Source organism: Paraoerskovia marina (genome assembly GCF_900105445.1).
GTDB lineage: Bacteria > Actinomycetota > Actinomycetes > Actinomycetales > Cellulomonadaceae > Paraoerskovia > Paraoerskovia marina.
In genome coordinates, this window is sequence record NZ_LT629776.1 from 226,886 (window position 1) to 337,484 (window position 110,599).

At 72.1% G+C, this 110,599-nt stretch carries 119 protein-coding genes and 1 pseudogene (2 of these 120 cut by a window edge); 50 read left to right on the forward strand and 70 right to left on the reverse strand.

What is annotated here, in order from left to right:
- A protein-coding gene (locus BLU20_RS01050; RefSeq protein ID WP_331713060.1) for an SDR family NAD(P)-dependent oxidoreductase crosses the window boundary here: on the reverse strand, positions 1-121 show its 5' end (the start). The gene continues 680 nt to the left of window position 1, outside the view; 121 of the gene's 801 nt are visible here — the first part of the coding sequence; the start codon lies at positions 119-121; its stop codon lies off the left edge, out of view.
- 44 nt (positions 122-165) lie between these two features.
- On the opposite strand from BLU20_RS01050, the gene BLU20_RS01055 reads away from it, so the two are divergent.
- Entirely contained in the window at positions 166-1,308 is a 1,143-nt protein-coding gene (locus tag BLU20_RS01055) for an RDD family protein (protein WP_172828969.1), read from the forward strand.
- Here the strand turns inward: BLU20_RS01055 and BLU20_RS13865 are convergent.
- Positions 1,297-1,863, reverse strand: a complete 567-nt coding sequence (locus tag BLU20_RS13865) for a GNAT family N-acetyltransferase (RefSeq protein ID WP_029251719.1) — start codon at positions 1,861-1,863, stop codon at positions 1,297-1,299. The genes BLU20_RS01055 and BLU20_RS13865 overlap by 12 nt on opposite strands.
- Positions 1,864-2,062: 199 nt before the next feature.
- On the opposite strand from BLU20_RS13865, the gene BLU20_RS01065 reads away from it, so the two are divergent.
- The gene (locus BLU20_RS01065; RefSeq protein WP_083371255.1) at positions 2,063-2,755 is read left to right on the forward strand and encodes a potassium channel family protein; all 693 of its coding nucleotides are present in this window, start codon (positions 2,063-2,065) and stop codon (positions 2,753-2,755) included.
- 15 nt (positions 2,756-2,770) lie between these two features.
- Here BLU20_RS01065 and BLU20_RS01070 read toward each other — a convergent pair whose 3' ends face one another.
- The 5 genes from BLU20_RS01070 to BLU20_RS01090 are packed head-to-tail and all read right to left on the reverse strand — an operon-like array spanning position 2,771 to position 7,571.
- Positions 2,771-3,310 (reverse strand): hypothetical protein, encoded by a 540-nt coding sequence (locus BLU20_RS01070; RefSeq protein ID WP_083371256.1) that lies wholly within the window; start codon positions 3,308-3,310, stop codon positions 2,771-2,773.
- Between the two features lie 25 nt (positions 3,311-3,335).
- Positions 3,336-4,565 (reverse strand): NAD(P)/FAD-dependent oxidoreductase, encoded by a 1,230-nt coding sequence (locus BLU20_RS01075; RefSeq protein WP_083371257.1) that lies wholly within the window; start codon positions 4,563-4,565, stop codon positions 3,336-3,338.
- A 16-nt stretch (positions 4,566-4,581) separates the two neighbouring features.
- The gene (locus tag BLU20_RS01080; protein ID WP_083371258.1) at positions 4,582-5,373 is read right to left on the reverse strand and encodes an SDR family NAD(P)-dependent oxidoreductase; all 792 of its coding nucleotides are present in this window, start codon (positions 5,371-5,373) and stop codon (positions 4,582-4,584) included.
- A gap of 35 nt (positions 5,374-5,408) precedes the next feature.
- Positions 5,409-6,698: a low temperature requirement protein A gene (locus BLU20_RS01085; protein ID WP_231959248.1), complete on the reverse strand. Its 1,290-nt coding sequence runs from the start codon at positions 6,696-6,698 to the stop codon at positions 5,409-5,411.
- Between the two features lie 36 nt (positions 6,699-6,734).
- Complete coding sequence (locus BLU20_RS01090; RefSeq protein ID WP_083371259.1) at positions 6,735-7,571, reverse strand: UbiA family prenyltransferase; 837 nt, start codon at positions 7,569-7,571, stop codon at positions 6,735-6,737.
- A gap of 83 nt (positions 7,572-7,654) precedes the next feature.
- Here BLU20_RS01090 and BLU20_RS01095 point away from each other — a divergent pair, with 83 nt between their 5' ends.
- The 3 genes from BLU20_RS01095 to BLU20_RS01105 are packed head-to-tail and all read left to right on the forward strand — an operon-like array spanning position 7,655 to position 10,271.
- A complete protein-coding gene (locus BLU20_RS01095) occupies positions 7,655-8,713 on the forward strand; it encodes a type III polyketide synthase (RefSeq protein WP_083371260.1) in 1,059 nt (352 codons plus the stop codon).
- Entirely contained in the window at positions 8,710-9,231 is a 522-nt protein-coding gene (locus tag BLU20_RS01100) for an isoprenylcysteine carboxyl methyltransferase family protein (RefSeq protein ID WP_157270531.1), read from the forward strand. Before BLU20_RS01095 ends, BLU20_RS01100 begins: the two co-directional genes overlap by 4 nt.
- Entirely contained in the window at positions 9,228-10,271 is a 1,044-nt protein-coding gene (locus BLU20_RS01105; protein WP_083371262.1) for an NAD(P)/FAD-dependent oxidoreductase, read from the forward strand. Before BLU20_RS01100 ends, BLU20_RS01105 begins: the two co-directional genes overlap by 4 nt.
- Here BLU20_RS01105 and BLU20_RS01110 read toward each other — a convergent pair.
- Together BLU20_RS01110 and BLU20_RS01115 are read right to left on the reverse strand one after the other, a co-directional pair.
- Positions 10,268-11,773: a PepSY-associated TM helix domain-containing protein gene (locus tag BLU20_RS01110; protein WP_083371263.1), complete on the reverse strand. Its 1,506-nt coding sequence runs from the start codon at positions 11,771-11,773 to the stop codon at positions 10,268-10,270. The genes BLU20_RS01105 and BLU20_RS01110 overlap by 4 nt on opposite strands.
- 142 nt (positions 11,774-11,915) lie before the next feature.
- The gene (locus BLU20_RS01115) at positions 11,916-12,578 is read right to left on the reverse strand and encodes a hypothetical protein (RefSeq protein WP_083371264.1); all 663 of its coding nucleotides are present in this window, start codon (positions 12,576-12,578) and stop codon (positions 11,916-11,918) included.
- Positions 12,579-12,742: 164 nt separating this feature from the next.
- Here BLU20_RS01115 and BLU20_RS01120 point away from each other — a divergent pair, with 164 nt between their 5' ends.
- The gene (locus tag BLU20_RS01120; RefSeq protein WP_083371265.1) at positions 12,743-13,090 is read left to right on the forward strand and encodes a DoxX family protein; all 348 of its coding nucleotides are present in this window, start codon (positions 12,743-12,745) and stop codon (positions 13,088-13,090) included.
- 56 nt (positions 13,091-13,146) lie between these two features.
- Here BLU20_RS01120 and mgrA read toward each other — a convergent pair whose 3' ends face one another.
- The 4 genes from mgrA to BLU20_RS01135 form a co-directional block, all read right to left on the reverse strand.
- Positions 13,147-14,178, reverse strand: coding sequence for an L-glyceraldehyde 3-phosphate reductase (gene mgrA / locus BLU20_RS01125; RefSeq protein WP_029251706.1), 1,032 nt, complete (start codon positions 14,176-14,178; stop codon positions 13,147-13,149).
- A 60-nt stretch (positions 14,179-14,238) separates the two neighbouring features.
- Positions 14,239-14,418 (reverse strand): hypothetical protein, encoded by a 180-nt coding sequence (locus BLU20_RS13595; RefSeq protein WP_172828970.1) that lies wholly within the window; start codon positions 14,416-14,418, stop codon positions 14,239-14,241.
- Positions 14,419-14,502: 84 nt separating this feature from the next.
- Positions 14,503-15,072 (reverse strand): sugar O-acetyltransferase, encoded by a 570-nt coding sequence (locus tag BLU20_RS01130; protein ID WP_083371266.1) that lies wholly within the window; start codon positions 15,070-15,072, stop codon positions 14,503-14,505.
- 4 nt (positions 15,073-15,076) lie between these two features.
- Complete coding sequence (locus BLU20_RS01135) at positions 15,077-16,537, reverse strand: PepSY-associated TM helix domain-containing protein (RefSeq protein ID WP_083371267.1); 1,461 nt, start codon at positions 16,535-16,537, stop codon at positions 15,077-15,079.
- 230 nt (positions 16,538-16,767) lie between these two features.
- Here BLU20_RS01135 and BLU20_RS01140 point away from each other — a divergent pair, with 230 nt between their 5' ends.
- Positions 16,768-17,967 (forward strand): MFS transporter, encoded by a 1,200-nt coding sequence (locus tag BLU20_RS01140; protein ID WP_231959249.1) that lies wholly within the window; start codon positions 16,768-16,770, stop codon positions 17,965-17,967.
- Positions 17,968-17,979: 12 nt separating this feature from the next.
- Here BLU20_RS01140 and BLU20_RS01145 read toward each other — a convergent pair whose 3' ends face one another.
- Both BLU20_RS01145 and BLU20_RS01150 read right to left on the reverse strand, forming a co-directional pair.
- On the reverse strand, positions 17,980-18,630 hold the full coding sequence (locus BLU20_RS01145; RefSeq protein WP_231959250.1) for a thymidine kinase: 651 nt from the start codon (positions 18,628-18,630) through the stop codon (positions 17,980-17,982).
- Positions 18,631-18,663: 33 nt separating this feature from the next.
- Positions 18,664-19,659, reverse strand: a complete 996-nt coding sequence (locus BLU20_RS01150; protein WP_083371269.1) for a pirin family protein — start codon at positions 19,657-19,659, stop codon at positions 18,664-18,666.
- Between the two features lie 76 nt (positions 19,660-19,735).
- Between BLU20_RS01150 and arsB the strand changes: the two genes are divergently transcribed.
- Genes arsB through BLU20_RS01175 form a run of 5 tightly spaced genes read left to right on the forward strand, consistent with a single transcriptional unit; the run spans position 19,736 to position 24,343 of the window.
- Positions 19,736-20,866 carry an ACR3 family arsenite efflux transporter gene (gene arsB / locus BLU20_RS01155; RefSeq protein WP_083371270.1) on the forward strand — a complete coding sequence of 377 codons (1,131 nt, stop codon included), beginning with the start codon at positions 19,736-19,738 and terminating at the stop codon, positions 20,864-20,866.
- Entirely contained in the window at positions 20,863-21,864 is a 1,002-nt protein-coding gene (locus BLU20_RS01160; protein WP_083371271.1) for a metalloregulator ArsR/SmtB family transcription factor, read from the forward strand. The genes arsB and BLU20_RS01160 overlap by 4 nt, the downstream gene beginning before the upstream one ends.
- 46 nt (positions 21,865-21,910) lie before the next feature.
- Positions 21,911-22,348: an arsenate reductase ArsC gene (locus tag BLU20_RS01165; protein ID WP_029251698.1), complete on the forward strand. Its 438-nt coding sequence runs from the start codon at positions 21,911-21,913 to the stop codon at positions 22,346-22,348.
- 30 nt (positions 22,349-22,378) lie between these two features.
- On the forward strand, positions 22,379-24,037 hold the full coding sequence (locus BLU20_RS01170) for an MFS transporter (protein ID WP_083371272.1): 1,659 nt from the start codon (positions 22,379-22,381) through the stop codon (positions 24,035-24,037).
- Between the two features lie 9 nt (positions 24,038-24,046).
- A complete protein-coding gene (locus tag BLU20_RS01175; protein ID WP_157270222.1) occupies positions 24,047-24,343 on the forward strand; it encodes a DUF1905 domain-containing protein in 297 nt (98 codons plus the stop codon).
- Positions 24,344-24,368: 25 nt separating this feature from the next.
- On the opposite strand, the gene rpmF is transcribed toward BLU20_RS01175, so the two are convergent.
- The 6 genes and pseudogenes from rpmF to rpmB all read right to left on the reverse strand — a co-directional run.
- Positions 24,369-24,536: a 50S ribosomal protein L32 gene (gene rpmF, locus BLU20_RS01180; protein WP_083371273.1), complete on the reverse strand. Its 168-nt coding sequence runs from the start codon at positions 24,534-24,536 to the stop codon at positions 24,369-24,371.
- Positions 24,537-24,549: 13 nt separating this feature from the next.
- Entirely contained in the window at positions 24,550-24,672 is a 123-nt protein-coding gene (gene ykgO / locus BLU20_RS01185) for a type B 50S ribosomal protein L36 (RefSeq protein WP_029251695.1), read from the reverse strand.
- Positions 24,669-24,965 carry a type B 50S ribosomal protein L31 gene (locus tag BLU20_RS01190; RefSeq protein ID WP_029251694.1) on the reverse strand — a complete coding sequence of 99 codons (297 nt, stop codon included), beginning with the start codon at positions 24,963-24,965 and terminating at the stop codon, positions 24,669-24,671. The genes ykgO and BLU20_RS01190 overlap by 4 nt, the downstream gene beginning before the upstream one ends.
- 16 nt (positions 24,966-24,981) lie before the next feature.
- A complete protein-coding gene (gene rpsN / locus BLU20_RS01195) occupies positions 24,982-25,287 on the reverse strand; it encodes a 30S ribosomal protein S14 (RefSeq protein ID WP_083371274.1) in 306 nt (101 codons plus the stop codon).
- Positions 25,287-25,454: a 50S ribosomal protein L33 gene (gene rpmG / locus BLU20_RS01200; protein WP_029251692.1), complete on the reverse strand. Its 168-nt coding sequence runs from the start codon at positions 25,452-25,454 to the stop codon at positions 25,287-25,289. The genes rpsN and rpmG overlap by 1 nt, the downstream gene beginning before the upstream one ends.
- Positions 25,454-25,675, reverse strand: a pseudogene (rpmB, locus tag BLU20_RS01205) (50S ribosomal protein L28); the annotation flags it as partial. The gene rpmG and the pseudogene rpmB, both read right to left, overlap by 1 nt.
- Positions 25,676-25,789: 114 nt before the next feature.
- Between rpmB and BLU20_RS01210 the strand changes: the two are divergent.
- The 3 genes from BLU20_RS01210 to BLU20_RS01220 all read left to right on the forward strand — a co-directional run bounded on the left by BLU20_RS01210 (position 25,790) and on the right by BLU20_RS01220 (position 30,442).
- A complete protein-coding gene (locus BLU20_RS01210) occupies positions 25,790-26,920 on the forward strand; it encodes a GTP-binding protein (protein WP_231959251.1) in 1,131 nt (376 codons plus the stop codon).
- Between the two features lie 111 nt (positions 26,921-27,031).
- On the forward strand, positions 27,032-29,284 hold the full coding sequence (locus BLU20_RS01215) for a SpoIIE family protein phosphatase (protein WP_083371276.1): 2,253 nt from the start codon (positions 27,032-27,034) through the stop codon (positions 29,282-29,284).
- Positions 29,285-29,374: 90 nt separating this feature from the next.
- Complete coding sequence (locus BLU20_RS01220; RefSeq protein WP_083371277.1) at positions 29,375-30,442, forward strand: PQQ-dependent sugar dehydrogenase; 1,068 nt, start codon at positions 29,375-29,377, stop codon at positions 30,440-30,442.
- Positions 30,443-30,469: 27 nt separating this feature from the next.
- Here BLU20_RS01220 and BLU20_RS01225 read toward each other — a convergent pair whose 3' ends face one another.
- The 10 genes from BLU20_RS01225 to BLU20_RS01270 form a co-directional block, all read right to left on the reverse strand.
- Positions 30,470-30,916 (reverse strand): ATP-binding protein, encoded by a 447-nt coding sequence (locus tag BLU20_RS01225; protein ID WP_052366726.1) that lies wholly within the window; start codon positions 30,914-30,916, stop codon positions 30,470-30,472.
- Between the two features lie 12 nt (positions 30,917-30,928).
- A complete protein-coding gene (locus tag BLU20_RS01230) occupies positions 30,929-31,243 on the reverse strand; it encodes an STAS domain-containing protein (protein WP_029251686.1) in 315 nt (104 codons plus the stop codon).
- 179 nt (positions 31,244-31,422) lie between these two features.
- The gene (locus BLU20_RS01235) at positions 31,423-32,352 is read right to left on the reverse strand and encodes a sugar phosphate isomerase/epimerase family protein (protein ID WP_172828971.1); all 930 of its coding nucleotides are present in this window, start codon (positions 32,350-32,352) and stop codon (positions 31,423-31,425) included.
- A gap of 88 nt (positions 32,353-32,440) precedes the next feature.
- A complete protein-coding gene (locus BLU20_RS01240; RefSeq protein WP_157270224.1) occupies positions 32,441-33,802 on the reverse strand; it encodes a nucleotide pyrophosphatase/phosphodiesterase family protein in 1,362 nt (453 codons plus the stop codon).
- Positions 33,799-34,977: a metabolite traffic protein EboE gene (gene eboE / locus BLU20_RS01245; RefSeq protein WP_083371279.1), complete on the reverse strand. Its 1,179-nt coding sequence runs from the start codon at positions 34,975-34,977 to the stop codon at positions 33,799-33,801. Before eboE ends, BLU20_RS01240 begins: the two co-directional genes overlap by 4 nt.
- Positions 34,977-35,846 (reverse strand): TatD family hydrolase, encoded by an 870-nt coding sequence (locus BLU20_RS01250; protein WP_083371280.1) that lies wholly within the window; start codon positions 35,844-35,846, stop codon positions 34,977-34,979. Before BLU20_RS01250 ends, eboE begins: the two co-directional genes overlap by 1 nt.
- 60 nt (positions 35,847-35,906) lie before the next feature.
- Positions 35,907-36,494 carry an EboA domain-containing protein gene (locus tag BLU20_RS01255; RefSeq protein WP_083371281.1) on the reverse strand — a complete coding sequence of 196 codons (588 nt, stop codon included), beginning with the start codon at positions 36,492-36,494 and terminating at the stop codon, positions 35,907-35,909.
- Complete coding sequence (locus tag BLU20_RS01260) at positions 36,491-37,381, reverse strand: sugar phosphate isomerase/epimerase family protein (RefSeq protein ID WP_083371282.1); 891 nt, start codon at positions 37,379-37,381, stop codon at positions 36,491-36,493. The genes BLU20_RS01255 and BLU20_RS01260 overlap by 4 nt, the downstream gene beginning before the upstream one ends.
- Positions 37,378-38,238, reverse strand: coding sequence for an SCO3242 family prenyltransferase (locus tag BLU20_RS01265; RefSeq protein ID WP_083371283.1), 861 nt, complete (start codon positions 38,236-38,238; stop codon positions 37,378-37,380). Before BLU20_RS01265 ends, BLU20_RS01260 begins: the two co-directional genes overlap by 4 nt.
- Complete coding sequence (locus BLU20_RS01270) at positions 38,235-39,416, reverse strand: inositol-3-phosphate synthase (protein WP_157270226.1); 1,182 nt, start codon at positions 39,414-39,416, stop codon at positions 38,235-38,237. The genes BLU20_RS01265 and BLU20_RS01270 overlap by 4 nt, the downstream gene beginning before the upstream one ends.
- A gap of 130 nt (positions 39,417-39,546) precedes the next feature.
- On the opposite strand from BLU20_RS01270, the gene BLU20_RS01275 reads away from it, so the two are divergent.
- Entirely contained in the window at positions 39,547-40,650 is a 1,104-nt protein-coding gene (locus tag BLU20_RS01275) for a polyprenyl synthetase family protein (RefSeq protein WP_083371284.1), read from the forward strand.
- Positions 40,651-40,725: 75 nt separating this feature from the next.
- The gene (locus BLU20_RS01280) at positions 40,726-41,748 is read left to right on the forward strand and encodes a zinc-binding dehydrogenase (RefSeq protein ID WP_197675401.1); all 1,023 of its coding nucleotides are present in this window, start codon (positions 40,726-40,728) and stop codon (positions 41,746-41,748) included.
- Between the two features lie 56 nt (positions 41,749-41,804).
- Here the strand turns inward: BLU20_RS01280 and BLU20_RS01285 are convergent, their stop codons facing one another.
- Positions 41,805-42,107, reverse strand: coding sequence for a DUF5808 domain-containing protein (locus BLU20_RS01285; protein WP_029251683.1), 303 nt, complete (start codon positions 42,105-42,107; stop codon positions 41,805-41,807).
- A gap of 80 nt (positions 42,108-42,187) precedes the next feature.
- Positions 42,188-43,201 (reverse strand): ABC transporter permease, encoded by a 1,014-nt coding sequence (locus BLU20_RS01290; RefSeq protein WP_197675402.1) that lies wholly within the window; start codon positions 43,199-43,201, stop codon positions 42,188-42,190.
- Positions 43,202-43,286: 85 nt separating this feature from the next.
- Here BLU20_RS01290 and BLU20_RS13980 point away from each other — a divergent pair, with 85 nt between their 5' ends.
- Complete coding sequence (locus tag BLU20_RS13980; protein WP_083371287.1) at positions 43,287-43,910, forward strand: TetR/AcrR family transcriptional regulator; 624 nt, start codon at positions 43,287-43,289, stop codon at positions 43,908-43,910.
- 79 nt (positions 43,911-43,989) lie between these two features.
- Positions 43,990-44,223, forward strand: coding sequence for a hypothetical protein (locus BLU20_RS01300; protein ID WP_029251680.1), 234 nt, complete (start codon positions 43,990-43,992; stop codon positions 44,221-44,223).
- A 41-nt stretch (positions 44,224-44,264) separates the two neighbouring features.
- On the opposite strand, the gene BLU20_RS01305 is transcribed toward BLU20_RS01300, so the two are convergent.
- Together BLU20_RS01305 and BLU20_RS01310 are read right to left on the reverse strand one after the other, a co-directional pair.
- Positions 44,265-44,753 carry a DUF1269 domain-containing protein gene (locus BLU20_RS01305; RefSeq protein ID WP_083372861.1) on the reverse strand — a complete coding sequence of 163 codons (489 nt, stop codon included), beginning with the start codon at positions 44,751-44,753 and terminating at the stop codon, positions 44,265-44,267.
- Between the two features lie 99 nt (positions 44,754-44,852).
- The gene (locus tag BLU20_RS01310) at positions 44,853-46,169 is read right to left on the reverse strand and encodes an FAD-dependent oxidoreductase (protein WP_083371288.1); all 1,317 of its coding nucleotides are present in this window, start codon (positions 46,167-46,169) and stop codon (positions 44,853-44,855) included.
- Positions 46,170-46,248: 79 nt separating this feature from the next.
- Between BLU20_RS01310 and BLU20_RS01315 the strand changes: the two genes are divergently transcribed.
- The 4 genes from BLU20_RS01315 to BLU20_RS01330 all read left to right on the forward strand — a co-directional run bounded on the left by BLU20_RS01315 (position 46,249) and on the right by BLU20_RS01330 (position 49,199).
- Positions 46,249-46,596, forward strand: coding sequence for an ArsR/SmtB family transcription factor (locus BLU20_RS01315; RefSeq protein WP_083371289.1), 348 nt, complete (start codon positions 46,249-46,251; stop codon positions 46,594-46,596).
- Between the two features lie 8 nt (positions 46,597-46,604).
- Positions 46,605-48,263 (forward strand): DHA2 family efflux MFS transporter permease subunit, encoded by a 1,659-nt coding sequence (locus BLU20_RS01320; RefSeq protein WP_083371290.1) that lies wholly within the window; start codon positions 46,605-46,607, stop codon positions 48,261-48,263.
- A gap of 84 nt (positions 48,264-48,347) precedes the next feature.
- The gene (locus tag BLU20_RS01325) at positions 48,348-48,530 is read left to right on the forward strand and encodes a hypothetical protein (RefSeq protein WP_029251675.1); all 183 of its coding nucleotides are present in this window, start codon (positions 48,348-48,350) and stop codon (positions 48,528-48,530) included.
- 36 nt (positions 48,531-48,566) lie between these two features.
- Entirely contained in the window at positions 48,567-49,199 is a 633-nt protein-coding gene (locus BLU20_RS01330) for a TetR/AcrR family transcriptional regulator (protein WP_083371291.1), read from the forward strand.
- A 10-nt stretch (positions 49,200-49,209) separates the two neighbouring features.
- On the opposite strand, the gene BLU20_RS01335 is transcribed toward BLU20_RS01330, so the two are convergent.
- From BLU20_RS01335 to BLU20_RS01360, 6 genes are all read right to left on the reverse strand, one after another.
- Positions 49,210-50,046, reverse strand: a complete 837-nt coding sequence (locus BLU20_RS01335; RefSeq protein ID WP_083371292.1) for a hypothetical protein — start codon at positions 50,044-50,046, stop codon at positions 49,210-49,212.
- Entirely contained in the window at positions 50,043-50,963 is a 921-nt protein-coding gene (locus BLU20_RS01340; RefSeq protein WP_083371293.1) for an ABC transporter ATP-binding protein, read from the reverse strand. Before BLU20_RS01340 ends, BLU20_RS01335 begins: the two co-directional genes overlap by 4 nt.
- Before the next feature lie 91 nt (positions 50,964-51,054).
- The gene (locus BLU20_RS01345) at positions 51,055-51,723 is read right to left on the reverse strand and encodes a response regulator (protein ID WP_083371294.1); all 669 of its coding nucleotides are present in this window, start codon (positions 51,721-51,723) and stop codon (positions 51,055-51,057) included.
- Complete coding sequence (locus BLU20_RS01350) at positions 51,720-52,889, reverse strand: sensor histidine kinase (protein WP_083371295.1); 1,170 nt, start codon at positions 52,887-52,889, stop codon at positions 51,720-51,722. The genes BLU20_RS01345 and BLU20_RS01350 overlap by 4 nt, the downstream gene beginning before the upstream one ends.
- Positions 52,890-52,962: 73 nt before the next feature.
- Positions 52,963-53,235, reverse strand: coding sequence for a hypothetical protein (locus BLU20_RS01355; protein ID WP_083371296.1), 273 nt, complete (start codon positions 53,233-53,235; stop codon positions 52,963-52,965).
- 184 nt (positions 53,236-53,419) lie between these two features.
- Positions 53,420-55,153, reverse strand: coding sequence for a cation:proton antiporter (locus tag BLU20_RS01360; RefSeq protein WP_083371297.1), 1,734 nt, complete (start codon positions 55,151-55,153; stop codon positions 53,420-53,422).
- 149 nt (positions 55,154-55,302) lie between these two features.
- Between BLU20_RS01360 and BLU20_RS01365 the strand changes: the two genes are divergently transcribed.
- Positions 55,303-55,584, forward strand: coding sequence for a DUF427 domain-containing protein (locus tag BLU20_RS01365; protein ID WP_083371298.1), 282 nt, complete (start codon positions 55,303-55,305; stop codon positions 55,582-55,584).
- Positions 55,585-55,747: 163 nt separating this feature from the next.
- Entirely contained in the window at positions 55,748-57,868 is a 2,121-nt protein-coding gene (locus BLU20_RS01370) for a glycosyl hydrolase family 28-related protein (RefSeq protein ID WP_083371299.1), read from the forward strand.
- A 42-nt stretch (positions 57,869-57,910) separates the two neighbouring features.
- On the opposite strand, the gene BLU20_RS01375 is transcribed toward BLU20_RS01370, so the two are convergent.
- From BLU20_RS01375 to BLU20_RS01390, 4 genes are all read right to left on the reverse strand, one after another.
- Entirely contained in the window at positions 57,911-58,627 is a 717-nt protein-coding gene (locus tag BLU20_RS01375) for a phosphatase PAP2 family protein (RefSeq protein ID WP_331713062.1), read from the reverse strand.
- Positions 58,628-58,672: 45 nt separating this feature from the next.
- Positions 58,673-59,347, reverse strand: coding sequence for a nicotinamide riboside transporter PnuC (pnuC, locus tag BLU20_RS01380; RefSeq protein WP_083371300.1), 675 nt, complete (start codon positions 59,345-59,347; stop codon positions 58,673-58,675).
- A gap of 76 nt (positions 59,348-59,423) precedes the next feature.
- On the reverse strand, positions 59,424-59,819 hold the full coding sequence (locus BLU20_RS01385; RefSeq protein ID WP_083371301.1) for a type II toxin-antitoxin system VapC family toxin: 396 nt from the start codon (positions 59,817-59,819) through the stop codon (positions 59,424-59,426).
- Positions 59,816-60,094, reverse strand: coding sequence for a type II toxin-antitoxin system VapB family antitoxin (locus tag BLU20_RS01390; protein ID WP_029251662.1), 279 nt, complete (start codon positions 60,092-60,094; stop codon positions 59,816-59,818). The genes BLU20_RS01385 and BLU20_RS01390 overlap by 4 nt, the downstream gene beginning before the upstream one ends.
- Before the next feature lie 154 nt (positions 60,095-60,248).
- Between BLU20_RS01390 and BLU20_RS13870 the strand changes: the two genes are divergently transcribed.
- Positions 60,249-60,548 (forward strand): WhiB family transcriptional regulator, encoded by a 300-nt coding sequence (locus BLU20_RS13870; RefSeq protein ID WP_043109085.1) that lies wholly within the window; start codon positions 60,249-60,251, stop codon positions 60,546-60,548.
- A 162-nt stretch (positions 60,549-60,710) separates the two neighbouring features.
- Here BLU20_RS13870 and BLU20_RS01400 read toward each other — a convergent pair whose 3' ends face one another.
- The 9 genes from BLU20_RS01400 to BLU20_RS01440 form a co-directional block, all read right to left on the reverse strand.
- Complete coding sequence (locus tag BLU20_RS01400) at positions 60,711-61,697, reverse strand: acetylxylan esterase (protein WP_083371303.1); 987 nt, start codon at positions 61,695-61,697, stop codon at positions 60,711-60,713.
- On the reverse strand, positions 61,697-62,665 hold the full coding sequence (locus BLU20_RS01405; protein ID WP_331713063.1) for a glycoside hydrolase family 113: 969 nt from the start codon (positions 62,663-62,665) through the stop codon (positions 61,697-61,699). The genes BLU20_RS01400 and BLU20_RS01405 overlap by 1 nt, the downstream gene beginning before the upstream one ends.
- Positions 62,662-65,214, reverse strand: coding sequence for a glycoside hydrolase family 2 protein (locus tag BLU20_RS01410; RefSeq protein ID WP_083371304.1), 2,553 nt, complete (start codon positions 65,212-65,214; stop codon positions 62,662-62,664). Before BLU20_RS01410 ends, BLU20_RS01405 begins: the two co-directional genes overlap by 4 nt.
- A complete protein-coding gene (locus BLU20_RS01415; RefSeq protein WP_029251658.1) occupies positions 65,211-66,134 on the reverse strand; it encodes a carbohydrate ABC transporter permease in 924 nt (307 codons plus the stop codon). Before BLU20_RS01415 ends, BLU20_RS01410 begins: the two co-directional genes overlap by 4 nt.
- Positions 66,131-67,081 carry a carbohydrate ABC transporter permease gene (locus BLU20_RS01420; protein ID WP_155990580.1) on the reverse strand — a complete coding sequence of 317 codons (951 nt, stop codon included), beginning with the start codon at positions 67,079-67,081 and terminating at the stop codon, positions 66,131-66,133. The genes BLU20_RS01415 and BLU20_RS01420 overlap by 4 nt, the downstream gene beginning before the upstream one ends.
- A 70-nt stretch (positions 67,082-67,151) precedes the next feature.
- Complete coding sequence (locus tag BLU20_RS01425) at positions 67,152-68,465, reverse strand: ABC transporter substrate-binding protein (RefSeq protein ID WP_231959252.1); 1,314 nt, start codon at positions 68,463-68,465, stop codon at positions 67,152-67,154.
- Positions 68,466-68,757: 292 nt separating this feature from the next.
- On the reverse strand, positions 68,758-69,774 hold the full coding sequence (locus BLU20_RS01430; RefSeq protein ID WP_083371305.1) for a LacI family DNA-binding transcriptional regulator: 1,017 nt from the start codon (positions 69,772-69,774) through the stop codon (positions 68,758-68,760).
- Positions 69,775-69,858: 84 nt separating this feature from the next.
- Positions 69,859-70,758, reverse strand: coding sequence for a PfkB family carbohydrate kinase (locus tag BLU20_RS01435; RefSeq protein ID WP_083371306.1), 900 nt, complete (start codon positions 70,756-70,758; stop codon positions 69,859-69,861).
- Complete coding sequence (locus BLU20_RS01440; protein WP_083371307.1) at positions 70,755-71,996, reverse strand: AGE family epimerase/isomerase; 1,242 nt, start codon at positions 71,994-71,996, stop codon at positions 70,755-70,757. Before BLU20_RS01440 ends, BLU20_RS01435 begins: the two co-directional genes overlap by 4 nt.
- 153 nt (positions 71,997-72,149) lie before the next feature.
- Between BLU20_RS01440 and BLU20_RS01445 the strand changes: the two genes are divergently transcribed.
- The 4 genes from BLU20_RS01445 (at position 72,150) to BLU20_RS01460 (ending at position 77,259) form a co-directional block, all read left to right on the forward strand.
- The gene (locus tag BLU20_RS01445) at positions 72,150-74,237 is read left to right on the forward strand and encodes a cellulase family glycosylhydrolase (RefSeq protein ID WP_172828972.1); all 2,088 of its coding nucleotides are present in this window, start codon (positions 72,150-72,152) and stop codon (positions 74,235-74,237) included.
- Between the two features lie 133 nt (positions 74,238-74,370).
- Entirely contained in the window at positions 74,371-75,393 is a 1,023-nt protein-coding gene (locus BLU20_RS01450) for a LacI family DNA-binding transcriptional regulator (RefSeq protein WP_083371309.1), read from the forward strand.
- A 109-nt stretch (positions 75,394-75,502) separates the two neighbouring features.
- Positions 75,503-76,069, forward strand: coding sequence for a SigE family RNA polymerase sigma factor (locus BLU20_RS01455; protein ID WP_043109084.1), 567 nt, complete (start codon positions 75,503-75,505; stop codon positions 76,067-76,069).
- Positions 76,066-77,259 carry a hypothetical protein gene (locus tag BLU20_RS01460; RefSeq protein ID WP_083371310.1) on the forward strand — a complete coding sequence of 398 codons (1,194 nt, stop codon included), beginning with the start codon at positions 76,066-76,068 and terminating at the stop codon, positions 77,257-77,259. Before BLU20_RS01455 ends, BLU20_RS01460 begins: the two co-directional genes overlap by 4 nt.
- A gap of 28 nt (positions 77,260-77,287) precedes the next feature.
- Here BLU20_RS01460 and BLU20_RS01465 read toward each other — a convergent pair whose 3' ends face one another.
- Complete coding sequence (locus tag BLU20_RS01465) at positions 77,288-77,938, reverse strand: dihydrofolate reductase family protein (RefSeq protein ID WP_083371311.1); 651 nt, start codon at positions 77,936-77,938, stop codon at positions 77,288-77,290.
- 174 nt (positions 77,939-78,112) lie between these two features.
- Entirely contained in the window at positions 78,113-78,469 is a 357-nt protein-coding gene (locus BLU20_RS01470) for a DUF805 domain-containing protein (protein ID WP_083371312.1), read from the reverse strand.
- A gap of 271 nt (positions 78,470-78,740) precedes the next feature.
- Here BLU20_RS01470 and BLU20_RS01475 point away from each other — a divergent pair, with 271 nt between their 5' ends.
- The 3 genes from BLU20_RS01475 to BLU20_RS01485 are packed head-to-tail and all read left to right on the forward strand — an operon-like array spanning position 78,741 to position 81,471.
- On the forward strand, positions 78,741-79,787 hold the full coding sequence (locus BLU20_RS01475; protein ID WP_172828973.1) for an ABC transporter permease: 1,047 nt from the start codon (positions 78,741-78,743) through the stop codon (positions 79,785-79,787).
- On the forward strand, positions 79,787-80,602 hold the full coding sequence (locus tag BLU20_RS01480; protein ID WP_083371314.1) for an ABC transporter ATP-binding protein: 816 nt from the start codon (positions 79,787-79,789) through the stop codon (positions 80,600-80,602). The genes BLU20_RS01475 and BLU20_RS01480 overlap by 1 nt, the downstream gene beginning before the upstream one ends.
- Complete coding sequence (locus tag BLU20_RS01485) at positions 80,599-81,471, forward strand: ABC transporter ATP-binding protein (protein WP_083371315.1); 873 nt, start codon at positions 80,599-80,601, stop codon at positions 81,469-81,471. The genes BLU20_RS01480 and BLU20_RS01485 overlap by 4 nt, the downstream gene beginning before the upstream one ends.
- Before the next feature lie 3 nt (positions 81,472-81,474).
- Here BLU20_RS01485 and BLU20_RS01490 read toward each other — a convergent pair whose 3' ends face one another.
- Complete coding sequence (locus tag BLU20_RS01490) at positions 81,475-81,972, reverse strand: hypothetical protein (protein ID WP_157270229.1); 498 nt, start codon at positions 81,970-81,972, stop codon at positions 81,475-81,477.
- A 171-nt stretch (positions 81,973-82,143) separates the two neighbouring features.
- Here BLU20_RS01490 and BLU20_RS01495 point away from each other — a divergent pair, with 171 nt between their 5' ends.
- The 3 genes from BLU20_RS01495 to BLU20_RS01505 are packed head-to-tail and all read left to right on the forward strand — an operon-like array spanning position 82,144 to position 83,683.
- Positions 82,144-82,737 (forward strand): sulfite oxidase-like oxidoreductase, encoded by a 594-nt coding sequence (locus tag BLU20_RS01495; protein WP_083371317.1) that lies wholly within the window; start codon positions 82,144-82,146, stop codon positions 82,735-82,737.
- Positions 82,734-83,438: an FAD-binding oxidoreductase gene (locus BLU20_RS01500; RefSeq protein ID WP_029251641.1), complete on the forward strand. Its 705-nt coding sequence runs from the start codon at positions 82,734-82,736 to the stop codon at positions 83,436-83,438. Before BLU20_RS01495 ends, BLU20_RS01500 begins: the two co-directional genes overlap by 4 nt.
- Positions 83,438-83,683 (forward strand): DUF6510 family protein, encoded by a 246-nt coding sequence (locus tag BLU20_RS01505; RefSeq protein ID WP_029251640.1) that lies wholly within the window; start codon positions 83,438-83,440, stop codon positions 83,681-83,683. Before BLU20_RS01500 ends, BLU20_RS01505 begins: the two co-directional genes overlap by 1 nt.
- Here the strand turns inward: BLU20_RS01505 and BLU20_RS01510 are convergent, their stop codons facing one another.
- From BLU20_RS01510 to BLU20_RS01525, 4 genes are all read right to left on the reverse strand, one after another.
- Complete coding sequence (locus tag BLU20_RS01510) at positions 83,684-84,871, reverse strand: AI-2E family transporter (protein ID WP_083371318.1); 1,188 nt, start codon at positions 84,869-84,871, stop codon at positions 83,684-83,686. It abuts the gene before it with no gap.
- A gap of 57 nt (positions 84,872-84,928) precedes the next feature.
- The gene (rlmC, locus tag BLU20_RS01515) at positions 84,929-86,125 is read right to left on the reverse strand and encodes a 23S rRNA (uracil(747)-C(5))-methyltransferase RlmC (protein ID WP_083371319.1); all 1,197 of its coding nucleotides are present in this window, start codon (positions 86,123-86,125) and stop codon (positions 84,929-84,931) included.
- 9 nt (positions 86,126-86,134) lie between these two features.
- Positions 86,135-86,806 carry a DUF5701 family protein gene (locus BLU20_RS01520; protein WP_083371320.1) on the reverse strand — a complete coding sequence of 224 codons (672 nt, stop codon included), beginning with the start codon at positions 86,804-86,806 and terminating at the stop codon, positions 86,135-86,137.
- 82 nt (positions 86,807-86,888) lie between these two features.
- Positions 86,889-88,409, reverse strand: a complete 1,521-nt coding sequence (locus BLU20_RS01525; RefSeq protein WP_083371321.1) for an outer membrane protein assembly factor BamB family protein — start codon at positions 88,407-88,409, stop codon at positions 86,889-86,891.
- 109 nt (positions 88,410-88,518) lie between these two features.
- Between BLU20_RS01525 and BLU20_RS01530 the strand changes: the two genes are divergently transcribed.
- From BLU20_RS01530 to BLU20_RS13605, 7 genes are all read left to right on the forward strand, one after another.
- Positions 88,519-89,631: an AI-2E family transporter gene (locus tag BLU20_RS01530; protein ID WP_083371322.1), complete on the forward strand. Its 1,113-nt coding sequence runs from the start codon at positions 88,519-88,521 to the stop codon at positions 89,629-89,631.
- The gene (locus BLU20_RS01535; RefSeq protein WP_083371323.1) at positions 89,624-91,294 is read left to right on the forward strand and encodes a SulP family inorganic anion transporter; all 1,671 of its coding nucleotides are present in this window, start codon (positions 89,624-89,626) and stop codon (positions 91,292-91,294) included. Before BLU20_RS01530 ends, BLU20_RS01535 begins: the two co-directional genes overlap by 8 nt.
- 106 nt (positions 91,295-91,400) lie before the next feature.
- Positions 91,401-92,855 carry an NYN domain-containing protein gene (locus BLU20_RS01540; protein WP_231959253.1) on the forward strand — a complete coding sequence of 485 codons (1,455 nt, stop codon included), beginning with the start codon at positions 91,401-91,403 and terminating at the stop codon, positions 92,853-92,855.
- Positions 92,852-94,282 (forward strand): YibE/F family protein, encoded by a 1,431-nt coding sequence (locus BLU20_RS01545; RefSeq protein WP_231959254.1) that lies wholly within the window; start codon positions 92,852-92,854, stop codon positions 94,280-94,282. Before BLU20_RS01540 ends, BLU20_RS01545 begins: the two co-directional genes overlap by 4 nt.
- Entirely contained in the window at positions 94,279-94,848 is a 570-nt protein-coding gene (locus tag BLU20_RS01550; protein WP_083371325.1) for an MOSC domain-containing protein, read from the forward strand. Before BLU20_RS01545 ends, BLU20_RS01550 begins: the two co-directional genes overlap by 4 nt.
- A gap of 109 nt (positions 94,849-94,957) precedes the next feature.
- The gene (locus BLU20_RS01555) at positions 94,958-96,334 is read left to right on the forward strand and encodes a hypothetical protein (protein WP_083371326.1); all 1,377 of its coding nucleotides are present in this window, start codon (positions 94,958-94,960) and stop codon (positions 96,332-96,334) included.
- A gap of 38 nt (positions 96,335-96,372) precedes the next feature.
- On the forward strand, positions 96,373-96,522 hold the full coding sequence (locus tag BLU20_RS13605) for a hypothetical protein (RefSeq protein WP_157270233.1): 150 nt from the start codon (positions 96,373-96,375) through the stop codon (positions 96,520-96,522).
- Positions 96,523-96,558: 36 nt separating this feature from the next.
- Here the strand turns inward: BLU20_RS13605 and BLU20_RS01560 are convergent, their stop codons facing one another.
- The 4 genes from BLU20_RS01560 to BLU20_RS13985 all read right to left on the reverse strand — a co-directional run bounded on the left by BLU20_RS01560 (position 96,559) and on the right by BLU20_RS13985 (position 100,198).
- Positions 96,559-97,191 carry a YitT family protein gene (locus BLU20_RS01560; RefSeq protein WP_083371327.1) on the reverse strand — a complete coding sequence of 211 codons (633 nt, stop codon included), beginning with the start codon at positions 97,189-97,191 and terminating at the stop codon, positions 96,559-96,561.
- 99 nt (positions 97,192-97,290) lie between these two features.
- Positions 97,291-98,121, reverse strand: coding sequence for an ABC transporter ATP-binding protein (locus BLU20_RS01565; RefSeq protein ID WP_231959255.1), 831 nt, complete (start codon positions 98,119-98,121; stop codon positions 97,291-97,293).
- Positions 98,118-99,140, reverse strand: a complete 1,023-nt coding sequence (locus BLU20_RS01570; protein ID WP_083371329.1) for a FecCD family ABC transporter permease — start codon at positions 99,138-99,140, stop codon at positions 98,118-98,120. The genes BLU20_RS01565 and BLU20_RS01570 overlap by 4 nt, the downstream gene beginning before the upstream one ends.
- Positions 99,137-100,198: a FecCD family ABC transporter permease gene (locus BLU20_RS13985; RefSeq protein WP_407946476.1), complete on the reverse strand. Its 1,062-nt coding sequence runs from the start codon at positions 100,196-100,198 to the stop codon at positions 99,137-99,139. The genes BLU20_RS01570 and BLU20_RS13985 overlap by 4 nt, the downstream gene beginning before the upstream one ends.
- Before the next feature lie 100 nt (positions 100,199-100,298).
- Between BLU20_RS13985 and BLU20_RS01580 the strand changes: the two genes are divergently transcribed.
- From BLU20_RS01580 to BLU20_RS01595, 4 genes are read left to right on the forward strand one after another with little or no spacing between them, the layout of a single operon-like run.
- Complete coding sequence (locus tag BLU20_RS01580) at positions 100,299-101,291, forward strand: iron-siderophore ABC transporter substrate-binding protein (RefSeq protein ID WP_083371330.1); 993 nt, start codon at positions 100,299-100,301, stop codon at positions 101,289-101,291.
- A 32-nt stretch (positions 101,292-101,323) separates the two neighbouring features.
- The gene (locus tag BLU20_RS01585; protein ID WP_083371331.1) at positions 101,324-102,004 is read left to right on the forward strand and encodes a hypothetical protein; all 681 of its coding nucleotides are present in this window, start codon (positions 101,324-101,326) and stop codon (positions 102,002-102,004) included.
- A gap of 50 nt (positions 102,005-102,054) precedes the next feature.
- On the forward strand, positions 102,055-102,633 hold the full coding sequence (locus BLU20_RS01590; RefSeq protein WP_083371332.1) for a DinB family protein: 579 nt from the start codon (positions 102,055-102,057) through the stop codon (positions 102,631-102,633).
- 50 nt (positions 102,634-102,683) lie between these two features.
- Entirely contained in the window at positions 102,684-103,319 is a 636-nt protein-coding gene (locus tag BLU20_RS01595; protein ID WP_083371333.1) for a hypothetical protein, read from the forward strand.
- 42 nt (positions 103,320-103,361) lie between these two features.
- Here BLU20_RS01595 and pdxH read toward each other — a convergent pair whose 3' ends face one another.
- From pdxH to BLU20_RS01615, 4 genes are all read right to left on the reverse strand, one after another.
- Positions 103,362-104,051, reverse strand: a complete 690-nt coding sequence (gene pdxH / locus BLU20_RS01600; protein ID WP_083371334.1) for a pyridoxamine 5'-phosphate oxidase — start codon at positions 104,049-104,051, stop codon at positions 103,362-103,364.
- A gap of 26 nt (positions 104,052-104,077) precedes the next feature.
- On the reverse strand, positions 104,078-104,698 hold the full coding sequence (locus BLU20_RS01605) for a hypothetical protein (RefSeq protein ID WP_083371335.1): 621 nt from the start codon (positions 104,696-104,698) through the stop codon (positions 104,078-104,080).
- 95 nt (positions 104,699-104,793) lie between these two features.
- Positions 104,794-105,765 carry an ATP-binding protein gene (locus BLU20_RS01610; protein WP_083371336.1) on the reverse strand — a complete coding sequence of 324 codons (972 nt, stop codon included), beginning with the start codon at positions 105,763-105,765 and terminating at the stop codon, positions 104,794-104,796.
- 28 nt (positions 105,766-105,793) lie between these two features.
- Positions 105,794-106,225, reverse strand: coding sequence for an Lrp/AsnC family transcriptional regulator (locus BLU20_RS01615; protein WP_029251620.1), 432 nt, complete (start codon positions 106,223-106,225; stop codon positions 105,794-105,796).
- 165 nt (positions 106,226-106,390) lie between these two features.
- Here BLU20_RS01615 and BLU20_RS01620 point away from each other — a divergent pair, with 165 nt between their 5' ends.
- Positions 106,391-107,428 carry an ornithine cyclodeaminase gene (locus tag BLU20_RS01620; protein ID WP_083371337.1) on the forward strand — a complete coding sequence of 346 codons (1,038 nt, stop codon included), beginning with the start codon at positions 106,391-106,393 and terminating at the stop codon, positions 107,426-107,428.
- 8 nt (positions 107,429-107,436) lie between these two features.
- Here the strand turns inward: BLU20_RS01620 and BLU20_RS01625 are convergent, their stop codons facing one another.
- A complete protein-coding gene (locus BLU20_RS01625; RefSeq protein ID WP_083371338.1) occupies positions 107,437-108,285 on the reverse strand; it encodes an SDR family oxidoreductase in 849 nt (282 codons plus the stop codon).
- A gap of 245 nt (positions 108,286-108,530) precedes the next feature.
- Between BLU20_RS01625 and BLU20_RS01630 the strand changes: the two genes are divergently transcribed.
- A complete protein-coding gene (locus BLU20_RS01630; RefSeq protein ID WP_029251617.1) occupies positions 108,531-108,953 on the forward strand; it encodes a hypothetical protein in 423 nt (140 codons plus the stop codon).
- 61 nt (positions 108,954-109,014) lie between these two features.
- On the forward strand, positions 109,015-110,599 hold the 5' portion of the coding sequence (locus BLU20_RS01635) for a M28 family peptidase (RefSeq protein WP_197675404.1). The gene runs 686 nt beyond the window's last position; the window shows 1,585 of its 2,271 coding nt (coding positions 1-1,585); its start codon is at positions 109,015-109,017; its stop codon lies off the right edge, out of view.

Consider the following 110,599-nt stretch of genomic DNA (forward strand, 5'->3'; position numbering starts at 1 on the left):
GCGCCCGGGCGCTGGCCGCACCGATCCCGCTGCTCGCTCCGGTGACGACGGCGACGGGGTGCGGGTGCATCGGCTTCTCCAGGGCTTGCGGGCGGGTGCGGCGGTGGCCGTCGTCGAGCATACGACCCTGGACAGGGTGGACGGGCGATGGAAGTATCCCAGTCCATGACACAGACGATCCCGCGGGGCAGCGGGATGGCAGGGGGGCCTGTCGACATGGAGAACGACCTCGACCCGCCGTTCACGCCCGAGAGGCAGCGCGCGAGCTGGGGAGCACGCGTGATCGCGGTGCTGCTCGACTCCGCGATCGTCTCGTCGGTGGCGTTCCTCGCGACGGGCGCGTCCGTCCCTCTGGCCGCGATCCCCGGCCTCGACGTGACGCTCTTCGTCGACGGCGAGCTCCGACCTTCGCTCGACACCTCCGGTGGCACGTCCGGCGGCGCGCAGGCCTGGACGGGCGGGACGCTCCTCGTCCTCGGCCTCTTCCAGGCGTACACCGGCCAGAGCGTCGGCAAGCGGGTCTGCGGCATCGCGGTGGTCGACGACCGCACGGGGCGGCCCGTCGGTCTGCTGCGGACGGTGCTGCGGTTCGTCGCCCACGTCCTCGACTCGATCCTGCTCGTGGGCTATGTCCGTGCTGCGTTCAACGCCGAGGGCAGGACCTTCGCCGACTCCCTGCTCAGCACCGTGGCCGTCCGCGCGACGGCGCCCGTCCCCCATCCGTGGGTGGCGCGCCTCGCGACGGCACGCGACGACCTCGCGCCGTCGCTGCGCTGGCCGACGGCGGTCACGGGCGGGGTCGCGCTGGTGGTCTGCGCCGGCGCCGCCGCGATGAGCCTCGTCCAGGGCGCCGCGGAGGACGAACGGCACCATGCCGTCCCGTGCCCCGTGGACGTCCACGTCGACGGGCCGGGCGACGTCGTCGAGATCACCGCCGTGGAGACCAGGACGATCGAGTCCCGGCTGGGCATCGACCGTGTCACCGACACGTCGTGGCATCTCGAGGGCCGCTGGGAGCCGGCACTGGACAGGGCGCTGCCGGCGGGGAGCACGACGGAGATCGACGTGCGGTCGCCGACCGGGACCTATGCGTCGGCCTCGGCCACCGCGGACGGCGCGGGCGGGTACTCCGAGACCTACTCGGCGGTGATCGGCGGCGAGACCGACGACGACTACGTCGGCGTCGACCTGTGGATCGAGTCGAATGAGCCGCTGGCCGGGTGGATCGTGACCTCGCAGGTCACCGCGCCGGACGGCGTGGTCCAGGCGACGTGCACCGGCCGGGTGCCGGGCGCGTCAGAGCGCTGAGCCGCCGAGCTCGACCCAGTAGCGGCGCAGTCGGCCGCTCGGAAAGTGCTCGACCAGAGGCACCTCCACGACCTCCTCGAGAACTCCGCCGCCTCGCTCGATCGTCGCGGCCGAGGCGACGTTCGCGTCGTCGCAGGTGACGAGTGCACGGTCGACGTCGCGCCCGCGCAGGTCCTCGAGCGCGAACCGCAGCAACGCCGACGCGACACCCTGCCGCCGGAACCCGGACCGCACGCCGTAGCCGACGTGCCCGCCGTAGCGGGACAGGAACTCCGAGCCCTCGATCGTGTGGCGGGCGGAGACCCGTCCGACGAGCACGCCGTCGACCTCCGCCACGCGGAACGTCTCCGGCACCCAGCCGTCCGGCAGACCCTCGCCGACCTCGTGGGCGGAGAGATCGGCGACAAAGCGGATCCAGGCATCGTCGGAGATCTCCGCGAGCGGCGCGGGGAGCCCGAGCAGGAAGTCGAACCGGTCGCGCGCGAGGTCGTCCTGCACGGCGCGCGCCTGGGACAGGTCGTCCACGGCCAGGGGGCGGATGCGTACGGAGGTCATCGCGGAAGGATATCCACGAGAGGACCTGCGCGGACCGGAGACCGGCCCGCGCAGGCAAGCCGTCATGTGTACGCATGTTCGGCTCTCGCCAGGCCCATCCCGGGGCCCGACGCTCCCGATCCTCTCCGCTCGGCGCTCTACTCGCAGCATGGGCCGCGGACTGGGATGATTTGTCCACCAGGCGACCGAAGGAGGACGAGTGCCCGAGAAGCGGATCTTCGACGACTCAGGCCCCTTCGTCGACCGGTTCGGGATCCTCCTCGTCATGACCGCCGGGACGACGGCGCTGCTCGCGCTCGTCGACGTCGGCGGCCCTCTCGGTGGCCGCGGTACCGAGCTCGCCACCACCGCGACCGCGGTGGTCGTCGGGGCAACGCTGCTGGTCGCACTCCGCTCCGCGGGCCTGTCACGACGGTGGCAGCGGGCCACCGACCTCGCGGTCGCGACGGTCGTCGCCCTCGTCGTCGGTGGATCACTCGTCGACCTCCCGGGCAACGTCAGCGCGGACGCCACCTCCCCGATCCTCGCGCTGCTCGGGATGCTGGCCCCGATCGTCGTCGTGCGGCGGCTGCTGCGGCACCGCTCGGTCGGCATGCCGACGCTGACGGGCGCCGTGGCGGCGTACCTGCTGATCCCCCTGGCGTTCTACTACGCGTTCCTGACCGTCGAGCAGCTCTCCGGGACGCCGTTCTTCGGCAGCGACCAGCCGACCACGGTCTTCATGTACTTCAGCCTGACGACGATCACGACGATCGGGTACGGGGAATTCGCGGCGGTCACCCCGCTCGGGCGCCTGCTCGCGGTCGGCGAGGGCGTCGTCGGCCAGCTCTATCTGGTGACGTTCGTGGCGTTCATCATCGGTCTCGCCACGGCACGCGTGAGCGACCGGTAGCCGGCCCCGCGCGGGTCAGTGGTAGAAGATCACGACGAGGACGAACCCCGCGGCCGCGATCGGCGTCAGGATGCGGCCGAGCAGCTCGACGAACGCGAGCTGCAGCCCGACCGAGCCGAGCCGATGCACGGCCTCGGCCTGCACGGCCCACGACCACCGCACGGCCCGGTAGCCGGAGGAGAGGTAGCCGAGGTCGTACATCCGCTTGCCCCAGGTGCGCGCCTCGTGCCCGGGGACCCAGGCGGAGCGGGCGAGCGGGGTCGCGAGGAGCAGGCCGAGGAAGTTGACGACGATCCGCAGCGCGATCGCGACGGCGAGGGTGACGAGCGGGGACAGGATGGCGCCGAGGAACTCCGCCGGGCTGGTCAGTCGCTCGAGCGACTGCGCGGTGAACTCGCCGCTCACCCACGCGATCGCGGCCCCGATGAACAGCAGCGGCCACACGGCGCGCCGGAACACGCGCAGGAAGAGCAGCGCGGCCGGGTCGAAGCGGCCGGGTCGGATGTACAGCCCGGGCAGAACCTGCTCGTCGGGGCTGATGGCGGGATGCTGCACGCCGCCATCCTCCCATCACGCCCGTCTACGTGATGCGACCACGCAGCGCGTCCACCGGGACGGGACCGTCCGCGATCACGGCGCGCGCCGCGTCCCGGGCCTCCTCGACGTTCCAGAGCAGCACCCCGGTGACGTCGAGGGTGTCGCCGTCACGCGTGCCGTAGTACACGACGCCGCGGTCCAGGGGGTCGTCCCCGCCCTGCCAGTCCTCGACGAGACCACCGTCCGGGTCGAGGGCGCCGACCGCCTCGAAGAAGTCGTCGAAGAGTACCGAGTAGAAGTAGGGCGTGTGCGTGTAAGACTCGTCGGCACCGGCCATCGAGCGCCCGGCGGCCTTCCCGGACTCCTGGGCGTGGTCGACGTGCTCGATCCGCGTCCGGCCCAGGATCTGGTCGGGGTAGACGGCGACGTCACCCGCGGCCCACACCGCCGGGTCGCTGGTGCGCAGCCGCTCGTCGACGACGATCCCGCCGTCGTCGACGACCTTGAGCCCCGCGTCCGCGAGCGGGCCGGTCGCCGGGTCGACGCCGAGCCCGGTCACGACGAGGTCGTAGCGCGCCTCGCGGCCGTCCGCCATGTCCAGCCGGACCGGCCCCTCCGACCCCTCGACCTCACCGGTACGGACCTCCGCGTCCGTGACGACACGGACGCCGTGGCGCTCCATCGCCTCCGTGAGTCGACCCGTGACCCGGGGCGGGAGGATCGACGCCATCGGTGCCGGGCCCCGGCAGATCAGGTGCGCCTCGACGTCCTGCTGGGCCAGGGCCGCCGCGATCTCGGCGGCGATAAAGCTCCCGCCGACCACGGCCACCCGCGCACCGGCCGCGGCATACTCGCGCAGGCGCCAGTAGTCGTGGATGGTCCGGAACGCGATCACGCGACCGGAGTCGTACCAGTCGTCGACCTCGAGGGTCCGCGGGTCACCGCCCGTCGTGACGAGCAGCCGCTCGTACCCGACCTCGCGCCCACCCTCGGTGGTGACGACCCGCGCGGACAGGTCGACGTCGTCCGCGGCCTCTCCGAGGACCAGTTCGGCGCCCGTCGCCTCGGCCGTGCCGAGCCAGACCTGGTCGAGCGTGAACTCCGGGTCCGTCCACAGCTTCTTGGACAACGCCGGGCGGGCCACCGGCTCGGTGGTCTCCCGCCCGAGGATGCCGATGGTGCCGTCCGGGTCGACCTCGCGGATCCCGCGGGCCGCGGCGTCGGCCGCCATGCCGGCACCCAGGATCAGATAGTCGTACCGCTTCTCGCTCACGTGTTCTCCCCTGCCGTCAGATGGTGATGACCGAGCCGGCGTCGACCCGGTAGTCCGACCCGTTGACGAACGACGCCCGCTCCGAGCACAGGAGCGCGACGACGGCCGCGACCTCCTCGACACGGCCCCGGCGTCCCAGGGCGATCCCCGGACGCATCTCGTCCAGGAACGACTCGACCGCCTCGTCCCGGTCGGTCCCCCGCTCCTCGGCCCGCGCGTCCATCATCGCGTCGGTCATCGGCGTCTCGACGAAGGCCGGCGAGACGGTGTTGACCAGGACGCCGTCCGGGCCGTAGGCCTTGGACAGGCCCTTGGCGAGCACGCGGATACCGGCCTTCGCCACGCAGTACGGCAGCTCGTCGACGTAGGGCTGCACGGCGTCCTCCGAGGCGACGAGCACCACGCGACCGCGCCCGGCGGCGCGCATCGCCGGGACGAGCTCCCGGGTCACCCGGACCGCGGCCATCAGGTCGACGTCCAGCGTCGTCGACCACGCGTCGTCGTCGAGCTCGTGGAACGGACCCTGCGGGCCGGTGATCCCCGCCGCGTGGACCAGGATCTCCGGGTCCCCCACGGTCTCGCGGGCCGTCCTGGCCAGCCGCGCGACGTCGTCGGGAACCGTGAGGTCGGCGACCACCGCGGTCACGTCCCCCGCCAGGCGGGACACGGCGTCGTCGAGCGCGTCCTGGTCCTTGTCCGTCAGGACGACGCGGGCGCCCTCCGCCAGCAGCTCCTGCGCCGACGCGAGACCGATCCCGGAGTCACCCCCGGTCACGAGTGCGATCCGTCCTGCGATGCCGAGATCCATGGGTCCTCCCCAGACGAGTCGATGACGGACCGACGCTAAGGAGCGGGCGGGGTACTCGCACGTCGGCGCTCGGCAAGACCCTCCATGGCGGCGGCACCGCGACGGTGACCCACCGTCTCGTAGCCGACGACGCTCACCCACGGGGCGAGGGCCACGACGGCGAGCGACAGCTCGAGCGAGACCCCGGCGGCGGCGAGCGCGAGTCCGACGACGAGGAAGATCCCCGTGCCGAGGAGCAGCAGCAGGTGGAACGGGTCGACGTGCACGACGAGCAGGGCGTACAGGCCGAAGGTGAGCAGGACGAAGAGCGCCACGGGGACGACGACGGCCAGCACCGTCGCGACGACGCCCAGCTCCGACTCCCCCTCGACGTAGTTCGCGGCGACGTGCAGCCCGGCGCCGACCGCCGCGATCGACCCGTACACCAGGATGTGCCCGTATCCCCAGAGGAACGACCGCTCCGGCCGGTGCTCGAGGAGGTCTCCCTGACTAGGCATGAAGTAGATCCACCACATCCCGAAGATCAGCACGACGCCAGCGAACCCGACCACGACCGCGTCGACGGACCACCCCTGTTCCTGCACGACCGCGGAGATCGACGCCGTCGTCCCGAGAACTCCCTCACCCAGCGCGATGATCACCAGCAGCGAATACCGCTCGGCGACGTGGTGGGGGTGCCACGGCGTCTGCGGCCCCTGCCGCTCGGCGACGACGGGCGTCGCCATCTCGGCGACGATCAGCAGACCGGCGAGCACCAGCCCGGCGACGAGCGGCGGGTGGAAGACCGCGACGGCGACCCACCCGACCTGGGCGAGAGCGATCAGGCCGGCATAGGTGAGGCACACCCGACGACGTCGCGGGTCGCCCCGGGCGGCTCGGATCCAGAGCACGACCATCGAGACTCGCATGACCACGTACCCGGCCACCATCACCCGGAGGTCGGGGCTCTCGCCCGCCTCGAGCGACTCGAAGAACTGCGGCAGCCCGAGCGAGAGCAGCAGGACGCCGAACATCTGCACCATCGTCGCGACGCGGAAGAACCAGTCGTCGTTGTCGTAGGCGGAGGCGAACCACGTGTAGTTGATCCACGCCCAGCACGTCGCGAAGATCGCGACCGTGAACCCGGTCAGCGCGGCGGCGACGTGGCCCTGCGCGAGAAGGTGGGCGAGCTCGTCGCTGGCGGCGCCGAACGCGACGACGAGCGTGAGGTCGAACAGCAGCTCGAGCGGAGTCGCGGCGCGATGCGTCTCGCTCGCGTCGCGCGCACGCATCGGACGAAGCCGGTGGGGTGCATGGGGTCGGTCCAGCTCGGTGCGTTCGTCCATCCGTCGATCGTGCCCCGACGAGCGGCACAGCGCGCGTTACCGGACGACGGAGGGTGCGGCAAAGACGAGCAGAACCACACAGACCACCGCAACCGCCATGCTGAGCGGGAACGGGAGGCGGCTCGTCGGCCGCACGAGCGCGATCACGCCCGCCCCCGCCGCGAGCGCCACGGAGGCAACCGCGCCCCCGACGGCGATCTCGGTGGGCAGCGAGCCGTTGGCGATGATCACGAAGGTCGCGACGACGAGCAGTGCCGGCGAGAGGATGCTGGACGCGAGCGGGCCGATACGGTGCGGCAGTCCGCGGATCCCGGTGCGGTGGTCGTCCTCGAAGTCCGGGAGGGCATTCGCGATGTGTGCCCCGACGCCAAGGAGGGCGGCAGCCAGGACCGTCCACGGGGCCACGGTGCGGCCGTCGCCGCCGGCCGCGACGACGAAGGCCGGCAGAAGGCCGAACGAGACCGCGTACGGCAGCCACGACCACACGGTCCGCTTGGCCCACAGGTTGTACGCCCACGCGCTCAGGACGGCCGACACGTGCAACGCGCCGGCCCACCAGCCCGCGGCGAAGGACAACAGGACGCAGACGCCGAGAGCCCCGAGCGCCGCACGCCGGAGCACCGGGACCGTGACCGCGCCGACCACCGCCGGCTTGTCGGTGCGGTGGTTGAGTCGGTCGCGGTTCGCGTCGAGCCAGTCGTTCGACCACCCCACGGAGAGCTGGCCGGCAAGCACCGCGGCCCCCACGAGGGCCACGCGCGCCGTCGACTCCCCGACGCCCGCCGCGAGGGACAGGGCGAGCAGGGTGACGACGGTGGTCGGGCCCGCGTGGCTCGCCACGACGAGACCCTGCAGCTGTGCGCGGCGACTCATAGCCGGTGACGCTATCGGGTTTGCCTGGCAAGAACCTGTCGATCGGTCCTGCGAGTGTCCCGCCCTGATGCGACGATTCCCACATGTCGCGCGTCGTCTCCGTCGCCCCCACGGCCCCTGGTCCGCCCCACCCGCAGCAGCGGATCGCCGAGACCATCGGGCCGCTCGTCGCCCCGCCCGGACCACGCCGCGCACTGCTGGACAGGCTGCACGCCGGGTCGGGCGTCCGCACCCGCCATCTCACCCTCCCGCTCGAGGAGTACGCGAGCCTGCGGTCGTTCGCCGCGGCGAACGCCGCGTTCGTCGAGCAGGGACTGCCCCTCGCGGCGGAGGCGTGCGCGCGGGCGCTCGCCGACGCGGGACTGCGGCCCGACGACGTCGACCTGCTCGTCTTCACGACCGTGACCGGCGTGGGGGCCCCGTCCCTCGACGCCGCCCTCGCCGAACGGCTGGGCCTGCGGTCCGACGTCGTCCGGTTCCCCTCGTTCGGGCTCGGATGCGCCGGGGGTGCCGCAGGCCTGGCCCGCACGCACGACCTGCTCGCAGGACGCCCGACGGGCGTCGCGCTCCTGGTCTCCGTCGAGCTCTGCTCCCTCACGATCCAGCACGGCGACTCCTCGACCGCCAACCTGGTGAGCTCGGGCCTGTTCGGCGACGGCGCGGCGGCCGTGGTCATGGTCGGTGACGACCACCCCGCCACGGGCCCCGCCGTCGTCGGCACCCGCAGCCGCCTCTACCCCGACACCGCGCACCAGCTCGGGTGGGACGTGCGCGACTCCGGGTTCGGGATCGTCCTCTCCCCCGGGCTGCCTGACCTCCTGCGGGCGAACCTGGCCGAGGACGTCAAGGTCCTCCTCACCGAGCACGGCGTCGACGTGCCGGACGTCGGTACGTGGGTGGTGCACGCCGGTGGCCCCAAGATCCTCGACGCGGTCCGGGACTCGCTCGGCCTCGAGGAGTCCGCTCTCGCGCGCAGCCGGGCGAGCCTGGCCGCCACCGGCAACCTGTCGTCGTCGTCCGTCCTGCACGTCCTGGCCGCGACGATGGCCGACGGCGCCCCCGAACCGGGCGGCCACGCCGTCGTCATGGCCTTCGGCCCCGGCGTGACCGCCGAGCTCGTCCTCCTGGAGGCAGGGTGCTGACGCTCTACGTGGTGCTCGTCGCCCTGACCGCGGTCGAGCGGCTGGTCGAGCTCGGCGTCTCGAGCCGCAACGCCGCCTGGTCGTTCGCGCGCGGCGGCGTCGAGTCCGGGCGCGGACACTTCCCCGCGATGGTGCTGCTGCACACCGGGCTGCTGGTGGCGTGCGTCGTCGAGGTCGTCGTGGCCGACCGGCCGTTCATCCCCTGGCTGGGCTGGCCCATGCTCGCCCTCGTCCTCGCGAGCCAGGCGCTGCGGTGGTGGTGCATCGCCACCCTCGGGCCGCGGTGGAACACCCGCGTGATCGTGGTCGCGGACCTGCCCCTGGTGGCCCGCGGCCCGTACCGGTGGATCCCGCACCCCAACTACGTGGCGGTCGTCGTCGAGGGCTTCGCCCTGCCGCTCGTGCACACCGCCTGGGTGACGGCGCTCGTGTTCACGGTGCTCAACGCGTGGCTCCTGCTCGGGTTCCGCATCCCGGCCGAGGAGCGTGCGCTCGGGATCGCCACGGCGAAGCAGTGACCACGGACGTCCTGGTCGTCGGCGGCGGCCCCGTCGGGCTGGCCGCGGCCGTCGAGGCGCGGCTCGCCGGGCTGAGCGTCGTCGTCGTCGAACCGCGGGAGGGAGAGATCGACAAGGCCTGCGGCGAGGGCCTGATGCCCGGCGCGCTCGACGCCGTCCACCGACTCGGCGTCGACCCGGCCGGGCACCCGCTGCTCGGGGTCTCCTACCGCTCCGGCCGACGGCACGCCGACCACCTCTTCTCGGCGGGCCCCGGCCGCGGGGTCCGCCGCACCGCGCTGCACGCCGCCCTGCGCGAGCGCGCCGCGGCGCTCGGCGTCGAGCACGTGACCGAGCGCGTGACAGCCGTGGAACAGACCGCCGACACCGTCGCGGCGGCCGGCGTCGAGGCCCGCTGGCTGCTCGCCTGCGACGGTCTGCACTCCTCCGTACGCCGGATCGTCGGGCTGGACGTCCCGACGCCGCCGTCGGCCCTGCCGTGGCGCAGGGACGCGGACCGGCGCCGGTTCGGTCTGCGCCGGCACTTTCGCGTGCGACCGTGGAACGACCTCATCGAGGTCCACTGGGGCGACGGGGTCGAGGCGTACGTGACGCCCGTGGCCGACGACGTCGTCGGCGTCGCACTGCTGGGCCCGCCCCGGAACGACTTCGCCGCGTCTCTCGCCGGGTTCCCCGAGATCTCGGAGCGCCTGCGTGGCGCCGAGCCGCTCGGCGCCGTCCGCGGGGCGGGTCCGTTGCGGCAGGCCTCACGACGGCGCACGGCCGGCCGGGTGCGCCTGGTCGGGGACGCGTCCGGGTACGTCGACGCGCTGACCGGCGAGGGCCTGCGCGTCGGGCTCGCTCAGGCGCGGGCCGCGGTCGCGTGTCTCGAGGACCCCGCCGGGTACGAGCGCGCCTGGTCCGCCGCGACCCGTGACTACCGGCTGCTCACCAGCGGTCTGGTCGCGTGGGCGCAGAGCCCGGCACGGCGCGGGATCGTTCCCGTCGCCGGCGCCGCGCCGGGTCTCTACGGCTGGGTCGTCGACCGCCTCGCGCGCTAGCCGACCGTCTCCGGGTCCTCCGCTCGCGCACGGTCCGCAGCACGGTGTCGACGCCGCTCGAGAAGTCCCAGCAGCACGTCGATCACCAGGAACGCTGCGAGCGTGATCCCGAAGAGCGGCACGTACCAGGCGGACACCACGGCCCCCGCGAACAGCAGGCCCGTGATCCACAGCGGGGCTGCGCGCAGTCCACCGCGCGACGGGGCGGGGCCGGGCCGGGCCGAGGTCGAACGGCGCGGACGACGCTGCCACCACATCACGTACCCGAGCACGATCAGGGACAGCAGCGCCGTCGCGGTCAGGGCCAGGAACACGAGGTTGGCCACCCCGAAGAGGTTGCCGAGGTGGAAGTGGACGCCCCACCCCGTGAGCTTCGTCAGGAAGGGCTTCTCCGAGAAGTCGACCCGGTCGACCACCGCGCCCGAGTGCCCGTCCACCGCGATCGAGTCGTTGGCCGCCGGCCACCTCGTCGACGCCTCCGCGACGGTCCAGGCCTGACCGTCGGCCGGCGGCGGCGAGACCTTGTACGGCGCGTCCAGTCCCTCGGCCGTGGCCGCGGCCGTCATGCCGTCCCAGGACGCGCCGTGCGCGAGGTCGGCGTCCGTGAGCCCTGTCGCGGGTCCGGCGTCGTGGTCGTGCTCTCCCCCGCCCGCAGAACCCTCGCCGAGCGTGGTGTCGAGCTCGGGGGCGACAGGACTGACGGCGGCGCGGAGGTCGCCGATCTGCGCCCCGGAGCTCTCCGACCAGGTCAGGCCGGTGATCGACAGGACGATCAGCCCGGCGGCGGCGACGAGCCCGACGACGCCGTGCCAGGACAGGGTGCGACGCAGGCCCTTCTTGGAGGTCTCGGGGACGATCAGCCGTCGGGCCTTGCGCGCCCGCACGGCCTTGGCGATCCACATCGCGACGCCACCGAGGACGACGATCCCGAGCCAGGACGCGGCGAGCTCCGAGTAGTAGAGCCCGACGGTACCGAGGTGGAGCGAGGAGTGCAGCGTCTCGATCCACTCGCGTTCCGGCAACCACAGCCCGTAGGTCAAGGACTCCCCGAGCACCTCGCCCGTGTACGGGTCGACGAAGACCGTCGTCGCGGCCCCCTCCGGAAGCCCCTCCTGCGCGAGCACCACACGGGTGGTGCCGTCCGGGTCGCCGGAGACCTGGACGGTGCTCACGGTGCCGTCCGGGTCGGTGGACCGGGCCGACGCCACCTGCTCGGAGAGCGGGACCGTCGTCGTGCCGACCTCGTCGACGACGAGGAGGTCGCGGTGCTGGACCTGCTCGATGGCCGGCGCGAGCGTATAGAGAAGTCCGGTCGTCGCCGCGACGACGAGGAAGGGCCCGACGAGGATCCCGGCGTAGAAGTGCAGGCGGACGAGGATCGGCCGCAGCGCGGCCCAGATCGCCGAACGCGGGCGTCGGGGGCGAGGGGTCGACGGCGGGGGTGTGGGCGCGGTGCCGTCACCCGGCGGGGCCGCCGGGGTGGTCGAGGTCGTGGTGGTCATGGCAGTGCCTTTCACGGATCGTCATGAGGGCGCGCTCGATCTCCGGGCGCGGGGCGTCCGGGGAGCACGTGGTGGGGTGGGCGAGAGCGCACCGCAGCGACCGGCGTCGAGGACGACGGGTCTGAGACGGGTCTGAGACGGGTCAGGCGGTGCGGGCCACCACGGGCGGGCCACGACGAGGCCGGCGCACCAGGAGGACGGTGAGGTCGAACGGACGGCCCGGGCCGTCGACGTCGCGCGGCCGCCGGGCACGACGGCGGCCGTCGACCACCGTCGTGCCGGCGAGGATCTGGACCAGGCCCGAGAGGCGCGCGGCGATCCTCAGCAGCGCGCGGTCGCTCCCGACGGCCAGCACCGTGGTGACGACCACCGCGAGCAGGTGCGCACCGAGCATCGCGGGGTGGGTGTGCGCGCCGCCGTGCGCCCCGGCCTCGGCCGCCGACGCGAGGCCGGAGACCAGCTCGACCGCGAGCGCCGGGTCGTGCGCGGCGTGACCGCCGCTCTCGGGCGTGCCGCCGGTCGAGGCGCCGTGGCCGGCGAGGGTCATGAAGCCCAGGTGCAGCACGGCCTGGAGGGTGACGAGGACGGGGACGAGCGTGACGGGGGCGAGAGGCCGCCGTCCGACGGCGGCGGCGACCATGAGCGCGATCGACGCCAGCGTGGCGGTACCGAGCCCGGACGGGAGCGTTCCGCCCGCCGCCGTGTGAGCCGCGGCCGCGAAGGCGAAGGTCGTCGAGGCGACGACGACCGCGCGCGCGACACGGACTGCCTGGTCGGCACTCCTGCGTGCGGCGGGCGAATTCACCCCCAAACTATAGCGATGCTGACAGTTTGACCGAAAGGGTCTGCGCAGGAATTCTTCGCGCGGGGGGCGGGCCCCGGAAACCGTGATTGATTTGTGTCCGACGATCGGTCAGGATCGCGCACGACGGCGCCCGCCGTCCCGTCCCCCCAGCACCAGGAGCTCCCGTGACCATCGCCGCCGTCGTCCTCTCCGTCCTCCTCGGGCTCGCCTCGATCGCGTCCGCCGCCGGCAAGCTGTCCGGCAAGGAGCAGCCCACCGCGCCGCTGCGCGACGTCGGCGTCCCCGAGCGGATGTTCTCCGTCCTGGCCCTCTTGCTCCTCGCGGGCGGCGTCGGCCTGCTGGTCGGCATCTGGTGGACCCCGATCGGGATCGCCGCCGCGGCGGGGCTGACCCTCTACTTCCTCGGCGCCGTGATCGCGCACCTGCGCGTCGGGGACAAGAAGATCCAGCCCGCCGTGCTGCTGACGCTCGTCGCCGCCGCCACGCTCGTCCTCCTGGTGCTCGCCGGCTGACCCGCCGGACGCTCGAGCCCCCGTCCAGCGGACTTGCCCGTCAGCGGTACGCGGCGCTACTTGCCGCGGAACGTGCTCCACAGGTCGATCCCCGCGTCTTGGGCGTGCTCGTCGATCGCGGCGAGCTCGCCGTCGGAGAACTCCAGGTTCTCGAGGGCGCCGACGTTCTGCTCGAGCTGGTGCACCGAGCTCGCCCCGGCGAGCACCGAGGTGACACGGGGGTCGCGCAGCACCCACGCGAGCGCCATCTGCGCGAGCGACTGCCCGCGGTCGGCGGCGATGTCGTTCAGCGCCCGGACGCGGCGGATCGCCTCGTCGCTGAGCATGGCAGGGTCGAGCGACTTGCCCTGGGCCGCGCGGGAGCCCTCCGGGACGCCGTCGAGGTACTTGTCCGTCAGCATGCCCTGCGCCAGCGGGGAGAACGCGATGCACCCGGCGCCGACGTCCTCGAGGGTGTCGAGCAGCCCCTCCTCCTCGACCCACCGGTTGAGCATCGAGTAGCTCGGCTGGTGGATCAGCAGGGGCGTACCCAGGTCTGCGAGGAGCGCCGCGGCGCGCTGCGTCTGCTCGGGGTCGTAGGACGAGATCCCCACGTACAGCGCCTTGCCCTGCTGGACGGCGGTGTGCAGCGCACCCATCGTCTCCTCGAGCGGGGTGCTCGGGTCGTAGCGGTGGGAGTAGAAGACGTCGACGTAGTCGAGGCCCATCCGCTCGAGCGACTGGTCGAGGCTGGCGAGCACGTACTTGCGCGACCCGCCACCCTGCCCGTACGGGCCCGGCCACATGTCATACCCGGCCTTCGACGAGATGACCAGCTCGTCACGGTAGGGCCGGAGGTCACGGGCGAGATGCCGCCCGAAGTTCTCCTCCGCCGAGCCGTAGGGCGGGCCGTAGTTGTTGGCGAGGTCGAAGTGCGTGACGCCCAGGTCGAACGCCCGCCGCAGGACGTCGCGCTGGCGGTCGAACGGGACGTCGTCCCCGAAGTTGTGCCACAGCCCGAGCGAGAGGGCGGGAAGGTCGAGGCCGCTCGCGCCGGTGCGGCGGTATGTCATCGAGTCGTAGCGTGCGTCGTCGGCGAGGTACGTCATGGCTCGATTCTCCGGCGTCGGCGGACGGGACGCGACCCGTCCGCGGCGCGAGCGGCCCGACTACGGGCGAGCGGCGTCGTCGTGCACGAACGAGACGGACACCGGGTCGCCGACCTCCGCCGACTGCTCGACCGGCCAGAGCCCGGCGACGACCGCGCACAGACCCATCACCGTCACCACGGACACCAGGACCACGCCCATCGGTCCGGCGTGGCGCTCTTCCGCGATTTCCCCGTGCACGACCTGCCCCGTCCGTAAAAGTTGCGGTTGACCGGGGTTCAATGTACCGATTTGTGCCTAACGTGTGAAATCAGCGCAGAACGCTCAGGCGAGGGACCGCACCACCCGCGCCGGATTGCCGACCACGACGACGTCGGCGGGCACGTCGTGGACGACCACCGACCCGGCGCCGACCACCGAGTTCCGCCCAATGCTCACGCCCGGGCAGACCGTCACCCCACCGCCCAGCCAGACGTTGTCGCCGATCGTGATGGGCTCGCTGCCCTCCCACCCCGCGCGACGGGACTCCGGGTCCACGGGGTGCGTCGGCGTCAGGAGGTTCACCGACGGACCGATCAGCACGTCCTCCCCGATCCGGATCTCGCCGACGTCCGCGCACTGCATGCCGTAGTTGACGAACGACCGCGCCCCGAGATGCAGGTTGTAGCCGAGGTCGCAGTAGAAGGGCGGCCGGACGTCGGCTCCCTCGCCCAGCGTCCCGAGGAGCTCCGTCAGCAGCGCCCGGCGCTCGTCGGTCTGCGCCGGGTGCAGGTGGTTGAGGCGGTGCTGGAGGTCGCCCGCACGGGCGACGTCCGCGGTGATCTGCGGGTCGTCGGCGTGGTAGGTCTCCCCCGCGAGCATCCGCGCGTGCATGGTCCTCGTGTCGTCGCTCATGCGGTCAGCCTAGGGACGACGGCGTACCGGACGCAGGTGTCGCCACGGGGCGCCGGCGCCGGGTGAGCCCGACCAGCACGTCGACCACGACGAAGACCGCGAGCGGGTAGCCGAAGAGCGGCACGTACCACCCGGCGACGAGCGCTCCCGCGACGAGCAGCGCCGTCGCCCACCACGGCACCGCGCGCAGTGCACCGCGCTGCGGGAGGGGACCGGGCCGGTGACCGATCACCCGCGGAGGCCGTCGCTGCCACCACATCCGGTACCCGAGCAGCGTCAGCGCCACGAGCCCCGCCGCCGTCACGGCGAGGAACACGACGTTCGCCGGACCGAACAGCATCCCGAGATGGAAGTAGATGCCCCAGTCCGTGATCTTGGCCAGGAGCGGCTTGTCCTCGAAGTCCAGCCGGTCGTCGACGAACCCGGTCGCGGGGTCGACGGCGATCGCGTCGTTCGCCATCGGCCACGTCGTCGTCGTCTGCGTCACCGTCCACGCCTGCCCGGGGGCGAACGGGGGCGAGGCGACGTACGGCGGGTCAATCCCGGCGTCGACCGCGGCCCCCTCGGCCCGGTTCCACTCCACGAGGAGCGGGTCGCCCGCCGCTCCGCCCGATCCGCCGTGGTGGTGGGCGACGTACCCGCCGCTCCCTCCGTCGTCGGCCCCCAGCGAGCGGTCGAGGGACGGGGACTCCGGCGTGACGGCCATCCGCAGCTCGCCCAGCTTTGCCCCCGCCATGGTCGACCACGTCAGCCCGGTCACGGACAGGATCAGCAGCCCGGCGACGACGAGGGTGCCGACCGATCCGTGCCAGGACAGCGTGCGACGCAGGCCGGGCCGGCCCGACTCGGGAACGACCAGGCGTCGCAGCCGCCGCCGACGCACGGTCCGCGTGACCCACATCGCGAGCCCGCCGAGCGCCACCACCCACAGCCACGACGCCGCAAGCTCGGAGTAGTACACGCCGAACGTGCCGAGGTGGAGGCTCGAGTGGAAGGTCTCGATCCACTCGCGCTCGGGGAGCCAGTCGTCGTACGTGACCGAGTCGCCGACGACGGTCGCGGTGTACGGGTCGACGAACACCGTCCGGGTCGCGCCGACCGGGACGTCGTCGGGCGCCGTCACCACACGGGTCGTCAGCTCCGGGTCGCCGGCCACCGCGACGCTGATCACCGGGTCCGTGAACCCGGCGTCGCGCAACGAGGCGACCTGGTCGGCCAACGAGGTGCGGTCCGTCCCCACCTCCTCGACGGTCAGGATGTCCGCGTGCAGCACCTGCTCGATGGTCGGAGCCAGCGTGTAGAGCAGGCCCGTCGACGCCGCGACGACCAGGAACGGACCGATCAGGATCCCGGCGTAGAAGTGCAGACGGGCGAGCACCGGCTGCACGGCCTGCCAGGCACCGGGACGGCGTGGCGGGCTCGGCGGCGAGGCCTGCGGTGGTGCGGCGACGTCGGTGGAGCCCATCGGGTGTCCTCTCGCTGAGCCTCGGTGGTCGGAGCCCCGCGTCCCGGGGCACCCGCGGCGTCGCGCGCCACGGCGTGGACCGTAACCATCCGCCGGGGCGCACGGAATCCGTGGAAACACGTAGAAGCCCTGCGTATCCGGGATCGCGACGCGCCGGCATGCACCTACGCTGGAGGCATGACTCCCCTGCTCGTCGCGTGCCACGCGTGCGCCGACACCACCGCGCCGCTGTGACGGAACCTCGTCGCGCGTACCACCGCCCGGGTGACGTCCGGGCGGCCTTCGCGGGGCTCGTCGCGCTCAGCCTCTCGACCTTCGTCGCCATCACGACCGAGCTCCTCCCCGTGGGGCTGCTGCCGCAGATCGCCTCCGGAGTCTCGGTCTCGGAGTCGACGGCCGGCCTGCTGGTGTCCGTCTACGCCCTCCTCGTCGCGGCGCTCGCCTTCCCGCTGACCGCGTGGACGAGGTCGCTGCCCCGCAAGCCGCTGATCGTCGCGACCCTGGTCGGGTACGCGGCGTCGAACGTGATCGTCGCCGTCGCACCGAACTTCGCGATGATCGCCGCAGGACGCGCACTGGGCGGGATCGCGCACGCCCTCTTCTTCTCGGTCGCGATCGGGTACGCGTCCCGGCTGGTGCGCCCCGAGTTCACCGGCCGGGCGCTCACGATCGCCACGCTCGGCGGCTCCGCCGGGTTCGTGGTCGGGGTGCCCCTGACGACGTCGCTCGGTACCGCACTGGGGTGGCGCGCGGCGTTCTGGGTCCTCGCGCTCCTGTGCGCCCTGATGGCCCTGGTGGTGGTCTGGCTCCTGCCGCCCGTGGAGATGCTCGCCGCCTCGCCCGACGACGCACCTCGCCCCGCGGGGTCCGTCGGCGCCCTGGCCACGGTCGGCGTCGTCAACACCCTCGCGTTCCTCGGCCACTACGCGGTCTACACCTTCATCTCGGTGATGCTGCTCGGTGCGGGCCTGGCCGAGTCCTCCGTCGGGCCCGTGCTGCTCGCGTTCGGTGCCGTGGGGCTGCTCGGCGTCTGGTTCGCCGGGACGTTCGTGGACCGGCGGCCACGCTGGGCGACGCTGATGGCCCTCGGGACCGTCGCCGTCGGACTCCTCGGGGCCGGGCTCGCCTACCCGCACCTGTGGCCCCTGCTCGCCGTCGGACTGGTCTGGCTCGCGGCCTTCGGGTCCCTGCCCGCGATCATCCAGGCCGCCGCGATCCGCGCGCACCAGGGCTCCCCCGACACCGCCGGGGCGCTCGTGAACTCCACCGCCAACGCGGGGATCGGGCTCGGGGCCGCGCTCGGGGGTGGCGTGCTCGCGGTCAGCGGGATCGCCGTCCTGCCGTTCGTGGGTGCGGCGATCGTGCTCGTCGCCGTGCTCGTCGTGGTCTTCGCCCGCCGGGCGTTCCCGGCCGACCCGCCCCGCTCCTGACCGAGGGCTCTGCTACTCCGCGGCGTCGGCCGACGCGCGGACGACACCGGCCGTGCCCGTGACGATCGCGGTCTCCGGCAGGACGAAGCAGCGGCGGCACAGCGCCTCGTAGGTGAACGTGCCGTCGTCGGGCAGCGGCTCCGAGGCGCCGAGCCGGTCGAGGAACGGCAGCCCGCCGCTGAGGACCTGGGTGAACGCGGCGTGCAGGTCCTGGCAGCGGTCGCAGACCGCTCGACGGTAGCGGACCTCGGTGGGACCGAGCTCGAGCAGGGCACGGACGGTGGCGAAGAGCTCGCCGCGATGGTCGAGGTCGATCCCGCACGCCAGCACACGGGTGCCGCGCAGCACCAGCTCCTCGACGACACGCACGTCGGCGGGCGCGAACATGTGGACCTCGTCGATCGCGACGACGTCCTCGTCCGTGTCGAGCAGCGGGCGCAGGGAGTCGAGCTTGACCGTGGGCACCGAGGCGCCGGTCCGCGAGACGATCCGGGCGTCGCGCACGTGCCGGGCCGACTGCACGACGGCGCAGCTCAGCCGCGAGTAGGCGAGCGGCGCCATCTGCGCGATCAGGTCCAGGGACTTGCCCGACTTCATCGGTCCGAGCACCAGGGACAGCTCCACCCGGACCTCCGCACGTCGTGCGGCGAGCCGTGCGCCCACCGCCACGAAAGCCTAACCCTGACCGGACGAGTGTCAGGGGGTGGACGGTCTCCGTCGGGGCCGCAGACGGACGTCCGGGATCGACGGCGCGGGCAGGGCGGGGGCCGGGAATCCCTCGACGTGCCCGAATCGCCCGTCGGGGCCGCCCCGCTCCCAGTCCGCGCGCGCCCGGGCGACGTCCTCGTGCGAGCGGCCGACAAAGTTCCACCACATGACGATCTCCTCGTCGAACGGCTCTCCGCCGATCAGCACGGCGCGTACCGGCGCGTCGGGGCCGGCCGTCACCCGCAGCGTGGGATGCCCGGGCGCCACGTACCCGAGTGCGCCGACGGGTACGGCGGTCCCGGCCAGGCCGGCGTCGCCTGCGTCGACGAGGAGTCCGTGCTCGTGGTCGACGTCGACCTCGAGGTCCACCGTCGCGCCGGGTGCGAGGTCGATCTGCGCACCGACGAGCGGGGTGAACGCGGTCGCCGCGGAGGCGAGGCGCTGCCCGTGGACGCCGAGGCTGCCGATCATGACCTGGACGCGAGCGCCGTCGACCTCGATGGCCGGGAGGTCTGCGTGGTGCTCGAACGACGGGCCGACGTCGAGGGCGTGCCCGGGCAGCGCCGTCCAGAGCTGGACACCGTGCAGGGTGTCCGGCCGGGTCGCGGGCGAGGCCTCGGAGTGCGAGATCCCGAATCCGGCAGTCATCAGGTTGAGCTCGCCCGGCCGGACGCGCTGGAGCGAGCCGAGGGAGTCTCGGTGCTCGATCTCGCCCTCGAACAGCCAGGTGACCGTCTGCAGCCCGGTGTGCGGGTGCGGGGGGACCTGCATCCCGGCGGAGAGGGAGACGTCGCTGGGCCCGTAGTGGTCGGCGAAGCACCAGGCACCGACGAGCGAGCGCCGACGCTGCGGGATGGTCCGTCGGACGGACATCGCGCGAGGGCCTCCGAGGGGAACCTCGCGGGCGGCCAGGATCTCGACCCCGGGCGGGTGAGAGCCCGCCGCGCAGGTCTCGGTGTCCGGGCGCGCCTCGAGGTTCGTCATGTGACGAGGCTAGGACGTTCTCGCACAGGTGGCCCGCTCGCTTGACCCTTGAATCGAGATCCGTCAATATAGAAGTATGTCTATACAGCAGGCGCAGCGCCCCCACCTCTCGACCCTCGACCGCTGGCTCCCGCTCTGGATCGGCCTCGCGATGGTCGGCGGCATCCTGATCGGCCGCTTCATCCCGGGCCTCTCGGACGCGCTCGCGGCCATGGAGGTCGGCGGGATCTCGATCCCCACCGCGCTCGGCCTGCTGATCATGATGTACCCCGTCCTCGCGAAGGTGCGGTACGACAAGGTCGCCTCGGTCACCGGGGACAAGAAGCTCTTGACCAGCTCGCTCGTCCTCAACTGGGTGGTCGGCCCCGCGCTGATGTTCACGCTCGCCTGGCTGTTCCTGCCCGACCTGCCGGAGTACCGCACCGGCCTGATCATCGTGGGCCTGGCACGGTGCATCGCGATGGTCGTGATCTGGAACGACCTCGCCTGCGGCGACCGCGAGGCCGCCGCCATCCTCGTTGCCATCAACTCGGTCTTCCAGGTCTTCGCCTTCTCGGTCCTGGGCTACTTCTACCTCACCGTGCTGCCCGGCTGGCTGGGCCTCGACACGGCCGGGCTCGACATCTCCATGGGTGAGATCGCGCTCAACGTCCTCGTGTTCCTCGGGATACCGCTGATCGCGGGATTCCTCTCGCGCCGGATCGGCGAGCGCGCCAAGGGTCGCGAGTGGTACGAGGAGACGTTCCTGCCGAAGATCGGCCCGTGGGCCCTGTACGGGCTGCTGTTCACGATCGTCCTGCTCTTCGCCCTCCAGGGCGAGGCCGTGACCTCGAACCCGACGGACGTCGCCCGGATCGCGCTGCCCCTGCTGTGCTACTTCGCGATCATGTGGGGCATCGGCATGGTCACCGGGAAGCTCCTCGGCCTCGGGTACGCCCGGACCACGACGCTCGCGTTCACCGCCGCCGGCAACAACTTCGAGCTCGCGATCGCCGTGGCGATCGGGACCTTCGGCGCCACGTCCGGCGAGGCGCTCGCCGGCGTCGTCGGACCGCTGATCGAGGTCCCGGTGCTCGTCGGCCTCGTCTACGTGAGCCTCTGGCTCGCACCGCGCTGGTTCGGCGTCGACCCGTACGCACAGCCCGTCGTCGAACCGGACAGCAGCACGTCACCAGCAGCCTCCATCCCGACGAAGGACCGGTCATGACCACCGAGACCACCGAGCCCGCCGAGGCCTGCACGCCGCAGACCGACTCCCACGCCATCGGCACCGACGTCGCCGCCGTGGTCGCCACCACGCTCAAGGCGCTCGCCGACCCCCTCCGACTGCGGATCCTGTCGTTCATCGCGACCACCCCGTCGGGCGAGGCGTGCGTCTGCGACCTCAGCGCCCTGACCGACGTCTCCCAGCCCACGGTGTCCCACCACCTCAAGGTGATGCGCGACGTCGGTGTGCTGACCTCGGAGCGACGCGGGACCTGGGTCTGGTACCGGATCAACAGCGAGTACCGCGGCGCCGTCAGCACGCTCCTCGACTCGTTCGCACCGGCCGCGCTCGCCGGCCAGGCCCCGGCACGCACCATGACGGGGCTCACGGACACCGACGCCGCGCTCACCGCGCTGGCCGACCAGCTCGCAGAGACGTACGAGCACGTCGACGCCGACACCGCGCGCCGGATCGTCCGCGAGTCCTACACGGCGCTCGCGCGCACCGCCCGCATCTCGGTGCACCTGCTGACGCTGACCGAGCGGTTCGCCCGGCAGCGCCTCGCCGACGTGGAGCGCACCGAGGCCGCGACGGACACCCGCCCGCAGGTCCTGTTCCTGTGCGTCGCCAACGCGGGACGCTCGCAGCTCGCCGCGGCGCTCGTCCGGCACTACGTCGGCGACCGGGTCGTCGTGCGGTCCGCGGGCTCCACCCCCGCGAGCGAGGTCCACCCGGGCGTCCGGCCCGCGCTGGAGGCGCTCGACGCCGACGCACCCTTCCCGAAGCCGCTGACCGACGACGCCGTCCGCGCGTCCGACGTCGTCGTCACCATGGGCTGCGGCGACGTCTGCCCCGTCCTGCCGGGCAAGCGGTACGAGGACTGGGCCGTCGGCGACCCCGCACTGGCGTCACCCGCGGGCGTCGAGGCCATCCGCGACGAGATCGACGGTCACGTCCGCGCGCTGCTGGCCGATCTCCTGCCCGACTTCACCGCCTGACCACGCACTCCCGACCCTGTCAGAACCGACCCCACGGAGAACACACATGACCGCGAACGCCCAGAACCGACCGTCCGCACTCTTCGTCTGCGTCCACAACGCCGGCCGCTCCCAGATGGCCGCGGGCTTCCTCCGCGCGCTCTCCGGCGGCGCCGTCGAGGTACGCTCCGCAGGCTCCATGCCCGCCGACCAGATCAACCCGACCGCCGTCGAGGCGATGCTGGAGGTCGGCATCGACATCCGTGACGAGCAGCCGAAGGTGCTGACCACCGACGCCGTCCAGGCGTCCGACGCCGTCATCACCATGGGCTGCGGCGACGTCTGCCCCGTCTTCCCCGGCAAGCGCTACGAGGACTGGGCGCTCGAGGACCCGGCCGGTCAGGGGATCGAGGCCGTCCGCCCGATCCGCGACGAGATCCGCGGCCGCGTCCTCGCCCTGATCGAGCAGCTGGGCGTGACGCCCGTCACCGCGCAGGCGAACTGACGCGGTGTCGTCATCGCGTACGGTGAAGTCATGACGTCTTCACCGGCACGCGGTGGCGACCGACGGCGGTGGCTCGCCCTCGCCGTGGTGTCCGTCGCGGTCTCGCTCATCATCGTCGACGCGACCATCGTCAACGTCGCGATCCCCTCGATCGTCGCCGACCTCGGCATCGACTCGACCCAGGTCCAGTGGGTCCAGGAGTCGTACACGCTCGTCTTCGCGTCGCTCCTGCTCGTGTTCGGCGTCGCCGCCGACCGGTGGGGCCGACGTCGCACGATGCTGATCGGGATCGTCACCTTCGCCGCCGCCTCGCTGCTCGCGGCGCTCGCGCCCAGCGGTGCGGCGCTGATCGGCGCCCGACTCCTGCAGGGACTCGGCGGCGCGATGATCCTGCCGACGACGCTGTCGATCATCAACGCGACGTTCCGCGGCCGCGAGCGCGGCATCGCCTTTGCCGTCTGGGGATCGACGATCGGCGGGATGGCGGCCCTCGGCCCGCTGCTCGGCGGTTGGCTCACGGACTCGTTCTCCTGGCGCTGGGCGTTCGGCATCAACCCGCCGATCGCGGTGCTCATGGTCGTCGGTGCGCTCCTGTGGGTCGACGAGTCCCGGTCCGAGGGCGCGCGACGCACCGACCTGGTCTCGGCCGCGCTGTCTGTCGTGACGTTCGGCACGCTGGTCTTCGGCCTCATCGAGGGGCGCTCCCTCGGCTGGTGGACGACGCTCGACGGAGCCGCCGACTGGTGGCCGTTCGCCCTCTCCCCCGTGCCGGTCTCGCTGGCCGTCTCGGTGCTCTCGGCCGCGGCGTTCGTGCGTCGTGGACGACGGCGCGAGGCCCGCGGCCTGCCGACCCTGATCCCGTTCGAGCTCTTCACCATCACGTCGTTCCGCAACGGCAACGTGGCGGCGCTCGTGGTCTCGCTCGGCGAGTTCGGCCTCCTGCTCTCCCTGCCGATCTGGCTGCAGAACGTGCTCGGCTACGACGCGCTGCAGACCGGCTGGGTGCTCGTCGCGCTCGCGGGCGGGTCGTTCGTGGCGAGCGGCGCGGCCCAGGCTCTGACGCAGCGGATCGGCGCGGTGGCGACCGTCCGGGTCGGCATCGCGGCAGAGATCGTCGGTGTCGGCGGACTGGGGTTCGCGATCACGCCCGAGTCCACGTGGACGACCGTGGTGCCGTTCCTCTTCGTGTACGGGTTCGGTGTCGGTCTCGCGACCGCGCAGCTGACCGGTGTCGTCCTGCAGGACGTCCCGGTGGAGGAGTCGGGCGCCGCCTCGGGGACCCAGTCGACGTCGCGACAGATCGGCTCGGCGCTCGGAATCGCGATCCTCGGGACGGTGCTGTTCGCCGGGACCTCCGCGGACCTCGACGCACGCCTCGCCGACCAGGGCGTGCCGGCGGCACAACGGGACGAGGTGGTCAGCGCCGTCGTCGACAGCTCCGGCGGGGCGATCGCCGGACTCGCGGCCGACCCGGCGACGGCCGACGTCGCCGACGACGCCCGCGAGTCCCTGACGCGGGGCACCCAGTACTCGGCGTGGGCCGCGGCGGGGTTCCTCGTCCTCGGTCTTCTCGCGACCCTCTCGCTGGGGCGTCGCGAGGACGACGGGGAGAGGGACCCTGGCCAGGGCTCCGCGACGGACCGGACGACGGTCGAGGGCAAAGAGGCACCGCCGACGTCGACGCACTAGCGTCGCGGCATGGTGCACTTCACGTTCGCGTCCGAGGTCTTCCGGTGGAAGCCGGACCAGGCCTGGTACTTCGCCACCGTTCCCGAGGACGTGACGGACGCGATCCGCTCGCTCCCGCTGCCGCCGAAGGGGTTCGGGTCCGTCCGGGTCCGCGTCGAGGTCGGAGCCTCCCGCTGGGAGACGTCGCTCTTCCCGGACAGCGCCCGCGGTTGCTACCTCCTGCCCCTGAAGAAGGCCGTCCGGACCGCCGAGGAGCTCGACGAGGGGGCGACGGCGCACGTCACCCTGACGATCCGGGACGTCTGACCGCCCCGGACCGCCACCGTCGTCGTCAGCGCAGGTCGATCATGCCGTCCGTGACGGCGCGGACGAGGTGCGGCGGGACGAGCACCCGCTCCCCGTCAACGCTCACCGGGACGAGCGCGGGGACGTCTGCCCTCCACTGCGCCCGTCGGCTCCGGGTCCGCGACCGGGACTTCTTGCGCTTGGGAACTGCCATGGTGTCGGCCTCCTCAGCCCTGCCGCGCCTTCCAGCGCGGGTTCTGCCTGTTGATGACGTAGGTCTTGCCCCGGCGCCGCACGACCTTCGCGCCGGGCTTGTTCTTCAGAGAGCGCAGGGACGCGCGGACCTTCACCGGGCCGCGCCCGACGTCGCGGGGCCGGTCCCGTACCGGCGGTGGAACTTCTCGACCCGGCCGGCGGTGTCGACGACACGGTTCGCGCCGGTCCAGAAGGGGTGGCTGGCGCTGGACACGTCGACGTCGACGACGGGGTACGTGCGCCCGTCCTCCCACTCGACCGTGGCGAGCGGACGGTCCGGACCGGACGCCGTTCGCCCGGCGAGCGTCGACCGCGTCAGGAACGCGACGCCGGCGCTCGCGTCGCGGAAGACGACGGGTCCGTACTCGGGGTGGATGCTCTTCTTCATGCCGTTCTCCTCGGGTCTACCAGCTGGACTTGGTCACGCCGGGCAGCTCGCCGCGGTGGGCCATCTCCCGCAGACGGATGCGCGAGAGGCCGAACGCGCCGACGTACCCGCGCGGGCGACCGTCGACGACGTCGCGGTTGCGGACGCGCGTCCGGCTCGCGTCGCGGGGCTGGCGCTGCAGCTCGACGACGGCGGCGTGCCGCTCCTCCGGCGTGCTCGTCGGGGCGGAGACGACGCGCTTGAGCTCTGCGCGACGCTCGGCGTAGCGAGCGACGAGCTGGCGGCGGCGCTCGTCGGCGGTGATCTTGGAGGTCTTGGCCATCAGCGGGACTCCTTGAAGTCGACGTGCCGGCGTACGACGGGGTCGTACTTGCGCAGCACCATGCGGTCGGGGGTGGTGCGCCGGTTCTTGCGCGTGACGTAGGTGAAGCCCGTCCCGGCGGTGGAGACGAGCCGGATGATCGGGCGGAGCTCGGTCCGGGAGGCCATCAGACCTTCTCCCCTCGGGCACGGATCCGGGCGACGACGACGTCGATCCCGTCCCGGTCGATCGTCTTGATCCCGCGGGTGCTGACCCGCAGCGTCACCGTGCGGCCGAGCATGGGCACCCAGTACCTCTTCTTCTGGATGTTCGGGTCGAAGCGGCGCTTGGTCCGCACGTGGGAGTGCGAGATCGAGTGGCCGAACCCGGGGACGGTGCCGAGTACCTGTCAACGGGCGGACATGACCTTCCTTTCCGCCCGCGACGGGCGATGATTGAGAGGCGTTCTCATTTCGAGGTAGAGTGTTACAGAAACGAGAATCATTCTCAACCAGGAGGTCCTGTGCAGCCCCACCCGTCCACCGTCTCGCTCAGCGTCCTCGTCGCCGTCGATCCTGTGCTCCGCGAGACCGCCGCCGCGGCCCTGACGCTCGGCTCCTCCGACGTCGCCGTCGTCCGCCACGACCTCGGCGCCGACGGACACACACTCCGACGCGTCGTCGTCGACGCCACCGGGGTGGTCGAGGACGTCACGGCCGAGCTCGAGCACGCCTGTGTCTCCTGCAGCGTCCGCGAGGACGCGGTCCCGACTCTCGCGCGTCTCGCCGAGACCGGCCGCTGGGAGGCCCTGGTCCTCGCGCCGCCCGTCACGGCCGAGCCCCTTCCCGCATCACGAGCGCTGGCCACGCACACCCGGCCCGGCGGAGAGCTCGAGGGACTGCGCCTCAGCGCGACGGTCGCCGTCGTCGACCTCGACACTCTCGAGGACGACCTCCTCGGCGACGATCTCGTCGGCGAGCGACGCCTTGCCCTCACCCCCGACGACGATCGCCCGCTCGGCGAGGCGCTCGCCGCCCAGCTCGAGCAGGTCGACGTGGTGGTGACGACGGGCGACAACCCGACCGGTGCGGGGCTCGCGGACCGACTCCGCGCCCGGGACAGCCGCCGCCTGCGCGGGCTGCACGAGCTCGGCGTCGACGACCTCAGCTCCTGCCGGCACGACACCGTCGCCGCGGAACGCCGCGCCCACCCGCTCGGGGCGCGCAACCCGCACCGCACGGGCGCCGACCCGCGGGACCGCAGCTGGAGCCTCCTCCTGAGCTCCGACCGCCCCTTCCACCCCGAGCGCCTGCTCGCCCACATCGAGCACCTGGGCACGGGCCCCGTCCGCAGCCGAGGGGTCTTCCACGTCCCCGACCGACCCGACTCGATCTGCCTGTGGGACGGTGCCGGCGGGGCGCTCTGCGTCGCCGACCTCGGGTCCTGGGCCGAGGTCGCGGGAAACCGCAGCCCGGTGACCCGCATCCTCGTCGTCGGGGCCGGTGAACGGGCGGAGTCACGGCACACGCGGGACCGGATTCTCGACGCGTTCGGCGAGGCCCTGACCACCGGCATGGAGATGGCCGACGGCGGCGCTGCCTGGCTGGGCGAGCCCGACCTCCTGGAGCCGTGGCTCGGGTCGCGCAACCTCTGAACCGCCCGCGGGAACACCCGGTCGCGCTGCCGCACCCCTCCTGACGCAGGGAGCGCCTCGCACCCGTATCCTGGCACCTGCACGACGGGACGAACCAGGCAGGAGGGACGCGTGACCGAGCAGGGATTCCTTGCCCCGGACGAGATCGTCGACCTCGACAACTGCGCCCGCGAGCCGATCCACATCCCGGGCCGCGTCCAGCCGCGTGGTGCCCTCCTGGCCCTGCGCACGGACGACGGCGTCGTCACGCAGGCCTCCGAGAGCACCGCCGAGGTACTCGGTGTCGACGTCCGCGACGTCGTCGGCGGCACGCTCGCGAGTGCGATCGGCACGGACGCTGCCACCACGATCCTCGACCACGTCGCCCGCGTCGAGAACCCCCGGCTGCGCAACCCCGTCGACGTCGACATCGTCGTCCGGGGTAGCTCACGGAGGTTCGAGGTGGTCCTGCACCACGCACCGGACACCGAGACCGACGGACGACCACCGGTCCTCGTCGTCGAGGTCGAACCGTTCTCCAGCCCTCCCGAGCTGACCTATCGCTCCACGTTCGAGCCGGTGCGCGACGCGCTCGCCGAGCTCGACCGGGCGACGTCCCTGGCGGAGCTCTACGACGTCGCGGTGCGGCGGGTCCGCGAGCTGACCGGGTTCGACCGGGTGATGCTCTACCACTTCGACGCCGACTACAACGGCGAGGTCGTGGCCGAGGCCAGACGGGACGACCTCAACCCGTTCCTCGGACTGCACTACCCGGCGTCGGACATCCCGCCGCAGGCACGCGCGCTGTACGAGAAGAACTGGATCCGGCTGATCTCGGACATCGACTACGTCCCGTCCGAGATCGTCCCGACGGACGACCCGGTCACGGGCCGGCCGCTCGATCTGACGTACGGCAACCTTCGCAGCGTCTCGCCCATCCACGTCGAGTACCTGCAGAACATGGGTGTCGGCGCCTCGATGTCGATCTCGCTCCTGCGGGACGGTCGGCTCTGGGGCCTGATCGCGTGCCACCACTACTCCGGCACACACGCACCGCCGTACGCGGCACGTGCCGCCGCGGAGTTCCTGGGATCGACCCTCTCCGCCCGGCTCGTCAGGCAGGCCGAGGACGACCGCGCGTCGGCGGCCCGACGGTCCGCGGGTGTGCTCGCGGACCTCGTCTCGGCCACGCGCGACGACGACCTCCCCCTCACCGCGGCCCTCACCGGAGCCCCCGGCCTCCTCGACCTGATCCCCGCCGACGGGGCCTTCGTCATCGCCGAGGGCCGCCTGGCCAGCCTGGGCACCACGCCCGACGACGCGACGTGCACGGCCCTCGGTCGACGCATCGCCGATCTCGGCGTCGAGGTCCTGGTCACGCACCACCTGAAGCAGGACCACCCCGAGCTCGCCGAGCTCGTCCCCGGGTCCGCAGGACTCCTGGCCCTCCTGGTCCCGGGCGACGCGGTCGCGGTCTGGCTGCGCGAGGAGGTCGTGCAGAGCGTGGACTGGGGCGGCGACCCGCGGAACAAGGCCATCGCGCGCAGCGAGGGCGACTCCGTCCGCCTCTCGCCCCGCAAGTCGTTCGCCCGCTGGCGCGAGGTGGTCCGGGACAAGAGCGAGCCGTGGACCGACGACCAGGTCGACGTCGCGACGTCGCTGCGCTCCTACGTGGCCGAGGGCCTGCTGATGCGCGGTCGGCGCGACATCCGGGCCGCGTCGACACTGCAGCAGAGCCTGCTCCCCACGTCGCTGCCCGACGTCGAGGGGTGGTCGCTGGAGGCGGTCTACGAACCGTCCGGCGGCGGGCATGCCGGCGGCGACTGGTACGACGCCCTGCCGCTCGGCGACGGCCGCCTGGCCGCCGTCGTCGGAGACGTGACGGGTCACGGCCTGCCCGCGGCGGCCACGATGGGCCAGCTCCGCAACGCCTTGCGCGCGCTGCTCGTCACCGGCAGCTCCGCCGTCCAGGCCGTCTCGCAGGTCGACCACCTGCTGCGCACCACCCTGCCCGGCCAGGTCGCGACCCTCGTGGTCGCCGTCCTCGACCCGTCCACGGGCGAGGTCGAGTACGTCACGGCCGGGCACCCGCCGCCCGTGATGGTCGGCACCGACGGCGCGTTCGTCGGCGAGATCCTCGGCGCTCCGCCGCTCGGCGTCGGCCTCCGGGTCGAGGCGGTCGCCACCGCACAGGTGCCGCCCGGTGGCTCCCTCGTCCTCTTCAGCGACGGACTCGTCGAGCATCGCGACGAGTCGATCGTCGAGGCGCTCGAGCGCCTCCGCAGCGCGGCCGAGCACTCCGTCGACCCCGATCGTCTCGTGGCGACCGTGCGCGACCCCGAGTCGGACGACGACGCCACGGTGCTGGTGCTGCGGCGGCACTGACCGCCCGGCCGCCCCGCCGCTCGCCCGCCGACTGCGGTACCGGCGCGAGCCACCTATCGTGGGCGGACGGCCCCGCGATCAGGAGGACGCATGCGGACAGAGACCCGACGACGGACGTCGGCGCGGCTCGGACTCGCGGCGTTCCTCGTACTCGGCCCGCTCACGGCGTGCACCACGACCACGTCGGACGAGACCGCCACGCCGGACGGGACGGCCACGGGTGCGGCGACCGGCCTGCAGGCTCCGTGGTCCGTCACGTTCGTCGACGACGTCGCCCTCGTCAGCGAGCGGGACAGCGGGCGCATCCTCGAGGTGACGGAGGGCGGAGCCCGGACCGTCGTGACGGTCGACGGCGTCGTGCACGGCGGCGAGGGAGGCCTGCTCGGACTCGCGGTGGACGCGGAGCGGAACCTCTACGTCTACTCGACGGCCGCGGACGGCAACCGCATCCAGCGCTACCCCCTGACCGGGGATCCCGGCGCACTGGCCCTGGGTGAACGGACCACGCTCGTCGCCGAGATCCCCGCGGCGTCGAACCACAACGGCGGGCGCCTCGCGGTCGGCCCCGACGGGATGCTCTACGCCACCACGGGCGACGCCGGCGAGCCGGAGCGCGCCCAGGACCCGGCGTCCCTGGCGGGCAAGATCCTGCGCATGACACCCGACGGCGACGCCCCGGAGGACAACCCCGTCCCCGGCTCGTTGGTGTACAGCCTGGGGCACCGCAACGTCCAGGGGCTGGCCTGGTCCGACGACGGCACGATGTTCGCCACGGAGTTCGGCCAGAACACGTGGGACGAACTCAACGTCGTCACGGCGGGCGCGAACTACGGCTGGCCCGACGTCGAGGGGATCGCCGACGTCGAGGGCTTCGTCGACCCGGTCCAGCAGTGGGAGCCCGGGGAGGCCAGCCCGTCCGGGATGGCGCACCTCGACGGGACGCTCTACGTCGCAAACCTCGGCGGCGAGGTGCTGCGCGCCGTCCCGGTGGACGGCCCCGCAACGTCGAACGTGGTCGTCGACGACGAGGGTCGGCTCCGCGACGCCGTCGTGACGCCCGACGGCGAGCTCTGGGTGCTGACGAACAACACGGACGGACGCGGGACGCCGCGACCGGAGGACGACCAGATCATCGAGGTCGACGTCGACAGGTCGTAGGCCCACGTGCTCCGACGGGTGAGGGAGCTAGGCGGAAAGACTCGGCATCTTGGAGGACACGCTGAACTGTGCCCAGACGTGCTTGCCGGTGTCCGTCGCGTACCAGCCGAGCTGGTCGGCGAGCCGCGCGGCGAGCCGGAGACCGAACCCGCCACCACCGACGGGTCGCCCGTCGACGAACTGCGGCGCGACGTCGGGCGCACGGTCGACGACGTCGACGAGCACCTCACCGCTCCGCTCGGACAGATGGACGGAGACCGGGCCCCCGCCGTGCCGCAGCGCGTTGGTCGCGAGCTCGCTGACCACGAGCACCACGGACTCCGGTACCTCTTCCAGACTGGCTCCGGGACTCTGCGGCAGCGTCGACGCCAGATCCTGGCGGACGACGGCAAGGTCGTCGACGCTCAGGAGCGGCCACGAGCGCAACTCGCGGAAGCCCGCAGGAGTCGGGCCGAGTGTCATCGTCTGATCCACGCCTACCCCTCCTCAGTCGTTCAGGATGAACAGCGTATCGACTCCGCTCAGTCGCAGCAGGTCGACGACTCGCGCGGGTGCTCCGACGAGCACCGGCGGCGTCGGCTTGTGCTCCGCAGCGGTGTACAGCAGCCGCAGGCCGCCGGAGTCGATGAAGGTCACGCCGCTCAGGTCCACGGTCAGTGGCTCGTCGGCGGTCTCGAGGAGGTGGTCGGTCAGCACGTGGGCGACCTCGCTCTGCACGGCGGCGTCCACCTCGCCCCACATCTCCCAGTGGGCGCGGGTCGGGTCGACCCGGACGCCGCCAAAAGTCTTGTTGTCGTTCATCTTCACCTTTTTTGCACGATCCAGAGGCTGCGCTGTCTTCACAGCCGCACCAATAGTGCCTGATCCCGGGGGCCGGTGGTGAATCCGCTGCCCGGAGCCCCGCCCGACGAGCCATGGGCCGAACCATGGGACGACGGCCCCGCACACCGAGCGTGCGGGGCCGTCGGGCGGTCGGGCCGTCAGTAGGTGAACGACGTCAGGAAGTCGAAGCTGTCCTGCGCGAACTCGGCATCGGCGGGAGCTCCGTCCCGCTCGACGACGTACAGCTTCACCTTGCCGTGCGCGGCCTCCAGGATCGGGGCCCAATCCATGTCCCCCTCGCCGACGTCGCCCGGGATCCCGCGCGCATCGCCGTTGAGGTCGCCGTCCTTGATGTGCAGGAGCTCGACGCGGTCGCCGTGCTCTTCCAGCAGGGCCGCCACGTCGACGCCGGCGTCGGCGGCCCAGAAGGTGTCGAGCTCGAAGGTCACCCAGCGGGGGTCGGTGTTCTCGACGAGGATCTCCCAGGCGCTCTTCGTCTCGCCCGTCACCGGGTCGGCGTACTGCGTGGTGAACTCCGACTGGTGGTTGTGCCCGAAGAACTTGCCGGTGCCGTTCTTCTTCGACCGCTCCCCGAGCCGGTTCATCGTCTCCGCGGTGGCGAGGACGTTCTCGTAGCCGCCACCGATGCCCGGAGCCGCGAAGCCTCCGGACCCGACGTACTTCTGCCCGAGGTCCTTGGCGTCGTCGAGCGTCGCCTCGAAGGTCGCCTCCGACGTCCCGCCGTGGGACGACGGGGCCTTGAGGCCGTACCCCTTCAGCACGTCCCGGAACTCGGCCGCGGAGTAGTCCTCGTACGACCCGAACCCGCCCGGGGCCCCGAACGGCTCGACGTTGCGGTACCCGATCTCGTCGAGCTCGGCGAGCACGCCGTCGATGCCGACCTGCCCCTGCCAGCTCAGGTAGCTGTAGAGCTGGATCGAGATCTTGCTGGCCGGCACGCTCCGCCCCTCGCCGGACTTCCCGGGCGGGGCTGCCGCTGCACCGGCGCCTGCGAGCACGGTGCCGGCCAGGACGGCCGCGGCGGCGGTCGCGCCGAGGGTGCGACGGAACTTCGTGTTGCTCTGCATCATTCCTCCACGTCGTTGTGCGGTGTGGTGCGGGTGCCCCCTGCGGGGGTCCCTTCCTGGTGAAGCGCACCAGGAGTCTGTGGGCTCGTCACTCCGACGCCAGCCGGACGAGCAGGTCCCGGACCTCCGTCGCCGCGAGCGCCCCGGGACCGTCCTCGGCCACGGAGCAGAGCAGCACGGGGCCGTCCTCGGGGTCGGCCGGGAGCCGGCCGTGCGTTCCGCGCACGGGAGCGGGGTCGAGCGGCACGACCCGCATCGTCGACCGCAGGCCCAGCTTCTTGCGCAGAACGTGCAGCCCGGCCCGCGCCTTGGCCCAGCGGTCGGCGGGGTCCCAGAAGAGCTCCGCGGGGTCGTACCCCGGCTTCTTGTGGATCTCGACGGACCGCGCGAAGTCGGGGGCCCGGGCGTCGTCGAGCCAGTAGTAGTAGGTGAACCACGCGTCGGGCTCGGCGACGAGCACGAGGTCGCCGGCACGCTCGTGGTCGAGCCCGTGGCGTCGGCGTCCGTCGGCGTCGAGCACCTCGTCGACACCCTCCACGTCGGCGAGGAGGTCCCGGACGAGCTCGAGGTCGGCGGGGTCGTGGACGTACACGTGCGCGACCTGGTGGTCCGCGACGGCGAAGGCGCGCGACGTCCAGGGGTCGAGGAGCTCGCCCGTTGCGTTGGTGTGGACGGTCAGGAGCTCGGCCCGGCGCAGCACGCGGTTCACGTCGACCGGCCGGCGCGCCGGCGTGATGCCGTACTCGCTCAGCGCGACGACGGTGGTGCCGGCCCGGCGCGCGTCGTCGAGCAGCGGCGCCAGGACGTCGTCGACAGCACGGGCGGCCGCCACCGCCTCGGGACCGTCGGGGCCGTACCGCTGCAGGTCGTAGTCCAGGTGCGGCACGTAGACGAGCGTCATGTCGTGCTCCGGCATGACGTGCCGGGCGGCGTCCACGATCCACTGCGACGACGCGATGCCGGCCGTCGGGCCCCAGTAGGTGAAGAGCGGGAACGGGCCCACGGCCTCCGTGAGCTCGTCGTGCAACTCCGGGGGCCACGTCCAGCAGTCGGGGTCCTTGCGACCGTCGGCGTGGTAGACGGGCCGCGGCGTGATCGTCGTGTCGGCGCTCGACCCCATCGCGTACCACCAGCAGACGTTCGCCACCCGGTAGTCGGGGCGCTCGCGGCGGACGGTCTCCCAGACCTTCTCCCCCGCGACGAGCCGGTGGTGCTGGCGCCACAGCAGCGGCTCGCCCAGGTCGCGGAAGAACCAACCGTTCCCGACGGCGCCGTGCTCGGCGGGCAGGGTGCCGGTGAGGAAGGTCGACTGGGCCGAGCACGTCACGGCGGGCAGCACCGTGCCGAGCTCCGCCTGCCACCCCTGCCGCGCGACGGCGCGCAGGTTCGGCATGTGCTCCAGCAGCCGCGGCGTCATGCCGACGACGTCGAGGACGAGCAGCGCGCTCACAGTGCCTCCAGCCCGAGGTCGGTCAGTCGGGAGCGGGTCCAGTCCAGCTCGGCGGCGATCCCGGCCACCAGACCGTCGTCGTCGACCGGCCGCAGGCGCGCCGGCAGCACCGACCAGGTGTACGTCTCGGTCTCCAGGTGGTCCACGACCGGGTGCTCCCCGCCGACCAGACGCGTCAGGGCGTCCGTCAGGACGTCGGTGGTCGAGGCGAGCGGTGCCTCCGGTCGCTCGTGCAGCGGGACGTGGACGTGGACGCGCCAGGGGCCGTCACCGGGCAGCGCGGCGACCGACGTGACTCGGCCCAGCGCGTCGGGGAGGTCGTCGCGGCGCACGACGCCGGACGCACCCTGCTCCCGGACCTGGTGCAGGAACCGCGCCTCGACGAACTCCTCGAGTGCCGCGAGCGCCGCCGGGTCGTGCGGGTCGGGACAGTGCAGGGCGGCGGAGACCTGCGTCTTGACGACGGGCAGCCCGGCAGCGTCGAGCGCACGGAGCGCCTCGGCCGGGTTCTCGAACTCTGTCGCGACGTGGCAGAGGTCGAGGCAGGCGCCGATCCACCGCGGGTCGACGCCGTCGAGCTGCCGGACGAGGTCTTGCGCCGTCTCGGCGACGCAGCCGGGCTCCGGCTCGACGGCGACCCGGATCTCCCGGCCGGTCTCCTCCTGGAGCGCCGCGAGCTCGGACGAGAGCCGGTCCAGCCGCTCCCGCGCCGCACGCGACCGCTCGTCGTCCCAGGGCTCGCGCCAGCCGAACGGGAGCGTGGAGATCGAGCCGCGGGCGACGTCGTCGGGGAGAAGATCTGCCAGGACGCGCGCGCAGGCGAGCGTGTAGTCGAGCCGCTCGTCCGTGGTCCAGTCGGGCCGGTAGACGGCCTTCTTGACCACCGGGGCGTGAAAGTTCCCGTACGGGAAGGCGTTGACCGTGACGACCTCGAGCCCTTCGGCGGCGAGTGCGGCTCGGAGGGTGGCGAGGCGGTCCGGCGCACCGGCGAGCTCGACGGCGGCGCTCGCCGGGAGCCAGAGACCCAGCCCCAGGCGTTCGGTGCCCAGTCGGCGGCGCACCGGGCCCGCGTAGCGGCGGAGCTGGTCGAGGAGGCCGTCGACGTCCTGCGCCGGGTGCACGTTGGTCCCGTACGAGACGTGCACCGCGGTGCCGTCGGGGTGGCGGAACCTCATCAGCGGGCGGCCGGGACGGCGCGCTCGCCGCGCTGGACGGAGTTTCCCGCGAACTCCGGCGCCTCGGGCTCGGCGGCGTCGAGCAGGAGGCGCCCGCTCTGACCGTAGAAGGCGACGGGGTTGCGCCACAGCACCTGGTCGACGTCGTCGTCGGTGAAGCCGCCCGCGAGCATCGCCGCCCCGGTGTACGCGGTCTTGAGCGGGTCCGAACGCCCCCAGTCGGCGGCCGAGTTGACGAGCACCCGGTCCGTGCCGCGCCGCCGGAGGATCTCGACCATGCGCTTCTCGTCCATCTTGGTGTCCGGGTAGACGGAGAAGCCGGCCCAGCACCCTGCGTCGTCGACGATGTCGACCGTCACCTCGTTGAGGTGGTCGACCACGACCATCTCCGGTGGCACCCCGACGTCGCGCACCAGGTCGAGGGTCCGACGGGTCCCGGCAGCCTTGTCCCGGTGAGGCGTGTGGACGAGCACGGGCAGTCCGTGCTCCCCGGCGAGCTCGAGCTGACGCACGAAGACGGACTCCTCGGCGTCGGTCATCGAGTCGAAACCCACCTCGCCGACTGCGACGACGCCGTCCTTCTCCAGGTACCGCGGGAGCAGGTCGAGCACCGGGAGGCACCGGGGGTCGTTGGCCTCCTTCGGGTTGAGCGCGATCGTCGCGTGGTGGGCGATCCCGAACTGGGCCGCACGGAACCGCTCCCAGCCCAGCAGGGCGTCGAAGTAGTCGACGAAGGACCCCACCGACGTCCGCGGCTGGCCGAGCCAGAACGCCGGCTCGACGACCGCGCGCACCCCGGCGGCGTGCATCGCCTCGTAGTCGTCGGTCGTCCGGGACGTCATGTGGATGTGGGGGTCGAAGATGCGCACGGGTACTCCTCGGTCGGGGCCACGTCGTCGTGGCCGGGTTCTGGTCGGGTGGCGGGTCGGTCAGCGGGCGCCGAGCAGCGAGCGCGCGTCATCCGGGATCTCGCGCCCGGCGGCCTCGCGCTCGCGGACGTAGGCGTCGACCATCCGGTCGAGCTCGGCGTCCCGGCGACGGTCGAGGTCCACGACGGCGTCGGTCGGCACCCCGGTGAACAGGCACTTGAGCACACCGTGCCGCCAGGCCTCGTCGTCGAGGTGCTCGGCGGCGTACGCACCCATCGCGGCGGCGACGAGCCGGACGTCGTTGGTGCGCAACGCGTCGAGGAGGAGCGGGACACCCCGGGGCCCGACGTCGAGGGCCGGCAGCGCGAGCAGTACGGCCCGGCGCTCGTCGGCGTCGCCGTCCGTGTAGAGGTCGGTGGCGACCCGGGCCGCCGTCGCGGCGTCGACGTCGCGGGTGGCGGCGAGCAGGAGCCTGACCCGGACCTCGTCCTCCACGCGCCCGCCGTGCGCCGTCGGGCCACGACCGACCGTCCGGGCCGCACGCGCGGACAGCAGGGCGAGGGTCTCCGGGGACAGCGACACCTGCTCGAGCTGGGGTTCCAGGAGCGCCTCGTGCTCCGGAGCGAGCGTCGTACGGGTCGGGATCATCGAGAGACCTCCAGGTCGGCGGGACGGACGGACGGCGGGCGGACGGCGACGCCGGCCTGCTCGGCGGCGGCGCGAAGGGCGGTCGCACTCTCGGCGGCGATCCGCGCGCCCGCGTGCGAGTGCCGGGGCAGCTCCACGGCGGCCAGCCCCGCGTAGCCCACGTCGTCGAGGGCGCGCAGCACCCCCGGCAGGTCGACCTCTCCGGTGCCGAGCTCGAGGTGCTCGTGCACCCCACGGACCATGTCGTCGACCTGCACGTGGGAGATCAGGTGGCCCACGCGACGGATCACGTCCGGTCCCGGCGCGTCCTCCACGCAGGTGAGGTGACCGACGTCGACGGTCAGGCGCAGGCCTGCCGGGTCACCGAGCACCGTGCGCAGCTCGACCAGGTCGCCGACCCGCTCGACGACCATGCCGGGCTCCGGCTCGAAGGCCAGGGTCACGCCGGCCCGCTCGGCGAGCGGCAGCACCTGCTCCAGCCCGGCGAGCACCCTCTCCCGGCCCACCCGGACCGGCACGCCGGGCGGCAGGACGCCCGACCACAGGTGCACCACCGGTGAACCCAGGTCCTGCGCCACGCGGACCGCCGTCCTGAGGAGATCCACCCGGCGCTCGCGGCCCTCGTCCGAGACCAGGGTGGGTTCGTGCTTCCGGCGGGGGTCGAGCAGGTACCGGGCGCCGGTCTCGACGACGACCTCCAGACCGTGGCGGTCCAGGAGGCTCGCGACCGCCCGGGTGCGGTCGGCGAGTCCGGGCGCGAGCGGATCGAGGTGCATGTGGTCGAGCGTCAGGGCGACGCCTCCGTAGCCGAGCTCCGCGAGCAGCGCGAGAGCGTCGGGCAGCCGGTGGTCGGCCAGCCCGTTGGTGCCGTAGGCCAGCGTGGTCACGTGAAGCTCACCGCCCGGGCTGCCCGGCGTGCCAGCGGCACGGCACCGAGGAGGCACGCAGCGGCGACGACCGCACCGCGTCCCGCGACCAGCGACGCCTGCAGCGGCACCATCGCGCGGATCCCCGCGCCCGTGGCTCGCCGGGCGCGCTGCGCGTCCGGCGACTCGTAGGCCTCGCGCTGCGCCGGAAGCACGGACACGGCGTAGACGACGGCGAGCGCTGCTCCTGCGACGACGGCCGTCGGGCCGCGCCGGCCGCGCACCGCCAGGGCGCCCGCACCGGCCGCGACGGCCGCGGTCGTCGCCACGGCCGCACCGGCGACGGTCGGGGTCGTTCCGTGCACCTCGCCGCGGGCCAGCGCGGTCACGGCCAGGGTGTGCGCCCCGACCACCCCGGCGGCGGGCAGCGCCCGTGGGGAGCCGGCCGCGCCGAGAAGCACGTCGAGGGCACGGGTCGACGCCATGACGACGGGACCTGCGGGTGTCGGCTTGGCGACGACGTCGTAGGTCCAGACGGCCGCGGCGAGGCAGGCCGCGACGCCCAGCGCGCGCGGTCCGGCGACGGCAGCGGCACCCAGGCCGACGCCGGTCAGCACGCCGGCCGTCGCGAGCGCCTGACCGGGGGTGACCCGGCCGGAGGGGACGGGGCGCTCGGGCCGCTCGGTGGCGTCGAGGTCCCGGTCCGCCCAGTCGTTCAGAGCCATCCCGGCCCAGTAGAGCGCGATCGAGGACACGGGCAGTGCCGCCGTCCGCGCGCCGCACGGCCATCCGGCGGCGGCGGCCCCGGCCAGAGTGTCACCGGGGACGGTCAGCGCCGCGGGCAGCCGGACGAGCTCGGCGACGTCGGCCCACCTCACGGGGCGTCCGCGTGTGCGCCCAGCGTCGCGCACCAGCGCGTCAGGGCCGTCCACTGGTCGGCGAGCGCGTGCTCGGTGGACCCGAGGGGCTCCTTGAAGAAGAACCCGAGGGCCGCGACCGCCCCCTCCTCGCCGCGCTCGTGCGCGCGGGCGAGCAGCCTGGCCAGGTCGAGGACGAGCGGTGCGGCGAGCGCGGAGTCGCACCCCTCCCACGTGACCTGCATGCGCATGCGGGTCCCGAGGAACCCCTCGAACGTGACGTGGTCCCAGGCCGTCTTCCAGTCGCCCATGTCCGCGACATGGTCGATGCGGACGGGGCCCTCCACGGGGTACCCGAGGATCGCCTCGACGGCCATCGCCTTCGTCGCGGTCTTGCTGGCCGCGGCCGCGGGGTCGGCGAGCGTGCGGCCGTCACCGCCCCCGAGGATGTTGAAGGCGGACCAGGACCGGACCTCGAGCGCGCGCGTCGCGAACATCGGCGCGAGCGTCGTCTTGAGCAACGTCTCGCCGGTCTTCCCGTCGCGTCCGGCCCAGGGCACGTGGCACTTCTTCGCCAGTTCGACGAGCGCCGGAGTGTTGGGGCCGGTGGACGGGGTGAACGCGACGAGCGGGCAGCCCGCGTCGAACGCGGCGTAGGCGTAGAGCGAGGACGCCGGCACCGGGGCTGCGCCGGCGTCCAGCAGGGCGTCGAGCTCGGCGAGCGACGCGACGTCGTCGGCCTCCGGGACGGGCGGCTCTGTGCTGGAGACGTCGACGACGACCACCCGGTCGAGGCCGTGCTCGGCGCGGAACGTCCGGATGTCGTCCGCGAGCCGGTCGACCGTCGCGCGGTCGGCCGCCCCGTCCGTGCCAGGGCGGACCCGTGCGTCCACGGCGGCGAGGTCGTCGCGGACGGCCGCGACCGTCGCCACCGGGAGCACACCCGTCGCCGCGAGGTCCTCAGCCCGCTCGACCATGCTTCCGCCGACGTCGTGCCCGCCCACGACGATCCCGTCGAGGGGTGGGAGCCCGGCACGGGCGACCTGTGGCAGCTCGCTGACCAGGCCGGTCGTAGGCGCGAGGCCGCGGAGCAGCGCGAGAGCGCCGACCGTGGCGGTGGTGGCGACCGACCCGCGGGCACCGATGAACCAGACGCCCGTGCGGGGCGTCGGGCTGATGACATCGTCGTCATTGACCATGGCTGCACGCTACGCCACTTCTGCCTTCTGTCAAGCAAATGTCGGCACCCTTTTGCTCCGTCGTATACACCTTTTGCGTTTCGTGCTTCACTACCGTGGGTAGGCGACGACGCCGACCGGAGGGACCGCCATGACGCTGCTCCAGCCCGCGAGCCGTGCCGAGCCCGTCGACGCGACGGACACGACACGCGCCCTGCTCCTCGCGGCCGTCGACCGTGCCCTCGTCACCCACCGCCCCTCCCCCGTCTCGCCCGCGGTCGACGAGGTGTGGGCCCTGCTCGGCGACACCGCACGCGGCGGCAAGCACCTGCGCGGCAGCACGCTCGTGGAGATCCACACGGCCCTCGGCGGCTCGCACCCCGACGCCGCCGCCTCTCTCGCCGCTGCCACCGAGATCCTGCACGCCGGGTTCCTCGTCCAGGACGACGTGCTCGACCACGACGTCGTGAGGCGTGGCCGCCCCAACCTCGCCGCCCGCACCGCAGCGACCGCCCGCTCGGCGGGAGCCGGCGACGCCGCGGCTGCCGCGTGGGCCGAGGGTGCGGGCATCCTGGCCGGCGATCTCGCCATCAGCACAGCCTGGGCCGAGGTCGCCCTCCTCCCCGAGGGCGCGTGCCGGACGGCGGTCGTCCGCCTGCTCGCCGACACGGTCCGCGAGACGGTCTGCGGCGAGCTCGGCGACCTCGCGCTCCAGCACGGGCTGGACGCCGAGTCGCCGCGGGCCCGCACGGTCGTCGCGCGCGCCAAGACCGCGCGGTACACGTTCACGTGGCCGCTCGTCGCGGGCGCCCTGCTCGCCGACGCCGACGACGACGTGCTCCTCACCCTCCGTCGGGCCGCCGACGAGCTCGGGCTCGCGTACCAGCTCACCGACGACGTCGCGGGCGCGTTCGGCCCCGGCGTGCCCTCCGACCTGCGCGAGGGAAAGCAGACGACGCTGATCGGGCTCGCCACCGGGCACCGGGCCTGGGCCGGCGTCGCGGAGCTGCTCGGCGATCCCTCGCTCGACACCGAGGGAGCGGCACGGATCCGCGCCGCCCTGCTGACCTCCGGCGCCGTCGACGCGACGGCCGACCGGGTGCGCACCGCCCTGCGGGAGTCCCGGTCGCTCGGCCGGAGGGCCGGGGGTGCAGCCGTCGTCGTCTGCCGTCTCGCCGACCGGGTCGAGGCGTTGCTCGAGGACACGCTCGCGACCCGCGTCGCGCCCGTTCGGGGCGCGGAGATGTCAGGCTAGGGAGGTTCGGTGGGCCGATCCCCGTGGCCCGACCCCGGTCTCCACCCGAGACCGCACGACAGAGACGAGAGATCCTTGCGAGCAACAGTCATGTACGGCGCCGGCGACGTCCGCGTCGAGGAACGACCCGATGCCACCGTCCAGGAGCCGACCGACGCCGTCGTGCGCGTGACCCTGGCCTGCGTCTGCGGCTCGGACCTGCACCCGTACCGGTCGAAGCCCGCCTCGCAGAAGGGCAGCCCGATGGGCCACGAGGCGATCGGCGTCGTCGAGCAGATCGGCTCGGCGGTGACCGGCGTGGACGTCGGCGACCACGTCGTCGTCCCGTTCGGGTTCTCGGACAACACCTGCGACATCTGCGCGGACGGGTTCCACACCGCCTGCCCCCACGGCGGCTTCATCTCCGGTGCGCAGGCCGAGCTGCTGCGCGTCCCGCAGGCCTCGGGCACGCTCGTGCCGTTCCCGGCCGACGTGGACCCGGCTCTCCTGCCCGCTCTGCTGACGCTCTCGGACGTGTACCTCACCGGATACCACGCCGCGTTCGTCGGCCAGGTCGGCCCCGGCAAGACCGTCACCGTGATCGGCGACGGCGCGGTCGGCCTCTCCGCCGTGCTGGCGGCGAAGCAGATGGGTGCTGAGCGGATCATCCTCATGGGCCGTCACGAGGTCCGCACCGACCTGGGCCGGCGTTTCGGCGCCACCGACGTCGTCGCGGAGCGCGGCGAGGCCGGGGTGGCCCGGGTCCGTGAGCTGACGGGTGGCGCGGGGACGCACGTCGTCCTCGAGGCCGTCGGCCACATGCCTGCGTACGAGCAGGCGTACGGCGTGGTCCGCTCGGGCGGCGTCATCTCACGCGTCGGCGTCCCGCAGTACACCGACGCACCCGTCGGCTCCGCGTCCCTCTGGGGCCGGAACATCACCCTCAACGGTGGTCCGGCACCGGTGCGCGCCTACCTGGAGGAGGCGATCCGGCTCGTGCTCGACGGGACGATCGACCCGGGCGTCGTCTTCGACGCCGAGGTCTCGCTCGACGACGCGGCCGAGGGCTACCGCCTCATGGACTCGCGCGAGGCGCTCAAGGTGCTCGTGCGGCCGTGACGCACGCCTGCCGGGCCGGGAGTCCCGGCCCGGCAGGCGCGTCGTCGAGCATCTGGTCAGCCGTCGACGACGTTCTTGGCCACGGCGACGACGCGCCCGACGTTTACGGTCCACCCGACGCCGAACACGTGCGGGCTGAGGATGTGCGCGTTGTCCGGGTCCCAGACCCGGCTCTTGACCCGCTCGACGGTCGGCATCCGGAACTCGTACGGCACGAACCCGGCGACCGTCCCGTGCCAGGTGCGGTCCTGCGGGTCCTTCTGCAGCTCCTTGGTGACGGCTGCGACGACCAGTGCGAACGCGACGGTCTTGTACAGGCGGGCGACGCCGCTCTTCTTGCGGGTCTTCTCAGCACTCATCAGGTCCTCCAGGGTCGGGTGCCGACCATCCTGCCGTGCGTGCGGGGGCAGGTCCACACAGGCCGCCGGGATCCGTCGGATCAGAGCTCGGTGCCGCTCCGTCGCGAGCGCGCGACGCCGGCCGCGAAGAGCACGAGGCCGATGACGATCCACCCGCACAGGACCAGGATCGGCCCCAGGCTCGCGGCGCCGTCGAAGTAGGCGACGTTCCGCAGCAGCGTGTCCATGGCACCCGGCGGCAGGAGCTGGCCGACCGCACCCCAGGGCTGGGGGAGGTACTCAGGAGCGGTCGTGATCCCGGAGAGCGGGTTGCCGAGCAGCACGACGATCACGGCACCGACGGCGATCCCCGGGGCTCCGAGCAGTCGCTCCAGGCCGAGGACGAGCATGCTCGTGGCGCCGATCCCGAGGCTGGCCGCGAGCGCCGTGAGCGCGTACGGCCCGTCGAAGGTCCCGAACCCGTACTGAAGCACCGCGGTCAGTGCGAAGCCGCCGACGAGGGCAAACCCGGCTGCACCCGCGATGCGGCGGGTGGGCCCGTGCAGGAGCGCGATGCACGCAGCGGCCGCGAGGAGCCCGCCGATCGCGAGCGGGAGCGAGCCGGCCGTCAGGCCGACGCCCCGCGGGTCGTCTTCCGGCAGCGGGACGACGTCCTCGACGGTGACCTGCACACCGGCGGAGGCGCCCAGCTGCTGGCTCGCCTGCGTCAGCATCGAGGCCACGCTGTAGCTCGCCGCGGAGGCGGTCTGGACGGTGACTCCGTCCTGCCCGAGCACGAACGCCCCGTACACCTCTCGATCCAGGATCATCTGCTCGGCGGCGTCGGCGTCGGCGGCCGTGACGAGGTCGAGCGCACCCGGGGCGGCCTGGTCGATCGAGTCCTCGATCGTCGCGACCTGCTGGTCGGGACCCACGATCGCGACGGGGACGTCCTGCGGCGAGGACTTCACCGAGGGGAGGGCGAACGCCGTGAGCATCACGAGGAGGACGGCGCAGAGCCCGCCCACCACGAGGGCGACGCGGGACCAGCGCGACGGCGCGGGGCGGCCAGCCGGGTCGGGGACGGGGGTGGCGGTGGTTTCAGCCGTTGACATCGAGCCTCCATGAAGAATTATAGATACGCCCCGTATCTTACACGCCCGGTACGGTACACAAGGAGTACGAGGCAGAGGAGACCAGGTGGTCGAGCAGAAGCGCCGACGGGACGAGGTCCTGACGGCGGCCATCCGCGAGGCGACGCGCGCCGAGCTCGACGACCACGGGTACGCCGGAGTCACGTTCGAGGGGGTCGCGCGCCGGGCGCGGACCAGCAAGCCCGTCCTCTACCGCCGCTACCGCTCCCGGGCACACCTCGTCTCCGACGCCCTCGGCTCAGCCCTGCGGTCGTCGTTCACGACCGAGACGTCGGGCGACCTGCGGGCCGATCTCCGGCGGACGCTCGGCCCGCTGCTGACACAGGTCAGTGCGGTCGGGTCCGCGACGCTGCGCGCGCTGCTCGGCGAGGCCGACCAGGAGCTGCTCTCCGAGGTCGCCGAGCTGAACGGGGAGGTGGCGCGCTCCTCGATCCGGTCGGCGCTCGCGGCGGCGGCGGAACGCGGCGAGATCGGCCCCACCCCGGTCCCGGACACCGCGCTGCTCACGCCGGTCGCCCTCCTGAGGTTCGCCATCATCAAGGGCGGGCCGATCCCCGACAGCTACCTGGACGACGTGCTCGACGACGTCCTCCTGCCGCTCTTCACGACCCTGGCCGCCCGCGCGAACCCCGTGACCCCGGACGACGCGGCCGGCCCCTCGGTGCCGTGACCCACCCGACCGTGTAGGGGTCCTGTGAAGACCGGCGCCCCGGGGCGAGTCCGGCCCCGCGGCGACGGACAATGGTCCGGTGCGCGACACCGAGACCCCTATCTTCGACGCCCTCGCCCACGAGTTCGAGGCACAGCGTCCCCTGCTCCACGTCGCCCGTGCACTCGGGGGCGACGCGCTCGGCGACCCCTTGTCCACGACGCAGGTCAGCGCCGTGAGCTACTCGACGGCGGTCGAGCGAGCGCACCTGCCACGCCGGAGCCGACGCAGCCAGCGACCCGGGCACGGTGCCGGCGACCGCTACGCCGGCTAACGCCGCGCTCAGCCCCCCGCGGCCACGGCGACCCCGGCGGTTCAGCGACCGCCGAACGACTGCAGCAGGAGCGCCTTCTCCTCCTCGGTGAGGTTGGCGTCCACGAGGGTCGCCCCGACCCCGTGCAGCCGCTCGGCGAACCGGTCGACGTCACCCTGCTCGGTCACGAGGAACAGCGCGGACGTGCCGGGCTTCACTCCCTCACGGATCCGCTCGATGTCCTCGGAGCGCAGCCCGATGCCGCTGAAGAGCCTGCTCAGCCCTCCCACCGCTGCGCCTGCCGCGGCACCGACGAGCGGGACGAAGAACAGGCCGCCGAGGAGGAGGCCCCAGAAGGCACCCCACCCGGTGCCGCGCTTCGCGTCGTCGTGCCGGACGTCCGTCTCCGGCTTGTCGGCGCTCTCGGGCCAGCGCACGACGGCGTGGTCGATGACGGTCACCAGCTTCTCGCTCGCGGCGTCGCGGACGATGGCGTTGGCGTCGTCCGCGCCGTCGACCGTCTCGAACGTCCAGGCAGTGAATCGGGCCACGATCTCCTCCTTCTGGCGGGCGCTCGGCCGCCCGCTCCCGAGCAGCACTGTGCCCCGGACCGCGCGGGGGCGCGACCCGGGGCACAGCCAGGGGCTGGTTCAGCAGCAGCTCGAGGACGCCGCTCCCGCGGGGACCGGGACGTCCTTGTCGTCGTCGACCGGGCCGTCGGCGGAGCAGACCCCGGTCGACGGCAGGTTGAGCTCGACGGCGTCGGCCGCCTGCCGGTCCCCGGCGAGCGCGGCGACGACGGACCGCACCTGCTCGTACCCGGTGGCGAGCAGGAAGGTCGGCGCACGACCGTACGACTTGGAGCCGACGACGTAGAAGCCCTCGTCGGGGTGGCGCAGGAGCGCCTCCCCGTGCGGCCGGACGGTGCCGCACGAGTGCTCGTTCGGGTCGATGAGCGTCGCCAGGCCGCGTGGTGCCTCGACCACGGGGTCCAGGTCGAGGCGGACCTCCCGGAGCATGGCGAGGTCGGGCCGGAACCCGGTCGCGTTCACGATCGCGTCGACCTCGACGGAGGCCTCCTCGTCGCGGCGGCGGCCTCGCACGAGCACCCCGTCGCGCGCGAGGACGAGCTCGTCGATCGTCACGTGGGTGGCCAGGGTGATCGCGCCGGACTCGACCGCGGCGCGCAGCCGCTCCCCGAGGTGGCCGCGCGCCGGCAGCTCGTCCGCACCGCCACCGCCGTAGAGGCGTCGGGCGGACCCGCCACGGATCGCCCAGGTGATCTCGGTGTCGGGCTCAGACTCCGCGAGCTCGACGAGACCGAGCAGGGTGTTCGCCGCCGAGTGTCCGCGTCCGACGACGAGGGTGCGCCGTCCGGCGAAGCGCTCACGGTCGCGCCCGAGGACGTCGGGCAGCGGTCCCGTGACGAACGCGGAGGCCTCCTGCTCGCCGACGGCGGGGATCCCGCTCGCACCCAACGGGTTGGACTGCCCCCAGGTGCCGGTCGCGTCGACGACGGCGCGGGCGAGCAGGTCGCGCTCGCCGTCGGCGTCGCGGACACGCAGACGGAAGGGTCGGCGCGCGCGCCCGAGGGAACGGGACCGGTCGGCGCCGTCGCGGGTCACGGCGAGGACGCGGACGCCCGTGCGGACGTGCGGGGCGATCGCCGGGGTCTGTGCCAGGGGCCGCAGATACCGATCCACGAGCTCGGCGCCGGTCGGCAGCACGTCGGCCTCGGGCTCGACCCACCCCGTCGGGGCGAGGAGCCGACGGGCGACGGCGTCGACGTCGTACTGCCAGGGCGAGAAGAGCCGGACGTGGCCCCAGGCGGCGACCGCGGCGCCGACGTCCGGCCCGCTCTCGAGGACGAGGGGTTCGATCCCCCGCTCGACGAGGTGGGCGGCCGCGGCGAGACCGACCGGGCCACCACCGATCACGACGACGGGAAGGTCCTGGGGCGTGCTCATCTGAGCTCCTCGTATTGAAAACCGTCAATCTGACATGGCCAACGTATCCATAGATGTCGATGCGTGGCAAGATGAAGGGATGACCGCTGCTCCGCCCCGTACGCCCCGCGTGTGCTGCGGCGTCGTGGGGGCCGTCGACCCGGCGGCCGCCCAGGACCTCGCCCAGGGCTTCAAGGCGCTCGCCGACCCCGCGCGCGTCCAGCTCCTCGCCCTGGTCGCCACGGCCGCCGAGGGCGAGATCTGCGCGTGCGACCTCACCGGCCCGCTCGGGCTCGCCCAACCGACCGTGAGCCACCACCTCAAGATCCTGGTCGGCGCCGGACTCCTGGAGCGCGAGCAGCGCGGACGCTGGGCGTACTACTCGCTCGCCCCCGCGGGCCTCGAACGGCTCTCCGCCGCCCTGAGAGGTACCGTCGAGGCGACCTGAGGAGTCGCATGACGTCACCGCACGACCCGGAAGCCACCGCCCGGCCCGACCACCGCTGGCGTGCCCTGCTGGTCCTCGCGACCGCCTTGTCGATGATCGTGATCGACGGGACCATCGTCAGCGTCGCGCTGCCGGTCATCATCGACGACCTCGGGCTCGACCTCATCGACGCGCAGTGGGTCAACGCCTCCTACGCCGTCGTGTTCGCGGCACTCCTGCTGACCACCGGACGGCTTGGCGACCGCCTCGGCCGCCGCAAGATGCTCGTGATCGGCGTGCTGCTCTTCACGGTCGGCTCGCTCCTGGCCGCCGTCGCGGGCGGAGCAGAGGCGCTGATCGGCGCCCGCGTCGTCCAGGGTCTCGGCGGTGCGCTCGTCCTGCCCGCCACCCTCTCGACCGTCAACGCGACGTTCCGCGGCAAGGACCGCGTCACCGCGTTCGCCATCTGGGGCGCCGTCATCTCCGGCATGGCCGCCGTCGGGCCGCTCCTCGGCGGGTGGCTCACGACGTCGTTCACCTGGCCGTGGATCTTCCTGGTCAACCTCCCGATCGGCGCGCTCGTGCTCGTCGGGACCTTCCTGTGGGTCCCCGAGACCCGTGCTCACATCACCGAGCCGGGGCTCGACGTCCTCGGCCTCCTGCTCTCCGCAGGTGGCTTCGGCGCTCTCGTCTTCGGGCTGATCGAGGGCCAGACCCTCGGCTGGTGGACGCCGGACACCGCGCTGAGCATCTTCGGCCTGACCTGGTCCACCGACGCACCGGTCTCGGTCGTCCCGGTGGTTCTCGCGCTGGCCGTGATCATGCTGGTGGGGTTCGTGGCCTGGGAGCGGCACCGTGCCCGCGTCGGGCGGTCCGCGCTCCTGGACCTCTCCCTGTTCTCGATCCCGACGTTCCGGTGGGGCAACCTGACCGCGATGACGGTTGCCGTCGGCGAGTTCGGCATCATCTTCGTCCTCCCGCTCTTCCTCGTGAACGTGCTGGGCCTGTCCACGATGGGGGCAGGACTCGTGCTCGCCGCGATGGCGCTCGGCGCCTTCTTCTCCGGCGCCATGGCCCGGCACCTGGCCGCGGCGGTCGGCGCGCCGATGGTCGTCGTGATCGGGCTGCTGCTCGAGGTCGTGGGCGTGATCGCCGTGGCCTTCACGGTCACGCCCACGACGTCCGCGTGGCTGCTGGCCGCGCTCCTCGCCGTCTACGGCCTCGGCCTGGGCCTGGCGTCCGCGCAGCTCACCGGGACCACCCTCTCGGAGGTCCCGGCCGAGCTCTCCGGCCAGGGGTCGGCCACCCAGTCCACGGCACGCCAGGTCGGGTCCGCGCTGGGGACGGCGTTCGTCGGGGCAGCCCTCGCCGTCGGGCTCGCGACGGCGGTCCCGGCCGCGATCGACGAGGTCGCCGACGTCCCCGCCGGCGTCCCCGCCGGCGTCAGCGAGCAGCTCACGACGGCGACGACGGACTCCGCGGGCAGCGTCATCAGCGAGCTGCGCTCCGAGGGGACCGACAGCCCTGCCGGGGACGCCACTCCCCAGGTGGTCGACGCGCTCTCCGAGGGCTTCGCCGACGCGACCCGGGCGTCCTTGCTGGTGGCCGCCGCGTTCCTGTTCCTGGGCCTCGCGGGCTCGGGGCTCGTGGTCCGCGCATCCCGGCGAGAAGTCGTTACCAAACCGTGATGTAAAGTCGCGTGCGAATCGTGCTGCCCGAACGTCCTAGTTCATAGAGGCCGCAGCAGCTCGGTCCTGAACAAGGAGGACGGCATGAACACCGCACCGACCCACGACGAGGTTCGCGAAGCTCTGATGTGGGCGATCGACAACGACCACCGCGCGCTCGTACGCCACCGCACCGCCCACCACCTCGCCCGGACCGACTCCGCACGCCTCGCCGCCGACGAGGACCTCGTCGAGCGCTGGCCCGGCCACCGCCTCTGCTCCGCCTGACCCCGTCACCCTCGGCATCGGGGGTAGCCTCACCGCATGGCACGAGGCAGACGACCCGGAGACGCCGACACCCGGGAGCAGATCGCCGAGGCCGCTCGGCTCCGCTTCGCCGAGCTCGGGTTCGACCGCACCACCCTGCGCTCCGTCGCCACCGACGCCGGGGTGGACCCGGCACTGATCAGCCACTACTTCGGATCGAAGGCCGAGCTCTTCGCGACCGTCGTCGACCTCCCCGTCGACCCGTCGGTCGTCATCCCGCGGATCGTCGCCGGCGACCCGGGCACCGCAGGAGAACGACTGGCCGTCTTTGCCCTCGACCTGCTGACCGACGAGGCCAAGAGGACCCGCATCGTCTCGATCGTCCGCTCCGTGACCTCGGCACCCGAGTCGGCCGCGATCATCCGCGAGCGCCTCACCGCCGAGCTCCTCGCCCCCCTCGCCCGCGCGATCGGGGCGGACCAGCCCGAGTACCGCGGATCGCTCCTGATGTCGCAGATCGTCGGGCTGACGCTCGCGCGCGCCATCGTCCGGATCGAGCCGCTCGCGTCGGCAGACCCGCGGTCGGTCGCCGCGTCCGTCGCCCCCGCGCTGCAGCACTACCTGACGGGGCCGGTCCGTCCGCCCGACGACGCGGGGGCTCCGGGGAGTCAGGACGGCTCGCCGTCCTGACTCCCCGGGTTCAGGCGTCCCGTCGGACCAGACCGACCGCCGCCCACACGAGCGCCGCGACGACCCATGCGACGAAGACCGCGACCCCGCCGGCGGCCGACAGCATCCCGTCCGGCGGCACGACCGCGGTGAACGAGCTCGCCGCGTTGGACGGAAGGTATGCGAGCACGCCGTCCCACTCCTCCGGGACGATCATCGACGCGAGCTGCGGGAGCACGATCACGACGCCGACGAGCGTGCCGATCGAGGCGGCGACACTGCGGAACGCGACACCCAGGCACAGGCCCAGCACCCCGACGCCCACGAGATAGCCGGCCGTCCCGAGCACCGCACCGAGCACGCCGTCGTCGGTGATGGCGACGGTCTCCTTGCCGGCGGCGTCCAGCAACGGCATCCCGGCGGTGAACGCCATGGCGCAGGAGAGCAGCACCGTCGGTGTCAGGACGGCGACGAAGCACAGGACCTTCGCGCCGAGCGTCCACAGCCGTCGCGGAACCGCGGTCAACGTCGTCCGGACCATGCCGGACCCGTACTCGCGCGCACCGATCATCGCGCCGAGCACGCCGATGATCAGCAGCGCCAGCCCGGACCCGCCGAGCACGACGGACAACGGTTCGGAGAGGTTCGGCGCTCCTGGCGGGAGGGTCTCCGGGATCTCCTCGGTGCCCGCGACGACGGACGAGGCGACGACGCCGAAGACCACCATCGACCCGACGGTCGCCACGAGGAACCACCAGATCGACCGGATCGACGTGAGCTTGATCCACTCGTGGCGCACCACGTGGCCGAACGTCAGGCGCAGCGACGCGTGGTCGACGGCGCGGGGGGAGGTCGTGGCGGCGCTCATCGGGGTGTGTCCTCTCGTCCTCCGCGGTACGTCACTGCGCCCGCGGTCATGTCCATGAATGCCTGTTCGAGCGACGGCTCCACGGTGTGGAGCTGGTGCAGGCGCACGCCGTTCTCCGCGGCCACGTCACCGATCCGCTCCGCCGCGACGCCCGTGACCTGCAGGACTCCTGGCTCCGCCGACGTCACGACCACGCCGTCGTCGGCGAGCAGCTCCGCGAGCCGCCCGCCGTCGGGCGAGACGACGTCGACGCGCTCGCCCGCGGCCCGGTCGATCATGGCGTGCAGCGGTTCGTCGGCCAGGATGCGCCCCTGCCCGATCACGATCAGGTGCTCGGCGGTCATCTGCATCTCGCTCATCAGGTGCGAGGAGAGGAACACCGTCCGCCCTTCGGCGGCAAGCTGCTTGAGCAGCCCGCGGATCCAGAGGATCCCGTCCGGGTCGAGGCCGTTCACAGGCTCGTCGAGCATCACGACGTCGGGGTCCGCGAGCAGTGCCGAGGCGATACCCAGGCGCTGACCCATGCCGAGAGAGAATCCGCCCGCGGGTTTGCGGGCGACGTCCGTCAGTCCGACGAGCTCGAGCACCTCGTCGACGCGGCCGTCACCGATGCCGACGGTCGCGGCGATCGCACGCAGGTGGTTGCGTGCCGACCGCCGCCCGTCGACGGCCCGCGCCTCGACGAGTGCGCCGACCTCGGCGATGGGCGCCACGGCGTCCTGGTACGGACGGCCGTTGACGGCGACCGTCCCGGACGTCGGGCGGTCGAGTCCCAGGATCATGCGCATCGTCGTGGACTTCCCCGCCCCGTTGGGGCCGAGGAATCCGGTGACGACACCCGGGCGGACGGTGAACGTGACGTCGTCGACCGCGACGACGTCCCCGTAGGTCTTGGTGAGGTTCTGGACCTCGATCATGGCTGCTCCGGTCGGTGGGAAGTGGTGCTGCGACCAGCATCTCGCCACGCCCGCGCCGTGTCGTCACCCCCGGGGAGCAACTATGGACGTACTACGGCTGCGGTACGTCTCCGCCGAGCCCGCCCCGGAACGCGACGACGACGAGCTGGGCACGGTCCCGCGCCCCCACTTTCACCATCGCGCGGTTGACGTGCGTCTTGGCGGTGTGCGGGGAGACCACGAGCCGCTCCGCGATCTGCTCGTTGCTCAGCCCCTCGGCGACGAGTGCGACGACCTCACGTTCGCGCGGCGTCAGCGCGTCCAGCGCCGCGGTGTCGGGCCGCGGCTCGTCCGCACGTCGGCGGTAGTTGGCGACCAGGGCGCGTGTCGCCGTCGGCGACAGCAGGGACTCCCCCGCGGCGACCGTCCGGATGCCGTCGAGCAGCGTCTGAGGCCGCACCCCCTTGCCCAGGAACCCGCTCGCCCCGACGCGGAGCGCGTGCAGGACCTGTTCGTCCGCCTCGACGGTCGTGAGCACGACGACGCGGGTACCGGCCAGCTCCGGCAGGGCGCAGATCTGCTCGGTCGCCTCGAGACCGTCGGTCCCGGGCATCCGGATGTCCATCAGGACCACGTCGGGCCGGGCGGTACGCGCCAGACGAACCGCCTCGGCGCCGTCGGACGCCTGCCCGACGACCTGCAGGTCGTCCGTGCTGTCGACGAGCGCGGCGAGGCCCGCCCGGATCAGCTCCTGGTCGTCCACGATCAGGACCGTCGTCATCCAGACCCCCTCCGTATCGGCAGGTACGCCTCGAGGACGAACGTCCCCGCGACGGACTCCGCGCGCATCGTGCCACCCACCGCGGTCACGCGCTCACGGATCCCGACCAGACCGTACCCGGACCCGCCCGTACGACCAGCACCGGTCGGGTCCGGGTTCTCCACGCGCACCCGGAGCTCGACGGGCGACTGCTCGACGAGGAGCTCGGCGCGCCCCGTGCCGTGCTTGTGCGCATTGGTCAACCCTTCCTGGACGATCCGGTAGGCGGCGTGGTCGGCGAGCGCCGGGAGCTGTTCACGCGCACCGCCCCGCTGCAGGTTCACGAGCAGCCCGGTCGCCCGGCTCCGGTCCACGAGCTCGTCGAGGTTCGCCAGTCCCGGCGCAGGGCGCGTCGCCGCGTCGTCGTCCGCGGCGTCCCGCAGGACCTCGAGCAGGTCTCCCAGCTCGGCGAGCGCCGTCTCGGTGGCCGACTGCACGTGGCCGAGCGCGGTGCGCGCCGCCTCCGGACGTGACTCCATCAGGACCTCGGCGACCCCTGCCTGGACCCCGACGACGGCGACGTGGTGCGCGAGCACGTCGTGGAGCTCGCGCGCGATCCGCAGTCGTTCCTCACCGACCCGGCGCGCCGCCTCCTCCTCGCGAGTGTGCTCGGCGCGAGCAGCCCGCTCCTCCGCGGACTCCACGACCGCCCGCTGGGCCCGGACGGCGATCCCGACGGCCGTCACCATCCCGCACCACCCGAACAGGCCGACCACCTGGACGTCTCCCCAGGGTTCCAGGCCCGCCGTCGCGAGCGCGAGCGTGAGGACGCCGACCTGCGCCAGCGCGCCGGCGACCGCCCGTCCCCAGGTCACACGGCTCGCGACGGTGAACAGCGCGACGAAGGCCGGGCCCACCGGGGTCGCGATCCCGCCGCCGACGACGACCGACGTGGCCGCGATCAGGGTCGTCACGACCAGGACGGCCACGGGTGCCGTCCGGCGCAGAACCAGCGCGGCACAGCCGATCGCGAGGGCGGTCAGCTCGGCCGCCGTCACCGCGTCGACGAGAGGCGGAGCGAGCGCGCGGGGAAGGCCGACGACGAGGAGGACGGCGACCGCGAGCACGGCGTCCGCGGCCACCACGTGGGTCCGCCAGACGTGCCGGAGGCGCGTGAACGTGTTCACGGCTGCACGCTACGTGCGCCGGGCCCGACGCGCCTCCGGCACGACGCGCGGATACCCGCGCAGGCGTAGGGCGTCAGGCGACGAGCTCGACCTGCGCCTCGCGCTCGCGTCCGGTCCCCCGGGTGCCCGCCGCGTCGCGGCCGGCAGCGATGAGCGCACAGACACCGGAGACGACGAGGGCCAGCACCGCGGTCGCGGCCGCGGCGACGGCGACTCCCCCGAGCCCGGCGTCGGCGAAGACGCTCCCGATCTCGGACCCGCCGGAGACGGACATCCCCAGGACGGCTCCCACCGTCACGAGTGCGGCTCCGAAGACGACGGACAGGGTCGAGAGTGCGTTGGGCACGTGGCTCCTCAGGCTCGGCCCACGAGAGGCTGCACGGACCAGGGCGGCCGGACGCCGGGGCGACGAGCGAAGGTGCTGTCAGCACGGACCGGGAACCCTGGATCAACGGGCAGCACACCAGCGGGCGACAACAGATCCTGGCCAGCGTAGCGACCAGGGTGGCGCGTGAACAGGGCGACGTCGGTCACTCCGGGCCGTCAGGCCCGGCGGTGAGCCGCGCGCTGATCTCGTTCGCGTCGAGCACCGCGAGGGCCGCCGAGAGCTCGGAGGAGTCGAAGGTGCCGAGCGACCGCGCCTCGAGCAGAGCCTCGCGCTGCGCCTGGATGACGCGGATCTGCAGCTCGAAGATCTGTGCGGAGATCTCCCGCGGGACGATCTCCGCACCCTCGGCCGTGCGGCGCGCGACGCGGGCGCGGATCTTGCCGAGCACCGCAGGGTTGAACTCGCTGCCGTCCGCCCGACGAAGGTTCTCGTCCTCGAGCACGTCGGCCACCGCCCGGTTCATGACCTGCATGAGCGCGTCGCGCTCGTCGCCGTCACCGTCTGCAGCGCCACCGAGCCCGAGCCGGTGGACCACCCAGGGCAGGGTCCCGCCCTGGACGAACAGCGTGCCGATCGCGACGACGAACGCGATCAGCAGGAGCAGGGGCCGCTGAACGGTGTCGGAGGGCAGCGTCTGGGCGGCGGCCACGGTCACGGCACCGCGCATCCCTGCCCACACCAGGACGGTGCCCTCCCGCCAGCCGAGCGGGGCCGCGGTGACGTAGTCGATGTCGGCGAGCCGGCGGCTGAGCCGACGTCGGCCGTGGTCGATGCGCCGCCCCGTGCGCTCGTCGTCGAACCGCTCGTCCGCCCGCATCTGCTCGACCCTGCGCTCCAGCTCGACCCCGAACTCCTCGACCCGGGGTCGTTCGGCACGGCTCTTGCGCGCCCGTCGCGACGCCCCCAGCAGCAGCGGCGCGACGTACGCGGCCCGGACGAGGACGATGACGAGCGCCGCGAGCGCGGCGAGGCCGATCGCGCTCGCGATGCTCCCGTGCGTCTGCCGGACGTCCTCGACCGTCTCCAGCAGCTCGAGCCCCAGGATCAGGAAGACGGCGCCCTCGAGCAGGATCTCGACGGTCTGCCAGTTGGTGCGCTCCGAGAGACGGTCCGTGGGCGTCAGGAATCGCGGTGCCCCCTGCCCCACGACGAGTCCGGCCGTGACCGCCGCGACAAGACCCGAGGCCTCGAGCGCCTCGGACGGGAAGTAGGCGACGAACGGCGTCGCGAAGGAGATGACGGTGCTCGGCGCGGGCTCCGGCAGACGACTGCGGATGCGCAGGCTGACGTTGCCCACGAGGTATCCGACCACCCCGGCGACCGCGACGGCGAGGACGAAGTCGCCCAGGACCTCCCAGAACGAGACGGAGACGGCGGTGGCAGCGATCGCGGTGCGCAGCAGGACGAGGGCCGAGGCGTCGTTGAGCAGCCCCTCTCCCTCCAGGATCGTGACTATCCGGGGCGAGACCCCGAGGCGACGGACGATGGACGTCGCGACGGCGTCGGTGGGGCTGACGACCGCACCGAGCGCGACGCCCGTCGCGAGGTCGACCCCGGGGATCAGGCTGCTGAAGATCGCCCCGAGGACGAACGACGTGATCACGACCAGCGCCACGGACAGGCCCGCGATCGAGCGGAAGTCGCGGCGGAAGTCCATCGTCGGCATGGAGACGGCCGAGGAGTAGAGCAGCGGGGGCAGCACACCGGCGAGCACGATCTCCGGCTCGACCTCGACGGGCGGCACCCCGGGCACGAGGCTGAGCCCGACGCCGAAGAGCACGAGGAGGAGCGGGGGCGCCACGCCGACCCGGGGGCCGAGGACCGAGACGCCGACGATCGCGAGCACCCCGACCACGGCCACGAGCGCGTAGTCCATCAACCGTCTCCCTCTGCCGACCGCACGGATCTAGACCTTGACTACCACGCCGCCTCGACGACGGCGCGACGGAGGACGGCGGGGTGTCCCGGGAATCCCCGGGCCGCGCGCGGGGTTCTCTCCAGACCACCGAGCGAAGGAGCACCGTGATGCGAGCGATCTGGAACGACGTCGTCGTCGCCGAGAGCGAGGCCACCGTTGTCGTCGAGGGAAACCACTACTTTCCGCCCGAGGCCGTGCGCTGGGACCTGCTGGAGTCGTCGAGCACCCGGACGACGTGCCCGTGGAAGGGCGAGGCACACTACTGGAGCCTCGCAGGAGCGGGCCCCGACGGCGTCGACAGCGTCTGGGCGTACCCGGAGCCGAAGGACGCCGCGGCGGAGATCTCCGGCCATGCCGCCTTCGGGAGCGGATTTCGCGTCATGGCATAGCACAGCGCCTGCTGGCAACTTGCGCAAACAACGCAAGAACAAGACGCAATGATGCATAAACTCGCCTTTTGCTCTTGTGGTGGCTCGCGAAGCGGCCTACGGTCAGTGAGGCGCAGGGCAACGACGCCGTGCGCCTCACTCCCGGAAGGACGACGAGTCGACGATGAGACGCACCGACAGCCCAAGGCCCGCGCCGACGAGCGCGCCGCAGTACCGCGTCACCCCACTGGTCCGAGCAGCCGCAGCGCTCGGCGCCTGCACGCTCCTCCTCACCGCGGGGGCAGCCAGTTCTGCGGCGCACCGCGACAGTGACAGTGAGAGCGTCGCCCCGGTTCTGACCCGCGCAGGGCTCGACCCCGCACTTGTCGAGGGCCGAGGAGCCGATGTCGCGTTTCTTGAGCAGGAGGCAGAGAACTCGACGACGGACGGGACCGTCATCTCGTCCCGCCAGGCCTACGATCTCGCCGCGGAGGCCTCGGGCCGATCGGCGGTCCAGCTCGAGCCGGGTCAGTTCGTGGAGTTCACACTCCCTGCCGAGACCAACGCCATCACCGTCCGGTACTCCGTTCCTGATGCGCCCGAGGGTGGGGGTATCACGTCCCGGCTGAACGTTCGGGTCGACGGCGGCCACCTGCAGAAGATGGACCTCACGTCCGAGTACTCGTGGCTCTACAACCAGTATCAGTTCACCAACGACCCGAACGCCCAGCTTCTGCACCCGGAATGGTGGACGGTCGAGTGCGACGGCCCGCTGGGAGCCGAAGGATGTGACCGGGAGTCCCGGGAGATCACGACTCCGTTCCGCCCCATGCACTTTTACGACGAGCAGCGCATGCTCCTGAGACGTACCTACGAGGCAGGGTCGGTCGTCCGGCTCGAGGTCCCGAAGAACGCGACGGCCGACCTCACGACGATCGATCTGCTCGACACCGAGCTGGTCGCTCCGCCCCATGTCGAGGCCCGTGGCGTGAACGTCCTCCACTTCGGCGCCGACCCCCGTGGCAAGAAGGACTCGGCGCCCGCGATGGACGCCGCGATCGCCAGGGCAAAGTCGCACGGCCGCCCGGTCTACGTCCCGCCGGGGCACTACCGCGTCGACCGGCACATCCTCGTCGACGACGTGACGATCGTCGGAGCGGGGAACTGGTACACGAGCTTTGAGGGCTCAGAGGTCGAGCTCGACGAGCCGACCGAGGACGGCTCGGTCCACACCGGGGTCGGGTTCTACGGCAGGTGGGCCGAAGACGGTGGCAGCTCGAACGTCCATCTCTCCGGATTCGCGATCCGTGGCGACGTCCGAGAGCGCATCGACACCGATCAGGTGAACGGAATCGGCGGGGCCTTCTCTGACTCATCCTTCGAAGACCTGTACATCCAGCACACCAAGGTCGGGCTGTGGCTGGACGGGCCGATGGACGGCGTCACGATCCGCGACAACATCATCGTCGACCAGATCGCAGACGGCATGAACTTCCACCTCGGCGTCACGAACTCGGAGGCCAGCAACAACTTCTTCCGGAACACGGGCGACGACGCGATGGCCATGTGGTCGGATGCCGGCGGCGACCTCGACGACCCGGGTCCGCAGAACGAGGGCAACACGTTCCGGAAGAACACCGTCCAGACGCCGACGCTCGCCAACGGGATCGCGATCTACGGCGGGAAGGACATCACGGTCGAGAGGAACCTCGTCGCCGATCCCTTGCGCGAGGGCAGCGCCCTCCATGCTGGCGCACGGTTCGGCGCGACAGCGTTCGACGGAACGATCGCGTTCACGGACAACACGACCGTCCGTGGCGGGGTCGAGGACCTGAACTGGCAGTTCGGGCTCGGCTCGCTCTGGATCTATGCACTCGACCAGAGCATCGACGCCGACATCCAGGTTACGGGCGACCACTATCTCGACAGTGCCTACAACGCAATCCTGCTGATCACGGACTGGGAGCACAAGGATGCCAACGTGATCGAAGGCGTCTCGTTCCGGGACGTGCGGGTGGACGGCACCGGGACGTCAGTGGTCAGCGCACGGGTCCGCGGGTCAGCGTCGTTCGAGAACGTCGACGCGCGCAACGTGGGCTGGGCAGGGGTCAACAACTGCGGAGAATTCGGCTTCCCTGCAGCCGGCTCGGAGTTCTCCCTCGAGGACCTCGGCGGGAACGACGGCGCGACGATCACCCCGTGGGGCGACGGGCCGGCGAACTGGCTCGGCCGCTACACCCCCAACGTGATCAGCTGCAACGACCGGCCCGAGGTCGTCCCACCCCCTGCCCCGTCTGCCTGGTGACGTCACCGTGGTGTGCGGCCGCGCGCCGCACACCACGGCTGGTCAGCGCGCGATCGTCCGCCCGTCCCCGGCGGCGTCACGCCGCAGATACCCCCAGGCCAGCACCATGCAGACGACGCCGTTGACCATGCCGAAGAGGACGTCCGTCAGCGAGTGCAGCCCGCGGTACAGACGGGCGACGCCCACCAGCACGGGCACCAGGAGGCACAGCACGGAGACAGTGGTCCGCAGCGCCGGGTTGCCGATCCGCTGCGCGAACATCATCAGGGTCAGGTAGAAGGCGAACGAGGCGCCCGTGTGGCCGCTCGGGAAGCTCGACGTCGGCGGCACGTCGTCGAGCTTCTCGACCTCGGGGCGCTCACGCCCGACCACGAGTGACGAGGACAGGAAGATCGCCGCCTGGATCGCGACGGCAAGCGCCGGCACGACGGCGAGCCACCACTGCCGCGTCCTCCACAGGATGAGGACGACGGCGACGGTCGTGCCGCCGATGATGAACTCCGTCGTGCCGATCTGCGAGAAGACGGACGTGAACGTGTCCAGCCACGGCACGCGGTGGTCGACGAACCAGTCGTTGACACCCTGCTCCCCCGGCAGGTCGTCGAGCGGGCCGGTGATCAGGAACCCTGCCCCCACGATGACGAGCCACAGCCCGACGGCGGGCAGGAGCGCACGTACGGCGAGGTCGCGAGCGGCCTCCCGCACCGTGGGCGCGCTCTGGTCGATCTCGTACCTGTGGACAAACGACGTCACGGACATCCCGGGAGATTAGACCGGACGGGCAGAACTCGCCCGTCGCAGGCGTCAACCGCCCAGGGTCTCGATCTCCGGCGAGTCCACCCCGGGACCCCGCCGCTGCACGCGACGCCACACGAAGAAGCCCACCAGCGTGAACGCGCCGTAGAAGACGTACATGAAAGCGGACGCGTAGTACCCGGCGGAGACGAGGAGAGGAACCCCGACGAGGTCGACCGCGACCCAGATCAGCCAGAACTCCGTCCACCCGCGCGCCATGCCGTAGGTCGCGAGCATCGAGCCGACGAAGATCCAGGCGTCGGCCCAGACGGGCTCGAACGAGCCGAGCGCACGGAAGATCGGCGTGAGCAGCACCGTCCCGGCGACCAGCGCGACGATCAGCCCGGTGCGCTGCCGGGCGGACGCCCAGCGCGGGGTCACGGCGGGAGCGTCCCCGCGGGTGCGCCACTGCCTCCACCCGTAGACCGAGACGGCGATGAACATGACCTGCCGCCCGGCCTGCCCCAGCAGGTTCACCGGGTTCGGGGTGTCGAAGACGGCGCCCATGAAGACGGTGAAGAGCAGCAGGTTGCCGGCGATCCCAACGGGCCAGGCCCAGACCTTGCGACGCATTCCGCCGAGGGCCGAGGCAAGACCGAAGACGTTGCCGACGATCTCGCGCCAGAGGATCGTCTGGTCACCGATGACGAGCTGGGCGTCGAACAACCAGCGAATGGCGTCCACGGATGCGGTCTCCTCGTTCCCTCACTGCCGCGGGGTGCGGCCGCACGCGTAACGCGGCGGAGGCCAAGATACTTCCTCAGCCCACGAGCGCCGGGGTGAGATCCGTGTGCGAGAAGTCGTCACCGACGAACAACAGCGGTTCACCACGGTCCGACGCGAGCGCGTACGCGTAGCAGTCCCCGAGGTTGAGCCGTGCAGCGTGTCCGCTCCCCCGCCCGAAGTCGCGGTAGGCCCCGCGCGCGATCTCGGCCTGGACCGCGTCGAACGGGACGATCTCGATCTCCCAGAGCTCCATCAACGCGTCAAGACGGCGACGTTGCTGCGGCGGGAGGCGACCACCGACGACGGCACCGAGCTCGACGAGCGTGGCCGCGGACATCGCCGACGTCTCCGTGAGGAGCAGCTCGGCGATCGCCGGTGCCGCAGGTTCGTCGAGCAGCACCGCGACGATCGCGGAGGTGTCGACGATCATGCCGGCAGGCCCGACTCGTCGAACAGATCACCGTCGGCGACGCGCAACGCCGCACGGTCCGCATCCGTCAGATCGGCCCGAAGGCTCGCGATAAGGGCGCCTGCCCGGCGTCGTCGCGCGTCGGCGGCCTCGTCCGACCGCTCTCGCTCTGCGAGCACGGCCTCCAGCTGCCGCCGCACCGCACCCTCCACGGCGCTCGTCTGGGACGTGCCGGTGAGCTCTGCGAGCTGTCGGACGAGCGCGTGCGTCCGTTCGTTCTTGATGTTCAGGCTCATACCCGCTCACGATACCCGGCTTCCACCGTGGACGTCAGACCGTCTACCCCGGGTAGACATGACGCTCTATCCCTCGCGTCCCGACGACGCGAGTCTCCGGTCTGCATCCGATCGCCCCCTTCGCTCCGAACTACCGGTAACCGAAGGAGGCACCATGTTCATCGACGAGAAGCGGGACGTCGACCTCGCCGACCTGATCGACGCCATCGACGCCACGGAGGGCAGCGGCGACCGGATCCCCTGCCGGAGCGGGTCGGTCGCGGCGACGGCGATCTGGACCTCCGACGACGCCGACGAGCAGCTCGAGGCGGCGTCACGGTGCGAGTCGTGCCCCGTCCTCGCCGAGTGCCGGGCCTACGGCCTCGCCCACGTCCGGGAGAAGGGCGTCTGGGGCGGAATGACGGCGAGTCAGCGCAAGCGGGCGAACCGCCGGCGTCCGCGGTTCGCGGCATAGGGGGTCTCGACAAGCTCGACCGACGTGCGGGCGGGCTCGACCCGCGTCGGAACGGTCTCGACAGGCTGGACCGACGTGCGGGCGGGCTCGACCGACGTGCGGGCGGTCTCGAGGTCTCGACAGGCTCGACCGACGTGCGGGCAGGCTCGACCGACGTGGGGGTCAGCGGGCGTGCTGGTCGGGCCCCACCCACCGGCGCACGGCGGCGAGCTGGCGCGGGAACCGGTGCTGCTGGCCGCCCTCGTGCCCGTTGTAGGGGTAGACGTCGATCTCCTTGGGTCCTGCGTACCGGTTGTACGCCGTGTACACCGTCGACGGCGGGCAGACGGGGTCCATCAGTGCGACGGACATCAGCGCCGGGGCGTCCGCGCGGGTACCAAGGTTGGCCGCGTCCACGTAGGCGAGCGTCGCGAGCGCCTGGGCTGCGCCGTCGCGGTGGACGGACAGCCACTGCCGGAGCTCGCCGTACGGGCGTTCGTCCGTGATCGCGACGGCGCGCTCGAACGCGGCCAGGAACGGCACGTCGGCGAGGACACCGCAGAGTCCACGAGCCAGCCCGGCGACCCCGAGCGCCAGCCCGCCGCCCTGGCTGATGCCCTTGACCACGACGCGCGAGGCGTCGAGGCCCTCGATCTGTGCGACGGCGTCGACGGCGCGCACCCCGTCGGTGACGACCCGGCGGTAGTAGTGCTGCTCGGGCGACTCGAGCCCGCGGGTGAGGTACCCCGGGGTCGCGGGTCCGGAGCCGTGGGGGTCGGGGGTCGCACCCCCGTTGCCCCACGCGCTGCCCTGCCCGCGGGTGTCCATCACGAGGTGCGCGAACCCGGCGGTGGCCCAGAGCGTGTGCTCGTGCGGCATCCCGCGACCACCGCCGTACCCCACGAGCTCGACGATGACGGGCAGGGCGCCCGTGGCACCGGCCGGTCGGGTGAGCCAGGCCCGGACCGGGTCTCCTGCGAACCCGGGGAAGATGACGTCGTCGACCGTCACCGCAGTCAGTCCAGTCTCGACGGGACTGACCTGCACGGCCCCGCCCGCCGCCCGAGAGTCCGCCAGCGTGCGCCGCCAGAAGGCGTCCAGGTCGTCGGGTTCGCGCGTGTCGGCGACGTACGACTCGAGGTCGGCGAGCGGCAGGTCGAGGAACGGCATCAGTCCTCCGGGGTGGCGAGTGCCCTGTACCGGTCGGCGATGACGGCGGCGGCAGGCTTGGCGTACGGACAATAGTCGTCGTCCTGCGCCGCGTCCTGCAAGGAGTACAGCGTGGCGGGCCAGTCCCACAGCACCCAGCCCTGCACCCAGGGGCGTGCGGCCGTCGCGGCGAGCATGTCGGCGTACCACCGCTCCTGCTCGCCGACGTCGGGCTCCCCCACCAGGGTCCAGTCGTTGGGCACCCGTCCCGAGCCGGTGCGGCTCGGGCACCCGGTCTCCATGAAGAAGAACGGCTTGCCCTCGCGCTCCACGACGGCCTCGACCCGGTCGAGCTGGGCCTCCCAGCCGCCCTCGGGGTAGTAGCCGGACGCGCTCATCACGTCGACGGCGTCCCACCAGGTGACGCGGTCCTCCTGATACTTGTCGCAGTTGTACGTGACCAGGCCGGTGTACACCTCGCGCACGGCGGCGACGGTACGGCGCCACTCGTCGTCGTACTTGTCGGAGCGGACCATCTCGCAGCCGACGCAGAACATCTCCGCGCCCTCCTCCTCCGCGATCCGTGCGTGGTGCACGATGAACGCGCGGTAGGAGTCGAACCACTGGCCCCAGGTCGGCTCGTTGGGCACGTCCGGCTCGAGGAATCCGATGTAGGCGCGCCAGGTTCCGTCGGCGACGTTGACGACCGGCTTGAGGCAGACTTTCTGGCCGCGTTCCTTGGCGGCCCGGATCCCCCACCGGACCTCGTCGTCGGTGAGCGTCGGCGCCTCGGTGAACGGGATCTGCGTCGAGTACACCGTCTGCTGCTCGGTGGCGTACGTGACGGCGGTCCAGGTCGTAGCCAGGTCGTCCACCATCGCGGTCATCGACGCCTCGGCGGCCTCGGTCGCCCACGTCCCCCGGACGCCGGGCCATCCCCAGGTCATCCCCAGCACCGGTCCGCCCGGCAGGGGCACGACGGCGGTCACGCGGCACCGCCCACGAGCTGACCGACGTGGCGGAGCACCGTCGGCGCACAGAACGCCTCGGGTGCCGCGTCGCCGGCCCCCGAGACGCGGAACTCCGCAGTCTCGCCGGGCAGGAGCGTCACGAGCGCGCGCTCGACCTCCGCCGACGGCACCACCTTGTCCACGAGCAGCGTGACGTCACGGACGAGGCCGTGGGCGGTCACGCGCACGACGACGTCGCGCCCGTCGCGCTCGGCCGTCGCCTCGAGCGTCCCCGCGGTCGCGTCGCGTGGTTCCACGTGGAACCAGACGTCGCGCGCTCCGTCGAGCGTGGCGACGACGACCTCGGTCGCGGCGTCACCGGCCTCGGCGACCTCGGCCGGGACCTCGACCTGCACGACCCCGCGCGGGCCGACGTCGACCGCGACCGTCTTCTCCGCGAGGACGTCACCGGCACCGGCGGCCACGCCACGGACGCGACGCAGGCGGAGCTCGCCGCCCCACGCCTCGTCGGTGTCGTTGTGCAGCACCACGGCGAGCGAGCCGGTGCCGTGACCGCCGTCCGCGGAGCGCGGCTGGACGGTCACCAGCCGGTCGGCATAGGCCTGGCGCAGCGCGTGCAACAGGGGCTTGGCGTGCCCGTCGCCGTCGACCGCCGCCCAGGAGACGACGGGCCAGCAGTCGTTGAGCTGCCAGACGACGGAGCCCGTGCAGCGCTCGCCGAACGACCGCAGGTGCGTGATCGCCGTGCGGATCGCGACCGCCTGGTTCCAGGACATCGCCCAGTGCCAGTCGTCCATGTCGTCCGGCATCGGGACATGCGCGACGAGCCCGTCGGTGAGCTTGTCGTTGCCGGTCATCGCCTTCTGGTGCACCTGCATGCCCGGGGACTCGGGGGTGAGCGGGTCGTCCGAGATCGACCGCGTCAGGGTCGACCACGTGGGCGGCCCCTGCCACCCGAACTCCGCCATGAACCGCGGGACGAGATCGCGGTAGTGCGGCCAGTCGAGCCGGTTCCACAGCTCCCACGAGTGCATCGAGCCATGGTCGACGTCGTTGGGGTGCACGTCGAGCGAGCCGGACCACGGGGACGACGGGGTGTACGGGCGGTGCGGGTCCAGCTCGCCGAGGATCGCGGGGATCAGGTCGGTGTAGTACCCGAGGCCCCAGGTCCGGCCGTCCAGGCGCGCGGGCCAGCCCCAGTCGTGCCAGCCCCAGATGTTCTCGTTGCTGCCGTTCCAGAGCACGAGGGAGGCGTGGTGCGCCAGGCGCGTCACGTTCTCGCGGACCTCTGCCTCGACCTCCGAGCGAAGCGGGTCCTCCTCGGCGTACGCCGCGCAGGCGAAGAGGAAGTCCTGCCACGTGAGCATGCCGCGCTCGTCGCAGAGCTCGTAGAAGTCGTCAGCCTCGTAGATGCCGCCGCCCCAGACCCGGAGCAGGTTCATGTTGGCGGACTCCGCCTGGGCGATCCGCGCGGCGTAGCGCTCGCGGGTGACGCGGTGCGGGAAGGCGTCGTCCGGGATCCAGTTGGCGCCCTTGACCCAGATCGTGCGCCCGTTGACGACGACGTCGAAGCTCGTCCCCTCGGCGTCCGGCTCCATCCGGAGGCCGACCTCGCGGAAGCCCAGCCGCCCGGCCCACTCGTCCCGATCAGCCTCTGTACGGATCGACACCACGGCGTCGTACAACGGCTGCTCGCCGTATCCGCGCGGCCACCACAGCTCGGCCTGCGGCACCTCGACGCGCACGACGGCGCACGACTCCCCGGCCGGGACGGTCACCGTGGTCGCGGCCTCACCCACCCGGGCGACGACGTCGAGCGCCTCGGTGGACGACTGCGCACGCTCGATCTCGACGTGGACCTCGACGACGCCGTCACCCCGGGCGCCCGCACGGGCACCGTCGGGGACGTCGACCGTGACCACCGGGCGCACCGAGGCGAGACGCGCCGTCGACCAGGACTCGATCGCGACGGGCTTCCACAGGCCGCTCGTCGCCGTGTCGATCCCCCAGTCCCACCCGAAGCTGCACGCCATCTTGCGGATCGCGTTGAACGGGTGGTGGTTGACCTGCGGCCGGTAGCCCAGCGCCAGGGACTGGGCGTCGGCGTAGCGGACGGCCGAGGCGAACGTGACGACCAGCCGGTTCTCGCCGTCGTGCAGGTGCTCGCCCACGTCCACCCGGTAGCTGCGGTGCATGTTGCGCGGCTCGGCGACGACGACCCCGTTGACCTCGACGGTCGCGACGGTGTCGACCCCCTCGAGCACCAGGTCGTGACGGTCCTGCCCGCCGGCCGTCCACTCGAAGGTCGTCTCGTAGCGCCAGTCGCTGTGCGCGATCCACTTCTGCGCCGACTCGTTGTCGTCCAGGTACGGGTCGGCGATCACGCCGGCCGCGAGCAGGTCGGTGTGCACGCTGCCGGGGACCGTCGCAGGGACCGGGTCGGTGACCCGGCCCAGGGCGGGCCCGGCGACCGGGGTGACGGTCCACCCCGTGGTCAGGTCGTGACGCAGGACGCCGGTCGGACGGGTGGTCGTGTGCGCCGCCGTCGGCGCCGTCGTGCTCGTCACTTGGTAGCTCCTGAGGTCATGCCGTTGTAGATGTGCCGCTGAAGTACGAGGAACGCGATGAGCGTCGGGATGATGACGATCATGGCACCGGCCGCGATGACTTCCCACTGCGCACCGAACGGGCCCTTGAACCGGAACAGGGACGTCGAGATGACGCCGAGGTCGCGGGAGGGCATGTAGAGGAAGGGGATGTAGAACTCGTTGTAGATGGCCAGGCCCTTGATGATCACGACCGTGGCGATCGCCGGCTTCAGCAGCGGGAAGACGATGCGCGCGTAGATCGAGAAGCGGTTGGCGCCGTCGAGCATCGCCGCCTCGTCCAACGACCGCGGGATCGACCGCATGAACTGCAGGAAGATGTAGATCGAGACGATGTCCGTGCCCATGAACAGGACGATCGCGGCGCCACGGGTGTTGAAGAGCCCGAGGGCGTTGATCACCTGGAAGGTCGCAACCTGCGTCGTCACGGCCGGCACCAGGGTGGCGAGCAGGAAGCCGAGCAGCACGAGCTTGCGGCCTCGGAAGTCGAACCGGTCGAGCGCGTAGGCGGTCATCGACCCGATGACGACCGTGCCCGTGACGGCGACGACCAGGATGATCGAGGTGTTGACGAACCCGGTCAGCATCCCGCCCTTGACGAAGGCCGTGACGAAGTTGTCGAAGTTCAGCCAGTTCGACGGCGCGTCCAGCGGCGAGGTGGTGGCGAACTCCTCGGGCGTCTTGAACGCTGCCATGAGAACGGTGACGAGAGGGATCAGGGCGACCGCGACGGCGACGAAGAGACTCGCGTACTTGGCCGCGGCCCCGATCGGTCCCAGCAGGGGTGAGGCGGCGCGGATCTGGCGTCGCGCACCGATCCGGGCGGACTCCCAGCGGCTCGGGGCAGCCACGGGACGTGGCCTCGTGTGCAGGGCGGTCATGATGTCAGGTCCACCTTGTCGTCGGGGAAGATCGTGCGCTGCAGCCACGTGAACGCCAGCACGATGAAGAGGAGGACGACAGCCATCGCGGAGGCGAGCCCGACCTTGGAGAAGGTGAAGGCTGTCGTGACGGTCTTGATCACGAAGGTCTCGGTGCCGTTGGCGCCGCCGGTCATGATGTAGGGGATCTCGAAGACGCTCAGTGCGCCAGAGATCGCCAGGATCACGGAGAGCCCGACGATCTGCCGGATGCCCGGCAGGATGATGCTGCGGAACTTGTCCCAGCTGCCGGCACCGTCGAGCTCTGCGGCCTCGTAGAGCTCCTCGGGGATCGACTGGATCGCGCCGAGGAACAGGACGAAGTTCAGGCCCATGTAGCGCCAGACCGACGTCGAGGCGAGCGACACGTTCACGATGTCGGGGTTGCCGAGCCACTGCGGCGGCTCGTTCACGCCGACGAGCGAGAGCAGGGCGTCGAGCGTGCCGTCCGGCCGGAAGAAGTACAGGAAGACGAGCCCGATCGCGACGCCGTTGAGCAGGTACGGGAAGAAGAGGATGCCCTTGAAGAAGTTCTTGAACCACGTCGAGAAGCTGAGGATCGTGGCGAAGTAGAGCGCGAGGGCGAGCTGGACGAACGCGCCGAGCACGTAGTAGAGGCTGACGAAGAAGACCTGGAAGATCTCCGGCCGCGTGAAGATCTCGACGTAGTTCGTCCACCCGACAGGCTCTTTGACGGGGTCCAGGCCGTCCCAGTTCGTGAAGCTGTACCAGACCATGTTGGTCACCGGCACGTAGGTGAACAGCACGAGCAGGACGACCGGCGCGACGAGGAACAGCCACGGGGTCAAGACCTGACGCGGCTTGCGGGCGCCACGCCTGCGGGGCTGGAGCCCTCGGCGGTTGGTTCCCTGCCGCATCCGCACGTCGGCACCGGTCGACACTGACATCAGTGGTCCTTTCACGAAGGGTGGGTGGCCCCCGGATGCTGCGGGGGCCACCCGTGGTCGGAGCGGAAGGTCAGCCGACCTCGGCGCGTGCTGCCGACCAGCGCTCGTTGAGGCTGTCGAAGTACGAGGCCTTGTCGCCGTCGGCGGCACCGCGGGCGGTGTCGATCATCTTCTGGCGGTAGACGTTGCCCCACAGGTCGATCTCGGCCGTGTCGTAGATGTCCGAGAGCGCGGTCTCCTCGCCGGCCGGGGCCGGGTCGATCTCGACGAACTCGACACCGAGCGACTCGAACTCGGAGAGCGTGGACGGCAGCTCGCCCTCGACGGTCGGCGCGAGGCCGCCCTGCGACTCGGCGTAGCCGGACTCCTGGGCGAACCAGTCGACCCAGGCGCGCGCAGCCTCGGGGTTCTCCGAGTACTTGCTGACGGCGTTCTTGTAGTCGCCGCCGATCGTGGAGTGGAACGACCCGTCGACCTGGAACGGCATCGGCCAGTAGGCGATGTCGTCGGGACTGCCGCCGGCGGCCTCGGCCGCGTCCTGGACCTGGGTCACGGCCCAGGATCCGAGCACCATCGTGGCGACCTCGCCGGAGCCCAGCAGGGTCTTCGACTCCTCCCAGTTGGTGGTGGTCGGGTCGTCCTCGCTCAGGCCGGCGTCCACGACGTCGTAGAGCAGCGAGTCGATCGCGTACTGCTCCTCACCCTCCGTCCAGGGTTCGTCCGTGTCGGCGAGGATCTGCTCGGTCTCGGGGCCCGCGATCACGCCGCGGTTGCCCTGCCACTGGCTGAGCGGCCAGCCGTCCGCGTAGTTGGTGTAGTACGGGGTCGCGTCGGTGGAGTCGGCGATCGCCTGGAGCGCGTCGACGAACTCCTCGGGCGTGGTCGGGGCCTCGGTGATCCCGGCCTCCTCCCACACCTTCTTGTTGATGACGTAGCCCTGGGCGTTGCCGGTGATGGCGACGCCGTAGGCCTGGTCCTCATAGGCCTGCTCGGAGACGAACCGGTAGGTCTCGGAGACCTCGTCCACGCTGCCGAGGGGCGCGAAGAAGTTCGGGAGCTGGTCCTTGCTGACCGTGTTCGGGATCAGCAGGACGTCACCGAAGTCCTGCGTGTTGAGGCGGATCGAGACGTCACCCTCGTAGTCCGTGATGCCCTCGAACTCGACGTTGACGTCCGGGTACTCGGACTCGAACGTGTTCTTGTAGTCCTGGAACGTCGTGTCGATCAGGTCGGTGCGGTTGGTCAGGACCGTGATGTCGCCGCTGATCGCGCCGTCGCCGCTCTCCGCTGCGTCGTCACCGCTGTCGCTGCCGCTGCTGCAGGCCGTGAGCGCCATCGCGAGCACGCCTGCGGCTGCGAAGCCGGCACTGTGCTTGAGCTTCATTTCCATGTCTCCTGTCGTCATTGACTGAACGAAGCGGTTAAGTGATCCACAACGCATCGCTGCGACCGTAGATTTGCCCTCGGCACGGAAGATTCCCGGCCTGCCCGCCGAGCCTGACCATGATCGCCAGGCTGTGTTGCTGATCATCAGTTAACCGCTTAAGTGAACGTGTGTCAACGTTGTCAGGTCACGATCCAGCATCGGTGCAGGCGCGAGAGCCCGGCACAGGACCGCCGGTGGCGAAAACCGGAAGGGCCGGGTGGCCGCCGGCCTCTGCCCGCCCCTCCGACCGCTAGGCGCGGACCGGGCTCGTGGTGCCCCGAGGGCGCAGCGTCGGCGTGGAGTCCAGGAAGCTGCCGCCCCGGACGCCGTCGATCCGGTCGAAGAGCCGCCGGGCGACGTGCGCCCCGAAACTGGTCACGTCGTGGCTGAGCGCGGACAGCGGAGGGTAGGTGGCCTGGCACAACGGCGAGTCGTCCCACGCGATGATCGAGAGGTCCTCCGGGACCCGCACGCCGAGCTCGGCCGCGACCCCCATCGCGGCCAGCGCCATCACGTCGTTGTCGTAGACGACGGCCGTCGGCCGGTCGACCGACGTCAGCAGACGGCGTGTCGCGTCGGCACCGGACCCCGTGGTGTAGTCGGTCCGCTCGAGCGGCCCCTCGATGCCCAACGACTCGACCTCCTCGCGGAACGCGACGTCGCGGATGTGGGTGTGGCCCAGCTCCTGGAGGCCTCCGACGCGGGCGATCCGACGGTGACCGGCCGCATACAGGTACCGCACCGACTCACGGACCGCCGCCGCGTCGTCCGTCCACACGTTCGGCAGGTCGCCAGCGAGGGACGAGTCGCCGACGACGACGGCTGGCAGCGCGTCCGGCCGGCTCAGCACCTCGATGCGCGGGTCGTCCTGGCGCGGGTCCACGAGGACGACGCCGTCGACGCGCCGGGCAGCGCGCCAGCGGCGGTACGTCTCGAGCTCGGCCTCGAGATCGGGGACCACCTGCAGGAGCAGCGCGTACGAGCGCGGCGCGAACTCGGACTCGATCCCGGCGATGAACTGCATATAGAACGACTCGACCCCGAGCGTGCTGGGATGCCGCGCCAGCACCAGCCCGACCGTCTGCGTCGGCGCTCCGGACAGCGAGCGCGCGGCCGAGCTCGGCTCCCAGCCGAGCTGGTTCGCGACGGCGACGACGCGGGCCCGGGTCTCCTCCGAGACGCCCGGACGCCCGTTCAGCGCGTACGACACCGCACCCGTGGAGACTCCTGCCTCCCGGGCGATGTCCGCGATGGTGATGCGCCGCACGTGAACTCCCTCGTCGACCCGGCGTGGCCCCGGTAGACCGAGGGTACTGGCACCGATTCGCTCGGCGCTTGTCACGGTCCGGCGTCAGCGCACGGCGCGGCCGAGCTCGGCGCGCCGCGGCGGGTTCGCCCCGGCGCGCGAGACGGTCACGGCCGCGGCTGCCGCCGCATGCGTGCAGACCGCGACGATCTCGGCGTCGGGGGCGGCCCGTAGCGCGTCGACGGTGGTGAGGTCGAGCTCGACCAGGCCGTCGAGGAGTGCGCCCGTGTACGTGTCGCCGGCCCCGACCGTGTCCACGACGTCGACCCGCGGGACGGGGACGCGGGCGGCCTCGGTCCCGGCACGGAAGATCACCGAGCCGTCGCCGCCGGCGGTCATGACGACCACCGCCGGGCCGATCGTCGACCAGCGGGCCGCGACGTCGGCGGGTGCCTCGTCGGGGCGCAGCCAGGCAAGGTCCTCGTCGCTGACCTTGACGATCCCGGAGAGCGCGACGATCTCCTCGACCCGCGCGCAGGCCGCCGCCCGGTCGGGGGTGATCGTCGGACGTGCGTTCGGGTCGTAGGACACAAGGCCAGGCGCCGACCGCACGGCGTCCAGGACCGCCGACGCCCCCGGCTCGAGCAGGGCAGCGATCGACCCGACGTGCAGCACGTCGCCCGCGGGCACGACGCCCGCCCCGAGGTCCCAGGCGAGGTCGAAGTCGTAGGTCGCCGCGCCGTCGGCGTCGAGGTGGGCGCGGGCGGTCGAGGTGCGCCCGACCGGCGTCGCCAGGACCTCCACGTCCGACTCCCCCAGCCATGCGCGGACGGTCCGGCCCCGCTCGTCGTCGCCCAGGCAGGTCGCCAGGCGCGGAGACCGGCCGAGGCGACCGAGGGTGATCGCGACGTTGGCAGGGCTGCCGCCCGGCAGCTCCTCGACGGAACCGTCGGTGCGGTGGACGACGTCGACCAGCGCCTCGCCGACCACGACGACGCGGGTCATCGGCCCGCCTCCGCGGTACGCGCACCGATCAGGCCGTCGCGCGCAGCGACCGCGAGCCCGGGGCTGAGCGGGGCCACGGGCAGCAGCGTCGACTGGACCGCGTGGTACAGGTCGGGCTTGCCGGGCCACACGGTGGCGACAGGCGAGTTCGCGGGGTCGAGCTGGTGGTGCCACGAGCCGTTCTCGCGGTCGACGAGCGTGTCGGCGATGTTGTCCCACCACGTCGCGTACGCCTGGGCGTAGTGCTCCTCACCCGTGCGCGTGTGCAGCGTCGCCGCTGCCGCGGCGGCCTCGGCCGCGACCCAGTGCATCCGGTCGCGGACCACCGGCGCGCCCTCCCAGTCGGTGGTGTAGACGAAGCCCTCGGCGCCGTCGACGGACCAGCCGTCGTGCTGCGCGCGGTCGAAGAGGTTGCGGGCAGCGGGCAACAGCTCGTCCGTCCCCAGGCTCGCGTCGATGTGGAGGAAGAGCCGCGACCACTCGAACCCGTGGCCGACCGTGGCGCCGAAGGGCTTGAACGGGTCGTCCGGGCGCTCGCGGTTGAGGTCGAGCTCCGGGGTCCACGCGGCGTCGTAGTGCTCCGGGATCCGCCACTCGTGCGCGGCGGCGTTCTCCGCCACCCGCCGGGCGATGCGCCGGGCGCGGGCGTACCAGGCGCGGTCGCCGGTGACGTCCCCTGCGGCGAGCATCGCCTCGACCGCGTGCATGTTGCCGTTGACGCCTCGGTACCCGTCGAGCTCGGTGAAGGTGCGGTCCCACGCGTCGACGCACATCCCTGCGTCCTCGTCCCAGAACCGCTCGAGGAAGACGGCGGTGGCCTCGTCGAGCAGCTCCTGGCCGCCGGACAACCCGGCGGCCGTCGCGGTGGACGCCGCGAGCACGACGAACGCGTGCTGGTAGCACTGCTTGGAGTCGTCGACCGGCGTGCCGTCGGCGTCGACGTGGGCGAGCCACCCGCCGTGCTCCCCGTCGCGCAGGAGGCCGGTCAGGCCCGCGAGCGCCCCGCGGGCGATCCGCGCGCTGCCGGGCACTCCGAGCATCGCGCCCAGTCCGAACGTGTGGACGGTGCGGGCCGTGATCCAGGTCTGGACGCCGCGGTCGAGGGCGGGGACGCCGTGCTCGTCGAGCCACGCGGCCCCGCCCGCCGGGGCGACGACGTCGCGGCCGAACTCCAGCAGGCGCAGGCGCTCGCGGGTCAGCCAGCTGCGGTGGTCGGCCTGGTCGGTCCAAGGGGTCATGCGCGCTCAGGTCCTCACGTGTGTCGACGTCGATGTCGGGCACCACCGGGGCGCCGTCGTCGACCATCGTACATGTCAGCGTTGACATTAAGCGCTTAATGCACTCAGATGAAGAGCGCGCCGCAACGAGGCGGCGCCCACGAGGGGAGAACCATGTACCGACCACGGGCCCGAGCACGGGCACTGGCCGCCGGGGCCGTCGCGTCAGCGCTGCTGCTGACCGCCACGGCCACCACGGCGACGGCCTCCGCACCGTCCGCCGCGCCGACCTCGACGACACCCACCGTCACGAGCCCGGCCGCCAAGAAATCCGGGGACTCCGACGGCTTCGTCGAGACGAAGGGGGCACGCCTCGTCCTCGACGGCAAGACCTTCGAGTTCGCCGGCACCAACAACTACTACCTCGGGTACAAGTCGCCCGAGATGGCCGACGCGGTCCTTGACGACGCCGCCGAGGCCGGGTTCGACGTCGTCCGGACCTGGGGGTTCCAGGACTTCCAGAACCCCGACGGCTCCGGCTCCGTGCACCAGAACTTCGAGGGCGTCTGGTACCAGGCCTGGGACGAGGACGAGGGCCGCCCCGTCGTCAACGAGGGGGCCGACGGGCTCGAACGCCTCGACCACGTCGTCGCGGCCGCCGGGGAGCGGGGCCTGCGCCTCGTCATCCCGTTCACCAACAACTGGAACGCGTTCGGCGGCATGGACCAGTACGTGCGCTGGGCCGGAGGCGACTCCCACGCGGACTTCTACACCGACCCGCAGATCCGCGGCTGGTACAAGGACTGGGTCTCCACCCTGCTCAACCGCGTCAACACCGTGACGGGGGTCGCCTACAAGGACGACCCGACGATCATGGCCTGGGAGCTCGCCAACGAGCCCCGCTGCACCAGCGCCGGGGCGTACCCGGACGGCGACTGCGACGCCGACACCATCACGACGTGGGCGGCCGAGATGAGCGCCCACGTGAAGTCGGTCGACGCCCGACACCTGCTCACCGCGGGCGACGAAGGCTTCTTCTGCCGCGACGAGAACGAGCGCGTGATGGACGACCGGTACGGCGAGTCCGGCTACGGGCCCGACTTCGGCGAGGACTGCGCCGACGGTGTCGACACCGTCGCGCTCGCCGCGCTCCCGGACATCGACATGATGTCGATGCACCTCTACCCCGACCACTGGAGGACCACGTCCGAGTGGGGCGGCGGCTGGATCCGGCAGCACGCGCTCGAGGCCGCCAAGCTTCGCAAGCCGGTGTACCTCGGGGAATTCGGGGTGATCGACAAGGCCACCCGCATGCCGGTCTACGCCGACTGGCTCGCCGACGTCCGGCGCTGGGGCGTGGACGGCGCCCTGTACTGGACGCTGACCGCCGAGCAGGACGACGGCACGCTCTATGCCGACTACGACGGATTCACGGTCTACTGCCCGAGCCCGGTCTGCGAGCTCGTCTCCACCCACGCCTCGCTCGTGCCGTGGCCCGACCAGCACCGCATTCCCGGCCCGATCGCGGACCACGACACCGTCGTCGTCGAGACCGGTCAGGTCGCGTCCGTCGACGTGCTCGCCAACGACGTCGCCTTCGTCTCGACGGTCTCGGACCGCACGCTCGACCTCTCGGACGCGCCCGGGCGTCAGACCGAGGTCGACCTCGAGGGCGGGTCCGCCCGCATCTCCGCGGCCGGCGTCGTCGACGTGCAGCCCGACGAGGGGTTCACCGGAACGCTGACGGTCCCGTACACCGTCAAGGACAGGCTCCGCCGCAGCACGTCGGCGGTCCTGACGGTGACGGTCAAGCCCGTCCCGGGCGCTCCCGTGGTCCTCGGCTCGTGGGAGTCGGGCACCGAGGGCTGGGTCCCGGCCACCTGGCAGTCCGACCCCGGCTCGCTGACGACGTCCGGAGACTGGGCCACCGACGGTGACTCCTCGCTCGCGATCAGCTCGAACGGCGCCTGGTTCGGGTCGCCCGAGTTCGACGAGCCGCTCGACCTCAGCGACCGGGCGGCGCTCGAGCTCGACGTCCGCACGGCCGACGTCGGCACCTCCGTCGCGCTCGCGGTGCGCTCCGGCGACGACTGGGCCTGGTGCCAGTCGCCGTACGTCTGGGTCGAGCCCGGCAGCGAGGACACCGTCTCCGTCGACATCGCCGACCTCGGCTGCGACACGTCGACGCTCACCGACGTCCACGACCTCCTGATCTTCGTCAACGCCGGAGAGTTCGCCGTCGACCGCCTCACCCTGCTGTAGACCCTGCCCGCGCGGTGGCCGCCCGGCCGGCCACCGCGCGGGCGGTGCGGTCGCGCCACTCGGCCGGCACGCCCGTACCTCGCCGGACCGACGACGCAGACCGTCCCAGCGCCGATCCCGGTACGCTCACGGGATGCCGAGCGCCGACCCCGTGACCGCGAGCGCCGACCGACGCGGCCCCCGTGCAACTCTCGCGGACGTCGCGCGCGCGGCCGGCGTCAGCGCCAAAACGGTCTCACGCGTCGTCTCGGGCGAGCCGAACGTCGCGCCGGCCACCCGGACGGCGGTGCTCGACGCCGCGCAGCGCCTGCAGTTCCGTCCCAACCGGCTCGCCCGGTCGCTTCGCGCGGGTGGGGTCTCGACCACCGTCGGGTTCGTGGTGGGCGATCTCGGCAATCCCTTCTACGCGGCTGTCGCCGGCGGGGTCGAGCGTGTGCTCGCGGCACACGGGCTGACGCTCGTGATCGCCGCGGCGGAAGATGATCCCGACGTCGAGCGCACCGTCGTCGACGCGCTCCTGGCGGAGCGGGTGCGCGGGCTCTTGCTCGTGCCGGCCGCGGCGGACCAGTCGTACCTCGAGGCGGAGCAGCGTCTCGGCACTCCCGTCGTCGCCGTCGACCGGCAGGCGCACGGCCTGGTCGCGGACTCCGTCGTGCTGGACAACGAGCACGGGGCGTACGACGCCGTACGCGCCCTCGCGTCCGCGGGTCACCGGCGGATCGGCTTCCTCGGGACCAACGGGTCGCTCGCGACGCAGCAGGAACGCCTCGCCGGCTACCGCCGCGGGCTCACCGGGGCGGGACTCGACCCGGACCCGGCTCTGGAGCACGTCGGCCCGCACGCCGAGGATCTCGACGCCGCCGCGCTGCACCTCCTGTCGGCGGAGCCTCGACCGACTGCGGTTCTGGCCGGGGACAACCGGGCGAGCGCCGCCGTCGTGCGGGCCGCGGGCATCCCGCTCGACGTGACCCTGGTCGGGTTCGACGACTTCGAGCTGGCCGACGCCCTCGGCGTGAGCGTCGTCGCGTACGACGCCGCCGAGATGGGCCGCCGGGCCGCGGATCAGCTGCTCGCACGGCTCGCGGACCCGTCCGGCCCGTCGCGGTCCGTCGTGGTCCCCACGCACCTGGTACGACGCGGCCGCCTCGCGCAGTAGCCGCTCGGCGCCTCCGCGCGACCTGCGGTTCACTCGAACCGTGCACCGGACGGAACCTTTTCACCGTCCTCGTGCGTGTTGAGGGTATGAGACCGACGACGGGGGCGAGATGACCACGAACGACGCTGCGCTCGGCGCACCCCCCACCTCCATCCCAGTGCGATCCCACGTCGCGAGCCGCGGTGAGGAGTTCGTGTCCTTCGTCCGCGGCTCGCAGGACCGCCTCACCGGGATCGCCTACCTGCTCACGGGCGACCACCACCGCGCCGAGGAGCTCGTGCAGCAGACCTACGAGCGGATGTGGCGGCACTGGGGCCGCGCGTCCGACGGCGACCCGTTCGCGTACGCCCGGCGCACGCTCGCCAACCTCCGCATCGACACCTGGCGCCGGACACGGCGCGAGATCCTGACCGACCAGAGCACCGAGTCGCACGTGCCGGACCACCGGTACACGGGGACGGACCACGGCCCGCGGGTCCACGACCGGGACGCCGTCGTGCGTGCCCTCCTGACCTTGCCCGTGAAGCAGCGCCGCGTCATCGTGCTCCGCCACCTGCTCGACCTCCCTGCCAACCAGGTCGCCGCCGAGCTCGGCATGCCGGTCGGCACCGTCAAGTCCACCGCCGCCCGTGCCCTCGGCCGGCTCCGCACCGTTCTCGAAGGAGAGCTCTCATGACCGACGACTTCGCAGCGCGGCTCCGCGCGAGCGTGCAGTCCCAGCCCGTCCGCTCGACCCTCGACCCCGACGACGTCCTGCACGCCAGCCTCAGGACGCACACGCGGCGCACGTTCGGCACCGCCGGTGTCGCCGTGGCCGCCTGTGCCGTGATGGGTGCGGCGATCGCCGTCCCCGGCGGGCTGTTCGACCAGACGACGGAGAGCGCCCCGGCCGCGGCGACGCTGGGCGGCGACGTGCTCCGGGCCGGCGAGCAGCCCGTGCTCGTCGACGTCGACGGCGTCGTCGCCACCGACAAGGCCGTCGGGTCCGAGCTCTCGGACGGCACGGTCGTCCTCGACCTGGGCCTCGACTCGTGGGTCGGGACGGACGAGCGGTTCGTCGTCACGTTCCCGGCCGACGACCAGCAGTTCCCGAACCTCGAGGTCTGGTCGACCGACGCGGCGGGGCTCGAACAGCTCTACGAGCGCGGGCGTGCCGACTCGGCAGGTCTGGGCGGGATGACGCGCATCTCGGACAACCAGGGTGCCTTCGTCACTCTGGTCAGTCCGGACGGTGCCGAGAGCGTCATCGTCGGCGGCATCGGACCGGCCGACGAGGTGGGTCTGCGGATCTGGGACGGTGTCGGGACGCCAGAGTGGGACACCACGCGTGACTTTGAGGAGTTCGAGGCGTTCCAGCAGCAGATCTACGCCGAGTCGCTCCCGATCCCGACGGTGCGCGACCCGTACGGCTTCTACGACATCTCGGTGTTCGCCGCCGCACTCGGCGAGGCGCAGGTCGACGACGTGGTCGCGATCCGGAAGGGAACGGGCCACGGGATCTGGGGCTGTGACGGACCCTGCGACGCTCTGACGCTCGGCACCGACGGCACGGTCACCTCCGACCAGCCGGACCTCGACGTCTTGCTCGCCTCCGCCGTCCTGACCCCGGACCTCGAGGAGCAGGCTCTCCGGGCCGACGTCGCGGCCACCCGCGGGGCGACGCTGCACGCCGAGTGTGCCGCGCCGTTCGGGACCCAGCTCGAGGCCGTCGTCTCGGTCGACGGCGTCGAGTCGTCACGGACCGAGGTGCCGTGCACGGGCGCGCCGGTCCGGGTCCTGCTCGCGGACCTCATCGGCGACGTCACCGTCACCCTCGACGGCGAGCTCGACGCCGTCCGCGAGGCGTCCGCGCGACTCGTCGGTTAGCTCGTCGGCCGGCGCGCGAGGTCACCCGCTACCGGGTGACCTCGCGCCCGTCCTCGACGGCGAACTCCCGCGGAGCGTCCAGCGGGACCGGGCGCAGCACGTGATAGGTCGCGACGTCGTCGACGACCGCCGTCTCGACCACCTGGAACCCGCTCGGGGCTGACCCGGTGTCGAAGAGGCGCTTGCCCTGGCCCAGCACCACCGGGAACGTCAGGAGCCGGTACTCGTCGACGAGCCCGGCGTCGTGCAGGGTGCGGGCCAGCCGGTGGCTGCCGTGCACCTGGAGCTCGTCGTCCGGGCCGCCGGCGTCGAGGATCTGCCGCACCTGCTCGACGGCGCCGCCGTCGGCGGGGCGGACCACCCGGGTTCCGGTCCAGTCCTGCTCGGGCAGGGTCGTCGAGACGACGTGCTTGGGCATGGCGTTGATGGCCGCGGCCACGGTGTTCTCCGGGTCGGTGACCTGGGGCCAGAACCCGGCGAACGCCTGGTACGTCGTGCGGCCCAGCAGCAGGGCCGCCGTCCGGGTGAACCACGAGTCGACGACCGCGCCGAAGTCGGGCCCGCCGAACGCCGTCATCCAGCCGCCCGCGGTGAATCCCCCGCTCGTGTCCTCCTCGGGTCCGCCCGGACCCTGCATCACCCCGTCGAGGGTCAGGAACGTGTGCACGGTCAGTCGCATGTCAGGCTCCGCATCGGGTCGGTGGTCGAGCGCTGGTGATCCGTGTCGCCCATCGTGCACCGGCCCACCGACGGCCGCACGCCCCTCGGTCACGCGCCCGTCGGTCACGCGAACGGCCGGGCACCCGCGGGTACCCGGCCGTTCGTGTGCGTGTGAAGAGAGGAGCCGTCGACCCTAGGCCGTCTTGGCCCCCGCGCCCTTCGGCGACGGGCCGTACTGGTTCGAGCCGGACTCGCTGTCCTGGACGAAGAAGATGATCAAGACGATGGTCCCGATGACAGGGATGAGGCCGATCAGAATCCACCATCCGGTGCGCCCCGTGTCGTGCAACCGGCGGACACCCACGGCGAGCGTCGGCACAAGGATCACCAGGCTGAAGACGAAGGTGAGGATGTCGTTGCCGATCCCGCCCACGATCGCGGACAGGATGAAGATCACGAGCGAGTACCACCAGTACTCGGAGCGGCGCGCACGCCCGGAGAAGGTCGCGTATTTGGAGAAGACCGACTTGACCGACTCGACGAGCGACATGACTGCCCCCTTGTTGATTCCTTTTCACTACGGACAATTGTCAGCGTAGAGAAGTCATGTCGAACCGCTACCCGTGGCACACATTTCACCCCTGGAGTCCATTTCCTTCAGGCGAATGACCAAAGGGGGCCGTCACGTCTTGGGGGACACGCCTCCGCCGCCTGCCCGACGCACCCCTCCGGGACGACACGCCGTCGGGCGGGTTCGACGCCTCGAGGCAGAGCCGCTACCTTAGATTCAACGAGCGATGAATTAGTCCACGGGAGCGACCATGCGCGCAATGATCATCAAGGAGTTTCGCGAGCTGAGGCGCGACAAGCGCACGCTCGCCATGCTGATCGGGCTGCCGCTGATGCTGCTGATCATCTTCGGGTTCGCCGCCAACTTCACGATCGACACGCTCACGGTCTCCGTCGTCGGCTCCGACGCGAGCCAGGCGGAACAGCTCGTCTCCCGGTCGCCGGACGCCTCCGACCAGCTCGACCTCACCACCGTCGACGAGGACGGGACCGGGGCGCAGGTGCGCGACCAGCTCGCCGACGACGAGGTCGACATGGCGATCCTGACCGGCGACGCCTCGCCGTCGGACAGGCCGACCGTCCTCATCGACGGCTCGAACCTCTTCGCGGCCCAGACGGCCAACGTGATCGTCGCGGGCCTGGGCGACGCGGTGGACTCCGAGATCCTCTACAACCCCGACCTCGAGACCTCGTGGGTGATGGTCCCCGCCCTGATCGGGCTGATCCTGACGTTCATCGGCACCATCATCACGAGCATCGGGCTGGTCCGGGAGCGCGAGCAGGGGACGCTCGAGCAGCTCGCGGTCATGCCGTTCTCGTCCGCCTCGGTGATCATCGGCAAGATCACGCCCTACTTCATCCTCGCCTGCGTCGACATGGTGATCATCACCGCGCTCGGCATGTGGGTGTTCGACGTCCCGTTCAACGGCAGCGTCACCGCGTTCGTCCTGGGCGCCGCGATCTTCCTCTTCGTCGTCCTCGGCATCGGCGTGCTGATCTCCACCGTTTCGCAGACCACCGGGCAGGCCGTGCAGGTCGCGATGATGACCCTGCTCCCCCAGGTGCTGCTCTCCGGCATGATCTTCCCGCTCGAGGCGATGGCGGCCGGGGTCCGGTGGATCGGGTACCTCCTGCCGCTGACGTACTTCACCAAGATCTCGCAGGGGATCATGCTGCGGGACTCCTCGTGGAGCTACCTCTGGCCGTCGCTCGCCGTCCTCGTCCTGATGGCCGTCGTCATCTTCGGTACTGCCGTCGTCCGCCTGCGCCGCGACCTCGCCCCCGCGAAGGCCCGCTGATGTGGGGCGCCCGGCACGTCACGGTCCGGTTCGGCGCCACGACGGCGCTCGACGACGTCGGCCTGGACCTGCCCGAGGGGCGCGTCACCTCGATCGTCGGGGGTGACGGCGCCGGGAAGACCACGCTCGTGCGCGCCCTGCTGCGCCGCGTCCCGCTCGACGGCGGGGCCGCGGACGTCCCGGACCTCACCGAGGTCGGCTACCAACCCTCGACGTCGGGTGTCTGGCCGGCGCTCAGCGTCCGCCAGAACCTGGAGTTCGCCGGGGTCGCCTACGGGATGTCTGCGGCCACGATCCGCGAGCGCGGCGACGAGCTCCTCGAGACCGCCGCACTGACGCACGCCACGTCCCGGCTCGGGAGCGAGCTCTCCGGCGGGATGCGACAGAAGCTCGGCTTCTGCATGGCGATGCTGCACCGCCCCCGCCTGCTCCTGCTCGACGAGCCGAGCACCGGCGTCGACCCGGTCAGCCGCGTCGAGCTGTGGCGCCTGGTCACCCAGGCCGCGGCGCGCGGCACCGCCGTGGGGATGACGACGACGTACCTGGACGAGGCCGAGCGTGCCTCCACCGTGGTCGCCCTCGACGCGGGCACCGTGCTGACCGCCGGCGACCCGACCGCCGTCGTGCACGAGGTCCCGGGAACGGTCTCGGCCACCGACCACCGGCCCGCGGGCCGCCGGACGTGGCGCCGCGGCACGGCGTTCCACACCTGGACACCTCCGGGCGAGACCGCCCCGGGGGACGAGATCACCCCCGACCTCGAGGACGCGTTGATCGCGCTGAGCCTCGCCCGGACGCAGGAGGACCACCGATGAGCGCCGTCGTCGTCGCCGAGAACATCACCAAGAAGTTCGGGGAGTTCACCGCCGTCGACGACGTCTCGCTCCGGCTGGAGCCGGGCGAGATCGTGGGGCTGCTCGGGGCCAACGGCGCGGGCAAGACGACGCTGCTCCGCGTCCTCCTCGGGCTCGAGGTGGCCACCGACGGCCGCGCCGAGGTGTTCGGGTCCGCGCCCGCGTCATCCGACCGGCACGCGCTGGGCTACGTCCCGCAGGGCCTGGGGCTCTACCTGGAGCTCACGGTGGACCAGAACGTCGCGTTCGTCGCCGAGGCATTCGGCGTCGACGACCTACCCCCGCTCCCACCGACGCTCGCCGAGGTCCGCGACCGACAGGCAGCATCAATCGGACTCGGCAGGCAACGCCAGCTCGCGTTCCACTGCGCGCTGCTGCACCGGCCGACCCTGCTGATCCTGGACGAGCCCACGTCCGGCGTCGACCCGCTCGCCCGGGCCCGGCTCTGGGACACGATCCACGAGCAGGCGGAGAACGGCGTCGCCGTGCTCGTGACCACGCACTACATGCAGGAGGCGGAGCAGTGCAGCCGGCTCGTGATGATGTCGCGCGGCAAGAAGGTCGCGGCAGGCACGACGGCGGAGATCACCTCGGGCACGCGCGCCGTCGTCGTCCACGCCGACGACTGGGCGGGGGCGTTCGCCGCGCTCGGCGACGCAGATCTTCCGGTCGTCCTCTCGGGCCGCACCAGCCGCGTGGCGGGCACCGCCCCCGACGAGGTGTCGGCGGCGCTGCGCGACGCAGGCGTCGAGGCCCGCCTCGAGGAGGTCCCCGCCACCCTGGAGGAGACGATGGTGCTGGTCGAGCGCGCCGCGCGCGACGAGGCATAGCCGCTACTCGACCTGCTCGTCCGGGAGCACCATCACGTTCATGACGACCTCGGCGGCCTCGTCGTCGGTGATCGAGCTGACCGTCACCGCGTACGGGCCCGACGCCGAGTAGGTCGCGCTCGTCATCCCGCCCAGGTCGATCTCGTCGCCGCTGACGAACCCGCTGCTCTCCAGCTCGGCGAGGTACGCCTCGACGCCGGCCGTGTCGGTCGAGATGGAGGCCGTCCACGAGCCGTCGATCTTGGTGGACATGACCACGTTGCCGGCGGGCGCCGGGATCTCCGCGGGCCAGTCGTCGGGCAGGTCGGCGCTCCCGCCGATGCCGAGGTCGACGTCGCTGTCGCCCTCGCCGTCCGCGGAGTTCAGCCCCTCCTCGACGATCTTCTCGACACCGGACTCACTGAGCTCGTCGAGCGGGTTGGCGCACCCGCCGAGGCCGGCGATCACCGCCGCCACACCGCACGCTGCTGCTGTCGTCCGCACTCCTCGCACGTGTCCCACTGCCGCTCCCCTCGTCGCGGTGCACGCGGCCACGCGCGCCGCCCTGTCATTTCAGTGTGATGCAGATCACAACGAAGACAAGCCTTGGCGAGGGTGAAACCGATACGGCGCCCACCGCGCGCCGTCCGAGATCCGGGGCGAGACTGGCAGGACCCAGCCTGAGGAGGCCCCATGGCCATCACCACCCGCGGGTTCGGCGGCCGCCGCGCACCCGCCGAGAAGCCCCTGCCGCCCGGACAGTTCCTCACCGAGGACTTCCCCGTGCTCTCCGCCGGCCCCACACCGAACGTGGACGAGGCCCACTGGCAGTTCTCCGTCCACACCGAGTCCGGCGAAGTACGTCGGTGGGACTGGGCAGCCCTCATGGCGATGCCCGTCGAGGACGTGACCACCGACATCCACTGCGTCACACGGTGGTCCCGGTTCGACACCCAGTGGCGCGGCGTCAGCGTCGACGCGTTCTTCGAGGACGTCGAGTCCGAGGCGGAGTTCGTCATGGTGCACTCCTACGGCGGGTACACCACCAACCTGCCGCTCGAGGACCTGCTCGACGGCAAGGCGTGGATCGCCTTCGAGCACGGCGGAGAGCCGCTCGCCCCGCTGCATGGCGGCCCCGTCCGGCTGATCGTCCCGCACCTCTACTTCTGGAAATCCGCTAAGTGGGTGCGCGGCTTCGTGATGCAGGAGCACGAGGAACCCGGCTTCTGGGAGCAGAACGGGTACCACCTCTACGGGGACCCCTGGCTCGAGCAGAGGTACGCATGACCTGGCTCGTCGCCGAGGTGACCGAGATCGTCGAGGTGACCGCGAGCGCCCGCGCGATCACGCTCCGCGTCCCGGGGTTCCGCGGGGCGCTCGCCGGGCAGCACGTCGACCTGAGGCTGACGGCCGATGACGGGTACCAGGCCGTGCGGTCGTACTCGCTGGCGGACACGGCGCTCGACGACGTCGTCGAGCTCGCGGTGGACCGGGTGGACGACGGCGAGGTCTCGCCCTACCTCGTGGACGTCCTCGAGGTGGGCGACCAGATGGAGGTCCGCGGCCCGCTCGGCGGGTTCTTCGTCTGGCGGCCCGAGAACGTCGAGCCGGTGCAGCTGATCGCTGGCGGCTCGGGGATCGTCCCGCTCGCCGCGATGGTCCGGGCCCGACGTCGGGCCGCGTCGACGGCCCCGTTCCGTCTGACGTACTCCGTGCGATCGGTGGCCGACGCGTTCTTCGCGGAGGAGCTGTCGGCTTCCGCCGGCGTCGACACGACGTGGGTGTACACCCGCGAGCCGCCGCCCGGCCACGCACGACCGGCGGGCAGGCTCGCCCCGGCCGACCTCGCGTCCACGTTCGGTCCGTCGCAGGACCCGGCCGTGTTCGTCTGCGGCCCCACGGGGTTCGTCGAGGCGGCGGCCGCGCTGCTTCTCGACGCCGGGCACGACGCCGCACGCATCCGCACCGAACGTTTTGGAGGTGCCTGATGGCACTGGACGGCAACGCACTGGCCGGCCCGCTGGCCGGGATCTACGCCTTCGACGTCACCACCGCACGGGCACGCTGCGCCCACTGCGGTGTCGTGGCACGGCTCGCCCGCGCCCTGGTCTTCGCGTCCGCGATGGGGATCGTGGCGCGCTGCCGCGCGTGCGAGGAGGTTCTGCTCACCGTCGTCGAACGACCCGACGGGACGAGCGTCTCCGCACGCGGGCTGGCCTGGCTGCGCCCCTGATCAGGCGGGGTCCTTCGCCGGGGCCGGCTCGGCGTCGTAGTCCGAGGTCGGGAGCGCGAGGTCCTGCTCGCCCTCACGCTCGGGGTCCGGCTCGTCGGGGGCGGGCAGGACGGGGTCGTCCCCGTCGCCCTCGCCGTCCGGCCTCGGGTCGCGCGCCTCGTAGTCGCCGGAGAGCCAGCGCAACCACGCCGACCCAGGGTCCGGCTCGAGGAAGAGGGTCCGGAAGAGCAGCGTGAGGGGGATGGCGAGGATCGCGCCGAGCGGGCCGATGATGAAAGTCCAGAACACCACGGAGACGAAGCTCAGGGTCAGGGACAGGCTCACCGAGTCCGCGACGAACTTGGGCTGCACCAGCACCTGCAGGACGACGTTGACGACGCAGTAGAGCGCCACGACGGCCAGCGCCAGCGGCCATCCGCCGACCACGAGCGCCATGATCATCGGCGGGACGAGGCCGAGGATGAACCCGATGTTCGGGATGAAGTTGGTGACGAACGCGAGGATCGCCCACACCACCGGGGCCGGGACGCCCAGCGCCCACAGCGCGAAACCGTCGACCACCGCGACGATCAGGCCGAACGTCGCGTTGACGACGAAGTACTTGCGCACGCCGGTGTTGTACGCCGTCGCACGGTCGATCACCGCGCTGCGGGTAGCGCCGAAGGCCGAGCGTGCCGTGCCGTACTGGGCCGCGTCCGCCGACATGAAGATCGCGTAGGCGAGCACGAAGAAGAAGGCCGTCAGCGCCGTCGTGAGCACACCGCTGACCGTGCCCGCGACCGAGAAGAGGAACGTCGGGTCGAAGAACTCGGTCACGCGGCTCACGATGTCGTCGGGCAGCCCGAGCGCGATGAGGCTGTCCGCCACGGAGTTGAGGGACGCCACGAGGTCGTCGAAGTAGTCGGCGACGAGGTTGCCGAACCGGACGCCCGCGAACACCAGCATCGCGAGCAGGACGGCGAGGATCAGGTAGGCGACGACGATCACCATCGTCGTGGCGAGCCAGCTCGGCCAGCCGCGGCGCACCAGCGGCGCACGCACCGGCATCACGATGATGACGATGACCGCCGCCAGGGCCATCGGCCCGATGATCCCCTCAGCGGCGTGCATGCCCGCGAGCACGACGATCGCGGCCGCGATCGACAGCATGATTCGGGTGGAGGGCGCGAGGCCCAGGCGTTCTGTCATCAGTGGTGCTCCAACGTGGCACGAACTACGGACCGCACCATCATCCCGGATCGGCGGCTATGCGCCAGACCATTGCCCGTGCGCCGGGGTGTCGGCGGGGCCGTCCGCGTCCTCAGTGCGCCGCAGCAGGGTCAGCACCTCGGCGTGCGCGGTGTGCGGGAACATGTCGAACACCTGCGCGCGGACCGGCCGCAGCGACGGCATCGCGTCCAGGTCCCGGGCGAGCGACGTCGGGTTGCAGCTCGAGTACAGCACGTACGGGACGTCGGAGTGCTCGAGCGCCGGCGCCAGCTCCCCGATGCCCCGGCGTGGCGGGTTCACGACGACGAGGTCGGGCCTCGTCGTCGACCCGCCCTCCCCGGCGGCGAGCCGGGTCGTCGCCCACGCCCCGGCGTCAGACGCCTCGAAGTCGACGCCTGCGAGGGCGGCGTCCTGGGCGCTGCGCCGCGCGCTCTCGATCGCGTCGGCGCTGATCTCGACGCCCGTGACCTCGCGGCCCGCGCCGGCCAGGTGGAGCGCGAACCCGCCGACGCCGCAGTACAGGTCCCAGACCCGGGCCGGGACGACGTCGTCGGTCCACTCGCGCGCCGCCCGGTACAGCGCCTGCGCCACGTCCGTGTTGGTCTGGAAGAACGAGCGGACCCGCAGGTGCAGGTCGACGTCGAGGCGCATCCGCAGCGTCTCGGCCTCGGTGAGCAGGATCTCGCGCTCGCCCTCGGTCACCGCCTTGTGCTCGGGCAGCAGGTTGACGCTCGCCACGTGCAGCCCCGGCAGGGCCGCCTGCAGCCACGGCAGGTGCTTGCGGATGCGCGCGACCGGCTCCTGGGACCGCAGGACGAACCGCAGCATCAGCTGCCCGTCCGGCGAGGCCGTCACCAGCACGAACTTCAGCTCGCCCCGGCGTGCGGGCACGTCGTACGGGTCCAGCCGCGCCCGCGTCACGAACTCGGCGAGCACGGGGAGCGCGTCGTGGATCGCCGGGACGTAGAGCGCGCAGTCTTGCAGGTCCACGCCGTGGCCGTCCGCGTCCAGGATGCCCAGGGTCGGCTCCTGCACCGTCCCGCCGACGACGATCTTGCCCTTGTTGCGGAAGCCCGCCTCGGCACTGGCGCGGGGTGGCTCCCACCGCAGGCCTGGCCGCGCTCCGAGGGTCTCGGCGGTCCGGCGCTGGGTGTCGTCGAGCTGACCGGGGTACGGCTGCTCGATCAGGGTGCAGGAGCGGCACCGCCCTGCCACGTAGTAGGCGCAGTGCATCGTCCGAGTCTACGTCCGGGCGATCTCCGCACGCCCCGACGTCGAGGCGAACCCGAGCCACGTGTGCCGGTTGCGCGCCCAGCACCACCCGACCTTGGGCGCCCCGCGGTTCTCCCGGCCGTCCCGCCCCGTCCCGCCGGAGATCCAGAGCGCGGGCGTGCGGGCGTCGAGTCCCCCACGCTCCTTGCGCAGCCGGGATCCGATGGTCATGAAGCAGTGGTTCTTCTCGACGACGCCCGGGAGCTGCAGCGCCCAGGAGATCCCCTCGGAGAGGGTCAGAGGTGTGCGGCCGGCGCCCGTGATCTCTGCGAGCGCCTCCTCCGGCGACCAGTTCGCCATCTCGTCGCCCCGCGTCGGGGCACCGACGGTGTAGAGCGGCTGCTCCGGCAGCTCGATGCCGTCGATCGGGGCGAAGTCGTCGACGTCGGTCATGTCCACGACGACGAACCCGCGCTTCTCGCCCAGGCTCAGCAGCGGAGCCAGCCGGGACGGGGGGACGACGGCGGGGTGGACCACGAGGAGCGGGTTCGTCCCGTCCTGGTCGGCGGTCGTGCCGGCGGCGGCGCGGTCGGACGTCCGCACGGCGTCGAGCGCTGCGCCGGGCAGGCCCCGCTCGACGAGGCCGAGCGCGGCGAGGCGTTCGGCCTGGGCGGCGAGGGACGGGAGCTCGAACGGGGACATGGGCCTCCTTGGAGGGGACGAGACGAGGGACAACCACAACGCTCGGGCCACCCGAACCATTCCCGGTGCGCAGGGCGGTCAGCTATTCGACGACCGAGACCGTCGCCCCGTCCGTGACCACCATCCGGCCGTCCGCGACCTGCACGCTCGTCCCCGCGGCGGGGCCGTCCGGCACCGGCTGCTGCCACCGGACCTCGCCGTCGCGCAGCCCGTAGGCCGTCAGGGTCTGGGTGAGACCCTCCTCCGGGTTCGACTGGTCCGTGGCGAGCAGGATCAGCCGCTCGTCGTCGACGAACGCGCTGCTCAGCCACGCGGACGCCGTCACGTCCTGCTCCCAGAGCATCTGCCCGGTCTCCCGGTCCAGGCCCTGGATCGCGTAGCTCGTCGCCGCGACGACCACCTGGCCGGTCACCGCCAGCACCTGCTCGGCCCCGACGGGCGCCGACCACAGCTCCTGGGTGCCGTCGAACGCCCGGAGCGACCCGTTGGCGACGAACGTCGGGGACCCCGTCCCGTCGGTCGCACTCGGCGAGAGGATCGTCCCCGGGACCTCGTGCAGGACCTCCCCCTGCCGGTCGAGCACCTCGGACGGCCCGGGTTCCACCGCGATCATGAGGTCGGGGTTGCGGGCCAGGAGTCCGCCCGGCAGCGGCACCACCGTCTCGCCGGACCCAGGCTCGGCCAGCACGGTGCCGTCGGCCGACAGGGTGGCGCTCACCCCGCACCCGAGGACCTGGACCAGCCCCGCCCCGCTGAGGACCGACGCCTCTCCGGCACCGGCGAACCGATAGCTGTCGTCACCCTCCCCGAGCTCGACGCAACGCCAGCCGTTGTCGACGACGTGCGGTTCCAGGTGCCGGGTCCACAGGGGCTCGTCCGAGACCGCGTCCTGGGCCGCGACGTCGACGCCCTCGACGAGCGGGACGAGGTCCGGGTCTGGCGCGAGGCCCTCGATGCTCGCGAGCTCGTCGAGCAACACCGTCGCGTCGACGGGGTCCCCGTCACCCTGCGCGACGACGAGGCTGCCGCCGGGCCCCGGCGCCACGCTCGCCCCGGCGGGCAGGTCGAGCACCCGCTGCGCCGTGAGCTCCCCGTCGTCGACGACCGCGACCTCGTAGGGCAAGGCACGTGAGAGGCAGACGAGCGGGTCTCCGGTGCTCAGCTCGTCGCCGCGGAACCCGAACTCGACGCCGCAGCTCGGGTTCTCCCCGAGCCCGAGGTCGTAGGACCACAGCTCCGCCCCCGTCGCCGGGTCGTGCCCGCGCGCGACGGACCCGTCGACGGCGACCACGACGTCGTCGCGGAGCACGCCGTAGCGAGCCGGGGTGGACCACACGGTGTCGGGCGCCTCCGGCACACTCCGGAGCCCGTGCCCGTCCGCGAGGCGCGCCGCGGTCGCCCGCTGCTCCTGGACGCCGGTGCCCACGTACAGCCCGCCGACGACGGCCGTCGCGATCCCCACGACGATCGCGACGCCGCGCCACCGGCGGCGGCGCGTCGGCTGCGGGGACTCGTCGTCCTCGGCCGGAGCGTCGCCCCCGTCGTCCCCCGCCGCCGTGGTGGCAGAGATGTCCAGCTCCACGAAGTCCCCGCGATCGACCATGTCGCCGAGCCTAGCGACGACCACGTCACTCCGGGTCGGCCAGCCAAAACCGGTCGCTCCTGCGAGGATGTGAAGGGCGTCGTCGTACGCCCTACACCAAGGAGGACACGTGAGGTCACCCACCGACGGACGCCCGCTCCTTCGTACCGGGCGGGCGGCCTGGGCGATCGTGGGCATCATCGTCGTCGCGTTCATCACCTGGACGGCGCTCGCCGCAGTCTCAGGGCTGGTGATTCCCCTGGTCATCGCCGCGGTGCTCGGTGTGCTCCTCCACCCGGCGGTCGACCGGCTCAAGCGACTGGGCCTCCCCCGCTCCCTGGGCGCCGTGACGGTGCTCCTCGCACTCGGCGCGATCCTGTTCGCCGCGATCTGGTTCACCGTGGTCGGGGTGGTCGCACAAGGTTCGGAGATCGCCGCCAAGCTCACGTCCGGGCTCGAGCTGCTGGACGACCAGCTCACCGGCTTCGACCTCACCACCTTCGACCTCGCCGGTCTCGACGTCGGCGAGGGTGCGACCGACATGCTCACCGGGCTCGCGGGCTTCTTCGGCAGCGCGTTCTCGAGCGCGGCCTCGTTCCTCGCCGGAACGCTCGTCGCCGTCTTCTTCCTCTACTTCCTGCTCTCCGACTGGGACACCTTCGAGCGGTGGGTGGCCCGTCACGTCGCGGTCGGCGACACCCCGGGCGACGTCGTCGTGAACGAGGCGAGCGTGACGCTGCGCCGCTACTTCGGCGCACTGACCTCGACCAGCGCCATCACCGCCGTCCTCATCGGGCTCGGTGCGCTCGTCCTCGACGTCCCGCTCGTCGGGGCGATCGCCCTCGTGACGTTCGTGACGTCGTACATCCCGTACCTCGGTGCGATCTTCTCCGGCGCGTTCGCCGTCCTGATCGCGCTGGGCTCCCAGGGCCCCACGGCGGCCCTGATCCTGCTGATCGTCATCCTCGTCGCACAGAACCTCGTGCAGACCCTGATGCTCACCAAGCTCACCAGCGACAAGCTGCGGCTGCACCCGATCGTCACGCTCGGCTCCACCATCGTCGGTGCCGCGCTCGCCGGCGTGCTCGGGGCGACGCTCTCCGCCCCGGTGACCGTGATCATTCTCGACGTCGTCCGTCACCACCGTGAGGCGCTGGCGGCTCGGCGGGTTCCCGCCGAGGCGACCGGCACGCCCGAGGCCACGACCACGGGCGGCACTGCGACCGACATCGCCGATGGCTAGGAGGATCCGCTCGGTCGTCCCCGGTCTCGCCGAGGCACGCGACTACGACCGCGCCTGGCTCCGCGGCGACGTCGTCGCAGGCTTCACCCTCTGGGCGATGCTCGTCCCCCAGTCGCTCGGCTTCGCCGTCCTGGCCGGGCTGCCGCCCGTCGTCGGGCTCTATGCCGCGATCGGCGCGAGCTTCCTCTACTGGCTCTGGGGCTCGTCCAAGCAGCTCAACGTCGGCGCGGAGTCGACCGTCGCGATCATGGTGGCGTCGATCGTGGGCGGCATGGCATCGCCCGGCAGCGACGAGTACGTCGAGCTGGTCGCGATGCTCGCGCTCCTCGTCGGCGTGGTCCTCCTTCTCGGCGGCATCTTTCGGCTCGGCCGGATCGCCGACTTCCTCTCACGGCCCGTGCTCGCCGGCTACGTTTTCGGCTCCGGCATCCTCATCGTCACCAGCCAGCTCCAGGGGTTCGTCGGCGTCGAGGTCGACTCCGGCGACTACCTCACCGAGATCGGGGCCGTCGCCCGCAACCTGGACCTCGCCGACGCCGCCAGCCTCGCCTTCGGCGTGGCGACCGTCGCCGTCGTCCTCGTCCTGCGCCGCGTCGCGCCCCAGATCCCCGGGGCGCTGGTCGCGATCGTCGGGAGCATGGTCGTCGTCGGCGTCAGCGGCGTCGAGGTCGCCGTCGTCGGGGCGTTCGACGGCGGGCTCCCCGCCCCCGGGATCCCGGACGTCAGCGGGTCCGACCTGCTCGCCCTGATCGGCCCGGCCTTCGCGGTCGCGATGCTCGTGTACCCCGACAGCGTGCTGACCGCCCGGTCGATCGCCGCGACCCAGGGCGACCGGATCGACGCCAACCGCGAGTTCTTCGGCGTCGGCGCCGCCAACATCGGTGCCGGTCTCCTCGGGGCGCTTCCGGTCAACGGCAGCCAGTCGCGCAGCTTCGTCGCCGCCGACGCGGGGGCCCGGAGCCAGCTCGCCAACATCGTGGCCGCCGCGCTCGCCGTCCTCACGCTGCTGTTCCTCGCCCCCGTCTTCGAGTACCTCCCGACGGCGACGCTGGCCGCGATCGTCATCATCGCCGGGTTCGGTCTCTTCGACGTCCAGGAGTTCCGCACGCTGTGGCGCTACCGCCGCTCCGAGTTCTGGATGGCCGTCGTCACGGTCGTCGGAGTCCTTGCCCTCGGGATGCTCGTCGGCATCCTGATCGCGATCGGCCTCTCGCTCCTGATCGTCGTCCTCAAGGCCGCGAGCCCGCACACCGCCGTCCTCGGCCGCCTGCCCGGAACCGACACCTACCGCGACATGGCCGACCACGACGATGCGACCCCCACCCCGGGCCTGCTCGTCTACCGCTTCGACGCCTCGATCTTCTTCGCCAACGCCTCGAAGCTGCGCGACGACGTCCTGAACCTGCTCGACGACGACACCCACACCGTCGTGATCGACATGGAGTCCGTCGACGACATCGACTCCTCCGGTGCACAGGTCGTGCTGGAGCTCCTCGACGAGCTCGACCGCCGCGACGTCGGCCTGTGCTTCGCCCGCGTGCGCAGCGAGCTGCGGGACGAGCTCGAGGTGTCCGGGATCGAGGCGCGCCTGACGGGTCCGGGCATCCATCTCGAGGTGGACGACGCCGTCACGCACCACGGCACGACGCCCGAGCAGGACTAGTTCGGCTCGTCCAGAGCTCCGCCACCATGGCCCCGGCGTCGCTCCGGGAGACGTCGAACGGGCCACGAGGTCGCTGCCACCGGCTCGGGCGAGGATGATGGGTCGGGTGACGACCACCAGCGAGACTCCCCGCCCCATCGAGCCCGGCCGCATCCTGCGCGCGGCGATGTTCGTCGACTTCGACAACGTGTACATCGGGCTGCGCCGCCTCGACCCCGTGGCGGCCGAGGCGTTCGCCACCGATCCCGCCCACTGGCTCTCCGAGCTCGAGTCCGGAAGCGACGACGACGGCGAGTTCACCCGCCGCTTCCTGGTCCGCTCCTGCTACCTCAACCCGTCGGTCTTCTCCCAGTTCCGGCCCAACTTCACCCGCGCCGGCTTCCAGGTGGTCGACTGCCCGTCGCTGACGCAGCAGGGCAAGTCGAGCGCCGACATCAACCTCGTCCTCGACGCCGTCGACGCGCTCGCCGCCGCCACCCGGTACGAGGAGATCGTGATCGTCTCAGCTGACGCCGACTTCACGCCGCTGGCCCTGCGCTGCCGCGCCGACGACCGCCGCGTCACCATCATCACCGCGAGCCCGGCCGCGAGCGCCTACCGCGCCGTCGCCGACACGGTCATCACGGCCGACGACCTGGCCGAGCTGGTCACGTCCACGACGTCTGTGCTCCCCGAGCTGCCTCCGGCCCCGAAGGACGAGCAGAGCAAGGGCCGTGGCCGCTCGGGCCGGGGCCGCGGCTCCGCGTCGTCCACCGCCTCCGGCTCCTCCTCCACGTCTGCGTCAGAGTCCGGGTCGGGATCCTCCGCGCACGCCCGCAACAACCGCACGGCACGCGCCAAGGACGTCACGAAGACGCCGAAGCCCGAGGCCGAGGCTCCCGCGGCTGCACCCGTGCCCGAGGAGGCACCCGAGCCGCTGCTGCTGCCCTTCTCGCCGGCACGCTCCGCCGTCCTGAAGCGGGTCCGTGCCGCAGACCGCCCCCTCACACTCGGTGCCGTCGCGCAGGTGGCGCAGAAGGCCGACCCCGGCCTGCCCGACTCCAACTGGGGCGGGACTGGCGGGTTCACCGCGTGGCTGGCGCAGGACGTTCCCGAGGTGGGCGTGTCCTCACGGCCCCCGGGCCACGTCTGGGACCCGGCACGTTTCGACGAGGCCGACCTGCCGGGCGCGGCCGACGACATCGACCCCAGTGCGCTCCAGCGCCAGGTCGTCGCCGTCACGGACGTTCCCGGGCTTTCTCGCGAGAACTACCGCGCACTCCTGACGACGCTGGCGGACGACATCGCCGAGCACCCCTTCGAGCGCCCGACGACGGCGCGACGCGTGCGGGACGCCTGCCAGGAGGCCGGGGCGCCGGTCGGCCGGTCCACCGTGAACTTCGTGATCTCGGCGATCCTCTACGCGGGCGCGGAGCTCAGCAAGGCGCCGTCGGCCGCAGACCTGGCCGACGCGTACGCCCAGAACGTCGTCGGGCTCTGCCAGGGCGCACGGATGGAGCTCGGCACGTCCGACATCGCGGCCCTGCGAGCCTGGGTCGGCGGCGGCCTCCTCGAGGCGTGAGGCACGGTTCGACGCCGCAGACGCGGCGCCGGCGGCGCGAGGCCGAGCGCGCACGTGGTGGTGCGGCACCCGCCCTGCACGGTCACGGCCACGGGCCGATGCCGCCGACCACGACCCGGGTCCGCGTCGTCCTGACGGCGCTCCTGCTGCCCGTCCTCGTCGCGACCGTGATCGGGCTGGTCGCGCTCTGGCCGTCGGAGCGAGACCTGCCCGAACGCGCGACCGCGATGGCCGACGGCACCAGCGTCGTGTCCGGCGAGATCACCGGCCCGGCCGATCCCGAGACCGGGACGGTCCCGGTCGAGCTCGACGACGGGCGAACCGGCGCGATGACGGCGCCGCCCGAGTACATCGACCTCGGCTTCGAGACCGGCGAACGGGTGCGCGTCCTCGACGTCAGCCAGCAGGGTGCCGTCGACGCCGGGTTCGTCTTCCTCGACTTCGAGCGCGGGTTCCCCCTCGCCCTGCTCGCCGTGCTCTTCGTCGTCCTCGTGGCGCTGGTCGCCCGTTGGCGAGGACTTGCCGCCATCGTCGGGCTCGGCATCGCGCTCGCCGTCGTCGGGGTCTTCACCCTGCCGGCGCTGCTCGCCGGCAAGAACTCGCTCGCGGTCGCGCTGGTCTCCGCCTTCGTCGTGATGTTCGTGGTGCTCTACGTCGCGCACGGGTTCACCGCCCGGACGTCGACGGCGCTGCTCGGGACGGTGCTCGGGCTGCTGCTGACCGCGGGTCTCGCGACCTGGGGCACGTACGCCGCGCATCTGTCCGGGCTCAGCCACGAGGAGACGCTGTACCTCCCGTCGTACGCCCCCGCGGTCGACCTGCACGGCATCATGATCTGCGGGATCGTCCTCGCCGGCCTCGGTGTGCTCAACGACGTGACGATCACGCAGGCGTCCACGGTCTGGGAGCTGCGCGCCGTCGCTCCGACCGCGAGGCGGCGCGAGCTGTTCTCCCGCGCGATGCGGATCGGCCAGGACCACATCGCCTCCGCGGTGTATACGATCGCGTTCGCCTACGTCGGTGCAGCACTGCCGATGCTGATGTTCGTGTGGCTGACCCAGCAGAGCATCGGCTCGACGCTGACCAACGGCGTGATCGCCGAGGAGGTGGCGCGCACCCTGATCGGGTCGATCGGCCTGGTGCTCGCGATCCCGCTGACGACGGCGATCGCCGCGATGACCGTGCCGGACGCCGCCCCGGAGCACGCCGATCCCGTCGAGACGACACCGCACGTCGAGCCCGTCGAGACGACACCGCACGTCGAGCCCGTCGAGACGGTCGAGCCCGTCGAGACGGTCGAGCCCGTCGAGACGGTCGAGCCCGTCGAGACGGTCGACGACCGCGCTCGGGATCAGCAGACGCCACTTCCCCCTGCCGCGCGCGGCTGGGGCGCGTTCGACGACGTCGAGTGGGACAGTCGGATATGACGTACTCGTACCCGATCGAGGTCCTGCACCTCCTCGTCTCGCCCGAGCACGCCTACTTCGGGCGCCCGAAGGAGGGCGCGGCTGACGTGCCCACCACCGATGCCGACCGGGTCGAGGTCGTCGCGCACAAGGGGATCGTCGGTGACCGATTCTTCGGCCGCGCCGCCCACATGGACGCGGCGGTGACGCTGTTCGCCGCGGAGTCGCTGGAGGCGATCGCCGACGAGGTCGGCCTCGGCACGCTCGACCCTCTGCTCACCCGACGCAACGTGATCCTCCGGGGCGCCGAGCTGATGCCGTTGATCGGCTCCGAGATCACCATTCGCTCCGGGCCTGATCTCGCCGACGCGATCACGCTGCGCCCCGGGCGGCACGCGGCACCGTGCGCCTGGATGGACCGGATGCTCGGACCGGGCGTCCATCACGCGATGCGGGGCCGGGGCGGTCTGCGCTGCATGCCGCTGACCAGCGGGTTCCTCCACCGCGGCCCTGCCGTGCTGGAGAGCCCTGTCGAGCTCGACCCCGCCCGGGCGGGCCTGCCGAAGCTCCCGAAGAGACTTCCGTAGCGGGCGGGACCCCCGGGACTGAAGAACCACGATCGGAAGGTATCCACAGCCCCGCCCTGAGTGCATCACCATCCGACTAGGGTCGTGCCACCACGACGACGGGACACGGGTGGAATCTGAGACGCACGAGTCGAACGCTGCTCAGGGGCGCGCCCTCGCCCTGGCACAACTGATCTTCGAGGCTCACGCATGGAAGCATCGTCAGGTCGACAGCATTCGACTCGATGCGGGAGACCGGGGCCGACGGCGAACCTCGATCGACTGCACGCTTCCGGCCGACGAGCGGCTCTCCTGGCCAGGCCCGGGGCGCGGAGGTCAGATCATCGTGCCACTAGGCCTGTTCTCCAAGGGACCGCTTCGCGACTTCGACATCGTGGACGGCGACGGGCGCGCGCTCAGCATCCTTGGCCGCGACGAGAGCGCGACCCTCGCGTGTGAGATCGTGTGCGCGCTTCTGGAAAGCGTCGACGATATCCAGATCACGCCCGCTCTGGAGCGGACGATCTTCGCACTCGTCGTGTCATTGCCGATCCGTACTGCAGAGACGACCGACGCCGTCGACTTCTTGGCCACGGGGATGCACGCCGGCGATCGTGTGCTGACCGATGACGAGCTCGGACGCCTGAGCACGACGACCAGGGCGATCCTCCACGACCTCGGCTACGGGTACATCCTCTTCGGGATCGTGCCCCGTCCCGACACCGCCCGCCGCTCGATCATCAAGTTCAGCTCTTACTGGACGACCACGCTCCACCCGGACGAGACTCCCCGTGCGTCAGGTCTGCCACCGACGTACCAGCGGTGGCGCGACGTTCTCCGCTGGCGGGCCGACGTCGGGCTGGCGAGTCTCGGTATCCGGCCCGCACAGCTGGAGCTGCCGATTCGCGGTGCCGGTGACGCACGGTCGTACCACCTCGAGCTGCACCTGCCGGCCGAGATCGAGTGCCATTCGCTCGCACTGATGGCGACTCCGCTGCAGCCGTCCGGCGAGATCGACCGGCGGGCAGGCCCTGTCTCGCACGCACACGGCAGGTTCAGCGTGCGGTGGGAGGACGGAGAGGATCGGATCGCGCTCGCGGCTCTGACGACGACGGGCCGTGGAACGGCACGTGTCGCGATGTTGACGTCCATCGCGACGTTCGCGTTCTTCCTCCTTTCGTTGGCACTCCCCGGCGCTATGCCGACCCTTGAGCGAGCAGGTGATCCGAGCGCCGTGCTGCTGACACTCCCGGCCGTCGCCCTCTCGATCTTCCTCGGCGTGCGGGAGCACGAGATCGCATCGGTACTCCTGGGCCCGGCGCGCGTCACGATCGGTCTCTGCGCAGGACTGTTGGCAGTCGCAGCGACAGCACTCGCCTGGGATCTACGAGAACCGTGGCTGAGCACCTACTGGTGGATCGCGCTGTGCGCGGCGGGGCTGTGCGCACTCCTCCATGCACTCGGCGCAGTTCAACGGCGTCGACGCGCGGGGGCCTGGTATGAGTGACTCGACTACGATGGCGGGACAGGCTCGAAGGAGGCCACATGAGTACCGCTGAGACTCCACGCCGCAATGCCGTCTACGGTCGCGCGACGACGGTCGACTCCCGCCGTTCCACGATCAAGGCGAGCGATCGGGAAGCATATGTGCGCGACGTCGCGCGCATTCGAGAAGCCGCCTCGAAGGGCCGCTGACCGACCGACCCACGGCCTGCCAGCGGCACCATGTGACTAGTAGCCCGCGTAGCGTCCCGGCCGGTGGTTCATCGCGAGCACGAGGTTGAGCACCACGGCACCCAGCGCGGAGATGAGCACGGTCCCGGGCGCGACGACGGTGAACGACAGCAGGATCACGGTGGTGTCGAGGCCCATCTGGACGTATCCGGCCCGCCACCCCAGGCGGTCCTGCGCGACGATGGCGACGATGTTGAACCCGCCGATGCTGGACCCGTGGCGGAAGACGATCAGCAGACCGACGCCGGCGAGCAGGTTGCCCGCGAGCACGCCGTAGACGACGGGGAGGTCGATCTCCCCGAACATCACGGGGTGCAGCTCGGAGAGCAACGAGACGATCCCGATCGAGATGCCCGTGCGGACGGTGAAGTTCCAGCCCTTCTTCCAGATCGCGAGGAGGAAGAAGGGGAGGTTCACGAGTGCGAACAGCCAGCTGAACGGGAGGTCGACGGCGTAGCTGACGAGCAGCGCGAGCCCGGCCGTCCCGCCTGTGACGGCCCCGACGGAGCTGAGCAGGAACAGCCCGAGGGAGACGACGAACGTCCCCGTGAGGATGCCGACGACGTCCTCGAGCGCGGAGTGCTTGACGTCGTCGGGCGAAAGATCTGACTGCGGGCGCGCGTCGGCCATCGGTGTCCCTCCAGGGGTGGGGTGGGTGTGCCGACGACCGGGGGTGGTGGTCGGTCGGCACTCCTATGGTCACACGACGACGCGGGTGCTCCTTCGCGCTCAGCGTCCGGGTCGCTCGGCCCTGCGGGGGACGACGAGCGGCGTGCCGGTCTCGGGGTCGGGGATGACGAGGCAGCGCAGACCGAAGACCTCCTCGACGAGCTCGGCCGTCACGATGCCCGACGGCGGCCCCTCCGCGACGACCTTGCCGTCCTTCATGGCGATGAGGTGGGTGGCGTAGCGAGCCGCGTGGTTGAGGTCGTGCAGGACGGCGACGAGGGTGCTGCCCTGGTCGTGCAGGGTGGAGAAGAGGTCGAGCAGCTCGATCTGGTGGGCGATGTCGAGGTAGGTGGTCGGCTCGTCGAGGAGCAGGATCGGTGTCTCCTGCGCGAGCGCCATCGCGACCCAGACGCGCTGCCGCTGGCCGCCGGAGAGCTCGTCGACGTGGACGTCCGCCAGCTCGTCGACCGCGGTGGCGAGCATCGCGGCCTCGACGGCGCGTTCGTCGTCGTGCCCCCGTCCGCGGAAGAGCGTCTGGTGCGGGTAGCGGCCCCGGGCGACGAGGTCGGCGACGGTGATGCCGTCGGGCGCGATGGCGGACTGCGGGAGGAGCCCGATCCGGCGGGCTGCCTCCTTGGTGTGCAGGTCGGCGATCGAGCGGCCGTCGAGCACCACCTGGCCGGCCTGGGGACGCAGGAGCCGAGAGAGGGCGCGCAGCAGGGTCGACTTGCCGCACGCGTTGGGGCCGACGATCACCGTGAACGAGCCGTCGGGGATGTCGACCGTCAGTCCCTCCGAGACGGTGCGCCGCTCGTACCCGAGCGTGAGGTCCTGCGCGCTGAGGCGGGGTTCCATCCGGTCCTTTCTGGATGCGAGGTTCTCGGTGCTCATGCCGCCCGCCGTGCCTCGCGGACGAGCAGGTTCAGCAGGTAGATGCCGCCGAGGACGACGGTGACGACACCGACCGGCAGGGCGGTCGGCAGCAGGTGCTGGGCCACGACGTCGGCGGCGAGGAGCAGCATCGCACCCACGAGGGCGGCGTGCCCGAGCGGGAGCCCTGCGCTGCGCGCGATCCGTCGGGCCACCTGGGGCGCGGCGAGGGCGACGAACGCGATCGGGCCGGTGGTGGCCGTGACGATCGCCGTCAGCGAGACGCCCACCACGAGGATGACGAGCCGGGCGGGCTCGACCCGGACGCCGTGGGCCGCTGCGGCGTCGTCCCCGAGCTCGAGCTGTCGGAGCGGCCCGGCGACCCCGAGCACCACGGGCACGAGGACCGCGAGCATCACCGCGGCGGGCAGCAGCTGCTCCCAGCCGACCAGGCTGAGCGTGCCCGCGGCCCAGATCGACGCCGACATCGCGACCTCGGTCTGCACCTGGAGCAGCAGCCAGACGTTGAAGGAGTGCAGCATCGCCGTGACCGCGATGCCGACGACGATCAGCCGGAAGCCCTGGATCCCGCGCCGGTAGGCCAGCAGGTAGACGACGAGCGCCGTGGCGAGGCCGCCGACGATCGCCCCGCTCGTGGTCCCGAGCGTGGAGCCTCCGAAGATGATGGTGAAGACCAGGACGCCGGTGAAGGAGCCGGTCGAGAAGCCGATGACGTCCGGCGAGCCGAGCGGGTTGCGCGTCAGTGACTGGAACAGTGCGCCGGAGACGCCGAGCGCCGCGCCGAAGACGAGGGCCGCGAGGACGCGGGGCAGGCGCCACTCCGTGACGACGACGGTGTCGAAGCCCTGGTCGCGCACGAGCGCGCGGAGGACCTCGACGGGTCCGAGCGGGTAGTCGCCGAGCCCCATCGCGACCAGCGCGAGAAGGGCCAGCAGCAGTCCGAGCACGACGGCGGTCACGGTTCCGCGCGAGGGCCCGCGCCGGGTCGCGAGGCCGGTCGACGGCCGCAGCGCCGTCACAGTCCGATCACCCGCGAGCGCCGCACGAGCCAGATGAGGACGGGGGCGCCGACGAACGCGGTGATGACGCCCACGGGGATCTCGCCGGGGCGGGCGACGACGCGGCCGAGGACGTCGGCGACGAGGACGAGGACCGGCCCGAGGACCATCGAATAGGTGATGATCCACCGCTGGTCCGGGCCGGCGATCCAGCGCGCGACGTGCGGGACCATCAGGCCGACGAAGATGATGGGGCCGCCCATCGCCGTCGCACCGCCGGCCAGCAGGGTGACGGCGACGACGGCGAGCACCCGGGTCCGCAGGACCGAGGAGCCGAGCGCGGAGGCGAGGTCGTCGCCGAGCGCGAGCGCGTTGAGGGAGCCGGCGAGGGCCAGGGCGAGGAGCAGGCCCGCGAGGACGAACGGCAGGACGGGCACGATCACGTCCCACCCGCGGTCCTGGAACGAGCCGGACTCCCAGGTCTGGATGGCGGCGAAGCTCTGCGGGTCGGTGAGGCGGATCGCCGAGACGAGTCCGGAGAGCACCGCGCTGAGCGCCACGCCGGCGAGCGTGAGCTGGGCGGGCCCGGCGGACCGACCGCCCGCGGATCCGATGAGGTAGACGACGACGGAGGCGAGCAGTGCACCGGCGAGGGCGAACCAGACGTACCCGGACGGCGTCGCGATCCCGAGGAACCCGACGGCGACGGCCACCATGAAGGCTGAGCCGCTCGTCACACCCAGGATCCCGGGATCGGCCAGCGGGTTGCGCGTCACGGCCTGGATGATGGCTCCCGCGACGGCCAGCCCGGCCCCGACGAGGATGCCCAGGACGGTGCGTGGCAGGCGGAGGTCGACGACGGCGGCGCGGTCGGCGGCGGGGACGTCGCCGCTGGTCAGCGCACCCCAGACCACGTCGAGAGACATCGGGCGCGACCCGACGGCAAGGCTGAGGAAGACCGCGACGACGAGGAGCGCGAGCAGGACGAGCAGAGCGATCGCCCGGCCTCCGGGCGACTGCCGCCCAGGGGCCCGGGACTCTCGCTGGGGCTTCACGGCGGTCCGGGTATCGTTCACGATAGAAGTTATCTTAGGCTCACCTACCCCATGCGGACCGCATCGAGACGGGAACCCCCGCCCGGTCGCCGCACCGCACAGATCCCAGAGAGGGACGACCACCATGCGCCGTACCCGCGCCCTAGTCGCCGCAGCCTCCGCCGCTGCACTCCTGACGCTCGCCGGTTGCTCCTCGGACGCCGAGACCGAGTCGGAAGCCACCGAGACGGCCTCCGACGACGCAGCGTTCCCCGCCGTCGTCGAGACGACCTTCGGCGAGGTCACCGTCGAGGAGGAGCCGGAGCGTGTGGTCGCCCTCGGCTGGGGCGACGCCGAGACGGCGCTCGCCCTGGGCGTGCAGCCCGTCGGCGCGACCGACTGGCTCGGGTTCGGCGGCGACGGGGTCGGCCCCTGGGCCGAGGGGATGTACGACGAGTCCCCCGAGCTGATCGACGCCCTCCAGCCCTCGTACGAGGCGATCGCGGCGCTCGAGCCCGACCTCATCCTCGACGTCCGCGGCTCCGGCGAGCAGGAGCGGTACGACCGTCTCTCCTCGATCGCCCCCACGATCGGCGTCCCCGAGGGCGGCGAGAGCTACCTCACGACGTCGGACGACCAGATGACGATGATCGCCACCGCGCTCGGGATGCCGGAGAAGGGCGACGAGCTCCTCGCCGAGGTCGACACGGCCTTCGCCGACGCCGCCGAGGCGCACCCCGACTGGGCCGGGCAGACCGTCACGGCCGCGACCCGCACCGGGGACGGCTGGGGCGCGTACGTCGAGTCCGAGGCTCGGACCCAGTTCCTGCTCAATCTCGGGTTCGAGCAGAACCCGGAGATCGACGCGCTCACCGAGGCCGACTCGAACTTCTTCGTCAGCATCTCCGAGGAGCAGCTGGACCTGATCGACGCCGACCTCGTCGTCGCGTTCCCGATCGGTGTCGAGACGGCCGACATCACGGACGACTCCCAGTGGCAGGCCCTCCCGGCCGTGGCCGACGGTCGCTCGCTCGTGATCGACGGTGACCTCTCGAACGCCTACTCGCTCGGCACGACGATGGCGACCCTCTACGCGATCGACCAGATGGTCCCGCTGATCGAGGACGCCCTGGGCTGACGCCGCGGCGGGGTGCTGGGTACGGTCGGGGCGTGACCCGCCTCGACCCCAGCACCCTGCGGCTGCGCACCCGCCTGGTTCTCGACACCGGCGACACCGGAGGTAGTGGGGACACCGGCGGCCAGGGCCTGCGCGGGTGGCGCTCGACCCTGCGCGCCGTCGACGCACACGGCACCGCCGTCGAGCTCGGGGACGCCCACGGCCTGCTGGTGAACCTCGCCTACCCCGCGGCGGGAGAGGTTCTGGCCGCCCTCGCCGCGGTGGACGACGACGCCGCGGCCCTGGGCGCGACGCTGTTCGGTCTGCGGGCCAACGCCCGCGGGTTGAAGGGCACCCGTCTCGGCATCGCGGTCCGCCGGGCCTCGGTCCCCGCGCCGCACCGAGGCCTGGGACTCGGCGCGGTGCTGCTGGCGCAGTCGTGCGACCTGCTCGGGTTCGGCCACCCGACCCTGCCCGTCGTCCTGGTCCCCTTCCCCGACGGCGGAGCGGAGATGCCCTCGACCGTCCTGGCCGACGTCCGCGACAAGGTCGAGACGGCCGCGACGGAGGCGGGCTTCAGCCCCGCCGCCGCGGCGGCCGGCGGACCGCTCGACGTCGAGCCCCGTCACGGCAGCCCCTGGTGGCGGCTGACGACACGGACCGGCGGACGCGACCTCTCCGTCCCCACGGACGACGTCGTCGACCACCTCGTGGCGCACGGCCAGGAGCCCTGAGCCCCGGCAATTCCCGTGCGCACACCGTCTCGCGGCGGCACACTGACCAGATGCAGACCACCAAGGACATGCTGCGCGGCTACCTCGCCACCCCGCGCGAGGCGCTGCTCTGGAAGCTCGACGGCCTCTCCGAGCGCGAGATCCGCTCCCCGCGCACCCCGACGGGAACCAGCCTGCTCGGACTGGTCAAGCACTGTGCCTCGCTCGAGGCGGGGTACTTCGGCGTCGTGTTCGGACGCGAGTGGAACGGCCCGGACTACCAGGCGGGCGACGACCCGAACGGTGACATGTTCGCGACGGCGGACGAGTCCCCCGCGCAGATCGTCGCCGTCTACCGCGACGCCCAGGCGTTCGCGGACCGGACCATCGACGAGCTCGACCTCGACACCCGCGGCTCCGTGCCCTGGTGGCCCGCGGACCGTCGCGAGGTGACGCTGGAGCAGATCATCGTGCACGTCGCGATCGACTGCGCCCGCCATGCCGGGCACGCGGACATCCTCCGCGAGCAGATCGACGGCGCCGTCGGCCTGCGGGACGGCAACCCGAACATCCCCCCGCTCGACGAGACCGGGTGGGCCGAGCACCACGCGCGCCTCGTGGCGATCGCGGAGAGCGCGCCCCGCGGCTGAACATCGCGCCAGGGCCAGCACTCCCCCGCGCCCCGTCGTACGCTCCCCGCATGGATACACGCTTCTGGCTCGAGGTGATCGGGTGGACCGGCTCCGTGCTGGTCGTGCTCTCGCTGATGCAGGCGCGGGTGCTGCGCTTCCGCTGGATGAACTTCGCGGGCGCCTTCATCGCCACCATCTACAACGGGGTGATCGAGGTCTGGCCGTTCGCGGCGATGAACGGTGCCATCACCCTGATCGACATCTACTGGCTGCGCCGGCTCTACCGGGAGCGTCACGACGAGAACACGTACGCCGTCGTACCCGTCGCGGACGACGACGCCTATCTCGCCCACGTCCTCGAGGTCCACGCCACCGACGTCACCACGGAGCGGCCCGACTTCGAGCCCGGCCATCGGGACGACCGGGCGGCGTTCCTCGTGGTGCGCGGCGACGAGACCGTCGGGGTCGTGATCGTGCGCGACGGCGACCCGGGCGAGGGCGTGATCGACCTCGACTGGGTCTCTCCGCGCTTCCGCGACTTCACCCCCGGCGAGTTCGTGCACCGGACCTCCGGGATCTTCGCCGACCGCGGGTACACGCGCGTCGTCGTGCCCCGGACCCCGACCGAGGACCCCGCCTACCTCGAGCGAGTCGGCTTCACGCACGACGGCGACCGGTGGGTCCGGGAGGTCGCGGTCGGCTGAGCCGTTCGAGCACGTCCGGACGGCGCTCGGGCCGCGGGCGCGCTACGGCTGGAGCCTGGTCATCACCCAGGCCGCGGCGTCGTCGAGGTCGGAACCCGCGACGTCGTGGGTGTCGGCGAGGTCGAACCGGAGGCGGTCGTGCAGCCGGTTGCGCCGGCCGGACCAGAGCTCGAGGCTCGTGCACCGGATGCGCCAGCCTCCCCAGCGGTTCGGGACGGGGACGTCGTCCTCGGCGCCCGTGTCGGGGTACTCCGCCGCCCAACGGGCGAACTCCTCCTCCAGGGCCGCACGATCCGCGACCGGCGCCGACTGGTGCGAGGCCCACGCACCGACCCGCGACCCCCACGGGCGGGAGTCGAAGTACGCGGTGACCTCGTCGCGGCCAAGCGGTTCCGCGACGCCGCGGAAGCGAATGCTCCGGAACATCGAGGGCCAGGTCAGCGAGGCAGCCACCCGGGCGTCGGCGGCGATCTGGTGCCCCTTGGTCGAGTCGAGGTTGGTGACGAAGCCCGGCCCGCGGCCGTCGAGGAACCGCATCAGGACCGTGCGCACGTCCGGCCCGTCGGCATCGGCCGTGGCGAGCGCCAGCGCCGTGGGCTCGGGGACGTCCCGCTGACTGATCTGGCGCGCGCGGGCCTCGTCCACCCAGCGGCGCACCTGCGCCAGCGGGGTCGGTTCCAGGTCGGCCTCGGCCAGTCCGTCACCGGTGTAGTCGGTGCGCTGATCGCTCATTCGTCCAGACTAGGCGCGCCGCGGCCTCAGCACGACGCGTTGACCGTGTCCTGGTACGGCAGCGCCCAGCAGAGGGTCGAGACGTCCTGCTGCATCCCGCCCAGCGCGCTGCGCAGTGAGCTCACCTCGCTGCGCAGGCTCTCGACGTCCGAGCTCGACACGGTCTGCGGCGGCGTGGTCGGCTCCTCGCGGGCGCTCTCCTCCAGACGCTGGACGTCCCGCGACACGTCCTGGAAGCGGGTCTGCAGGCTCTCGGACCCTGCGTCGGCGGGCGGCTCACCCACACGGTCCTCGAGCACGTCGAGCCGGTCGATCAGCGCGGCGAGCGCTTCGGGGTCCGGGACCTCGATCAGCACCGACTCCATCGCGTCGGCCTGGTTCTGCGCCTCCGCGGTCTGCGCGACGGCCGCCTCGACCTCGGCCGCCAGCGAGCGGTTGGCCGCCCAGAGCACGCCGACGCCGACCGTCGCCACCAGGGCCAGGACGGTGGCCGCCGCGAGAACCACGACCTGGATCCCGTGCCCGCGCTCGGCGCTCGCGGGGGCGTAACCGGGCTGCGGCTGGTCGTCGACGGGTGGCAACAACGTCGTCACACCGACCGACTCCTGCCGTGAAGGCTGGGAGGTGAACTCGTCCTCTTGCGTCATTGCGCCACACTTTCCGCGGCCGTGGGGGTCAGGTCACATCGTCGCGCTCCCCGCGACGGACCACAACCGGTGGCGGGGGTGAGAGTTTCTGCGGGCTACCCGCGCAGGAACTCGCGCAGGTACGGGATCGCGAGGTCGACGCGGCCACCCGAGACGGGTTCGATCACCCGGGCCGCGGTCAGCCGACGACGATGGACGCCGACGCCCTGGGCGCTCTCCCCCAGGCGGGCGGCGAGAGACGCGATCTCGGACGGGCCGTCGTCGCGAGCCATCGCGCGGAGGAAGACCGTGTCCTCGTCGGTGAGTTCGGCCATCATCGGCGCGTGCAGGGCCGGACCGAGGGCCGCGCGCACGGCAGGGAGCACCGACTCGACGTCCGCCGTCGTGATCCGGTCACCCTGCGCGACGTTCCACACCTGCTCGCCGAGCACCTGCATCACCACGGGATACCCGGCGCCGACGGCGACGGCGCGCTCCAGGGCGTCGTCGTCGACCGTGCGCCCGTGGGCGTCGACCACCTCGCGCAGGGCGAGGGTGGCCTCGTCCGCCGGCACCCTCCCCAGGTCCAGGACGTCGGTACGACGGCGCAGCGTCCCCTCCTCCTGCCCCAGAACGGTCATGAGGTGGGCGGGCCGTCCCGCGACGACGAGCGCGACGTCGCGTCCCGTGAGCTCGAGATGCTCGACGTCGGTGACGACGGACGCGAGCTCGTCCGTCAGCGACGCGTCGAGGGCGTCGACCGTGATCAGCAGCCCGACCGCCGGCTCGTCACCGCCATCGAGGACGTTCGTCGCGAGCGCCCGCGTCACGCGGTCGCCCAGACCCTCGGTGCACTGCTCGGCAAGGACGGCCCACCCTCGCGCCCGGGCGCGCTCGGCGTAGGCGGCGAGCAGCGCGGACTTGCCGATCCCGGCCGGTCCGCCGACCGCCGCCCACCGGCCCGGAGCCGCCGGTCCGTCGTCGAGCGCCTCGGTGAAGAGCTCGACCTCCTGGTCCCGCCCGACGAGCACGGGCGGCACGGGCGGCACAGCTCCGGGTGTCGTCGAGAAGGGGTTGTCCACAGCCATCGGTCACTCCTCTGGGTCGGCTCGCAGGTCAGTCGATCACGGAAGTCAGCAGCAGGCTCGTCTCGCTGTTGACCACACCCTCGGTCCGGCGGATCGAGGCGAGCACGGCGTCGAACCCCGCGAGCGAGTCCGTGCGGATCTCGACCACCAGGTCCCAGCCGCCGTTGGTCGTGTGCATGGACCGGATGCCCGGCAGCCCGCGCAGGGTCCGGATGACGTTGTCGGTGTCGCGGCCGCGCACCTCGACGAACGAGACGGCGCGCACCGTGTCAGGGTCCTGCCCCTCACGGACCCGCACCGAGAAGCCGGCGATCACGCCGAGCGCGACCATGCGGTCCATGCGCGCGGTGACGGTCGCCCGGGTCACGTCGAGCTGACGCGCCAGGCTGGCGACGGGCTCGCGGGCGTTGGCGCGCAGGGCGCTGAGCAGCCGCCGGTCGAGCAGGTCGAGATCCGCCATGCACACAGCGTATTCCTGGTATGCGCAGACTGCTCAGGCAACTGCCCGAAACGCCGCGACATGCTCATTGTCCGCGCACATCGCCCAGTCCTAGCCTCGAGGAACAGGGCAGTCCGCGGGTGCGGGTCTCTCGCGGCGTCAACGCTGAGCACGGAGGTGACGACGATGGTGGCGTTTCTCGATGTTGCAGGTATGTCCCGGTGGGTGGCGGAGACGGGCGTGGAGCGGGTGCTCACCGAGCTCGTCAGCCGCATGCGCTCCGACTTCCGGCGCTGGCCCGAGTTCGAGCGCGCGCCGCGCGTGGCCAGCCACAGCCCGATCGGGGTGATCGAGCTGATGCCGACCTCGGACGGGACCACGTACGGCTTCAAGTACGTCAACGGACATCCGTCGAACCCGGCGCACGGGCTCCAGACCGTCACGGCGTTCGGCGTGCTCGCCGACGTCGCGTCGGGCTACCCGGTCTTCCTCGCCGAGATGACCCTCCTGACGGCACTGCGCACCGCCGCGACGTCGGCGATGGTCGCGAAGGCACTCGCACGTCCGGGCTCCCGCACCATGGGCATGATCGGCAGCGGCTCCCAGTCCGAGTTCCAGGCGTTGGCGTTCCGCGGCGCCCTCGGCATCGACACGCTCCGCGTCTGGGACACCGACCCCGCCGCGATGGAGAAGTTCCGCCGCAACATCGAGCCCTACGGGTTCGACGTGACGATCTGCGGCAGCGCCGCGGAGGCCACCGACGGCGCCGACGTGATCACCACGTGCACGGCCGACAAGGCGAACGCCGACGTCCTGACGGACGACATGGTCGGCCCCGGCGTTCACATCAACGCCATCGGCGGCGACTGCCCGGGCAAGACCGAGCTCGACCCCGCGATCCTGCGCCGGTCGACCGTGTTCGTCGAGCACGAGCCGCAGACCCGGATCGAGGGCGAGATCCAGCAGATTCCCGCCGACTTCCCCGTCACCGAGGTCTGGCAGGTGCTGACCGGAGCGACGCCGGGGCGGCGGTCCGCGACCGAGGTCACCCTCTTCGACTCGGTCGGGTTCGCGATCGAGGACTTCACCGCGCTGCGGCACGCGAACGCGGCCACACGCGGCACGTCCTACGTGCGGGACCTCGACCTGATCGCCGACCCGGCCGACCCCAAGGACCTCTTCCAGCTCCTCGCCCCGGCCGTGGCGCAGCGCGCCACGGCCTGAGGCAGGGCCTAGAAGACCGGCTTGCCGCCGGTGACGCCGAGGACCGTCGCGGAGACGTAGGACGCCTCGTGCGGCGAGGCGAGGAAGACGAACGCGCTCGCGCACTCGGCCGGCTGCCCCGCACGACCGAGCGGGGTGTCCTCGCCGAACTTCTCGAGCTTCTCGGGAGGCTGCGTCGCCGGCTGCAGCGGCGTCCAGATCGGGCCTGGGGCGACGGCGTTGACGCGGATGCCCCGGGGCCCGAGCTCCGCGGCGAGGTTCACGGTCATGTTGTTGATCGCCGCCTTCGTCGCGGCATAGTCCATCAGGCTCGTCGACGGCTGGTAGGCCTGGATCGAGGAGACGTTGATGATGCTGGCCCCGGACGAGAGGTGCTCCAGGGCAGCCTGCGTGACCCAGACGAGCGCGTAGAGGTTCGTCTTCATCACGCGGTCGAGGTCGTCCGTGGTCACGTCCTCGAACGACTCACGGCGCGCCATCTGGAACCCGGCGTTGTTGACGAGCACGTCGAGCCCGCCGAGGCCGGACGCCGCGTCGGCGACGACCGACCGGCAGGTCTCCTCGTCCCTCAGGTCCCCGGGAAGGAGCACCACCCGGCGCCCCTCCGCCTCGACCAGCTCCGCGACCTCGCGCGCGTCCGTCTCCTCGCTCGGCAGGTAGCTGATGGCGACGTCGGCGCCCTCGCGCGCGTACGCGATCGCGACGGCCCGGCCGATGCCGGAGTCGCCGCCCGTGATCAGCGCACGCTGCCCCTCGAGACGGCCCGAGCCCCGGTAGCTCTTCTCGCCGTGGTCCGGCCGGGGCTTCATCTCACCGGTCAGGCCCGGCGGATCTTGCTGCTGCGGATCGAAACCCATGAGGTACCTCCTGGTGGGAAGTGCCGCGCCCTTCGCGGCTCGTCGATACCGTCACCCGACCACCGGACCCTCGCAATCGGTGTCACATCTACCGCGAACGGGGCGAAAACATACTCCGCGGCGAGCTCTCTGGGGCGTGCGGTGTGAACGACCTCATTGCGGAATGTTTCACAACCGTGTGTCGTTACGTCAGACAGCGAACCCGAGGCACCGGTGTGCCCCGATCTGACCCGAGGAGGCCCGTCATGCCACGCAAGCCCCGCCGCATCGAGGTGGAGAACGACCGAGGCGAGACCATCTTCTACGTCCGGCACCAGCCCGGCGGCGGCCTGGTCTCCCCCCAGGCCCGCGTCCACGAGACGGCGGTCGTCGCCGACGGCGCCTACGTCGAGGCCGGCGCCGTTCTCTGCCCGGGCTCGACCGTCGGCCGAGGCTCCTGGGTCGACCACGGCGTCGTCGTGGGTGCCGGCGCCAAGGTCGGCGAGTTCGTCCACCTCGGCGAGGACGCCGCCGTCGGCGCGCACGCCACGATCGGCCACCGTGTCCGGACCGGCCCGCGCGTCTGGGTCGAGGCCGAGGCCGCGGTCGAGGAGGACACGATGCTGCCCGAGCGCGCCGTCGTCGAGCGCTCCCGTGGCACGGCGACCCGGGCGACGTCCGCTGCGTAGCACGACGCCTGCCGCCGGGCGCGTCCCCTACCTCTAACCCAACGCCTGTACTATTTCGCCGGTGATCCAGCACCGGTCGCGAGCGACGACGCTCGCCAGCCTCCTTGTCCTGCTCGTGCTCGCCGTCCTCAGCGTGCTGGCGGTGCTACCGCCGACGCCGGTCGCGGCCGACGCCCCGGCCGACGAGTTCAGCGCCGAGCGGGCGTTCGAGCACGTCGAGGTGATCGGCGCCGAGGTCCACCCCCACGGCACCCCGGCGGCGGACCGCGTCCGCGAGTACATCGTCGACGAGCTCGACGCGATGGGCCTCGACCCCGAGGTCACCGAGGCGACAGGCCTCACGGGGCGGCTCGGCGGGCGCGCGCAGGCGGCGGGCGTGCAGAACGTCGTCGCCACCGTCGAGGGGACGGACTCCACCGGCCCGATCTTCCTGATGGCGCACTACGACTCGGCCGAGGTCTCGCACGGCGCGAACGACGACGGCGCCGGGGTCTCCACCCTGCTCGAGTCCGCCCGCGCCATTCTCGCCGCGGACGCTCCCCGAAACGACCTCGTGCTGGTCTTCACCGACGCCGAGGAGTCGTGCCTGTGCGGCGCCGAGGCGTTCGCCGACAGCGACCCGCGCGCCGCCGACGGCGGCATCGTCCTGAACTTCGAGGCCCGCGGGTCGTCCGGCCCGGCCGTGATGTTCGAGACCTCGCCCGGCAACGCCGACCTCGTCGCCCAGTACGCCACCGTTCCGTACCCGGTCGGCAGCTCGCTCGCCGTCGAGGTCTACCGGATCCTGCCGAACGACACCGACTTCTCTCCGTTCCTCGACGCCGGCGGCTTCACGGGCCTCAACGCCGCGTACATCGACGGCTCCGCGGCCTACCACGCGCCGCAGGACCAGCCGGAGACGATGAACCTCGCGAGCCTGCAGCACCACGGCTCCAACACGCTCGCCCTCGCGCGGGCCCTCGGTGACGCCGACGCCGCCGCCCTCGCCACGCCGTCGGCCCACGACTCGACGTACTTCCCCCTGCCGGGCGGCGTCCTCGCCCAGTACCCCGGCTGGCTCGTCTGGCCCCTGGCCGTCCTGGCCCTCGTCGCCGTCGGCGCCCTCGGCTTCACGACGGCGCGGCGCACCGAGACCGGCCCGGGTCGCCTGGCGCTCGGGTTCGGCGCCGCGCTGCTGCCGATCGTGCTGACCGCCGTCGGCGCCCAGCTGTTCTGGATGCTGCTGGTCGCGATCCGTCCCGGGTACGGCGAGATGCTCGACCCCTGGCACCCGTGGGGATTCCGGATCGCGCTGCTCGGGCTCGTCGCGGTGATCGTCACCGGCTGGTTCGTCCTGCTGCGCCGGCGCCTCGGCGCTCCCGCGCTGACGTTCGGGGCCCTCGGCTGGCTGGCCGTGCTCGGCGTCGTCCTCGCCGCGTTCACCCCGGGCGGCTCGTACCTCGCCGCCCTCCCGGCGCTCGCCGGGGCCGTCGCCGGAGTCGTCGCGCTGCTGCTGACCGACTCCCGGGGCCGCACGGCCGCCGTCGCGGTGGGGGCCGCCGTCGCGATCGTCGTCCTCGTGCCCGTCGTGGTGCTGTTCTTCCCGGCGCTCGGCCTCGCCACCGGCGCCGCGCCCGCACTCTTCGCCGCACTGCTCGGGCTCGCCC

Bases quoted from the DNA above. Each gene is read 5' to 3' on its own strand.
- BLU20_RS01055 (WP_172828969.1), top strand. From the start codon at position 166: ATGACACAGACGATCCCGCGGGGCAGCGGGATGGCAGGGGGGCCTGTC.
- BLU20_RS13865 (WP_029251719.1), bottom strand. From the start codon at position 1,863: ATGACCTCCGTACGCATCCGCCCCCTGGCCGTGGACGACCTGTCCCAG.
- BLU20_RS01080 (WP_083371258.1), bottom strand. From the start codon at position 5,373: ATGGATCTCGGCATCGCAGGACGGATCGCACTCGTGACCGGGGGTGAC.
- BLU20_RS01085 (WP_231959248.1), bottom strand. From the start codon at position 6,698: ATGGACGAACGCACCGAGCTGGACCGACCCCATGCACCCCACCGGCTT.
- BLU20_RS01090 (WP_083371259.1), bottom strand. From the start codon at position 7,571: ATGAGTCGCCGCGCACAGCTGCAGGGTCTCGTCGTGGCGAGCCACGCG.
- BLU20_RS01095 (WP_083371260.1), top strand. From the start codon at position 7,655: ATGTCGCGCGTCGTCTCCGTCGCCCCCACGGCCCCTGGTCCGCCCCAC.
- BLU20_RS01110 (WP_083371263.1), bottom strand. From the start codon at position 11,773: ATGACCACCACGACCTCGACCACCCCGGCGGCCCCGCCGGGTGACGGC.
- mgrA (WP_029251706.1), bottom strand. From the start codon at position 14,178: ATGACGTACCTCGCCGACGACGCACGCTACGACTCGATGACATACCGC.
- BLU20_RS01130 (WP_083371266.1), bottom strand. From the start codon at position 15,072: ATGAGCGACGACACGAGGACCATGCACGCGCGGATGCTCGCGGGGGAG.
- BLU20_RS01135 (WP_083371267.1), bottom strand. From the start codon at position 16,537: ATGGGCTCCACCGACGTCGCCGCACCACCGCAGGCCTCGCCGCCGAGC.
- BLU20_RS01150 (WP_083371269.1), bottom strand. From the start codon at position 19,659: ATGACGAACCTCGAGGCGCGCCCGGACACCGAGACCTGCGCGGCGGGC.
- arsB (WP_083371270.1), top strand. From the start codon at position 19,736: ATGTCTATACAGCAGGCGCAGCGCCCCCACCTCTCGACCCTCGACCGC.
- BLU20_RS01160 (WP_083371271.1), top strand. From the start codon at position 20,863: ATGACCACCGAGACCACCGAGCCCGCCGAGGCCTGCACGCCGCAGACC.
- BLU20_RS01165 (WP_029251698.1), top strand. From the start codon at position 21,911: ATGACCGCGAACGCCCAGAACCGACCGTCCGCACTCTTCGTCTGCGTC.
- BLU20_RS01170 (WP_083371272.1), top strand. From the start codon at position 22,379: ATGACGTCTTCACCGGCACGCGGTGGCGACCGACGGCGGTGGCTCGCC.
- BLU20_RS01175 (WP_157270222.1), top strand. From the start codon at position 24,047: ATGGTGCACTTCACGTTCGCGTCCGAGGTCTTCCGGTGGAAGCCGGAC.
- rpmF (WP_083371273.1), bottom strand. From the start codon at position 24,536: ATGGCAGTTCCCAAGCGCAAGAAGTCCCGGTCGCGGACCCGGAGCCGA.
- BLU20_RS01190 (WP_029251694.1), bottom strand. From the start codon at position 24,965: ATGAAGAAGAGCATCCACCCCGAGTACGGACCCGTCGTCTTCCGCGAC.
- rpsN (WP_083371274.1), bottom strand. From the start codon at position 25,287: ATGGCCAAGACCTCCAAGATCACCGCCGACGAGCGCCGCCGCCAGCTC.
- rpmG (WP_029251692.1), bottom strand. From the start codon at position 25,454: ATGGCCTCCCGGACCGAGCTCCGCCCGATCATCCGGCTCGTCTCCACC.
- BLU20_RS01220 (WP_083371277.1), top strand. From the start codon at position 29,375: ATGCGGACAGAGACCCGACGACGGACGTCGGCGCGGCTCGGACTCGCG.
- BLU20_RS01230 (WP_029251686.1), bottom strand. From the start codon at position 31,243: ATGAACGACAACAAGACTTTTGGCGGCGTCCGGGTCGACCCGACCCGC.
- BLU20_RS01235 (WP_172828971.1), bottom strand. From the start codon at position 32,352: ATGCAGAGCAACACGAAGTTCCGTCGCACCCTCGGCGCGACCGCCGCC.
- eboE (WP_083371279.1), bottom strand. From the start codon at position 34,977: ATGAGGTTCCGCCACCCCGACGGCACCGCGGTGCACGTCTCGTACGGG.
- BLU20_RS01255 (WP_083371281.1), bottom strand. From the start codon at position 36,494: ATGATCCCGACCCGTACGACGCTCGCTCCGGAGCACGAGGCGCTCCTG.
- BLU20_RS01270 (WP_157270226.1), bottom strand. From the start codon at position 39,416: ATGGTCAATGACGACGATGTCATCAGCCCGACGCCCCGCACGGGCGTC.
- BLU20_RS01275 (WP_083371284.1), top strand. From the start codon at position 39,547: ATGACGCTGCTCCAGCCCGCGAGCCGTGCCGAGCCCGTCGACGCGACG.
- BLU20_RS01285 (WP_029251683.1), bottom strand. From the start codon at position 42,107: ATGAGTGCTGAGAAGACCCGCAAGAAGAGCGGCGTCGCCCGCCTGTAC.
- BLU20_RS01290 (WP_197675402.1), bottom strand. From the start codon at position 43,201: ATGTCAACGGCTGAAACCACCGCCACCCCCGTCCCCGACCCGGCTGGC.
- BLU20_RS01310 (WP_083371288.1), bottom strand. From the start codon at position 46,169: ATGAGCACGCCCCAGGACCTTCCCGTCGTCGTGATCGGTGGTGGCCCG.
- BLU20_RS01315 (WP_083371289.1), top strand. From the start codon at position 46,249: ATGACCGCTGCTCCGCCCCGTACGCCCCGCGTGTGCTGCGGCGTCGTG.
- BLU20_RS01320 (WP_083371290.1), top strand. From the start codon at position 46,605: ATGACGTCACCGCACGACCCGGAAGCCACCGCCCGGCCCGACCACCGC.
- BLU20_RS01325 (WP_029251675.1), top strand. From the start codon at position 48,348: ATGAACACCGCACCGACCCACGACGAGGTTCGCGAAGCTCTGATGTGG.
- BLU20_RS01330 (WP_083371291.1), top strand. From the start codon at position 48,567: ATGGCACGAGGCAGACGACCCGGAGACGCCGACACCCGGGAGCAGATC.
- BLU20_RS01335 (WP_083371292.1), bottom strand. From the start codon at position 50,046: ATGAGCGCCGCCACGACCTCCCCCCGCGCCGTCGACCACGCGTCGCTG.
- BLU20_RS01340 (WP_083371293.1), bottom strand. From the start codon at position 50,963: ATGATCGAGGTCCAGAACCTCACCAAGACCTACGGGGACGTCGTCGCG.
- BLU20_RS01345 (WP_083371294.1), bottom strand. From the start codon at position 51,723: ATGACGACGGTCCTGATCGTGGACGACCAGGAGCTGATCCGGGCGGGC.
- BLU20_RS01360 (WP_083371297.1), bottom strand. From the start codon at position 55,153: ATGGACTACGCGCTCGTGGCCGTGGTCGGGGTGCTCGCGATCGTCGGC.
- BLU20_RS01365 (WP_083371298.1), top strand. From the start codon at position 55,303: ATGCGAGCGATCTGGAACGACGTCGTCGTCGCCGAGAGCGAGGCCACC.
- BLU20_RS01370 (WP_083371299.1), top strand. From the start codon at position 55,748: ATGAGACGCACCGACAGCCCAAGGCCCGCGCCGACGAGCGCGCCGCAG.
- BLU20_RS01375 (WP_331713062.1), bottom strand. From the start codon at position 58,627: ATGTCCGTGACGTCGTTTGTCCACAGGTACGAGATCGACCAGAGCGCG.
- BLU20_RS01385 (WP_083371301.1), bottom strand. From the start codon at position 59,819: ATGATCGTCGACACCTCCGCGATCGTCGCGGTGCTGCTCGACGAACCT.
- BLU20_RS01390 (WP_029251662.1), bottom strand. From the start codon at position 60,094: ATGAGCCTGAACATCAAGAACGAACGGACGCACGCGCTCGTCCGACAG.
- BLU20_RS13870 (WP_043109085.1), top strand. From the start codon at position 60,249: ATGTTCATCGACGAGAAGCGGGACGTCGACCTCGCCGACCTGATCGAC.
- BLU20_RS01400 (WP_083371303.1), bottom strand. From the start codon at position 61,697: ATGCCGTTCCTCGACCTGCCGCTCGCCGACCTCGAGTCGTACGTCGCC.
- BLU20_RS01415 (WP_029251658.1), bottom strand. From the start codon at position 66,134: ATGACCGCCCTGCACACGAGGCCACGTCCCGTGGCTGCCCCGAGCCGC.
- BLU20_RS01420 (WP_155990580.1), bottom strand. From the start codon at position 67,081: ATGTCAGTGTCGACCGGTGCCGACGTGCGGATGCGGCAGGGAACCAAC.
- BLU20_RS01425 (WP_231959252.1), bottom strand. From the start codon at position 68,465: ATGAAGCTCAAGCACAGTGCCGGCTTCGCAGCCGCAGGCGTGCTCGCG.
- BLU20_RS01435 (WP_083371306.1), bottom strand. From the start codon at position 70,758: ATGACCCGCGTCGTCGTGGTCGGCGAGGCGCTGGTCGACGTCGTCCAC.
- BLU20_RS01440 (WP_083371307.1), bottom strand. From the start codon at position 71,996: ATGACCCCTTGGACCGACCAGGCCGACCACCGCAGCTGGCTGACCCGC.
- BLU20_RS01445 (WP_172828972.1), top strand. From the start codon at position 72,150: ATGTACCGACCACGGGCCCGAGCACGGGCACTGGCCGCCGGGGCCGTC.
- BLU20_RS01450 (WP_083371309.1), top strand. From the start codon at position 74,371: ATGCCGAGCGCCGACCCCGTGACCGCGAGCGCCGACCGACGCGGCCCC.
- BLU20_RS01455 (WP_043109084.1), top strand. From the start codon at position 75,503: ATGACCACGAACGACGCTGCGCTCGGCGCACCCCCCACCTCCATCCCA.
- BLU20_RS01460 (WP_083371310.1), top strand. From the start codon at position 76,066: ATGACCGACGACTTCGCAGCGCGGCTCCGCGCGAGCGTGCAGTCCCAG.
- BLU20_RS01465 (WP_083371311.1), bottom strand. From the start codon at position 77,938: ATGCGACTGACCGTGCACACGTTCCTGACCCTCGACGGGGTGATGCAG.
- BLU20_RS01470 (WP_083371312.1), bottom strand. From the start codon at position 78,469: ATGTCGCTCGTCGAGTCGGTCAAGTCGGTCTTCTCCAAATACGCGACC.
- BLU20_RS01475 (WP_172828973.1), top strand. From the start codon at position 78,741: ATGCGCGCAATGATCATCAAGGAGTTTCGCGAGCTGAGGCGCGACAAG.
- BLU20_RS01480 (WP_083371314.1), top strand. From the start codon at position 79,787: ATGTGGGGCGCCCGGCACGTCACGGTCCGGTTCGGCGCCACGACGGCG.
- BLU20_RS01485 (WP_083371315.1), top strand. From the start codon at position 80,599: ATGAGCGCCGTCGTCGTCGCCGAGAACATCACCAAGAAGTTCGGGGAG.
- BLU20_RS01495 (WP_083371317.1), top strand. From the start codon at position 82,144: ATGGCCATCACCACCCGCGGGTTCGGCGGCCGCCGCGCACCCGCCGAG.
- BLU20_RS01500 (WP_029251641.1), top strand. From the start codon at position 82,734: ATGACCTGGCTCGTCGCCGAGGTGACCGAGATCGTCGAGGTGACCGCG.
- BLU20_RS01505 (WP_029251640.1), top strand. From the start codon at position 83,438: ATGGCACTGGACGGCAACGCACTGGCCGGCCCGCTGGCCGGGATCTAC.
- BLU20_RS01510 (WP_083371318.1), bottom strand. From the start codon at position 84,871: ATGACAGAACGCCTGGGCCTCGCGCCCTCCACCCGAATCATGCTGTCG.
- rlmC (WP_083371319.1), bottom strand. From the start codon at position 86,125: ATGCACTGCGCCTACTACGTGGCAGGGCGGTGCCGCTCCTGCACCCTG.
- BLU20_RS01520 (WP_083371320.1), bottom strand. From the start codon at position 86,806: ATGTCCCCGTTCGAGCTCCCGTCCCTCGCCGCCCAGGCCGAACGCCTC.
- BLU20_RS01525 (WP_083371321.1), bottom strand. From the start codon at position 88,409: ATGGTCGATCGCGGGGACTTCGTGGAGCTGGACATCTCTGCCACCACG.
- BLU20_RS01535 (WP_083371323.1), top strand. From the start codon at position 89,624: ATGGCTAGGAGGATCCGCTCGGTCGTCCCCGGTCTCGCCGAGGCACGC.
- BLU20_RS01550 (WP_083371325.1), top strand. From the start codon at position 94,279: ATGACGTACTCGTACCCGATCGAGGTCCTGCACCTCCTCGTCTCGCCC.
- BLU20_RS13605 (WP_157270233.1), top strand. From the start codon at position 96,373: ATGAGTACCGCTGAGACTCCACGCCGCAATGCCGTCTACGGTCGCGCG.
- BLU20_RS01560 (WP_083371327.1), bottom strand. From the start codon at position 97,191: ATGGCCGACGCGCGCCCGCAGTCAGATCTTTCGCCCGACGACGTCAAG.
- BLU20_RS01565 (WP_231959255.1), bottom strand. From the start codon at position 98,121: ATGAGCACCGAGAACCTCGCATCCAGAAAGGACCGGATGGAACCCCGC.
- BLU20_RS01580 (WP_083371330.1), top strand. From the start codon at position 100,299: ATGCGCCGTACCCGCGCCCTAGTCGCCGCAGCCTCCGCCGCTGCACTC.
- BLU20_RS01590 (WP_083371332.1), top strand. From the start codon at position 102,055: ATGCAGACCACCAAGGACATGCTGCGCGGCTACCTCGCCACCCCGCGC.
- BLU20_RS01595 (WP_083371333.1), top strand. From the start codon at position 102,684: ATGGATACACGCTTCTGGCTCGAGGTGATCGGGTGGACCGGCTCCGTG.
- pdxH (WP_083371334.1), bottom strand. From the start codon at position 104,051: ATGAGCGATCAGCGCACCGACTACACCGGTGACGGACTGGCCGAGGCC.
- BLU20_RS01605 (WP_083371335.1), bottom strand. From the start codon at position 104,698: ATGACGCAAGAGGACGAGTTCACCTCCCAGCCTTCACGGCAGGAGTCG.
- BLU20_RS01610 (WP_083371336.1), bottom strand. From the start codon at position 105,765: ATGGCTGTGGACAACCCCTTCTCGACGACACCCGGAGCTGTGCCGCCC.
- BLU20_RS01615 (WP_029251620.1), bottom strand. From the start codon at position 106,225: ATGGCGGATCTCGACCTGCTCGACCGGCGGCTGCTCAGCGCCCTGCGC.
- BLU20_RS01620 (WP_083371337.1), top strand. From the start codon at position 106,391: ATGGTGGCGTTTCTCGATGTTGCAGGTATGTCCCGGTGGGTGGCGGAG.
- BLU20_RS01625 (WP_083371338.1), bottom strand. From the start codon at position 108,285: ATGGGTTTCGATCCGCAGCAGCAAGATCCGCCGGGCCTGACCGGTGAG.
- BLU20_RS01630 (WP_029251617.1), top strand. From the start codon at position 108,531: ATGCCACGCAAGCCCCGCCGCATCGAGGTGGAGAACGACCGAGGCGAG.